Source organism: Hyphobacterium sp. (assembly GCF_965228115.1).
Lineage (GTDB): Bacteria > Pseudomonadota > Alphaproteobacteria > Caulobacterales > Maricaulaceae > Hyphobacterium.
On record NZ_OZ245794.1, the window covers coordinates 1,473,564 to 1,588,906 of the forward strand.

The window sequence follows — 115,343 nt, forward strand, 5'->3', positions numbered from 1 at the left end:
TTGTGCCGGCAAATGTCGCCCAGCTCGGGGGCAGTTTGCTGGTCACCCGCGATCAAGGACAGTTGGGCGCCTATGCCAGCTTGACCGGCACGGATGTGCAATGGCCCGAGAATTTCGCGGGTAGCGGACTGCCCTGGATTGGACTGGAACTAAACGCCCGGCAACAAGGCGATAGCCTCCTATTTGAAAGCTTCGAACTCACCGCCGAAGGGCTCGTTCTGGCAGGCTCAGGCGAATATCAGCGCGAAAGTCAGTCTTTTGCGGGCAGCCTCGAAGCCAGCATAGAACAAGTCGAGCGGTTTACACAGGCGGCGACCGGTACGATCTCGGCCGAACTGGACTTGCTGGACCTGTCACAGCGTTCCGCGCGCCTGGCATTCGGTCTGGATGCGGCCGGGCTATCCCCAACCCAGGAAACAATCGGGCAATTGACCCGGGAACTCGTCCTGCAGGGACAGTTGGAAACGGATTACAATGAGTGGACTCTGTCCTCCTTCCGTGCGCGCGGCCGCGATTTGTTGATTGAGGGACGTGCATCAGGAGAAGGGCAAAACTGGCAGGCTGCCCTGGATGCTGCGGTCATGAGTGAACTCCAACTGGCTAGCGCGAGCCTTGCAGGTGGCGCGGCCATGGCCGTTGAAGCCAGCGGCGATCTGGATACAGCAAGCGGGACCGCCGAACTAAGAACTGAAGTGCTAGAAATATCCGGCCGGGAGTTGACCTCTCCGCGGCTGGGGCTCGAATTCAGCGCCGATCGCGATACGCAGTCGGCCGATTGGCAATTGTCCAGCGGCACGGATTGGGGCGAACTCATCGGCCTTGGGACCTTTGAACGTGATCGCGATCAACTTGTCCTCTTGGCCAGTGAAGCCAGCCTAGGCCCTTTCCCTTTTCAGGCCCGGACCGAACAGGTTAGCGGCCAATGGTCAGCGAGACTTACCGCCGAAAACTGGCGTTTGAATGCGGCAGATATTGAGGATCTGGTTGTGGAGGTTTCACAATCGCCTGCAGGCGTGGACATCGCAACCCGTGCCTCAGGCGTAGCCCGCGAGGCCTTCACGCTTGATGCGGATACGCTGATCAATGACGGCGTCGCAAATGTCGAGTTTGACGCCGTTTGGGCCGATATTCCCGTTCGAACCCGTCAGCCCTTATCATACCGCTTTGGCGATACGCCCGCTCTGGATGCCAGTCTTACGATTGGCGAAGCCGAGCTTGCTGTGAACTGGTCAGCGCAACAACGTCTGCAACTATCGCTTCAGGATTTGCCAGCTGAAACACTCTTTTCGGCCATCCGCGGACCGGGCACCTCCGGACGCATCGGCGCGGATGCTGACCTTGTTTTTCAAGAGGGAGTCTGGACCGGACGGGCCAATACGGACCTGACCGGTTTTCGCTTACGCCGCCTGCAGGCGGCCGGTCCGGTAAACCTGGCCCTCACGGCGCGCCTGGCAGAGTCGCTTGCGATTGATCTTGAGATTGAGAGTGCCGAGATTTCCGGAAGCGGGGAACTGGTCCGCGCGGGCACGATTTCCGACTTACGTGAAATCATAGCGGATGCGCCGCTGTCTGGCCGCGTAAGCCTCGCGGGCGCGATCGAGCCGATACTGGCCCTTTTTGTTGCGGACACTCGCCAGATTTCCGGCAATGTGACCACAGATTTGAGTATAGCCGGTCGTGTGAGGCAGCCGGTCCTGTCGGGAGAGAGCCAGCTATCCGATGGCCGGTTCCGCTCCACCGAGCTGGGCGTTGATGTCGACGGTGTAAACGCCAACCTGGTCTGGGAGACCGATCAGATCATTCTGGAATCATTGCAGGCTGCCTCTCCCGGAGATGGCACGCTGAACGCCAACGGTGTCGCACAGTGGACAGAAACCGGATGGCAGGCCGACATCACGTCTCAATTTGACCGCTTCAACGCCGTCCGCAGGCCAGATCTCAACGTGGTTGGATCCGGGCAATTGGAAGTCCGCGCAACAGCCCGGAACGCGGATGTCACGGGGTCGATAACAATTGACCGGCTTGACGCCCGTCCGCCCGATGCCAACACAGCCTCATTCTCGGAGATTGAGGTCACCGAAATCAACGAACCCGACGGGCTAGCGCCCCGATCGCGCCGCGCTTATCCGCTCTTTTTTGATCTCACTATAAATGCCCCCGGAAACCTGTTCGTTTCGGGCGAAATGTTTTCGTCGGAATGGCGCACCGACATGCAGGTGTTCGGCAGTGCAGTTAAACCCCAGATCAACGGTGAGGTAATCCTGATTGATGGGCGGGCATTCCTGCTTAATCGCGCATTCCGCCTTCAGGACGGCACTGTGACACTGAGCGGCGGACCCCGAACCGCGGAAATTGATTTGCTGGCGCGGCACAGCCGGGACTCACTGACCGTGGATGCGCGCCTGACCGGCCCCGTCTCCTCTCCCACGATTCAACTTTCAAGTGACCCGGCCTTGCCCGATGACGAAATTCTCGCCCGTTTGATCTTTGACCGGAATTCCGGCCAGCTCAGCGCGCTGGAGACAGCCACCATCGCCGCACAGGTCTCGGGGCAGAACCTGTTTGGCATTATAGGTGGGTTGAGACGCGCCGCCGGGCTGGACCGGCTGGATATCGCCACCGGCACAGATGGCGAACTAGTGGTAACGGGCGGTCAGCGTATTTCCGATGATGTCTATCTGGAGCTGGAAAGCCGGGGTGTCGCCCTGTCTTCCGCGCGGCTGGAATGGTCGCTCTCGCCAGACCTGACACTGCTCTCCCGCCTGACCGGGGATACTGAAGCGTCGATTGCGCTGCGCTGGCGCGCGGAATACTGAGCTGTCTCAGCAAAAGTGGGGACCGGTTTTGCGGTTCGAGACAGCGGCGAAATAAACCAGCTAGCTTCGCAGGCGGAACCGCTGGATCTTCCCGGTCTGGGTTTTCGGCAGGGCATCCGTGAAATGGACAGCCCGCGGATACTTGTAGGGCGCAATCGTCAGCTTGACGAAATCCTGCAACTCTTTCGCCATTTCCGTGCCCGCCAGCATGGGTTGCTTCAGCACCACATGCGCCGCCACAATCGTCCCGCGTTCCTCGCAGGGCTGGCCGACGACCGCACACTCTGCAACCGCGTCGTGCATTAAAAGCGCCTGTTCCACTTCTGGCCCGGCGATGTTGTAGCCAGAGGCCACAATCAGGTCGTCCGCGCGGCTGACATACCAGAAATAGCCTTGCCCATCGCGGCGGTAGAGATCGCCGGTGATATTCCAGCCATTCTCAACATAAGTTTTCTGGCGCTCGTCAGAGAGATACAGGCACCCGGTCGGTCCCCGAACGGCCAAGTGTCCAATCTCTCCATCGGGAACCGGCTTTCCAGCGTCATCCAGAACGCAAGCTTCATAACCCGGCACGGCTCTACCGGTTGCGCCCGGACGTATGTCTCGCCCGGTCGCGGAAATGAAGATGTGGATCATCTCCGTGGCGCCAATGCCATCTACCAGCTCGATCCCGGTCGCGTCTTGCCAGGCGCGCCAGGTGGCTTCGGGAAGGTGCTCACCCGCGGACACCCCGCCTTTCAGCGACGAAAAATCATATGACGGCTTCAGCCCGATCAGCGCGCGATACCCCGTCGGGGCGGTGAATGTGTGCGTCACACCAAACGACTGGATCGCCTCACAGAGCGCTTCAAACCCTGGCTTGTCCGGCAAAGCGACCGCCGTTCCCGCCCGCGCCGGAAATACCACAAACGCTCCCAACCCGAAGGTGAAAGCAAAGGGCGGGGTGCCAGCATTAATGTCGCCTTCCTTCAAGTCCAGCATCGCCCCGAATGTATCGGCCATGGCGAGCACAGATCGGTGGAAGTGCGAGCAGGCCTTCGGCTCACCCGTGGTGCCAGAGGTGAAAGCCAGCAGCGCGACATCATCGGCGGCAGTATCGCAGGCCGTAAAGTCGGTCGGCTTATCCGCCATCAGCTGGCCGATTTCCTGATCCGACCCCAGCAGCGCAACGCGAGTCAGCGACGTCTCCTTGGCAGCGCAAGCCTCGACCTCGGCTTTCAAAGGCGCGGCACACAGCGCCAGCTGGATTTGCGCTTTCTCGACGATCTTGGTCAGCTCCGGCTCGCGCAGCAGCGGCATGGTCATCACCGCTATGCCGCCCGCCTTCAGACAGCCATACCAGGCGATGATCAGATCGAGCGTGTTGCCTCCATGGATGAGAACGCGCTCGCCCGTCACCAGCCCCAGATCATCAACCAGCACATGCGCCAGCCGGTTCGCTTCGGCATTCAGCTCGGCATAGGTCAGTGTCCGGGCGTTGGAATACACTGCTACGCGATCTCCCCACCCCTTGGCGATTGCACCCTCCAGCAATTCAGAGGCGGCATTCAGTCGGTTCGGATACTGAATAGATGGCAGATCAAAGCGGAAGTCCGGCCAGTCGCTTTCCTCTGGCAGGTGCTCACGCGCAAAACCATCCGCATAGCCTGACGGCTCCATCGGCATGGCTGCTCTCCCCAAATTTGTGCGGCGTTAGCTCAGCCTGGCTGAGTCGCCCCTGTTTCTTGTAGGGGCATTGTGCACCGGAGAGGCGCTCGGCGGAAGTGCTGCTTTATTCCGACACTACCGCCGTGGTTTCAATCTCCACCTGAGCGCGCTCTTCCACCAGCCCGGCGACGATGACAAACGCCATTGTCGGGTAGTTCTTCCCCATCAGCGCTTTCCAGATCGCTCCCAGGCGCGGGGCCGCGTCCAGATAGGCTTTCCGGTCGGTGATATAGCCGGTCATGCGGACAATATGCTCCGGCCCGGCACCCGCTTCTTTCAGGACCATCAGCGTATTGCGCAGCACTTGTTCGAACTGGTCGGCGAAATCATCCGAGACGATGGTTTCGGTCTCATCCCAGCCGATCTGTCCGGCGACGAAAATCTGCCGTCCGGTGGCTTCGATACCGTTGGAATAGCCCTTCGGGCGGGGCCAATGATCCGGTTGGAGAACTTTCATGATCCCTCCGACAAGAGATGCCGCGCAATGATCAGTTTTTGAACTTCCGAGGCGCCCTCATAAATCCGTAGCGCCCGGATTTCGCGGTAAAGCGCTTCGGGAACCGAGCCCTTGGTGACGCCCATTCCGCCGAAAATCTGCACGGCTTTGTCAATCGTCTGCTGCGCCGTTTCGGTGGCGTAGTATTTCGCCATCGCGGCTTCGCGCGAGATACGGCCCGCGCCGGTATCCTTTTTCCAGGCGGCTCGGTAGATCAGCAGAGCTGCCGCATCGATATCGATCGCCATCTCGGCGAGTTGGGACTGAACCACTGGCATTTCGGCCAGTGTGCCGCCAAACAGCTCTCGCATCTGGGCGCGGTTTCGCGCTTCATCCTGCGCCCGGCGCGCAAAACCGAGTGCGGCCGCCGCGACGGTCGACCGGAACACATCCAGCGTGCCCATTGCATATTTGAACCCGGCATTTTCGTCGCCGATAAGGGCAGAAGCTGGCACACGACAATCATCAAGCTTCAACCGCGCCAGCGGATGCGGCGCGATCACCTCGATCCGCTCTGCGATTGTCAGGCCGAGCGTATCAGCAGGCACGAGGAACGCTGAAATTCCGCGCGCGCCCTCACCGCCCGTGCGGGTAAAAATCGTATAGAAATCAGCGATCCCGCCATTGGAGATATAGGTTTTCTCGCCATTCAGGACGTATTCGCCCCCGTCCTGTCTTGCCGTCATGGCCAGTGACGCGACATCCGATCCGGCCTCCGGCTCGGTCAGCGCGAAAGCCGCGATGGCTTCACCGGATGCGACCTTGGGCAGCCATTCGGCTTTCTGGTCGTCAGACCCGAAGAGCGACAGCGTGCCGGAGCCCAGCCCTTGCATGGCAAAGACAAAATCCGCGAGTCCTGAGTGATAGCCCAGCGTCTCCCGCATCAAACAAAGCGAGCGAACCTCCAGCGTTTCATTTAACCCGCCAAAAGCCGCCGGGACACAATTCTTTAGCCAGCCGGCTGCTCCCATCTGACGCGCCAGCGCCCGGCAATCGGCATCAACATCGCCATGTTCGTCAAAGCCATCTGATCCAATCTCGGCCTCGCACCAATCGCGCGCGGCAACAGCCAGTTCGCGGTGCTGATCCTCAAAAAACGGCCATTCGAGATAGGACGTGTCGGCCATGCCTAGTTCCCCTCGAAGACGGGTTTTTCCTTGGCGATAAAGGCGCGATAGGCCCGGCGGAAGTCTTCAGTCTGCATGCAGATGGCTTGTGCCTGAGCTTCAGCCTCGATCGCCTGATCAATGCCCATATCCCATTCTGCATTCAGCTGGGTCTTGGTGATGCCATTGGCAAAAGTCGGCCCGGCGGCAATGCGCTGCGCCCACTTGCCCGCTTCCGTCATTAAATCACCCGCGGATACCACCGTGTTCCAGAACCCCCAGCGCTCGCCCTCCTTGGCGCTCATTGAGCGGCCAAAGAAAAGAAGCTCGCTCGCCCGCCCCTGCCCGATAATGCGGGGCAGGATGGCGCAGGCACCCATATCGCACCCGGCCAAGCCCACGCGATTAAAGAGGAAGGCGGTCTTGGCCTCCGGCGTCGCGATGCGCATGTCTGATGCCATCGCCAATATCGCCCCGGCGCCGACGCACACGCCATCCACCGCGGCGATCACTGGCTGTGGGCAATGCCGGATTGCTTTGACCAGATCACCCGTCATGCGCGTGAACTCGAGCAATTCCGGCATGTCCATCTCGGTCAGCGGCCCGATAATTTCCCGCACATCGCCGCCGGAACAGAAATTACCGCCAGAACCGGTCAGGATGATGGCTTTGACCTTCGGCGCATAAACCAGCGCGCGGAAGAAATCGCGCAATTCGGCATAGCTCTCGAATGTCAGCGGGTTTTTCTTTTCCGGCCGGTTCAGCGTGACTGTGCCGATGCCGTTTTCAAACGACCACAGGAAATGTTCCGGCGTGTGAGTTTCCGGGTTCATACCTTCATCTCCTGCATCAGGGCGGCCTTCTCCAGATTGCGTTTCAGCTGGACATGCCCGGCAATATACTGGTTCGGCACACCCGCATTCTTATAGCCCAGCTCGGCAGCAGCGCGCAGCGTCCAGTAAGGATCGGCGAGATGCGGCCTTGCCAGTGCCACCAGATCCGCCCGGCCGGCTGCGAGGATCGAATTGACGTGATCGGTTTCATAGATGTTGCCCACCGCCATCGTGGCGCAATGCAGCGAGTTCCGAACACGGTCAGAAAACGGCGTCTGGAACATACGGCCATAGACGGGCTGTTGTGCAGGTGTCGTCTGCCCGGCGGACAGATCAATTAAATCCGCGCCCGCTTCCACAAAGGCTTCGGCAACGAGCACCGTATCTTCTGGCTGAATGCCCGCCTCACCGATCCAGTCGGTTGCCGACAGGCGCACCGCCATCGGCCGGTCCGCTGGCCAGGCGTCCCGCATCACGCGGAACACTTCCAGCGGATAGCGCAACCGGTTTTCCAGGCTGCCGCCATACTCATCCGTGCGGTGATTGCTGACCGGCGTGATGAAGGATGAAAGAAGATAGCCGTGAGCGGCGTGCATCTCGACCATGTCGAATCCGGCCCCCAGCGCGCGCTGGGTCGCGGCAACAAACTCTGCTTTTACCCGATCCATGTCGTCGCGGGTCATCTCGCGCGGAGTCTGATTCTTTGCCGACCAGGGGATGGGCGATGGTGCGATCAAGGGCCACGCACCGCCATCAAGCGGTTCATTGTCGCCTTCCCAGGAAAGCTTCGTCGCGCCCTTGCGGCCCGCATGACCCAGCTGGACCGCCATCTTGGCGTTATTGGCGTGAACATGATCGGTGACGCGCTTCCAGGCTGCGACATGCTCATCGTTATAGAGACCGGCACATCCCGGCGAGATGCGCGCATCGGGAGCCACATTCGTCATTTCCGAATAGATCAGTCCGGCCCCGCCCATGGCGCGCGAGCCATAATGGACGAAGTGGAATTCATTGATCAGCCCGTCCTCGCTGGAATACATGCACATGGGCGAAACCACGACGCGGTTTTTTAGCTCCATACCCCTCAGCGAAAAGGGAACGAACATGGGGGGCCGCATCTCCACCCCCTGCTTGGCGGCGAACCAGCCCTCCATGCGCGCCATCCACTTTGGATCGCGTTCGCGCAGATTCTCATGGCTGATCCGCTGAGACCGGGTGAGCAGGGAATAGGCAAATTGCTCGGGTTCGAAATCCAGATAGCGATCCAGCGTTTCAAACCATTCCGTGGAGTTCCGCGCCGCTGATTGAAGCTTCAAAACTTCGACCGTGCGTTCTTCCTGATAATCCTGCAGCCCCTCTTCGACCGGCTTGTCCCGAGAAGTCAGAACCTCGGCCAGCATGATCGCGTCTTCAAAGGCCAGCTTGGTCCCCGACCCGATGGAGAAGTGCGCCGTATGCGCGGCATCCCCCAACAGGATGATGTTCTTGTGCATCCAGGTTTCGCACAAGATTCGCCGGAAATTCAGCCAGGCCGACCCGCGCAAATGCTTGGCATTGCTCATTAACTCATGGCCATCCAGCCATTCCGCGAACAGGCCCTCAGCCGCGCGGCAGGTCTCGTCCTGATCCATCTGATCAAAGCCCAGACCGCGCCAAGTCTCTTCTGAACACTCCACAATAAAGGTCGAGAGATCATCATCAAATCGATAAGCATGCGCCCACACCCAGCCATGCTCGGTCTCGACAAAAGCAAAGGTGAAAGCGTCAAAAATCTTGTGCGTGCCCAGCCAGACGAATTTATTGGCGCGCACATCAATGTCCGGCTTGAACACGTCGGCATATTTCTCGCGGACACGCGAATTGATGCCGTCTGACGCAATAATCAGATCCGCATCGGGCAGGTCTTCCGGATCAACGTCTGCTTCAAAATGCAGTGTGACGCCCAGCCCGCGCGCACGATCTTGCAAAATGTTCAAAAGGCGCTTGCGGCCAATGCCGCAGAAGCCATGGCCCCCAGAGGTTTCCGTTGTGCCTTTGAAATGCACATCAATGTCGTCCCAATGGGCCAGAGAGTCGGCAATGGCCTGCGCGCTTTCCGGATCGGTCGCCGCCAAATTGTCCATGGTCTGATCAGAGAAAACGACGCCCCAGCCGAACGTGTCACCCGGCTTATTGCGCTCATAAATGTCGATCTCGACATCCGGTTTTTTCAGCTTCATGGCGATGGCGAAATAGAGCCCCGCCGGGCCGCCGCCGATACAGGCAATCTTCATGCGCCTTCCCGCCTCCTCGCTCTGCTGTTGGCTAGACCTTCACACAAACGCTGGCGCGGGCAAAGTACCGCGCTTCACCCGCTCGCCTTCGCCGCGCGCCGCGAAAAAACAAACAGCAGAACCAACGGAACAATCCACGGCACAACCCGTTCGAATGGATCGCCCGGCAGGGCAGCCAATTGCCCGGCCCAGCCGTCACCGCCAATTTGCCCGGCCAGATAGAAAAACACCGTCATTCCAAATCCGGAAAGGATGGCAGCCAGGATCGCCCAGCCTTCTGGTTCCCGATTGAAAACGCGGACCAGCACGACCGGGCCGAAAGCCGCCCCCAGCGCCGACCACGCAAACAACACACGGCTGAAAATCGTTGCGGGCAAAGCCAGCGCCAGAGCCACCGCCAGTCCGACCAGCACCGCCATCACGATGCGGGAGATCAGCACTTCCCGACCTGGAAAACGCCGCACCACGCCCATATCATGCGCCACCGCAGCCGACGTCGCGATGAGAAGCGAATCCACCGTCGACATCACCGCCGACAGTACGGCGGCGATGATCAGTCCCGCCAGCATGGCGGGGAAGAGATCATTCGCCATCTGATAGAGGAGCGCTTCGCCACCGGCTTCTCCGCCGGTCAAAGCGCGGCCGGACAAGGCCAGCGTGATCATGCCGAGATAGACAATCACCGCCCACCCGATCGCAATTTGAAAACCCTGCTTGCGGGCCGCCTCATCTTTCACCGCCATCAGGCGAGAAATCAGATGTGGTTGGCCAAAGGGCCCCAGCCCGATCGCCATAACGCCCAGCACAAAGCCGATGAAAACAAACCCGGCATGGGGACCGGTCAGGGTAAGATATCCATCCGGCGAGTTGGCCTGTAGCGTTTGCCAGACTTCTGCGGGACCGCCCGCCGCAATCAGCGCCGCCAGTGGAAGGACGACAGCAATGACGGCCATCAGCGCGCCTTGCAGCATGTCGGTGACGCTGACGGCCCAGAACCCACCCAGCAGCGCATACAAAAGGATCACCGCAGCGCCGATTAAGAGGCTTTCCAGTCTGGGCAGGCCGAGCTGCGTCTCGAAGGCCGTGCCTGCTGCTCCGAATTGCGCCGCGATGTAGAAGATGAAGCAGAAGAAAATCAGCAGAGCCGATGAGAGCGCAATGAGGGGTTTCATCCCGCCCTTCGTTTCAGCCGTCATGAAATCGACGATGGTGACATGGTTGCGAGCCGCTGTTTCCTCGCGCAAGCGGCGTCCGAATACCAGCCACACCACGACATAGCCCGCCCAGATACCCGGCACCATCCACAGTGCGCTCAGCCCGTTGGCGTACACAAAACCGGTAAAGCCCAGCAGCACCCAGGCCGAGGACGTTGACGCCGCATAGGACAGGCCGGCCACCCAGGCCCCCAGGCCGCGCCCGCCAAGAAAGAAATCATCTTCGGTCTTCGTTCGCCGCGACGCCCACAAGCCGATCAGGACCAGCGCCAGCTTGTAGATCACCAGCGTGGCGATCACGATGAGATTGTCTGTGGTCATAGCCTCTCCCCACGCCAGCCTAGCGCGGGTCGGAGGTGCGGCCTAGTGACCTGCGCAATGGACCTTGCGCGGCGAAAATGCGATGGAACGACCAACACATTCAGGGATGACGGACCAGCGCCATGAACACGCACGCAAACATCGATTCCAAGACTTTCAACTGGGAAGACCCGCTGGATCTGGGTAGCTGGCTCTCAGAAGAAGAGCGGATGGTTCAGGAGACCGCCCGCGGCTATGCACAAGACAAGCTTCTGCCGCGTGTTATCGAAGCCGCCCGCGAAGAAAAGTTTGACCGCAACATCATGACCGAGATGGGCGAGTTGGGCCTGTTGGGCTCTACCCTGCCGGAAGAATATGGCGGCTCGGACCTCAATCATGTGGCTTATGGGCTGATTGCGCACGAAGTTGAGAAAGTGGATTCTGGCTATCGCTCGGCCATGTCGGTACAATCGTCCCTGGTGATGTATCCGATCTTCGCTTTTGGCTCCGAAGAGCAGAAACAGAAATTCCTGCCCAAGCTCGCCTCCGGCGAATGGGTAGGCTGTTTTGGTCTGACCGAACCGGATGGCGGCTCTGATCCGGGCGCCATGCGCACTACGGCCACGAAGGTCGAGGGCGGTTACATTCTGAACGGCTCGAAAATGTGGATCACCAATTCGCCAATCGCCGATGTCGCCGTGGTCTGGGCCAAGCTGGATGGCTCAATCCGTGGCTTCATCGTCGAGCGCGGCACGCCCGGCTTCGAGACCCCGAAAATCGAAGGCAAGATGAGCCTGCGTGCTTCAGTCACCGGCTCCATCACGCTAAGCGATTGCAAGGTCGGTGAAGACGCACTGATGCCGAATGTCAAAGGCCTGCGTGGCCCCTTCTCCTGCCTGAACAAGGCGCGCTATGGCATTGCCTGGGGCGCGATGGGCGCGGCCTCATTCTGCTGGCATGCGTCACGCGAATATGCCCTGGAACGCATCGTGTTCGGCAAGCCGATTGCCGCCACCCAGCTGGTTCAGAAGAAACTCGCCGACATGCAGACCGAAATCGCGCTGGGCCTGATGGGCGCGCTGCGCCTGGGCCGGCAGCTGGATGATGGCGCCTGGGTGCCGGAAACCATTTCCCTGATGAAGCGCAATAATTGCGGCAAGGCGCTCGCTATTGCCCGCGAGGCGCGCGACATCCATGGCGGCAATGGCATCGCCGAGGAATACCATGTCCTGCGCCACGCCATTAATCTGGAAACGGTCAACACTTACGAGGGCACGCATGATGTTCATGCGCTGATCCTCGGCCGCGCCCAGACGGGCATTCAGGCGTTTGCCTAGCTGGGCGTCTAATCGAAGACCGTTCTGAGGATGTCGGCTTCGCCGCCTTCCTTGATCTCGCGCAACCGCGTGTAAACGATGGCGGGCGGAATCAATGAGATCGGCAGACTCAGCCCGTTCACGCCTGCATTGATGAGGCTATACCACCAGGGCAGGACGAACTCGGTGCTTTGACTCATACCATCAAGATTTTGCGCAAGGAACGCCACCGAGACGGCGCCAATGATCAATCCGAGCACCATTGAGACCATCAGCAAGATGAAAAACAGCAGGATCATCTGTCCGATAATCGCGCCGCGATAACCGCGCGTAAGTTCCAGGCTGCGGCCCAGCGCCCCAAAACCGGCATTTTCGAACACAATCGCCGGCATGTAGACGTAAAACATCGCGGCAACGATCAACGCGACCACCATAAAGGCGGGCACGATAGCAAAGAGCAGCCAGACCAAATCCGGATTGGTCCAGATCATTCCAAAAATGGCACCATAAATGGCAAACACAATGAGCAGAAACAGAAGCGTAATGCCAATGATCGGGATGAGGCCACGCAACGCCGCGGCGATTGCGCGGCCCAAGGCATAGCCCTGCCCCATGCGCATCGACACCGCCATGTAGATCATGACCGCCTGCAGGAAGACAAAGCCCAGAATGAAGGGAATAACAGCGGCGGCGATTGTTATCCCGAAGCTGAGCGCTTCGAATTCACCCGTCGCGATGCTGTCCTGAATGGTGCGTTGAAGCGACTGGTTGAGGAACAGATCAAAGAAAAAATACGGCACGAAGACGATGACAAAAAAGACCGGCAATGTCTTGAAATAAAGCCCGAAGACATCCCCGATCACCTTGCCGATATCAAGCGGCTGTTTGCCCGCAGGCGGCGGGCTGGCGCTGGCATCCGTCATTTCATTCCCTCCCCGAAATCATGACCGCATAAGTGTGCCTAATCACGCCGCACAATCAATGATTATCGGTCTGATTTGGCATCTTTTTCCTGATGATATTTGTCATCCCGGACCTCGCCGAAGAGTTGCTTTTGCTCAAGGAAGGCCCGTTGGGCGCGGTAGAGGGCATGAAGGAAAGCCAGCGCTCGGTTGTCCGGCACGGCCTCCTCATATCCGATCTTTCTGCGGATCTGCGCGGCTACCTCGATGAGAGTCTGCCGCATGGCTTTTTTGACAGGCTTGTCCAACGGATTGGCCCGCAAGAGGGTTTCCAGCGTCTGCAGTTCAAACCGGCCATAATGCTCCAGCTGATCGGCTGAAAAGACGAATTCGGCCTCGGCTTTCGAGACCGTGAGGTCCGGCATCAAGATGACTTTCGGCTGGCGCGCCACATAGGTGTTGGCGAGGATATCGCCAATCCGCTGCCGTTTCTTGTTGGACAACGGTACGATCAACAAGATTGCAATCCATACAAACAGGATCAGCGACCAGAACCAGCCCAGCGAGGCCGCCCCCAGCAACATGGTGCCAGGAATAAAGACCTCCACCTCCTTCATCAGATTGCGCGCCACCACGCCATGCGTGGTCAGGCCGCGGCCATCTGCGGCGAGAACACGCAAACCGGTCAGGCGTTTGCCCAGCGTCTGCCCGTTCCAGAACAATTCAGCGAGAATGTAATAGGGCGCGCGAATGAACAGCATTAGAAGCGAGAAAAGAACAAAGGCGGGCTGGGCGCCCAATCCGAAGGGCAATAGCGCGACGACAAGCGTTATCGCCAGCGCGCCAAACCCGGTAATCAGGATATCGATTATCTGCGCGCCCAACCGGCTCATCAAGCTGGCAATCTCGAAACGGACCGGTACGCCCTCTGGCGGTATCAGCATGGCATAGCGCATGCGCGCGGCATCCTGCCGGGCGGCTTCAGCGGCATTTCTTGCCCGCGCCATCAGCGACGCCTCCAACTAGCCAGCAGGAACCAGCCAAGCCACAGCGCCCCGATGCCCCAACCGACCGCCAACCGGACCTCGGTTGATTGAATAAGTTGCCGCCCGAACCCTTCCAGCAAGCCCGCGGCAAACAGCATGATCGCTGCGATGATCGCCAGCTTGACGGCATCTTTTGAGGCGGCCCGCAACGCATCCTTGCGCGGCATATCTCCGGGGAACAGGAAGGCGAGCCCCAGGCCGAAACCGCCACCTGCAGCAATAGCAATCGCCGAAAGTTCCGTGACGCCGTGAATGGAGAGCCAGCCGAAGACTTCATAGCCCAGCCCGCGTTCGACGTGCAGCGCCACAAAGGCCCCGAGCACCAGCCCGTTATAAAGCGTCAAAAGAAAACTTGGCACGCAGGCGAATATGCCCAGCGCGAACGCAAAAAACGCAACGCGGGTATTGTGTGAAAACAGGAATGCCGCAAAGGCTCCCAACGATGCCAGAACATTGTGGTCGGTATCGAACAGGGCATCGCGCAGCATTTCTGTGCTGGCACCGGGATCGCGCCCCCCCGCCAAGCCTGCAGGCATGAAGGTGTAGTACCAGGCGCTGTCCTGAAAATAGAGCGCATAAGCGATGATGCCGCCCAGCCCCATTGCCAGAAATCCCAGCAAGAGACCCAGCCAGCTACGCCGCATGGCTTGCGGTGCGGACCTCGCAACGAAACGGGTGACCACCCCGCCCAGCGTTTCCTGAGGCGCATAAACCGCGATGAAAGCCCGCGCGACCAGCGCTTCCAGATAGACCAACAGAGCCTTATCCAGGGAAACATCCCGCGCCACGGACAGGCTTGTCGTCGCTGACCGGTAAAGCCGGGCAAGCTCCTGCGACTCTTCAAAGCTCAACCGCGCAGCCGCACCGCGCTCGGCTCGGGTGACGAGTTCTTCCAGACGCTTCCAGTCCGCTTCTCGCTGTTCGCGAAAACGTGCCGAACGCAGGCGGGCGGTTTCGCTCATGCCGCCTCCCGCGCTTTCAAATCGAGATACATGGACACAAGGCGCGGGGTCAGCGCTTGCGGTTCAACGTCTAGACACATGACGCCAAGCCGGTTCAGACGCTCGAACACAATGCGCCGCTCGCGGACGAAATCCGCCGCCGCCACGCTCTCTGCAGCATCGGCCAGCGAGACCACCGGTGCCGCCGCGAGAGCTTCCGTCTCCGGGTCACGCAGTGCAATGAAAATCACCAGATGCTCGCGGGCCATATGGCCCGCCTGTTCCACCATTAACTCCGCCGTGGTGGTATCAACAAAGTCGGAGAAAACGATCACCAGGCTTCGGCGTTTAAGTTGACCCTTCAGTGTCGCCAGCGCCAGCGTGTGATTGCTTTCGCGGCTCTCATAAGCCAGCTCACCAAGTATCCGCCGCATGCGCGGGAAGCCCTGCCGGCCCGGCTCCGGCGGATGCCAGATCCGCGGGCGGGAATCATAGGTAAAAAGCCCCACCTGATCGCCGCCTGCAGCCGCAGCCCAGGCCACGGCCAACGCCGCATTGATGGCGTGATCGATCTTCGGCAGGCCGGCGATCTCCTCGCGCATCAGATAACCGTTATCGAGCGCGACAATCACCGAGTGATTCCGCTCCGCCCGTGTTTCCTTAGCCAATAGCTTGCGCTGCCGGGCGGAACGCTTCCAGTCGATCCGCCTCAGGCTTTCGCCCGGGACGTACTCCCGCAATTGATGGAATTCGGACCCCTCGCCCTCCTGAAACGTGTTCTTCTGGCCCATCAGGCTGGTTTGAACGGCAAGATCAATCTCACCATTCAGAACCGGCCTTATGTCTGGCATCACCGTGATTTTAAGCGCGTTCCTGGCTTGAGGAACAAACTCAAAAAATCCCAATCGGCTTGGCCAGTTCAGCCAGGTTGTACTAAAGCGCCAGCTCCCCCTCGCCTTGGCCCGGACCTCGATTGGCACCGGCGAAACGCCCGCATCGGGAGATATCGCACTCGGACCAGTTAGTCCCTCTGGCCAATCGAATCGCAGAGTCAGTTGATCAGGCAGGGCGCGTTCAAAGACCAACTCATACCGGCCAGTTTCATTGCAAAAAAGTTGTTCCGGCCCGTCAATTTTCAAACGTGGAACGCGACCGAAGCTGAGGACCAGGTCCACCAGAACAAGAAGGCCCAACACCGTCCAGGGCAATACTAATAGCCCGGTATTGCCGTTGGCTACGGGCAGCATTAATCCGGTCAGGATCAAGGCTGTCAGCGACAACCAGAGAAGCCGGGTTGTGGGCCTCACTAGCGTGGCACCTCGATCCGGCCGAGAATACTCGTCAGAACATCATCGGCCGTCCGGCCTTCAATCTCGGCCGTGGGTCCCAGCACTATGCGATGGCGGAGCGCGGGCAGATAAAGATCACGGACATCATCGGGAATGGCGTAATCGCGGCCATCCAGCGCGGCTGCGGCACGCGTGGCGCCGGCAATTGCATCGGCCGCTCGTGTGGATGCGCCTTCGCGGATATCCGGATCGCTGCGCGTTTCGCGAACCAGATCAAGGATGTAGACGAGGATTTTTTCGTCCAGCCGGATCCCGTCTATCAGGTCCTGCGCTGCGGATAATTGGTCTGACGTCAGGACCGGTTCGATCTGCGCGGTCCGGCCATTGAAGTCGAGTGGCTGTGCCGCATGACGGCGCAGGATTTCCAGTTCGGCGTCGCGGTCCGGAAAATCGATGATGATCTTGAACAGGAAGCGATCATTCTGCGCTTCCGGCAAAGGATAGGTGCCCTGTTGTTCAATCGGGTTCTGCGTTGCAATGACGTGGAAATGGTCGCCCAGCGACAGGTCCTGGCCATCAATCGTGACAATCCGTTCCTGCATGGCCTGCAAGAGCGCCGCCTGCGTTTTTGGTGGGGCCCGATTGATCTCATCAGCCAGCAGGATATCGGTGAACACCGGCCCTTTCACAAGGCGAAAACTGTTGGCAGAAAAATCAAATAGATTGGCGCCGAGTACATCCCCCGGCATCAGATCCGGCGTGAACTGGACGCGGCCGAAATCAAGCGCCATGGCGGCGGCAAAACTGCGCGCAAGCAGCGTTTTCGCCGTCCCCGGCGGCCCTTCCAGCAAGCAATGCCCACGGGAAAAGGCGGAGATCAGAAGCTGATCGATAGCGCCGTCCTGGCCATGCACCGCTTTGCGGATTTCGTTGCGCAGAGCCTCGGCCCGGCCAGCAAAGTCATCAAGTGTCAGATCGGTCATGTCAGTTTCAGGGCCTTTTTGTATGCAGATTGGAGACGGGCGAGAACAGGAAGGGCTTGTTCCTTACCGGCATTGTGGGGCAGTTGATCGACCGCGACTAAAGCGGCTTCGAGATCGTTTGCGGCTGACGCATCACGGTGCCGCAAGACGCGGACCACGCGATCCTGCCGGTTTTCTTTGGGATTGTTCCGGCCCAGCGTGCGCTCGGCCAGCGTATGGAGATAGGAAGCGCGCAGCGCTTTCAGCAAAGCGCCATCGGCGCGCGCTTGGCGAAGCAAGCGGGCTTGCGCGGATAAAGCGGTCATCCGCGCCGCGCCATGACCTTCCGTAAAGCGCCGGACAAGCGGCACGCCACGGACACCACCACGCCAGATCAGAATGGCGAAAAACAGCAATCCGGCCAGCCAGAGCCAGGCGAAGGGCGGCTCGAAATAGCGCATCAAATCTGCCCAGCTCCGGCCAAGATTATTGGCTTCCGGCCGAGCCCAGACAGCGGTCGAATAGTCGATTAGGACACTCCCATCGCTGGCCAATTCGCGAATGAGCGCAATTGCCAGCTCCGCATTTGTGCCGCGAGCGAGGCCGTGATTGTTCAAAAGATCCGGATCGCTCAGCACCCAGAATGAGGTGCCCGCAGACGCGCACGAAAACAGAAGACCCCCATGGGACGACTCCATCATGGCCCGGCATTGCTGCGGGGCTTGCGCATATTGCGGCGCATAAAGCGTCGCTCGCCCCTCAACAAGACCAGAGAGATTGATGGCTTCAATCTCATACGGGGCTTGGGCTGCGACCCGCCGGATATCTGTGATCGAGGTCTCAGAATCTATCCGGATCATGTCATCGGTCTCAACGTAGAGCCCGGCTTCCCAATCCGCGAGCGCATCCGGCTTGTCGCCGGTGGTGTCCGGTTCAGCCGTGTCCGCCGCTGGTTCCTCGGCATCGACGCTGTCGCCGTCAGACGTAACCAGCTCACTATCCGGTAATAAGAAATCGGGATGGATCACACCGCCCAACCGGACACCATCCCGCCATTTCGGCAGGACGATCAGGGTCGGGATGTGCTCGGTTTTATCGGCAATCACCCATTCCCAGATCTGGCGCACCTCCCCGCGAAGGTAGGGATCGTTTGGTTCGTCCAGACGCCCGACACGCATAACATTGTCATCCATAAGCGGCAGGATACGAAGCCCGATACCGTCGCTGTCCAGCTGTCCGCCTCCGGCAAAATTTCGCGCATCAATATCATTCGCCTGTAGCCAGGCCGTTAAACCATCAAATCCGAATGCGCTGCGTTCGAGCCTGACCGCAGATGACAGCGAGAAAAGCCATAACAGGACAGCTGCAATAAGCCCGACAGCCAGAACGGCGCCAACTGCCGGAAGAATCGGTGAGCGTGTCTGGTTCATGATCCGCTCCGCCTGGAATGGACGACCGGACGGGCTTGTTCCACCGCCGCGACGAGTGCCTCGCGATCAATTGTATCGCCTGCATAGCGAACCCGTTCAGCGAGGCGTACCAGCTCGGCGACGGGTGAAAAATGCTCCCAGTTCTGCGGCAGCCGGCGGAGGACGGCGCGGGCGGTCTCGCTCCGCTTGAGCGACATGTCCATCTTATGGAGAGCAGACTCCAGGACGAGCCGCAACAAAGCGCCAAGGGCCTGATTTTCGTCACGGATCGCAAGGACATCCTCGAGCGTATCAACTTTCTGCCCGGCGGCGGCCGCAAGCCCGGTATGGGACTCGGCCTCCTCGATCTCGCCACGGTCTATCTCGCGGCTAAATGCCACCTGTATTCCAGCGCCGTACCGGATGATGAGGAAGACAATGAAAACCACTACGGTTGCGGCCAACAACCAGACGATCAACAGGGTCAGATTAATCGGCGGAGGCGCGCTCTCGCGCTCAATGGATTCGGGCGCACCGAGTTGAGCACGCCAATCCGCTTCTTCCGGCAGGATTTCGAGTTGATCTTGTAGATCCAGCCCTTCAACAACATCAGCATAGTCCAGTGGTGCTTCTTCATCTGCGTCCGCCGGACCCGGGGCTGAAATTGAAACAAGTATCGCCAGGAGCAGGACAAATGCGGACAAACACCCCCCCGGATCAATGAATCTGCCTGAACGGGTCATAGGTCCGACAGGCTCCCTCGGTTCGCCCTAACCACAACCAAAACCGTAGATAGCCAACAATATCAGGGCAAGACTAACCGGTTGCCTGTGGCAAAAATCTTTCAGCAACTGGCCATCGCCATGGACGCGGGCACAACGCGCTGAGAAACTTGTCATATGTCGTTGCGCCCAACCCTGACCGTCGATCTGAACGCGATTGCGGCGAATTACCGTCTGATGCGCGACCGGGTCGATCCTGCGGAGTGTTCCGCCGTCATCAAGGCGGATGGATATGGCCTTGGCGCCCTGCCCATCGCAGAACGGCTTCATCAGGAAGGGTGCCGCACCTTCTGGACCGCCCACTTGCATGAGGCTGTGGAAATCAGAAGCGCGCTCGCGAATCCGGACGTCTCCATTTTTGTGTTCAACGGCGTTGGCGACCAATCGGTTGCCGATTTTGTCGATAACCGTCTGACAGCCGTGCTGAACACAGTTTCGGAAATTGTACACTGGACGACAGCTGCGCCGGGCCAGCCGGTCGCGGTCCATCTTGATACCGGCATCAATCGCCTGGGGCTGAATGAAGCCGACGATGCAGTGTTGCTTGAGCACACCAATAGGGGCCTGCAAGTCCGCCAATGGGTGAGCCACCTGGCGTGTGCGGATGAACCTGCAAGGCAGGAAAACTGTCGCCAGCTGGACCGCTTCCTGTCGCGGCTGTCGAAACTCCCCAAAGCCACAAGATCGCTCGCAAATTCCAGCGGGTGTTTTCTCGACAAAGCCTACCATCTGGATCTGGTCAGGCCGGGCCTGGCGCTTTACGGCGCACAGCCGATTGCAGGACGAACACTGCCCTTGTCGATCCCCTACCGGTTTGAAGCCCCGATATTGCAGGTCCGGGCGTTTTCGGCTGGTGAGGCCTTTGGATATGGCGGCACGGCCATCGCGACTGAAAACGGATATGCAGCCACTGTAGGCGCAGGCTATGCGGACGGTGTACCGCGCGCCTTGTCCAACACCGGGCACATCTGGGTAGACGGCATCAAAGCGCCGATCCTGGGACGGGTCTCCATGGATTCCACGATTATTGATGTTTCGGACCATCCCGCTCCGGAAACGCTGGTTGAACAACAGGCCGAAATCTATGGTGCCCATCTCAGCGTCGACCAACAGGCCGCTGCTGCCGGGCTGTTAACCTATGAATTGCTGACGCGAATTGGCGGACGCACCGAGCGTCTTCATGTCAATGAGTTGGCGGATCGCTGACGCCGCGCTAGATCAGCATCAAAGAAAAGCGGGGAGACTTCATGATCCGGATGTTTGCAGCCTTGGTGCTAGCCGCAGCCTTGAGCCCTTCGGCTCTGGCCAATCCCATCACCTATTATCAAGTCGATGGCGTCGAATACGACAGCACAATCCCGATCCCCGAAGACAGCCTCGGCTTTGGCGTCGGCGAACGGCCGATCCGGCCCGGTCAAATGGCAGACTACCTGACGGAACTGGCAGCAAGCTCCAATCGGATCACGGTCGAAACCATCGGCTATTCACACGAACATCGCCCGATCCAGTTTTTTGTGGTGACCTCGCCGGAAAACCATGCGCGCCTCGAAGATATCCGCCAGCGTCATCTGGCCAGTCTCGAAGCCGGCGCGGCTCCCAATGATGGCCCTGCGATCATCTGGCTCAACTATGGCGTCCATGGCGCTGAAAGCTCAGGCATGGATGCGGTCATCCCGACGCTCTATCATCTGGCCGCTGCACAGGGCGCGGAGATCAATGCAACGCTGGACAATGCCGTCATCCTGATCACGGCTGTTTTTAATCCCGATGGTCATGCGCGGCGGGTTAATCATGTACAGACCTATGCGGGCAGCATTCCCGTCACCGACCCGAGCAATCACCAACACAATCTTTGGACCGCCGCCCGCGTCAATCACTACTGGTTCGACCTGAACCGGCAATGGCTGTTGCAAACCCAGCCGGAATCCCGCGCCTGGCTGGAACAATGGCATCACTGGAAGCCTCAGGTATCTGGCGATTTCCATGAGATGGGAACGGAAGCCACCTATTATTTCCACCCGGGAGAACCGCTGAGGCGTAATCCGCTCATCCCGGAGCGGGCCCGCGATTTGACCCTCGGCATTGCCGAATACCACATCGATTTCTTCGACAGTGAAGGCCTGCTGTACACCTCCGAAGAAGGCTTCGATAATTTCTATGTCGGCAAGGGATCAACCTATCCACAAGTCAATGGCTCGCTGGGCATTCTGTTCGAAGTGGGCGCCGCCCGCGGAGGATTGATTGAATCCGAACGCGGGCTTGTTAGCCACGCCGAGAATGTCCGCATGCAGTTCCGGACCGGTCTGACGACGATCGCAGGCACCATGGCGCAGCAGGAACAAATCGCGGCCTATCAACGCCAGTTTTTCGACAATGCCCGTGCTGAAGCCGGCCGGGATACGCGCCGGGCCTATGTATTCACCGCCGAAGGCGATCCGGAGCGTCTCAATATCTTCGTCGACCTGTTGCGCCGGCACGACATCACGGTAAATGCGCTGGCCAGCGATATCCGGATCGATGGCCATACCTATAGGGCGGGTGAAGCGCGGATCGTGCGCCTGGATCAGGATCAATACACCATGATCCGCAGCATGTTTGATCGTCCAACCGAGTTTGAAGAAAACGTCTTTTATGATGTGTCCGCCTGGACCATGCCGCTTCTCTTTGATCTTGAACACGCCGCGCTGGGACGGAATTTCTCAGCTGGCCTGATCGGTGAAGAAGTGTTCGCGCAAGAAACCGGGCGCGCCGCGCCTCCGCGCTCGACTTATGGCTATGTGCTGCGCTGGTCGGATTATTATGCGCCGCGCAGCCTTTATCGCCTTCTGGACAATGATGTCCTGGTGCGGATCGCGACAGAAACCGTGAATATCCCCGTTCACACGGGTTTGCGGGAGCTGGGGCCGGGGACGGTTTTTGTGCCGATGGCCGGTCAGGATGTAGATCATGAATCGATCTACCAACTCGTCTCGCAAGCCGCGACCGAAGACGGCGTGGCGGCCTATGCTGTGACGTCAGGCTCCACGCCCGGCAACACGCCTGACCTCGGCGACCGAAGCGGGTTCCGGGCAGTGGAGCGGCCGGAAATTCTGGTCCTTTTTGATAATGGCATTTCGACCAATGACGCCGGGGAGATCTGGCACCAGATCGACCATCGCATGCACATTCCGGTGACCTTGCGGCGCAAGAATGAAATCGGTGGGCTGGACTGGTCCCGCTACACCCACCTGATCATCGCCGGAGGCGGCAATACCGGCCTGTCTGACAGCGTGGCCGAGCGCGTTCGCCAATGGGTGCGCGAGGATGGCGGGGTGGTCATTGCCAGCCGGCAGGCCGCATTGATGGCTCAGGAAACCTTCCTGGGTCTCGAGCCCGAGGATGACGAGGATGAGTCCAGCGAAGAGGAGTCCGAAACACCGGATCGCCGCAATTATGCGCGGCGTCCTCTGGATGATGCAGAACATGTTATTGGCGGCGCATTGTTCGAGGGCGATCTTGATCCCAGCCATCCCATCGGCTTCGGATATGCGGACCGGTTTATCACGCTGCACCGGAATATGTCCGATACGCTCGAACGCCCGGATGGGGATCCTTTTGCGGTGGTGGTTCAGTACGCCGACAATCCATTATTGGCCGGCTATGCGTCAGACCGCCGGCAGGAAGAAATCGCGGGCACACCAGCCGTTGTGGCACAGCGGGTTGGTAGCGGGGCTGTGGTCTTGTTTGCGGACAATCCGAATTTCCGGGCCACCTATCGCGGCAATGAGAAGATGTTCATGAATGCCATCTTCTTTGCCCGTCTGATCACTCCGACCCGCGGCGATTATTAGGCTAGAAGGCTCACCAGCTTGTGAGTCCTCCTTTCCTGTCTTCTGTTCTAGACTGCGCGTCTGTGGGAGACAGGGGAGGAAAACATGAAACAGCTGGCATATGGCCTGGCAGGCGCACTCGCACTGTCCGCTACAGCGTATACCCAAACCATGCCGTGCGACGATCGCGACCCCGGCATTCTGGCCGAATTTGAAGGCAGCTGGCGATCGGACGGCAATGCCTTCGGACAACCCGCGCAAAGCGAGATGCGCTGGGCCCCGGTCATGGATGGCTGTTTCTGGCAGCTCACCTATGCCATCGAGACAAACCCGGGAACCGATGAAGCGAACATGTTCCGCGGGGTCGGTACCCATCATCATGAAGGCAGTGAGGTTTCCGGTCATTGGGTCGATAATTGGGGTGCCATGCACAATCTGCGTGGCTCCGCGACCGAGACCGAGCTGATGGTTTATTGGGGCGAACCCGACGCCCAGCTGGGCCGCTCGCGCTATACGCTGACCGGCGATGGTGCCGTTCAGGTGACCGACTGGATCCTCAATACCGAAGGCTGGCAACAGTTCAACGACAACCGGTTTGAGCGGGTGGAGGACTAACCCAGCGCGTTGGCATGATGGGCGATGTGATCGTCCATGAAGGTCGAAATGAAATAATAGGAATGATCATAGCCGTCCTGCCGGCGCAGGGTCAGCGACTGTCCCGCTTCGCGGCACGCGGCTTCGAACAATTCCGGCTTCAACTGGTCTTCCAGGAAATTATCGGCCAGGCCCTGATCGATCAGGATGTGCGCGCCCGACGCCTGTTTGCGGACCAGCTCACACGCATCATATTCCGCCCAGCGTAACCGATCCTCGCCTAGATAGGCCGTAAAGGCTTTGGTTCCCCACGGCACTTGCATCGGCGCAACGATGGGCGCGAAGGCCGAGCAGGACTTGTAGGTTTCGGGGTGTTTCAGATGCAGGGTCAACGCGCCATGTCCGCCCATGGAATGGCCGAAGATACCTTGGCGCGCCATCTCCGCGGGAAAATGCTCGGCGATGATCGACGGCAGCTCCTCCGTGATGTAGCGATCCATGGCGAAATGTTTGGACCAGGGCGCTTGTGTCGCCGTGAGGTAAAACCCGGCCCCCTGCCCCAGATCATAGTTTTCATCATCCGGCACGCCCACGCCGCGCGGGCTAGTATCGGGTGCGACCACAATCACGCCATGGCGCGCAGCGGCCTGTTGAAGATTGCCCTTCTCCATCACATTCGACCAGTTGCAGGTCAGACCCGACAAATACCACAGCACCGGCACCGGGCCTTCTGCGGCTTGCGGCGGCACATAGACCGCAAAGCGCATTTTCGTGCCCGTTACCGCCGAGTCATGGTCATGGACCGACAGCATTCCGCCGAAAGATTTGAAGGTGGAAACCTTTTCCACGCCTAGCTTCCCCGATACATGGCGCACAGCTTGTGGCCATCCGGATCACGGACATAGGCCAGATACATCTGACCGATGGCGGTGCGTTCGCGAAAGCCAGGTGGTTCTTCGATAGACACGCCGCCATTGGCCAGCGCGGCATCGTGAAACGCCTTGGCCTGTTCGCCGGACTCACACCTAAACCCAATCGTATTGCCATTCGCCACGCTCGCCGGCTCGCCATTGATGGGCTCGCTGATGCAAAACGTACCGCCATTATGAAGGTAAAAAAGGCGGGTCTGGCCGGTCTCGTTTACATGCTCGAAGGGCTCGCCTTCAAACCCCAACGTCGCCAGCACGGCCTCATAGAATTGGCGCGAGCGGTTGAGGTCATCCGTCCCGACCATAATGTGACTGAACATGTCTGATTCCGCTTCTAGTAAACCACCACGCTGCGAATGCTTTCGCCAGCATGCATCAGGCCAAAGCCCTTATTGATGTCTTCCAGATCCAGCTTGTGGGTGATCAGCGAGTCGATATCGATCTGGCCGTCCATATACATGTCGACGATTTTCGGCACATCCGTGCGCCCTCTCGCCCCACCAAAGGCCGTGCCGCGCCAGACACGGCCCGTCACCAGCTGGAAAGGCCGGGTTGAGATTTCCTGTCCGGCCCCGGCCACGCCGATAATCACGCTTTCGCCCCAACCCTTGTGACAGCATTCCAGCGCCGCACGCATCACCTCGACATTGCCGATGCACTCGAAAGAATAATCAGCGCCGCCCCCGGTCAGCTCGACCAGATGACCGACCAGCCCGTCATGGCCGCCCTCGATCTCCTTTGGATTGACGAAATCCGTCATGCCGAACTGGCGCGCCATGGCTTCCCGGGCCGGGTTGATATCAACACCGACTATCTGTTTGGCACCGATCAGCTTGAGCCCCTGAATGACGTTGAGGCCGATCCCGCCCAGCCCGAACACCACCGCCGTGGAATTCGGCTCTACCTTCGCGGTGAACATTACCGCGCCGATGCCTGTGGTAACGCCGCAGCCGATATAACAAATCTTGTCGAACGGTGCGTCTTTGCGGACCTTGGCCAGCGAGATTTCCGGTAGAACTGTGTGGTTCGAAAAGGTCGAGCATCCCATATAGTGCAGGATTTTCTGACCCTTATAGGAAAACCGGCTGGTCCCGTCCGGCATCACGCCTTGCCCCTGCGTCGCGCGCACTTTCTGGCAAAGATTGGTCTTGGGATGCAGGCAATATTCGCACTCCCGGCATTCTGCTGTGTAAAGCGGAATGACATGATCGCCCGGCTCCAGACTGGTGACGCCCGGCCCGACTTCCAGCACCACGCCCGCGCCCTCATGGCCCAGAATGGCCGGAAACGCGCCTTCCGGGTCCGCGCCGGACAGGGTGAATTCATCGGTGTGGCAAATGCCGGTTGCCTTGATCTCGACCAGCACTTCGCCCGCCTTCGGGCCTTCCAGATCAACCTCGCAGATCTCTAGCGGTTTTCCGGCTTCAAAGGCGACAGCGGCGCGTGTTTTCATCCCCGCCTCCCTACTGCAGCGGCTCGATCACATTCGGCACTTCGGTGAAGGGCCGGATGCCAAACTCGGGATAAATCTCGGTCGGGAAATAGACACGGCCATCGGCCATCACCATGGCGATGGTTTTGATGTCCCGTAGATCCTGCGTTGGATCTCCCGGCACAAGGAAGAAGTCGGCCAGATAGCCTTCACGGATAAGGCCCACCTCATCTCCCACGCCGAGATATTCGGCCATGCCATGGCTGGCCCAGCTCAGAATTTCCGGCGGCGTCATGCCGATGGTCTGATAAAGTTCCAGCTCGCGGTGGAAGGTAAATGAGCCACCGAGGTCCGTGCCCGGCACCAGCTGAATGCCCGCCTCCCGCATCATGCGAAGCGTCTCGGTGATCTGATCAAAGGCACCGCGATAATTTGCGTCATCTTCCGGCGTTGCAATATCCGCCCAGGCCGAGCGCGCCTGCCGCTGCGCGTCCACCGGCAGATGATCAACATAATCGACCGTACCAGGCGAAATTTCGCCATTGCGGGAGAGCAAAAGCGCTTCATGGATCGCAAACGTCGGGTCCAGAGCAATGCCGCGTTCCGCCATCTCACTGATCGTGGATTGGACGGCTTCGCTCTGCAGATCGAGCGCCGGCAGGCGGCGCAGCGCGGTCAGGCGAAGCAGTGTGCGCGTATCTTCGCCCTCTTCCAGCACCCAACCCAGCATGATCTGGTTGATATGGGTCATCTCATCATAACCCGCCTCGATCATGGCATCCGCATTGGTAAACGCCGGAACATGGCCGGACACGCGAAGGCCGCGTTCGCGTGCTGCGGCAATCATCGCCGGCACCCAGGCCGGATTGATGGAGTTGTAAATCTTGATCTGATGGAATACGCCCGCATCGGCATAGGTATGAACCGCCGCAACCGCTTCTTCTTCGGTCTCAACGATGATGCCGTTGTTGGAATTAAACGGGCTGCGCCCCTCGATGAAACCGGACCGGTGAATGCGAGGTCCCGCGAGTTCACCATTCTCGATTCGTTCAACCAGCGCACCCAGCACTTCATTGTTGTTACCGGTATCGCGCAAGGAGGTGACGCCCGCTGCGATGTTCAGAAACGCCGCCGTTTCTCCCATATGGCCGTGCATTTCAAACAGGCCGGGCAACAGCGTGCCTCCTGCCCCGTCGATCTCGACCGCATTGTCAGGGCGCGCCATGTCTGAGGCACCAATTTCGGAAATACGATTGCCGTCCACCAGCACAGAAGCGGTCTCTCCGCGTGTTTCGGTTTCAGGATCGAAGATATGCACATTCCGGATCAGGACCGGCGCGTCATAGTCGCGGATGACGCGGGACTGAATCTCCGCAAACCGGTTGGCGCCATATTGCGCCGCGAGCCCGCGCAGGCGCTCATCCTCGCCTTCAAAGCCTTCGGCCAGCAAGGCAAAGCCCGGCGTGATGATCCCGAAGAAAGCTTCGCCCGTCATCAGGAAATAAGTCGGGTTAGTGCTGGTGCCGCTCATCGCAAAGACGATGGCGTCCAGCGTTTCGCTGCCATTGGAAACCTCCAGCCGGTCAATCTCGCTCATGCGAAGCTCACCGCCGGGTACCGCCTGCAAAACGCCATCGGCATCGTCCATCAGGGCGCGGGCAGCAATCGCCAGCCAATAGGGCGAGGCGTTCTGCGGCACATAGAAAGCGCCATCTTCAACCACGGCTTCGCCCGTTCCGGTCGCATCGGTCCAGCTCGCCTGGCTGTCGGCAAACTCAAAGCTTTCAGCGACTGCATTGCCAAATGTCGTATTGCCTTCAACGGACCAACCGATGGGCAAGCCATTGGCATTCAGGGTGACCGTCTCGCTTAAAGTCGGCCCCCGGCCATTATTCCGGAACTCGAATTCAATCGTGTAACCATCGTCCGATGTCGCAACTTCCATCGCGCCAATCGCGGTACCGCCGACCAGAACGGTGAAAACCTCGGCTTCTTCGACCGCGGCCATGGTTTCAGTGTCAGTGCCGGCTGTCTCTTCCATGACAGCGGTATCGGTCGCCGTGGAATCCTCGTCAGCCTGCTGGGGCGAACACGCCGCCAGCGCCAGCACCAGAACCGAAGCCACCCCTGCTTTTTGCCAAAGTCTCATATTCATCTCCCCGCAGTGTTGTGCATTGCATAACAGGTGCCGGGTAGTTTGTCGCGTGTAAGCTATTCAATTGTCAAAGCAAGTGAGGTTGCAAGCCCGCCCTGGCCGAAGCGTTCAAATACAAACCCCAAACGATTGGTTCTCGGCGCAAAAGCAACGAGCCCGCCATTGGATCGAATGAAGGCAGTGAAAGTGCGCACTTCCTCACTGGCAAAATCAAATGTAACCGTCGAACTGCGTTCGCCCAGGCAGGCGCCGGTCGTTGGATCGGTAATGCAGAACTCCACGCTGAAATCTGAAGCAATGCCGGCATTGAGGGCCTCAGCAGACAAGGTCACAGTCTGGGCTCGCCCGATATTGACCGCAGCCAATGCAACGGCCGTTGCCCGGCCCTGCTCCAAACGAACGACGCCATCGCCTGAAGCCGAGACCGCAGAGGCGATGACATCCGCCAGGGGTGAATTAAAGCTCGAGAACTCGAATGAATTGACAGCATAGGCGGGCGTCGTTCGCACACCGCCGCAATTTACCCTTGGTGCCATCGCTGCATTGAGTATGGCGACATTTGACTGAATTGAGAAAACGAAGCTGCGGCTTTGGCCGATCGCCAGATCAAACGCCGCATCCGGCGTTCCAATGATGACGTTCGTCGCAGGATCCGTTTCCTGAAAAGCGAAATCCCCGGACAGCCCAAAGGGCGGCTCAAGCCGGCATCCGGTTTCCGCTGAATGACGGCTCGCAGGATTTATGACCGTCAGGAAAGCCGTCGCAACACCGCCCACACTCACAGTCCGCCGGCTCGGTAAGATCGCGGATCTCAGTCCCTCATCGATGATATCTGCCGACCAACGCAATTCAAACGGCCCGGTGTAATACCGATCAGCGGCGACTTTGATGTAATAGGCCGCGTCTTGTTGAACCGGAAGGCGCAACACGCCATTCCCTGCCTGCTGCCGGCCATCTGTCTCGCCGATCAACGACAATTCACCGAACTGATCCAGCGCATAGACTTCCATTCTTTGCGTCGAAGCCGAAGAAATGAGCTCAAACGTTGTGTCCTGACTGCCCGGCGCTCGCCACAGATACCAGACAGAAAATTCGTCTACGCTACGGTGTCTTTGCCCCAGATCCGCTGTGGCTTCCTGCGTCGTGCCCCGCACACTCCCTTCAGCGCCCGACAAATCTGCGGCTTGGCCGATTTCATCATTTGGAGGCGGTCCATCCATCCGATGATAAATGCCATACCGATGGGGCCCACTTTCCGCACCCATAGCGACGAATTGATAGGTTTCTCCTGCAACTGCATCGAAGGTGATCCACGTGCTCCCATTCGCGGTCAGATCGACCCGGGTAAGAGCATCGACGCTGTCACCCTGGTAAACTGAAACAACGCCCGGCAATCCTTCCCGCCAACGACCGCGACCGACACCGCTGCGGTTCACGCGGAAATAGCTGCTATGGTCAAAGGGCGCTGTCCATCGCCACCAGAGACTGCCCAACCCTTCCCGCCAGGTGAGGTTGGGTTCATCCTCTTCCACCGTCGATCCATTGAACGAGGCAAGGATTGTATTTTCATGGCCGGACAAGGTTATAGCATCGGCGAAATCATCGTTTTCTGCCGGCCCCTCAGGCACCGAGAACTGTTGCAAGATTGGAATTCCGGCAATGATTGATCCATCAACCCGGAGATAGACATGCTGCTGTTCCAGAGCTTCAGGCTCTCGCGGCGGAAATGCGACCAGCATAATTTCGCGGGTCTCGCCAATGCCCAAGTTTACATCCAACTGCGTAACACGCCGACCGTCAGATGTCTGGATTTCCAACCACCCCTGGCTTGGCAGCACATCAAGGGAAACCGTTCGTTCCTGATCGGTTGGATTTGATATCGTGACTGGACCAAAAACCATCCCTGCCGGCGCAATTAATCCTGCATCCAGTGCAATGCCATCAAGCGGAGACAATTCGAGGCCCGAATTGCTGCGCCGGACATATTCATTGTAGACCTGATCAAGATCTCGATTGTTCAAGACAAAGGAATTGATGAGAGATTCGGGAGTTTCCTCGGGTCTGAATTGCCGCAAAATGGCCAAAACACCAGAAATATGGGGGGCCGCAATCGATGTGCCCTGAGCGCCATCACGTCCACCATTAGGCTCTGCCGTAAGTGCCGAACCCTGCGCGAGCACATCCGTTTGAATTCCGAAATTTGAATAACTTTCCAGCTGCCCGCGCGAGTCGATTGCGCTGACTGTGATGACGTTTTCAATGCAGCCGGGCGCTGTTACGCTCACTCCAGATCCATCATTTCCAGCCGCAGCGACCACGGAGATGCCAGCGGCATGGAGCATGCCAATGATCTGGGCTCTTGGATCGTCGGGACAGAATCCCGGGTGTGCCCCACCGCCCAGGCTTAGATTGACAATGGAGAGGTCGAGAAGTTCACGCTGTTGATATAGCCACTCCAGCGCGGCGACCTGGTCTGAAACATAACTCAACGCACAGCGCTGACTTGTCGGACAAAAGCGGCTGTCGAAATTCGAAAACACCTGAACCGGAACAAAGAGCGCTCCGGGAGCCATACCAGGACTGCCGGACTGACCGTCCTGCTGGGATTCACCAACGGCGACACCCGCCACCGCTGTGCCGTGGCCGCAACCGAGAATCGCATTGTGGTCGCAGTGATTTCCAGCATCTGCGCGATTGGTCACGACCGGCGCCTGGCCGGGGCATACGCTGACCGAGTCCCCCGTAACATTCGAAGAAAAGCAGGCGGCGCCCTGTCGCCGGCCAGTGAAAGCCGAATGGGACGTAGCAACGCCTGTATCAACAATGGCGATGACCTGGCCTTCGCCGCGAAATCCGATCTCAATCAGACGGTTCGCCGCGATCTCGCCCCCGGCCCCTGCCGGACGATCAATACCATCAGCCTCGATCCGGCGGATACGTGGATCTGCCTGCAAAAGTGCAAGCTGATCGCGGTCCACCACAATGGCCGCCATAGGCGAATACCGCATTTCCCGGACAATTTGTGGCGAGCCCGGATTTACATCTCGCAGCTGCTCGACCGGTACGGCAAAAATGTCCGAAAGAACGGATGACCGGTAAGTCGCCAAATGGTCAGCTATGACCTCGTTGGCATCACCATGTATTTGGTCAAAGGAAACAGACGGGGTGTCTATCCAGATGATAAAGCGGGCCTGCCCGCCCGTATCAAGTTCAACCTGGGCGGCCGGAACCAGCGCCTGACCCCACGCGTATCCAGCCCATCCAAAGATAAGGGCCAACACCATCAAGAAAGCACGCATATTCTTACCCGCGAGGATTGCAATATTCACTTGTTACAAGCGGGGCTCCTCTTTGGCTAGCAACAAGTTGACCCAGCTGCGGCGGTCAGAATTCAAATCCCCTGGTGCCCTCTCGCGCCAAAGTAAACACGTAAGGGCGTTTCATCCGCTTCATGTCCATGAAGCCTAGCACATTGCCGTCATCCAGCTTCCGGAACACGTCATGGATCGGCAGCTGGTCATAGCACATCGTTGCCGACACCTTGCCGCGATATTCGGTCATGCGAAGCCGGGCGCGCGTTTTCGACGTTTGCATATGCGCCTTCATGCCCCAGCGCAGAACGGGCAAGAGCCAGCCTGGATAGCGCGGTGTTTTCATGCGCGGACCGAAGGGCATCTTACCCGGATCGGCACAGAATTTCCCACCCTTGCCGTCCAGATGGACCAGCGGATGAACATTGTCCTCATCAATGAAGGTCTTGCCATACCATCGCGCAATCGCGAGCGAGCCATCCATATTATGGCCGGTCGAAACCTCGCGGCCCCACCACTCGCCCATCATGAAGTCGATCTCGATGGGTTCCAGCCGATCGAACAAGGCTTCGGCCTGTTCGTATGTCATCGAGATCGGTTGGGAAGAAATCTGCATGCGCTCATAAAGCCATGGATTCGGCTTGGCTTCTAGCTGCCCGTCATGGCCCGCCAGAGCAGGCGCAACGCCACCAGAAACACCAACACCGCCGTAATGCGGATCAACCAAACATCGGCCAGCTTGTCCCGGCCGATCCAGACGCCGATCTGACCTCCGATCAGAACGGCAATCAGCAAAGGCCAGTAAGAAAGCAGCTGAGAAAAATCGGCACTGCCGGAAAGCCGCTGGGCCTGCCCGGCTAGTCCAGCGATAGAATTCACCAGAATGAAAAAAGCTGCCGCCGCAGCGATCTGTTTGGCCGCACCCCAGCGCAACAGGTGGAGCAGCGGTGCCAGAAATATTCCGCCGCCTATCCCCACCAGCCCCGCCAGAAAGCCTAGGCCGCCGCCAATGGCGGGTTGGCTCCAACGCGGGAAAGCGCGCGGTGTTTTCACAATCCTGGGTTGACGGAACACCAGCGCGAGCGCTGAGGCGAGGAGGGCGAAGCCTAGTAGAGATATGAAAACTCGCTCCGGCACGTCGATCATACCGCCCAACCAGGCCAACGGGATTGATGCCGCACACAACGGAACCATCCGGTGCCAGTCAATCAACCCGGCTTGCGCAAAGCGGATTGTCGATCCGGCGACTACTGTGATGTTGCAGGCCAGCGAGATGGCCGGAAGTATCCGGTAATCCGTCTCGGCGAGCACCAGCAAGGCCGTATAGGTCGAGCCGCCGCCGAACCCGGCCATCGCATAGACGAGTGCCGTCAGGATAAAGAGCGCCGCTAACGCCAGAAACGGCATTAGCGCTCGCCAAGCGGTAGGACGTTCACCCAATTCGCCGCCACAACAGCGGGCGCATGCGCGGGCCGGTGGATCAGCACGTCGGCTGCCGCCAGGGGCGTTAGAGCAGACGAATCCTGATTGCCCATCGCAGAAACGCGGCCCGCCTTCTTCAGTCCACGAAGGAAGGTTTCCCGCGGGCCATTCGCTGGCAGATCTTCGCCCCGATAAAGCTGATCAAACCGCAGTTCGGGATTTTGCCCGGTCATGGCCGCCAGAGCCGCATCAACCACCAGCCGCGTCATCACCAATGCGGACACGGGATTTCCGGGCAGACCGACATGCGGCACGCCCTTGGCCAAGCCAAACCAGGTGGGCTTGCCGGGCTTGACCGCAATTTTCTCGAAGATCAGCTCACCCCCACCTTCGGCAAAGGCCGCTTTCACATGGTCATGATCCCCGACCGAGGCCCCGCCGACGGCAATCACCAGATCATGCCCGGCAGCTACTGCGAACTTTTCAGCGACCGCTTCGCGCGCATCACCTGCAATCCCGAGATAGGTCGGCGCAGCTCCCTCTTCTCGCAGCCAAGCTGATAATCCCGGCGCGAGGGAATTGATTATCTTGTCTTGCGCGTCTTCGCCCGGTTCGGCCAGCTCATCGCCACTGCAGAAAAAGGCCACGCGCGGGTTACGGTAGACCTCGATTTTCGAATGGCCCGCCGCAGCGACCAGCACCAGCCGGTCAGAGGTCAGCCGATCCCCGCCAAATGCAATGACGTGGCCGGCAGCGAAATCCAGCCCCGCCGCGCGGATATGCTGCCCCGGGCTTTTACCAGCGTTGAGTGCTACGTGATCGCCATCGCGTTCCGCATTTTCCTGAATGACGACCTGATCTGCCCCGCCCGGCACGGCCGCACCCGTCGAAATCCGGACCGCCTCTCCAGCACCAACAGATTCCTGAAAGGGATGGCCTGCCGCCGACTCCCCAATAACAATGAAAGGCGCGATGCCCACATCTTCACTTCGCACCGCATAGCCGTCCATGGCGGACAGCGCCTGCGGCGGCTGGGTGCGTTGCGCAGAGATATCTTTTGCCAGGATGCGGCCCGCCGCATAAGTCAGATCGACTGTTTCCGAGCCCAAGGGCTTGATGTTCTGCGCGATGAGCGCGCGCGCTTCGTCCAGAGAGATCATTCGGGCGCCCGGACATAATCGCCAGAGCGGCCGCCGCTTTTTTCCAGCAATTGAACCGCGCTGATTGTCATCGACTTATCCAGCGCCTTGGTCATGTCATAGAGGGTGAGGGACGCCACGGAAGCCGCAGTCAGTGCCTCCATCTCAACACCGGTCTTGCCGGAGCAGGTTACTTCAGCGCGGATATCAAAGCCGCCACTTTGTGCGTCCGGTTCAATCGTCAACTTCACCGACGTCAGCGGCAAAGGATGGCAAAGCGGGATGAGATCCGAGGTGCGCTTGGCCGCCATAATCCCGGCCAGCTCGGCGGTCTGTAGTGCATTGCCTTTCGGCCCCTGCCCATCCCGGATCGCCGCAAAAGCATCCGGCGACATGGCAATGTGCGCGCCTGCGACGGCCCGCCTTTGCGTCCCGGCTTTACCCGCCACATCGACCATGCGGACGCGGCCTTCATCATCCTGATGCGTCAGGCGATCGCTCATCTAGCGCTCCGTCAGCCGGGGAATAATCTCGACCAGATTACAGGGCCGGTATTCGGGGTTGAACTCATGCACCAACACTTCATTCCACGCATCCTTGCAGGCGCCCATCGAGCCGGGAATGGCGAACAGATAGGTTCCTCCCGCAATGCCCGCACAGGCGCGGGACTGGAGTGTGGAGACGCCTACGGACTTGAAGCTGACCATGTGGAAGATGATCGCAAACCCTTCGATCACCTTGTCGAACAGGGGTATCACCGCTTCCGGCGTCACATCCCGGCCCGTCAGGCCGGTGCCGCCCGTCGTGATGATGCCATGAATATCGGGTTTCTCAATCCAGTTTCGCGCCTTGGACCGGATCGCCTCAACGTCATCGGGCACAATCGCATGATCGACGATATGATGACCAGCGGCGGTAATCTGTTCGCGGAGCCACGGACCGGTCCGATCACTGGTGGCATCGCGGGTGTCGGAAACCGTCATGACGGCAAATCCCATGGATTGTGGAACTTCACTCATTCTGCGGCCTCCAGCCATTGCCGCGCGGCCGCGTGATCCTCCGCCGTCGGCTCGATCCATTCATAAGTTTCACCGCGCCATTCCCGTTTCCAGAAGGGCGCTTGGGTTTTCACCGTATCAATCAAGAAACTGACCGCATCCAGCGAGGCGCGCCGATGGCTGGCCGCTGCAGCGATAAACACAATCGGTTCACCGGGCGTCATGCGGCCATAGCGATGCGCCAGAACGAGACCCGCCAGCGAAAACCGCGACATCGCCGCCTCTGCAATCTGCTCCAGAGCCTGTGGTGTCAGAACCGGGTGGTGTTGAAGCTCCAGCGCGGTCAATCCATCGCCGCCGCGAACCTGCCCAGTGAAACTCGACACCGCGCCGATATGCTCAAGCGCGCTGAAGTCTGCCAGCGGGCCCTGCACGTCGAGTGCCTGATCGGTGAGGAGGATTATCGGCGAGCTCATCAGCCACCTGAAAACGGAGACAAGAAGGCGATCCGGTCGCCATATTTGAGGCTGAGCGGTTTTCCCGGCATCAGCACAGAATCGTTCACGGCCACGCGCAGCTTGTCATCGAGCAGATGCTCCGCGCCTTCGCGTTCCGCGGCCAGAAGCGCCACCAGGCTTTCAAGCGAGGATGGCGCTGCAGGCAGGGACATAGGCAGCTCGGCGGCTCCGATCCGGTCCTGAATGGGACCAAAGAATTCCAGCGTCACGCGCATATCATCCTCCGGTCCGTGCCATGTTTCTAGAAACAGCTGCGCCCGCTCCTTCGGCCACATCAAACTCATGCTTCTCCGGCTTAACCGCCATCGCCTGATCCAGCGCAGCGTCCAGCGCGTCGGGTCCATCTTCACGCAGAATGCGGCGCAGATCGAGCCGGTCGTCTTGCCCCAGGCACATGAAAAGCTGACCCGTACAGGTCAACCGCACTCGGTTGCATCCCGCACAGAAATTACTGGTCAGCGGCGTAATGAAACCCAACCGGCCGCCGGTCTCTTCAACCCGGACATAACGCGCGGGGCCGCCCGTAGAATCAGGAAGATCGGTCAGTGTCCAACATTGTTCAAGCTGATCGCGGATATCCAGCAAGGAGACAAACTGATCAGCGCGATCAATCCCGACCTCGCCCACCGGCATCACCTCGATCAGGGTGACATCATGGCCCTCACCATGTGCCCATTGGATCAGCTCTGGCAGGTGTTGGTCATTGAGGCCCTTCAGGGCAACCGCATTGATCTTCACCTTGATACCGGCCGCTTTAGCAGCCCCGATGCCGTCGAGGGTTTGTGATAGCTGCCCACCCCGCGTGACGGCCGAGAACACATCCGGGTCGAGCGTATCCAGCGAGACATTGATGCGCCTTACCCCGGCAGTGGCGATACGGTCCGCAAAGCGCGCCATCTGGGTGGCGTTTGTCGTCAGGCAAAGCTCATTCAGCCCATCGCCGATTTGTGCGCCGAGCCGTTCAATCAGCGTCACCACATCGCGCCGGACAAGCGGTTCACCGCCCGTAATCCGGACCTTGGTCACGCCGCGCCGGATGAAAGCCGTGGCGACCTGCTCCAGCTCTTCCAGAGTTAGCAAGTCTGACTTCGGCAGAAACTCTGGCCGCTCCTTCATGCAATAGACACAACGCAAATCGCATCTATCCGTCACCGAAAGACGCAGATAGGTGACTTGCCGTCCAAATCGGTCAATCAAGGGCCGCATCGCGGCCGTGGGTGTTGGCACCGCCACATTCATGAGGTTGCCTCCCGGCGCGCAGCCAATCGGGGCTCGGCATATTTCCAGACGCGCCAGCCGATCAGGAGCACCAGAATGGCACCGTGAATGATCGGACCCAGCTGGAAGCCACGCTCGGCGAAGAAATGATGCGTGACCGCCAGAATGGCGAGCGGATAGACCAGAAAATGAAGCTGCCGCCAGCGTTCAATGCCCATGCGTTTGATCATGAAGTTGAACGAGGTGATCGCCAAGGGCACGAGCAGAATCAATGCCGCCATACCAAATGTGATGTAGGTCCGTTCCAGAATATCTTCCCACAGTGCGGGGAGGGAAAAGAACAGATCGGCTCCAAAATATGCCAGCAGATGCAACAGCGCATACCAGAACGCCGCCAGGCCGATTCGGCGGCGCACCTGCATAATCGGCGCCCAGCGGGTCAGATCGCGGAAGGGCGTGACCATCAAGGAGATCAACAATATGCGCAGAGCGGTTTGACCGAGAAAATGGTGGGTCGCCGCCACCGGTTCAAAGCCCAGACTGTGCTCCATGCCCGCAAACAACAACGCCCACTGCCCCGCAATCCACGCAAATGGTAACAGGAGCGCGATCAGAACCAGCGGTTTCAGCCAGTGCCGCCCGAAAGTGCGGAGGAAGTCAGAACGCTGCGCCATCAGCCTAGTAATTCTCGATCAGATCCATGCCGGCATAAAGCGAGGCGACCTGATCGCCATAACCATTGAACATCTCGGTATCACGGCGGGCAAACGGCCCTCCCCCGATGATACGTTCGCTGGATTGGCTCCAGCGCGGATGGGCGCGTTCCGGATTGACGTTGGAATAAAATCCGTATTCACGCGGCGCGGATTCTTCCCAGCTGGTTGTGGGCTGTTCCGAAACGAAGTTGATTTTCACAATCGACTTGATCGACTTGAATCCATATTTCCATGGCACAACGAGGCGCATGGGCGCACCGTTCTGATTGGGCAGGACCTCGCCATAAAGACCCACCGCCATGAGGGTGAGCGGGTTCATGGCTTCATCCATCCGCAAGCCTTCCTTGTAGGGCCAGTCGAGCACAGGAAAGCGGGTGCCGCGCATTTCATCGCGGTTCAGATAGGTCTCGAACGCCACGTAGCGGGCGTCAGACGTCGGACGGAAACGCTCCAATACGGACGATAGCGGCACGCCAATCCACGGGATCACCATCGACCAGGCTTCCACACAGCGCAGGCGGTAAATGCGCTCTTCCAGCGCATTGAAATCAATCACATCGTCAATTGAAAAGGTGCCCGTGCGTTCCGCATGGCCGGTCACTTCCACAGACCAGGGGTCCGTCGTCATATTGTGGGCGTGGCGGGCCGGATCGGATTTACCGACGCCAAACTCGTAGAAATTATTGTAGCCCGTCACCGCATCATACGGCGTCAAATCTCCATCTGAAACGCGGTAGTCCGTTGTTGCGAAATCCAGTGCGCCATCCGTCGGCCGAACTGAGGGCGATTGCGCAGCGGCATCCTGCTGCGAACAGGCCCCGGCCAATCCGGTGACGGCCAGCGCGCCACCCGCCGCCATGATTTTGCGGCGGTTGAGATAAAGATGGTGCGGCGTGACATCGTTTTCAGTTAGTCCGGCCAGAGGCGCTTTCTTGATTAGCATGTCGGTCCCTTCACTCGGTATGTGTTGGACAAAGACATAGCACGATCATTCCGCGCGTCCCGCCTGACTGACGAGTTGTGATCCCGCGTGAGGATTATGGGAAAATCTGTGAAGCGTACGTGATCAATAAAAACTTTTTATGCAAATCATTCGCAAGTCTATTGACACTCATTCGCAACTGGCGCATGTAGAGTGCATGTTCGTTTGTATCTGCAACGCTCTTCGTGATCGCGACCTGGCCGAGGCGGCTGCCCAGCCGGGCGTGAAGAGTGCGGCTTGCGTGTTCAAGCGCTGCGAGACCAAGCCGAAATGCGGCAATTGCGTTCCGGACATTGACGAGATGGTCGCCCGTCACCGCACTGCCAACACCCTCGTCCCCGCCGAGTAATTGAAACACATTCCTGTTTGCAAACTTAGTGTTTGGCTATGGACCCCGAACGCCTTACCTCCATTATTGCAAGTTTAGAGGGAGGCTCGCGTGAAAGGCGACACCAAGGTCATTGAATACCTGAACGGCGCACTCAAGATGGAGCTGGCCGCCGTAAATCAGTATTTCCTGCACGCCCGCATGTTCAAAGACTGGGGCTTCAAGAAAATCGCCGATTACGAATACGAGGAATCCATCGATGAGATGAAGCACGCCGATCTTCTGATCGACCGCATCCTCTTCCTTGAAGGCCTGCCCAATGTTCAGGACATCGCCAAAATCTACATCGGCGAAACGCTGAAAGAGTGCCTGGAGTGCGATCTGAAGATCGAACACCGCGCGCATCCTTACTATGTCGAAGCTATCGCCCATTGTGAAAGCGTGCAGGACTATGTCTCACGCGATATTCTGACCCAGATCCTCAAATCAGAGGAAGAGCACGTCGATTGGCTGGAAACCCAACTCGATGTGATCTCCAAGATTGGCGAGGAGCGCTATATGCAATCGCAACTGGGCGATCCCGGCGAAGGTTAGGCCCGCTTTTTATTCGCGAAGAAAATCCTTGATTGCTGACAGGGCTTCCGGCTCGGTCAGGAAAGGCGCATGCCCGACATCCGGGACAATCACGGCTTTCAGATCCGGGTGCCGGCTTTTCATTTTTTCTACCGTGGAATCGAGAAGGAGATCGCTGAGCTCGCCCCGCACGACCAAAGTCGGGATAGTCCGCAACCCATCGAAAACTGGCCAGAGGTCAACGTCTGTAGCGGCCCCCTCTTCGACAGATCTGGAAATAGCCGGATCATACTCCAGAACAACGCGACCATCCCGATCTTCACGACAGGTTTTGCGGGCAAAATCCAGCCAGAAATCCGCACCGGTTTTCTTTGGGAAGGCAACACTATTGATCGCCTTGATCGCATTGGCCGCTGAATCCCAGTTCTCGAACGAGCTGACCGCTTTGCCGGCATAGGCACGGATACGCGCCAGCCCCTCTGGCCCCAATTCCGGACCAATATCGTTCAAGACCGCCCGCGTGATGCGGGCCGGGGCCAGAAGCGAAGCGACCATTGTCATCAGCCCGCCCATGGACGTTCCAACAAAGACGGCCTTGTCGATACCGAGATGATCCAGCAAACCCAGCATATCCTGCGCGTAGACACCTGGATTGTAGCGGTCGGGCTGCGGATCAGGGTCTGACCTGCCACGGCCGCGCTGGGTCGCACATATGACCTGCCGCCCCGTAGCGGCGATCGCGGGCGCAAAATCCTCGAAATCGCGGTGGTTGCGTGTCAGCCCGTGCAAGCAAAGCACAGGATCACCGGTAGGCGCCCCTGCACTTTCATAAACCCGGTAATGAATATTCACGCCGTCAGCAGTCTTGAAGAAACGCTCATCAAAACCGGTGTCTTTGGGTGACATCGCGGACCGTCTGCCTCTTTTTACTGCGCCGGGTAATAGGTTGGTGAACCCGGGCCCACGGGCAAGTCCAGCCCGAACGTCCAGATAAAGAAGAAACCAGACCAGGTCAGGATGAAGAAGATCGAATAGGGCAGCATCATCGCGATCATCGTGCCGACGCCCAGATCACTCTTATAGCGGGTCGCCCAGGCCAGGATCAGGCCGAAATAACTCATCATCGGGGTGATGATGTTCGTCGAGCTGTCGCCAATCCGGTAGGCCGCCTGAATGACTTCCGGCGAATACCCGATCAACATCAGCATGGGGACGAAGATCGGTGCCGTCACTGCCCATTGCGCGGACGCTGAACCCAGCATCAAATTCACAAAGGCGCACATCAGAATGAAAAGGAAAAAGACCACCGGGCCGGTCAAGCCGGTATCCTGCAGGAAATTGGCCCCCGTCACAGCAGTGATTGCCCCCAGATTGGTCCAACCAAAAAAGGCGACAAACTGGGCGGCGAAAAACACGAGGACGATATAGAGGCCAAGCGAAGAGAGCGCAGCCGCCATGGCATCAATAATGTCGCGATCATTCTTCATCGTGCCGACAGCACGGCCATAGGCAAAACCCGTCGCCACAAAGAAGATCAGGATCCAGACGACAAAGCCCCGGAAAAACGGCGCATTAATGCGGTCACCGGTTTCCGGATTGCGCAAAATTCCCCATTCGGGAACCAGCGTAATCGCCATAACCGCCAAGACGCCCAGCAGGGCCAGCCCCGCCCAGACAAGCCCTTTGTTTTCGTCCTTGGAAAGCGGTTCCAGCATCCGGTCATCAAGAATGTCCGGGTCCGCTTTTTCGACTTCGAATTTTCCGAGTTTTGGTTCAACGATAAAGATCGTGGTCAATGACCCGATCGCTGTGATCAGAAAGGTCGAAGCGATCATGAAATACCAGTTGGCTGTTGCCACCACGGTATAATCGGGGTCAATGAGATTGGCGGCTTCCTGCGTTATGCCCGCAAGGAGCGGATCAATCGTGCCGATCAGAAGATTGGCGCTATAGCCCCCCGAAACGCCCGCAAAGGCGGCAGCCATACCGGCCAGCGGGTGCCGGCCAAGCGCGTAGAAGACAGCGCCCGCGAGCGGGATCAGAACAACATAACCGACTTCCGACGCCGTATTTGAGACGATGCCTGCAAAGACAATCGCCACCGTCACCACATGGCGCGGCACGCCAAGCACCATGCCGCGAACAGCCGCCGAGAGCAGACCTGACCGTTCCGCGACACCGACGCCCAACATGGCAACCAGCACAACGCCCAGCGGCGCAAAGCTGGTGAAATTTGTGGTCATGCCAGTGAAAATCCGGCGGACGCCATCGCCGCTCAACAGGCTGACCGCCCGGATCATGCCATCATCGGCCCGGCCGGGCGTTCCTGCCGGACGCGGGTCTTCAACCGCAAGGCCAATCCCGCCAAGAATGCCGGACAAAACAACGATACCGACGGCAAGAATGGCGAACAGCGTAACCGGGTGCGGCAAAAGATTGCCAAGCCATTCAACTGCATCAAGGAAACGCGTGAACCAGTTACGCTTGGGTACAGTCGATTGCGGCTGGGCATCGGCCATCAGGTCACTCCTGTTCTTGCAGACAATCCGGTCATGGACCGGCAAGACTTTCCAGAGTTAGCCCTCGATGATCGGCGAGGGCCTGTTGGGAATAAGGGGGCAGCCTGAATTCAACCGCCCCGCTTTGTTCAACTACGGCGAAAGGGTCTCTGCGATCCCGCCCAGTGTCGACGCCAAAGCCGAAAGCCGGGCCGCGTTGCGCGTGCCGGCTTCGCCATCGGGCAGATCATTGGCAAGACCCGTAAGCGTTTCGGCCAGAGCCGCATCGCTCGTCTCTGCCTCGAAGTGCGCGCGGGCCTGTTCCAAAGCACCAGCGAGGCCCTCATGGGTCTCCGTATCCAGAACTTCATCCCGTGCCAGCTGATCCAGATAGGCCAAAGCCACGACCGGATGGTCAGGCCAGGTCACTTCTGTTTGTGTTTGCGGGTTGAAAACCGAACCCTGATTGCCGAGCGCAGCTGCGGCAACCTCATGCTCGGACAGATATTCACTGGGTGCGAGCGCCAGAATGTCCAGGCCGCGCACGATTTCCGTCGCGTAGATCAGGCCATTATACCAATAAGATGACCAGAAACCGCCGACGACCATCTGATCGGCATCGATCGGACCGCGGTCAAAATAACCGATCTCGACCGGGTTCGACGTGTCCGTGAAGTCCATCAACGACAAGCCGCCCTGATACCAGGACTGGATGAAGAGGTCGCGTCCCGGAACCGGCACGATAGACCCGTTATGCGCCACACAATTTTCACGTTCGGACTGCGCTGCGGGAATCTTATAGTGGCTGCGGAAGATCAGCTGCCCATCAACGATGTCGTAGATCGCGTTTGCGCCCCAGGTCATCGGGTCATGCGCCTGACAACGCGGACGGCCACCGCCGCCCCATTCATCCGTGAACAGAACCGACGTGCCGTCATTGTTGAACGTCGCGGAATGCCAGTAGGCAAATCCAGGATCAACGACGGCGTCCAGACGGCGCGGCTCGCGCGGATCGGAAATGTCGAACAAAATACCATTACCCGAGCACGCACCCGCAGCCAGGTTCAGCGACGGGAAGACGGTGATGTCATGACATTCATCGGTCCGAGCAGTGCGCTGGGTTCCTTCACCATGATCGCCACCTTGCCAGAGCCCCGAAATCTCGCCAGTTTCTTCATCTGCAAAAACGGTCGGGCTGTCGATAATCCGGGCTGCGCCAGGATTCTCCAGCGGAATTTCGATGACATCGATGCGGAACAATGCGGTACGGCTGTCGCCATAAACTTCACCCACACAACCCGGCAGCTCTTCTTCATCGCGAATGCGGCCAATCCCGGAATTGTAGACGATGATGTTTCCATCGGCATCAGGACCGGACACGACCGAATGGGTGTGTGAACCCCGACAGGTCTGCACCTGACCGACCTGTTGAGGGGCCAGCGGGTTGGAAATATCGAAAATTCGGACACCACGGAAGCGTTCGGGACTGACATCGCCCTGCACGCCCTGACGTCCGCAATCAACGCGTCCACGCGTATCTTCAACAGACATGATCAGAAGGTTTTCAACGATCGACACATCGCCCTGGCCGCCGGGACAAACCACCGAAGCGACCAGCTCGGGCTCACCGCCGCCCAGCTGATACATGTTAAAACCGTGATAATTGCCAACTGCCATCAGATCGCCGGCAAAGGCCATATCGGTATTGGAGAAGCTGAGGAAGGGACCCCGCGTGCCAAAGCGGCGCTGACGCTCTTCTTCCGCTTCTTCGGCCTCTTCATCATCTTCTTCATCGGCACCAACCTCCGGACGCAAACCGGCCGGATTCTCCGGATCAAAGAAGCCGGTCGGCTTTGGCAGGCTGGCGACAAGCGTCAGGTTGGAGATCGCTTCTCCCGCATCGCGGAAACCGGCCGCCAGATTCGATCGGGGGTCTTCGTCCAGCTCTCGCAGAATCGCCGTCATCCGGCGGATTTCTGATTGCTGCTCACTTTTGACGTCGTTTGCGAAGTTGAAAAGCACGAGATCGAAAGCCGACCCGCGCTGCGAGAAGAGATGGTCGACCATCTCCACGGCGCCTTCATGATGAGCGATCATGAGTTCAAGGAACAGGATATCAAACGCAACACCTTCCGAATCGGCCAGCTGCGCCATTTGTTCCGGAGTCGCCATGCCGGCCATGGTCGAATGATCCATGTGAGCATGATGGCCGTGCTCGCCATGATCCATGTCATGAGCTTCGGCGGGATCGGGGGCGTCTTCGCCGCGGCTCTCAAGCCATTCTTGCATGAAGGCGATTTCATCAGCCTGCGAGGCGTTAATGCGACCGGCGATCTCCACCAGTTCTGCACGCGCTGAACGGCCTTCGACCAGCTCCGCCATATCCACCGCCTGTTGATGGTGGACAATCATATCTTGCATGAAGATGACGTCGTCTTCCGAATAGCTGTTATCCGCAAGCTGGACCGCCTCGTCGCTGCTCAGCGCGCGCGGCGCTTCGCCCGGCGCGCCGGGCTGGATGATCGGCACATCTTGCGCAACGGCTGCGGCGCCCAACAGACAGAGGGCGGTTCCGGCCAGCAAAAAGGTCTTGCGAGCTTTCGACATGTATGACTCCCCGAGAAATAATCCGTGGGAAGCTAACGTCTAACGCGAAGGGGGCAAGCCCAAATAGCCTAAGGGATTTGTGGCTATCCCGAATGCACAGCCAGCAATGGAACGCGTGCAGCCCGGATTCCAGGGATAATTCCGCCCAGAAAACCGACGATAAGCGCAAGAACGACGCCGACCACGATGGAACTGCCCGTCACCGCAAAGGTGAAGACAACCTGCGTAAATCCACTGCCCAGAGTGGAGGCCGAAAATCCATTGAAGACCAGATAGACGATGGTCGCACCGAGCGCCCCTCCGATCGCTGCAAGCACCAGCGCCTCGATAAGCGTTCCCATAAAGGCCGCAAATCCGCTAAAGCCAATGGTACGCAGGGTCGCGATTTCGCGCATACGGGTCTCGACCGACGAATACATGGTGTTCCACGCGCCCGCGAAAGCTCCGATCGCCATGGTGATAGCCAGCGGCCAGGCAACATAGTCAATCAATGTGATGGTCCCGCTCGCCGCCGAGGCCGCGAAATACTCGGCCTCGGAAGAAACATCGACATTCAAACGGTCTTCGCTGTCGGTGTATTCGCGAAGCGCTTCGATCGCGTCCGGTTCGGTCAGCCGGACCCGGACAGACTGAACCGAGGATCCCCGCTGATAGAGGTTTTGTACCACGCCAAGATCGGTCCAGATCTCCGATTCGAATGCGGATCCGCCGGTCGAAAAGACGCCAACCACCGTCCAGTCATTCGTACCCAGGCGGATCACCTCGCCAAATTCGAAGCCCTCGAACTCGCGAATAACACCGCGGCCAACGACCAGCTCTGCTGCGCCCGGCTCAAACATGCGGCCTTCAACGATCGAGAAATTCTGGCGCAGATCTCCGGCTCCTGATTCCACACCGCGCAAGGGAAGGTTGGCCTCGGTCTGAGAGGATCGCTTGATGCCGTCCACAATGACATAAAGCTCCGCCGACATGATTGGATTGCCGTTTTCATCGGCCGCCACACCCGGTGCAATCTCGATCAGGCGGACATCGTCACGCTGGAGATTGCTGTTCAGCTCGGCCTGCGAGCCCCCGCGAAGGATCATGGCCACATCATCCGCACCGGTGCCCGTCACGGTCGCCCTGAAACCATTGGCCATTGCCAGAAAAAACAGCAGCACACCAACCATGAGGGCCACCGAGAGGATGGTGGCGATCGACATGCTTGCCCGCTGCGGAATGGAACGCACATTCATCGCAATGACCGAAAAGAGCTGTTTCATTACAGCCTCCTAAAGCTTGCTGAATGCGTCAACGATACGAAGGCGCATGGCGTTGAAAGCAGGGAAAAAACCGGTGACCAGACCAAAGAGCGTCATGAGGATCGCACCCTGAACCAAAGTTTCTGTTGCCACGCCAAAGCCCGGAATGAAGCCGGACAATATCGGCGCTAGCCCCATGACAATGAGCGAGGACAGTCCCAGACCGATTACGCCCCCGATCAGGCTGAGGAGTAGCGATTCTGACAGGATCATCCGGAAGATGCGCGTCGAATTGAAACCAAGCGTTTTCAGCACCGCGATCTCTTTTGTCCGCTCATTAATCGACAGGAACAAAGTTGTGCCCACAATTATCAAGATTGACGCAAAGGCGGCGCCGATCACGGATGTCAGGATCAAGGTGATATCGCCCAACTGCTCCAGGAAAGCCCGGTTGAAGGCAGCCTCTGTTGTGGTTTCGGTTTCTGCCGCTGAATTGGCAAAAAGAGCATCCACATCGCGGATCACCTGATCATTAAGGCTGGAATCGGCGGTGTTGATGATCATCCAGCCGATCGAGTCCCGCGCAAATGCCAGACTTTCGTTGTAGTATTCGTATTGGAACAGAACGTAATTCGTAGGCACGGCCTCATCTTCTGTTGTGAAGATCGCGCAAACATCCAGCTCCCAGACATTATTGCCTTGCGTGTTCTGGAAGATGTTTGAGCTGAGCGGAATGCGATCGCCCACAGACCAGCCATATTGCGTGGCCACCATCTCGCCCGCCGCCATACAGGTCCGCCCATCGATGAAGGCTTGCCGCTGGTCGGCAGGGATCACCAGTTCCGGATAGGCCACCAACCAGCCTTCGGGCTCTACCGCAAACGTCTGCACGAAGTTGGCAGGTTCCTGATAATAGCCGCCGAACCAATTGGCGTGGGCGACGTTTTCGACGCCCTCTACCTGCTGCACCCGCCCGTAATAGGCATAGGGCATAGACACCGTGAAATTGATCTTGTTGACCGTAACCAGGCGATTGGCAGCCGCCACATCGATCCCGGCTGTGAATGCGTTATAGATCGCGCCCAACATGCCAAAGATAAAAAAAGCAATGGCAATCGAAACCATCATCAGGATGGCGCGCAACACCTTCCGGAACATGCCTTTACGGACAAGCGTCGCCTCATTCATGACGCGCTCCCGCGCTCGATGAACTCGCCCTTGTCGAGGAAAAGCTCGCGCTTGGCATATTTGGCAGCGGAGGGGTCGTGCGTGACCATCACAATGGTCTTGCCGAGCTCGGAATTCAGCTGTTGCAGCATTCCCAGGATTTCATCGGCTGTTGCACGATCAAGATCGCCAGTCGGCTCGTCCGCGAGCAAGACTTTCGGATCCGCGACGATGGCCCGGGCAATGGCCACACGCTGTTGCTGACCGCCAGAAAGCTGTCTTGGCTTGTGGCGCGACCGGTCTGCGATGCCGACAATTTCCAGCGCCGTCTGAACGCGGTTTTTTCGCTCCTTGCCGGACAGATTTGTAAGCAAAAGCGGGAGCTCGACATTCTGCGCCGCCGATAGCGTTGGCATCAGATTGTAGAACTGAAAAATGAAACCGACATTGGCAGCGCGCCATTTTGACAACTGGCCCTGGTTCATTCTGTCAATCCGCTCGCCATCACAGCTCACCTCACCGGTATTCGGCTTGTCGATCCCACCCAACTGATTGAGCAAGGTCGTCTTTCCAGAACCGGACGGTCCCATGATGGCGATGAAATCCCCATGAGGGATATCCATCGTCAAGTTCTTGAAAATCGTGATGGATTCTTTCCCGCGCGAGTATGTCTTGGACAAATCGCGAAGCTGATAAAGCGATGCTTGGTCGGTCATGCTGTGTCCCTGTTCCTTGCGCCCTGCCTAGCACAAACAAATGATACTTTAAATAACAAAGTTATTCACGTTCAAGAAATGTCACCCGGGCCGCCATATCCGGCAGAATCCGGTTGTCACGTTCATCGAATGCCACGCGAACCTGAATCGTCGCCCGGCTTCGATCCGCCGTCGGAATAATGGCTTCCACGTGAGACGGAATATCCCAATCAGGATACGCATCCAGTACCGCCTCAACGCGTTGCCCGGGTGAAACCCGCTGAATCTGACCTTCATTGACATCAACCTCGATCTCGAGCGACGCCATATCTACGAGTGTCGCCACCCCGGTCCGGGTAAAACCGCCACCTGCCGAAGCCGGAGACAGAATTTCGCCGATTTGCGCGTTTTTGGCGATTACCACGCCGGCAAAGGGTGCACGGACGACATGCCGGTCCACCAGGTCTTCCTGACTGCGGACCTGAACCTCGGCCGCGGAAACATCCGCACGTGCGGTACGAATTTGTGCTTCCAGGCTATCGACCTGCGCCTGCGCCGATGTCACAGCCGCTTCGGAGCCGATATTGTTTTCAGCCAGACGCTGCGCACGCTCCAGAACAATCCGCGCTTCATCAAGTTGAGCAGATAGGGAGCCAATGCGGGAGCGGGATGATGAAAGCCGGGCCCGCAATTCTTCAAGCGTCAGCCTTGCACGCGTGTCATCCAGCCTTGCGAGCACCTGACCGGCCTCGACCTGTGTGCCTTCTTCGAACAGGATTTCCCGGATGCGCCCGGTTATTTCCGCTGAAACCGTCGCCTGACGACGCGCGACCACATAGCCAGATGCCACAAGACCCGAGGGTCTTGGCGCTACAGCAGGTGATGAAGAAGGATCCGCCGCAGACTCCGTCGAATCCGCAGGGGTGGACGTTGTTGCCGACGCAGCCTGTTGCGGCGGAGCGGTCTCATCACCCATCCCCGAAACATACCATCCGCCACCAGCGCCGATCGCGGCGAACACCAACGCAATTATAATAACAGCCGACATCGGAACGCCGCCGCGGCTTGGCGGCTCATGCCGGTCAATACTGAGTGAACGGAGCTTTTCGCTTCTTGATTCCGACATTTGCCATCCTCTCCCTGTCAAGGCTCTTTAGACCCTGGCGGCGCCCTCCTGCAACGGGATAATTTGCTCGCCTGTCCCGCAAGTCTTGCTCCCGCAGCCAAGCCGCCGCAAATTGGCATCCCCTAGGTCCGAAAAAGAGAATAACAACGAAATGGCCCGCCCGATCATAATCGATTGCGACCCCGGCGTGGATGATTGCTTCGCCCTGCTGACCGCGCTCGCTTCCCCTGAAGAACTGGAAATCAAAGGGATTTGCACGGTGGCCGGAAATGTTCCGGTGGAAACCTGTACGAAGAACGCACTCGGCCTGCTCACTTTCACCGGCCGCACCGATATTCCTGTTTATCAAGGCTGTCCGCGGCCCATTCAGGAAGCGCCGGTATTTGCATCCCACATTCACGGCGAGACCGGGCTGGGCGCGGCCCGATTGCCAGAACCGGTTGTTGACGCCCGGCCAGAACACGCTGTGGCGTTCCTGATTGACACGCTGCGATCAGCAAGCCCTGCGTCCATTACGCTCGTCCCAACCGGGCCGCTCACCAATCTCGGCCTTGCCCTCGTCGAAGCCCCGGATATTGCCGAGGCGATCGCCGAGATCGTCATCATGGGCGGCGCTTTTGAAACCGGTGGCAATATTACGGAAACCGCCGAGTTCAACATGTATGCCGACCCCCATGCTGCCGACATTGTCATGTCGTGCGGCCGCCCCATCACGCTGATCGGTCTGGACGCTACGCTGAAATTCAGATGCACCGTGGAACGTATGAAGATGCTGTCGGATGCCCGGCACAAAACCACTGACCTGATTTCTGAAATGATTGGTCATGTCAATGATATTTATGGAGAAATATACGGCGAGGACGGGGCTGCGATGCATGATCCATGTACAATCGGCTATCTATTGGCTCCGCATCTTTTCGAGGCCCGCACAGCTCATGTCCGCGTCGAGACAGAAGGAAGGCGCGGTCACACAGCCGTCGATGTGCACCTGCTCGGCGACGCCAAGCCGAATGTAAACTGGGTGGATGGCCTGGACGCGCCCCGGCTGTTCGAGCTCTTGCTGAGCAGGATCACCCGCTTATGACAACTCCTTTGATCACGGTAGTCGGTTCAGTGAATCTGGACCTCATCGCTGAGTGCCCACATCTGCCGGCTCCCGGAGAAACGGTTCTTGGCGGCGCATTTCACACTGCCCCCGGCGGAAAGGGCGCTAATCAGGCGCTTGCCGCGCGCCGGTTGGGTGCGGACGTCGATCTCATTGCCTGTGTCGGAAACGATGATCATGCCGCCCAAGCGCTTGAGCTCCTAAAAGCAGCAGGCGTTGCCCTCGAACAATGCCGGACGAGACCCGGTCACGCCACCGGGGTTGCCCTGATCAATGTCAGCGAGACCGGTGATAACCAGATCGTTGTCGCACCCGGTGCAAACACCGTGCTTTCTCCTTCAGATATTCCCGAAATCATCGACGGCGCACTGATCGGCCAACTCGAGACACCGGTGCTGGCATTGGAAGCCGCACTGAAGATTTGCGACGGCTTGAAAGTTGTGAATCTGGCCCCGGCCATGCCGCTTGATGATGCATTCCTGAAACTCGCGGATATCCTTGTTGTCAATGAGGTTGAGGCAGAATTCTACGGGCTTGAAAGGCTGAATCGCCTGGGAAACAGCGTTGTGCTCACACTCGGGGCCAAGGGGGCGGTCATGTTTCGCGAAGGCAAAGAAGTCGCCCGCGCTGCCCCACCGATCGTGGACGCCATCGATACGGTAGGCGCTGGCGATACATTTGTCGGCGCCCTTACGGTTGGTTTCTTGGAGGGCAAGTCAGACGAAGAGGCGCTTGCCTTTGCTTGCGTGGCCGGGGCTCTGGCCACGACGAAGCAGGGAGCGCAGCCCGCCATCCCCGACCGCGCAGAGATCAATCTGAAGGCTGAGCTCTGAGGCCACTTTGCTTTGCAGAGAAAACCGGGTTGCCGTTTGCCCCTCCTTCCTGCAACTCTTTGATCCTAGGGAATTTGATTTTGGGGAGAGGGATATGGCGAAGGTCACCGAGCCGGAGGGGGAGAACCCGAAAGGCAATCACGACATCTCCGAACAGGCCTTCAAGGCATATTGGCGGGAGAACCTCACCTTGATGGCGGTGCTTCTATCAATCTGGTTCCTGGTGTCGTTCGGAGCCGGAATCTTGTTCCGGGATTTTCTTGATCAGTTCTCGATCGGCAGCGCTCCTTTGGGTTTCTGGTTTGCCCAGCAAGGCGCCATCTACGTTTTTGTTGCCCTCATTTTTGTCTATTCCGCGCTGATGCACCGCATCGAGCGCAAATACGACATTGACGACGACCAGGGCTGAGGGGGACATCATGGAAATCATGGGCTTATCGCCGACTTTGTTCTGGACGGCACTTTTCGTCATCTCCACATTCGGCCTCTATATCGGCATCGCGGTCTGGGCCCGCGCGAGCTCGACGGACGACTTCTATGTCGCCGGTCATGATGTGCATCCGGTCTTCAATGGCATGGCAACCGCGGCAGACTGGATGAGCGCGGCTTCCTTCTTGTCGATGGCCGGCATCATCGCTTTTTCCGGCTATGACGGCTCGGTTTATCTGATGGGCTGGACCGGCGGCTATGTGCTGTTGGCGCTCTTGCTGGCACCTTATCTGCGCAAGTTTGGAAAATTCACCGTCCCGGACTTCGTGGGAGATCGGTACTACTCACAGGCCGCCCGGATTGTCGCGGTGATCTGCGCGCTGTTCATCTCCTTTACCTATATCGCGGGGCAGATGCGCGGCGTCGGGATTGCTTTCTCGAACTTCCTGCATGTCCCGATCGAAGCCGGCGTCATCATTGGCGCGATCATCGTGCTCTTCTATGCCGTGCTCGGCGGGATGAAGGGGATCACCTACACCCAGGTCGCCCAGTATTGCGTGCTGATCTTCGCGTTCATGGTTCCTGCGATCTTCCTGTCACTACAGATCACGGGCACGCCGATTCCGCAGCTTGGCTTCATCGGTAACGCGCAGGACGGAACACCCCTTCTTCAATCGTTGGATACAACGCTGACCGATCTGGGCTTCAGAGCCTACACGGACGGATCGAAACAGATGATCGATGTGTTTGCGATTGCGCTGGCCTTAATGGTGGGCACCGCAGGTTTGCCGCACGTCATCATCCGCTTCTTTACCGTGCCCAAAGCGTCTGATGCTCGCAAATCAGCGGGTTGGGCACTGGTTTTTATCGCCATCCTGTACACAACCGCCCCGGCCGTGGCTGTTTTTGCCCGCACCAACTTCATCGACACCGTCAATGAGAGCGCCTGGTCAGCAGAGGCTGCAGTAGATTCATCAGCCCGCGCCGCGCTCGGAGATGGCGACACACCAGCCTGGTTCTATAACTGGCGGGATACCGGATTGCTGGATGCAGAAGACCGCAATGGCGATGGCTTGATCCAGTACCGCGCAGATCCTGAAACCAATGAGGTGACACAACTCGACCGTGATATCTTCGTGCTGGCCAATCCGGAGATCGGAGGATTGCCTGCCTGGGTGATCGGACTGGTCGTGGCGGGCGGACTCGCTGCTGCGCTCTCGACCGCAGCCGGTCTCCTTATGGTGATCTCGTCAGCCGTTTCACACGATCTTTGCCGCAAGGTTCTTTTTAAAGGAATGAGCGATACGCAGGAATTGCTGACCGCACGGATAGCAGCCATCGCCGCCGTTCTTGTGGCGATTTATGCGGGGATCAATCCACCCGGATTTGTTGCCGCCGTGGTGGCGTTTGCGTTCGGACTGGCCGCGGCCAGCTTCTTCCCGGCGATCTTCCTGGGCATCTTCTGGAAGCGTATGAACAAGGAAGGCGCAATTGCAGGCATGGCAACCGGTCTTTCGATCACCGCCGCTTATATCGTTCACTTCAAAATCGGCTTCTCGTCTATAGTGCTAGGGGTTTGTGGTCTGTTGATTGCGATTGCGGCCACCATCCTGTTTTTCGGCACAAGGGGCGAAGGCGGCAAGAACGGAAGCAACACTATGGCGGTGGCAGCGGGCCTGTTCGCCCTTACCGGACTGGCCGGGCTGTTCGGCTTCCTGCCGGACTTTGCGTTGGGAACCGAAGCGCAATGGTTCCTGGGTGTGTCGCCTGAAGGCTTTGGCGCCATCGGAATGGTGCTGGCCTTTGCGGTCTCAATCGGGGTGGCCCTGATGACGCCCGCGCCTTCAAAAGAAGTGCAGGAGATGGTCGAAGAAATCCGGATCCCGTCAGCGAAAGCTCATGTGGGACACAACCCGGCGTCAGCCGAATGACCGGCTCAAGTAACGTCGGCTCGCATGCTTTCCAGCCAGTGCTTACGGCAAAGCGAAACATAGGCTGACTTTTCCACACCGACCTGGGTGCCCTCGGTGATAGCCACGCCGGAGGCATCCCGGCGGAGATTCATGGTAGCCTTGCGTCCGCAATGGCAAATGGTTCGCGCTTCCCGCAAATCATCGGCAATGGCAAGAAGCTCGGCAGATCCGTCGAACAGCTTTCCCTGAAAATCGGTCCGCAGACCGTAACACAAAACCGGCAAACCCAGCTCATCGCCAACGCGGGCCAGTTGCCAGACTTGATCGCGGCTGAGGAACTGGGCCTCGTCCAGAAACACGGCATCGATAGGGTCGGAAGTTTTTCGTGCCGCAATTGCCGCAAACAAATCCATGCCGTCGCGATAGATATGAGCCGGAGCCTTCAGACCGATACGGGATTCAATCTCTCCCATCTCGGCTTCTGGATTGCTGGCATGATGGCTTGACGTCCACAGCATCACAGCCATGCCCCGCTCACCATAATTATGCGCAGCTTGCAGCAGGATCGCTGACTTGCCGGCATTCATGGCACTGTAAGTGAAGTAGAGTTTGCCCATCGGCATCGGCTAGCGCGATTCCCAGGCACGGTCTTGCCCTATAGCCGGTCACATGCAGCCGGATGCGCCCGTGTTTTCAGTGCTTGATTTGGCTGGGCCAGTCGCGCGGCACCAAAGATCAACATCTTGGGTTCGATCTCGGCACCGCGCACTAGGCAACCCCCGGTCCCATGAACAGCAACCCCCGCTGTTCCTCAACTTCGGGTGACCGGATATGGACATGAATGCCCTGCTGCGCGCAATCACCCAAAAGGGTGACTGTTCGTTGTAGGCTAGCAAGAGACGTCAACTGAATCCGTTTGCGAAATCATGTCAGAGTTTCCGGCACGTCCAACCTTCAGCGCCCGCCTGGGATATGGCATGGGTGACTTTGGCTTCTTGCTCTTATGGCATGGCAGTTCGCTTTTCCTGCTCTACGTTTATACGGACGTGCTGGGGATAAATCCTGCAGTGGCTGGCGCAATTTACCTTGCCGCGATGATCTGGGACGCCGTCTCGGATCCGCTGGTGGCGAGCTGGTCCGAACGGCAGGCGATGCGGACCGGCCGGTATTCACCGATTATTGCCAAGGCAGCATTACCGCTCGGCTTGGCTTATGCGCTGATCTACTTCGCACCCCCCCTTTCGGGTTGGAGCCTGGCAGCCTGGGTGTTGATCACGCATCTGGCTTTCCGGACGGCCTATACCATCGCCAGCATGCCCTATAATACCTTGCCCATTCGTCTTGCGAGAAGCGGCCGGGATCGAAGTGCGCTTTCCGGTGCACGTGTCGCCGGTGCGGCGCTGGGCGCGCTAACAACCGCTATCATCACACCTGTGCTTGTCCAGAGCCTTCAAGCCCAGGGACAGAGCGAACAGATGGGATATCAAATCGCCGCCCTGATTATCGGCGGACTGGCCGCGTTATTCCTCCTTGCGTGCACTCGCCTGGTCCGGGAAGGAAAAACCGGCGAACCGATGCCTCCGTCAGCTAGCTACAGCGAGTCGATCCGTGCCATGTTCCTGGCAGCCGCCGGTAACGGCCCGTTGATCCGGCTCTTGCTGATCATGATCGGCGCGACTCTGGCACAGGGTTTTTTCCTTCAGAACGTGCTGTATTACCTCACACATGTGCTCAACCGTGCGGACATGATTACGCCGGTTCTCGCGGTTTCGGCCTTTTCCGTGATTCTGGGCGCACCGGTCTGGGTGTGGGTTGCAACCAGAACCTCCAAGAAATCCAGCCTTGTTTACGGCATGTTCCTCGCCAGCGCTGGATACCTGTTGATGGCGCTCGCGCCGATGGCCGGCAATTTTATTCCGCTGGTTTCGGCGAGTATTGCGAGCATTGGCGGAGCGGCGATCCCCGTCATGCTGTGGTCCATGATGCCGGATGCAATTGAGCACGGTGAAGTCGAAACCGGCGTCCGTATCGAGGCGCGAACCTTTGGCCTGGCAGCTTTCTGTCAGAAAACCACTGTTGGATTGGGTGCGGTCATCATCGGCGGCGTCTTGAGCCTCAGCGGATATGATCCCGAATCTACTCTGCCGCCTTCCGCTGTGACGGCCCTCACGCTTATGATCGCCTGGCTTCCGGCACTCATCATGTCGGGTCTGACGTTCATCATCCGCACTTACCCGATTGATGAAGCCCGGCACTGTGAAATCCTGGCTGTGCTCGACGAACGCAAAAAGCGAGGCGTCTGATCACCCCCCTTTCGGGTGATTGATTCCACGAAGAGACTGCCAGACAATTGCGCCGGAGGGGGAAACGATTGACGGCAACCGGACGAAACTCAGGCGATCAATCAGCCGACCTTTTACGCCGCGACCTTGAAGCCGTCCGCCTTGATCAGGCACGCCTGCTGCTTAAAAGAACACCAACATCCTGCCTGATCGTTCTGGCCGTAATCCTCTATTTTATGGTTCTTATTCTGGTCGCTGGCGAATTCCGGTTTGCCGCCATCTGGCTGGGATTGACCAGCGCCATGGTTGGTGTGGTCTTCCTCTACCCAAAATTCGCGGCGCCCCGCGGCATCACACGCGCAAATTTGCATAGCTATCTGCGCGGGCACATCATCATTTCCGGCCTCACTGGCTTGATCTGGTCGGGCCTGGCGATCGCATTTGTTGATGCCTCATCGACGCTGCACCTGTTTGTATCGATCAATATCGTCGCTTCGATCGCGCTGGGGGGCATGATGCCTAGCGCCGAGTACCGACCCAGCTTTATCAGCCTGTCCACAGCAATTTTTTTGCCGTTTACAACCTTCTGGCTGGTGACGATGGATGGGCCGATCCGGTTGATCGGGATTGGCTTGGCCATTCTCTATGGGTTTGGTCTGCTCGTTAGCGCCCGTTCGGAATTGCAGACCCGCGAAACGCTGGCCGCAAAACGGCATCGTGAGCTCTCGGAAAAACTGCAGGAGCAATACCGCGCGACCGAAAGAGCCAGTGCCGAGAAATCCAGATTTCTTGCTACGACCAGCCACGACATGTCGCAGCCCTTGCAGGCCCAGGGATTCTTCATCCGCGCCCTTCGCCCGCTGTTGAACACGCCGGATCAAAATAACCTTTTGGATAAGGTTGAAACTGCTTGGCATAGCCAGCAAAGTCTGCTCCGGGCTCTGGTTGAGACCGCCCGGCTTGAAAGCGGTGCCATCATTCCCAAGATCACCACTTTCGATCTCGATGCGGTGCTGGAAAGTCTGAGGTCGGAATTCGAAGACACAGCGAGGGCGAAATCGATTTCCTTGCAGATAATGACCGGTGCCGCGCCGGTTCGAAGCGACCCGCTTTTGGTGACACGAATCTTGCGGAATCTGCTGTCCAACGCGATCAGATTTACACCCGTAGGCGGGTCTGTTTCTCTCGTCTGGCATGACGAAATCGACTGTGTTCTGGTGTCTGTAACTGACAACGGACCCGGCGTAACAGACGAAGAGAAAGGGCGGATTTTTGAAGAGTATGTCCAGTTGGAAAACGGCGATACCGGAAGCGAGTCGGGACTTGGCCTCGGTTTGACGATTGTCCGCCAGCTGGCCGCGAAGCTGGAAATAGATTTGCATTTTGACAGCACCGCGGGAAAGGGCACGACAGCATCTATTCAGCTCCCGAAATCCGCTGCTGGACCGTCGCAACCTGGTCTGCCGACCCGCATGAGCCAGATTGAGAATACGCCGCTCGTGGTTCTGATCGAGGACGAACCCGGTATTCGCGAAAGTCTGTCAATCTTGCTGACAAGTTGGGGGTGCCGTGTCATCGCGGCGGACACCGGAAAAGGCGCACGTGAGCTTTTATCCTGGTCGGGCGATCTGCCGGCAGCGATCATCGCTGACAAACGCCTGAAAGACGGTGAAGATGGCCTCAACGCGGCACTTGCGCTGCGCGAGGAAACGCTTGAAGACATCCCGGTGATCCTGCTGACCGGGGACATTCGGCAGTTCGGAAACCTCTCGGAAATTCCGAAGTTGTCCCTTGTACCCAAACCGGCGGACGCGGAAGAATTGTATCAGGTTCTGGTGCAGTCACTTGACCAGGCCTCAAGCCCGTAACTGGCTTTATACGATGCCAAGACTTTGCGCTTTCCGGACGCAGGCGGTCCGGGTCTTAACTCCGAGGCTATCAAAAATGGCGCGGGTATGAGACTTCACGGTGTTTTCGCTGATCGAGAGTTGATCAGCTATTTCCCGATTTGTTTTCCCCTGCGCAATCAAACCAATAACTTCCACCTGACGGGGGCCAAGGCGTGGAATTTCCGCATTGTGGCTGAACTCCCCTGTATCCTTCTCAAGGGCAGTCATTGCTGCCTCATCGATATCCCATTCCAGGTCCTGCCCACCAAGCAATTGGCCGACCGCGGCCAGCAATGCGTCCATGTCTGTTGACTTGTGAATAAATCCATTCGCGCCCAGCCGCTTCATTTCAACGAGCGGCGGGTCACCGGCAATCCCTGACAGCATCAGAATTCGAGCCTTGCTATGAAGATTTCGGATCGCAACCAGCAAGGCGAGACCATTCATATCTTTCATGATCAGATCGAGAATGATCAGATCATAGGAATTTCCAGCCGCAATTGAGGCCAATAGGGCATCAGCGCGCTCGAAGGTCGACACCGCGTAGCCATCATTTCCCTGGGCCAGCAGCGCCTTGAACCCATCGGCGAACAAGGTGTGATCATCCACCAGCGCGATATTGAATGTCGCAGTCGAGGTCATGCTCGGGATATGACACGCTTATCTAGAATAGCAAGGCTCCGCCGGGTTCAGATGGATCGGAGGCGGATATCCGTCCTTCCTGCCACCATTTGAGAACAACTAACGGATGACATTCACGCCAGAATCCGCAATGAAATTGTTGGGGCAAGAGCACACCGGTTCAATGGCAACACCTTTTCTTTCTCTGGAACAAGACGGGCCGGTTGCCACTCTGGTAATTGACCGTCCAAGTCACAAGAATGCTTTGAACGAAGCGATGTGGGCCGCACTGCCAGAACTCGCAGAGTCTGCCGCGACTAATGCAGCGACGCGGTTGCTGGTTGTTCGGGGGTTTGGCGGTGCGTTTTCGGCCGGCGCGGATATCAGTGAATTCCAGGACGTTTATGGCACGCCCGATCGGGCTGCAGCCTATAGTGCCAAGATAGCCTCGGCGCTTGACGCATTGGCCAAATTTCCTTTGCCGTCGCTGGCGGCGATCGATGGCGCGTGCATTGGTGGCGGATGCGGCCTGGCGATCGCCTGCGATTTCCGGATCGCGACGAGCCGCTCGGTCTTTGGGATCACGCCGGCGAAACTGGGGCTTGCCTATCCGCTGAATGATATGCGCCGGCTGATCTCGACGATCGGACGGTCGGCAGCAAAAGATCTGTTGTTCACTGGCCGTTTGGTCGATGCAAGCGAAGCGCATGAACTGGGTCTTGCAAACAGGATCGTCGCCGATCATGAGCTGCCGTCATCGGTTCGCGAATGGACCGGGCAATTGCTGAAGGCGTCCTCCAACACGGCACGGATTACAAAACAAATGATACGTCTGATCGATTCAGGTCTTGTCGATGAAATCCCGGAAAGTCGGCAATTATTTCTCGAAGCCTTCCAGAGCGCGGACTTCGCCAGAGGTTATAGGGCCTTTTTGCAGAAACAGAGTTTTGATTTTTCCGACGAAGGAAGCCGATGAACGTCGAAGCGCCTCTCGAGGGCTTGAAAGTGCTGGAACTCGCGCGCGTTCTAGCCGGGCCCTGGGCGGGCCAGACACTGGCAGACCTGGGTGCCGATGTTATCAAGATCGAAGCGCCGCAAGGCGATGATACCCGCCGGTGGGGACCCCCATGGATTGATCACAAGGGCGAGCGCGCGGCCGCTTACTATCATGCCTGCAATCGCGGAAAACGGTCAGTCATTGCGGACTTCCGCACACAGGAGGGCAAGGAAATTGTCCATCGATTGGCCGCGCAGTCCGATGTCGTGATCGAGAATTTTAAACATGGCGGCCTTGCGAAATACGGGCTCGACTACGCCGGTCTATCGCGGATCAATCCGCAGCTGGTCTATTGCTCCATTACCGGATTTGGTCACACCGGGCCTTATGCCGACCGTGCGGGATATGATTTCATCATTCAGGGCATGGCCGGGCTGATGGATCTAACGGGTGAAGCCGGCGGCGCACCCCAGAAGGTCGGGATCGCCATCGCAGACCTGCTGACGGGTCTTTACGGCGTGATTGGTATCCAGGCGGCGCTGGCCCAGCGCCAGCGGACCGGCAAAGGCCAGCATATCGACATGGCCCTGATGGATTGCATGACGGGCGTATTGTCCAATCAAGCCATGAATTATCTGGTCTCCGGCACTTCTCCTCACCGCATCGGGTCCGCGCATCCCAATATTGTCCCCTATCAGGCATTCCCGGTAAAAGACGGCTATCTGATCATCGCAGTTGGCAATGACCGGCAATACCAACGATTGCTGGATGTTCTGGACCTTGACGCCGGACGAAACGAGAAATTCACTACGAATGCCGGCCGGGTAGAGCACCGCGGAGAGCTTGTTCCAAAAATTGCGGAAGCAACGCGGGCCTGGCAGCAGAAAGATCTTCTAAAGGCATGCGAGGACAACACCATTCCCGCCGGGCCGATCCAGACCCTCGCAGACGTTTTTGCAGACCCTCAAACGATTGCCCGTGAAATGGCCATTCTCGCCGATGGAATTCCAGGTGTCCGCACGCCAATAACATTCACGAACGGCCGGCTAACGCTCGACAGACCGGCGCCGGCGCTTGGCGAGCACCAGGATGATGTGTTGCGCGAGATCAGCCTGTCGGGCTGATCTTGAGCTTCTTCTGCAAAAAGTGGGAAGCAAATTTGCGCCGAAAACTTGCCGTCGGCGATTCCAATGCTGTTTTGCGTGCAATTCCAGAACTCAAGAGGAGTGGGGATATATGGATTACAAGAACGCGTTGATCGTGTTTGCCGCATTTATGGATAATGCAGGCGATGCTGGTGGTATGGAAGCTGAAGCACCGGCGCCAGAACCGGCAGCCGAGCCGTAGCCGGAACCTGCTCCGGAGCCTGAGGATTCAGGCGGGAAGCCGCAGCTTTTGCTTCCAGTTCCGTCAAAAGCGGCTGCAAGCTCCTGAAGCACGGGCCTATCCCGTTGCGAAACCGCGAAATCGGGGCACAGCACAGCACTGGCCAATCGACAGCGGGCAGCCAGAAACTAGTCTGATTGGTATAGGCTTTCCATGCCTGCAGGAAACAGGCCTGAGCGGCACCGCATTGACCTGCGGATTTAGCCGCGGTCAGGCTGACCTTCAGCACGTGCCTCGGCGCGGCGGCCCAACCGGTCGGCGAAGTCATGATTGACGTCGCGGTGCCCGGCCTCGTCCTCTCGCACCTGGATCACGACATCCCTCAATCGGGCGGTCGCTGGCAGGTTCCAATAATCACGGGCGATTTGCGGCGCCGGCACATTTTCGAGCTCACCAGCATCTATGGCCGCAAGATAGTGCGTGTAGCTGATCACAGCTTCTTCTTCGAGATAGGCCACAAAGCGATGCGCGGTCCGCGGCGCGAACAGGTACATGAAGAAGTAGAAATTATAGAACAAAGCCTGCGCAATCATGATCAGGCCGCGCTCAAACAGGCTGGGCTGGGCGATCTGGATAAAGGTCATCAGATGCATCCGCTCATTCTCGGCTTCATCCAGCAGTTCGCGGATCCAACCTTCATCATCGCGGATATGCCGCAGGCTTTTCAGATGCTGCAGAAGCCCCCCGACCATACCCGGTACTGCTGCCACCGTTTCGAGCACGACAGCCCGGTGACCATAGCGCTTGCGGAAAAACAGATCGGTGAAAAGGCGCATGAATTTCACAAGCCCCAGCGCGAGATGATCGCGAAAACCTTCCGGTTCACGGCGGGCCTTGAGGGATTCTTCCGTGTAGCGGGCCATAAGTCTCTCACCTCTGCACTCAACTATTACAGATATGGGTGGCGACGTTCGGCACGCAACACCGGGTTCTAAAATGCCGCAGGCTGTTCGCGGCGGCAGCGCCGCTTGGTTCGGACAACCCAGCCGCGTTTGCGGTTAGTTGCCAGCCCTAGCCAGACAGGCTTTATCCCTGTTAGGCTTTATTTTTCGCAGACATGCAGCCTGCGCCTTGCAGGCACAAGGAATTCAAAATGCCAGGTGCGGCGTTTGAAGGAGGGGTTTTGTTTTTTGACGAGATGCTCGGCAATGACAACCAGGTACGGGAACCTTACGGCCCCTATTGCGCCTGGTTTGACGATAAGGATCCCGCCAGACTGCAAGCCCGCGCCCGGCAGGCAGAAGCCTTCTTCCGCCGCACAGGGATTACCTTCAATGTCTATGGTGAAACAGAGGGCGAAGAACGCCTGATCCCGTTTGATCAGGTGCCGCGGATTATCGCCGCTCGCGAGTGGGCGCGCCTGACCAAGGGCATCGAACAGCGGGTCAAAGCGATCAACGCCTTCCTGCACGATATTTACCACGATCAGGAAATCATCCGGGCTGGCCGGGTTCCAAAACACCTGATTGATGGCAATGAGGCCTTCCTGCCGGAAATGCTGGGCGTCAATCCGCCCGGCGGCGTCTACACCCATATTGTCGGTATCGATATCGTCCGGACCGGGCCGGACGAGTTTTACGTCCTGGAGGACAATGCGCGAACGCCATCGGGCGTCTCCTACATGCTCGAGAACCGGGAAACCATGTTACAGCTCTATCCCGAGCTGTTTTCTCAAAACCGGATCGAACCGGTTAGTGATTATCCGCTGAACCTGCGGCGGTCTCTGGCCCGGACCGCGCCCGAGGCCTGCACCGACCGGCCGGTTATCGCGGTCCTGACGCCGGGCCTTCACAACTCGGCTTATTACGAACACGCCTTCCTGGCAGAACAGATGGGCGCGGAGTTGGTCGAAGGGCATGATTTGCGCATCGTCGATGGCCGGGTCGCCATGCGGACCACGCGCGGCTATCAACCCGTCGATGTCATCTACCGCCGGATTGATGATGAATATCTCGATCCGCTGAATTTCAATCCCGAATCGATGCTGGGCGTGCCCGGTATTTTTGATGTTTACCGCGCCGGCGGCATTACGCTGGCAAATGCGCCCGGCACGGGCATTGCCGATGACAAGGCGATCTATTCCTACATGCCGGATATTGTCGAATTTTATACCGGCAAAAGCGCCATCCTGGAAAACGTCCCGACCTGGCGCTGCGGCGAACCGGATGCGCTCGCCCATGTACTCGACAATCTCGCCGAGCTGGTGGTCAAGGAAGTTCACGGCTCGGGCGGCTATGGCATGCTCGTCGGGCCTGCGGCCAGCAAAAAAGAGATCGAAGCGTTCCGCAAAAAGCTGGAAGCAAAGCCGGGCAATTATATCGCCCAGCCCACGCTTGCCCTCTCGACGGTGCCCATCTTGACGCAGGGTGGGCTGGCCCCTCGTCATGTCGATTTGCGGCCCTTCGTGCTGGTGTCCCCCGATGAGATCAAAATCACACCCGGTGGCCTCACCCGCGTGGCCATGAAGGAAGGCAGCCTGGTCGTAAATTCCAGCCAGGGCGGCGGAACCAAAGATACCTGGGTGCTGGAGGACTGACGCCATGCTAGGGAAAACAGCCAGCGGGCTCTACTGGATGTTCCGGCAGCTCGAGCGCAGCGAGAACACGGCACGCATGATCGAGGCCGGCTTCCGCATGGCGCTCACACGCGGCGCCCGCAGCGAAAATGAATGGGCGTCCATTGTCCTGACAGCCGGATGCGAGACCGATTACCAGCAGAAACATGACAGCTATACGGGCAGTCAGGTGATCGAATTTTTGCTTCAGGACAAGGATAACCCGTCCAGCGTTTTGCGGGTGTTTGAAGCGGCCCGGAACAATGCGCGCATGGTCCGCACCGCCTTGACCCGCGAGGTCTGGGAGACGGTGAATGAAGGCTGGCTCGGCCTGAAAGAACGATTGGCCGAACCGGTCAATCTGGACGATTTGCCGGATGTGCTGGCCTATATCCGTCAGCGCAGCGCTCTGGTCCGCGGCGCCTGGCATGGCACGGCTCTGCGCAATGATATCTATAATTTCGCCCGGCTTGGAACCCGGATTGAACGGGCAGATAACACGGCGCGGATTCTTGATGTGAAATATTATGTCCTGCTTCCGAATGTGGCGGCTGTCGGGTCCTCGCTCGACAATGTGCAGTGGGAATCCATTCTGCGATCTGCGTCTGCCGCGCAAGCCTTCAACTGGCTTTATGGCGGTGAAACGACGCCTCTGAAAATCGCGGATTTCCTGATTTTCAACGCACAGATGCCCCGCTCGCTCTATTATTGCGCCACCGATATGGTCGGCGCCCTTAACCGGCTTGCCGACGAATATGGTGACCGGCCTGTCTCCGCCGCCATGGCCGGCAAGATCCTGTCTGGATTAACCGACCAGACCGCCGAAGGGGTCTACAAGATCGGTCTGCATGAGTTTCTGAGCGATTTTCTGGCGCGAAACAATGCGTTGGGAACGCAGATCGAGACCGATTACAGGTTCAACGAATAGCCATGAAGCTGAACATCACCCACGCGACCCGCTACGCCTACAAGCAGCCTGTATCCTACGGGCTGCAACAGGTCCGGCTCACGCCAACCGGTTCAGCAGCCCAGAACATTCTTTCTTGGTCTCTGGACATTGAGGGTGGCCGCAAAGAGACCCGTTTCACCGATCAGCACGATAATCAGGTGGACTTGATCAGCCTGGAGTCGGACGAAATTGTGCTGACCGTGACGGGAGAAGTCGAAACGGCACAAACCGCTGGCGTTTACGGTCCGCATTCAGGGGCGACACCGCTCTGGTATTTTCTCTGGCAGACCGAGCTCACAAAGCCCGGCAATCAGATCGAGACGCTGCTCGGCGGTCTTGAGGATGCCGGTGATGATGTCGCGCGCCTGCATGCCTTATCGCAGCGCATCTGCGAAGTTGTGAAATATGATGTCGGCGCCGGCGATGTCTCGGCAACCGCCGAGGATGTGCTAGCGGCCGGACATGGTGTCTGCCAGGATCACGCCCATGTTTTTCTGGCGGCTGCCCGGAAGCTGGGTTTTCCGTCGCGATATGTGAGCGGCTATCTGATGATGAATGACCGCATCGACCAGGATGCCAGCCATGCCTGGGTCGAATCCCATGTGGACGGGCTGGGTTGGGTCGGTCTGGATATATCAAATGGTATCTCTCCGGACGAACGCTATGTCAGGCTCGCAACCGGTCTTGATTATCGCCAGGCTGCTCCCATTTCCGGGCTGGTGTACGGCGGTGGACGGGAATCGATGATTGTCTCGATCCAGGTTCAACAGTAACGCTGCCCGTAATTCTTTGATCCGGTGAGTCGTTTCCAGATGACCTATTGCGTTGGCGTGTGCCTCGAAAAAGGCCTCGTCTTCATGTCAGATACGCGCACGAATGCGGGTGTCGACAATGTTTTTACCTTCCGCAAGATGTTCACCTGGGAAGTCCCCGGCGAACGCGTGATCACGCTAATGACCGCCGGCAATCTGGCCACAACGCAGGCCGTCGTCAGCCTGTTGAACGAGCGGATGAAAGCTCCGGAGGATCGCCAACCCGGAATTCTGCAGGCCGAAACCATGTTCCAGGTCGCCAAAATGGTGGGCGGGCTGTTGCGCGATACCGTCCAGACTCAATCCGAGAAGGGGCCGGAAAGCGAGGCGACCTTCAGCGCGACAATTATCGTCGGCGGGCAGATCGCCGGGGCAGAGCCGAGGCTGTTCCTCATCTATCCGGAGGGGAATTTCATCGAAGCCTCGGATGAAAATCCCTTCTTCCAGATCGGCGAGGCCAAATACGGCCGGCCGGTTTTGCTGCGCGGCTATGACCCGTCTATCTCTTTCGAGGACGCGGTGAAGCTCCTGCTCCTGTCCTTTGACTCCACGCTCAAGGCCAACTTGTCCGTCGGCATGCCGCTGGATCTACTGGCCTATGAAACCGACAGCCTGAACATCACCGGCCAACAGCGCATAGAAGAAGACGATCCCTATTTCACCGGTCTGTCGAAAAGCTGGGGAGAAGTGCTGAATGCCGCCATCCGGCAACTTCCACCCTTCAGCTTTGCAAGCAAGGACAGCTAGGCCGGCCTAGTCGTCTTCGTCTTCGGATTCGACCGGCGGCTCGAAATGACGCGCGCTGAACCGGTAGGCGGTTTCCGCGGTCGCCATTTGAGTCGGCGTTATCGACAAGCCATAGCCGACACCACGGCATTCGCCCGGCTCGGCAGGCATGGCGCGATTGAACACCATCAGCCAAAGCGTTTCGAACTCCATCGGATCAACACTGCCGGACTGGCCCAGCGGCATAGCATGCACCTCGCCGGAACGTACGCCCAGCGCCACCACATCAAGCGCGGCATCGCCTTCCAGTTCGACATTCACCGGTTCACGGACATCCAGCTCGATATAATCCACGCCCAGCTGTTCCAGCCCGCCCTTGGTCTGCCATGCGCCTGTCTCGTAAATGCGATCGCGCGGTTCAACCGTGGCATCGAATAACGGCGCCAGGTCATAATCCAGGGAGAAGTTCTGGACCCGCCAGCGCTCGATGACGTCGGGAATAGTCGTCCCGCCCTCGCGCAAAGCCGCCGCCATGGTCTCGAACCCGTCCATGTCCACGGCGTTTTCCCAGAAGCGGACGATCATGCTGTCTCCATGAACATCGGCGATCGACTGATGCAAAGTCCATTGCGAATAGGTGTGACCACTTTCGTCCGTCGTCCAGCAGCGGTTGGGCGCCGCAAAATCGGAACTCACATAATCGGTTGCGTCCTGATCACTGCCGACGGTTGCAACTTCAATCCATGTTGCCGTGGATTCGTAGAGCCAGTTCAGGGCTTCCTCGGAATCATAGCCATACTGGATAACGTGGTTGAATTCGTGCGTGGCCGTAGCCCGCATCAGGCTGTGCGCTGAGGCCTCCTTACCCAGCCCGACGAAATCATTTTCGATCAGAAAAATTGCCCGCGCAGCGTTCGTTTCCGTGATGTCAGCGGTGTTTGGATTGTCGAACACGACATCAACCGGATAGGCCACACCCAGCGAGCCGCCCGCATCGGCGATAAAAGCGCGGTACATGCCCTGTGAATCGCGGATCGGTTCCACCCAGCCCATCTGGTTGACCTGGGTGTCATAGATTTCCTGCAACGCCACACCGACGGACTCTGCATATTCGCGGGACGATTCATCCTCGCCTTCCAGCGTGTAGTGCACGACAAAGTCTTCCGTTTCGATCGTCAGGACCTCGCCGCTGAGCGTAATGACACGCTCGCGCAATTCCTGAAGCAACAGAACGGTATCCCTGTCCACAAGCGACAGGTTCAACTCGAATTCACCACCGGAATTGGTGCCGTCATATCGGGTCATTTCCAGCGTGTAGCTTCCGGTGACCTCCGCCGTGTGAGCGATCGCGGAATTCAGTGATCCATCGCCGCGGTCGTCATTGACGGCAAGCGGTGATCCATCGGGAGCGCGCAGCCGCAACAGCGTATCAAGATCGCCAGACAGCGCATCGGCATAGGCATAGAGAGTTTGTCCAGCATCAAGTTCGATCGGATAGTCGATTGACGGCTGATTATCATCAATCGAACCGGTGAATTCTGCGATCCGCTCTCCCGCGATCGAGGTAAAATCAAATGGAAGCTCTGCGTCCGGGTCGACCGCCAGCGAAAGGACCAGATCACCCTGGCCATCGCCAGAAAAAGTTCCGATCTCGATCGTGTAGGTGCCGGCAGCAGCGGCCTGATAGACGATCTGCGAATTAAGGGACCCATCCCCGCGGTCGTCATTCTGGCTCACGACCATTCCGTTCGGAGCCGACAAAGCCAGTGTCGTATCCAGCCCGCTGGTCAGTGCAAACGTCGTCGCAACGAAGATGTCTTCGGCTTCCAGGTCAATATCATAGGCCAGAACAGGATCGCGTCCGCCAATGGTGACGATCTCTTCACTGATCAGTTCAGCGGAGTCGCTGAGGCCGAAATCAACCCCGGATTCAACATGCAGGTTAAAGCTGCCAGTCGAGCCGCCATATCCGGTAATCTCGGCCTGATAGACGCCTGCAGTTTCGGTCTGGATAATCACCTGCGACTGCAGTGTCGCCGGTGAGGCATCGTCATTCTGTGCGATCTCGCGGCCGCCCGGGTCTCTCACCGCCAGCATCGTGTCGAAATTTTCGTCTGACGACGTCCGTATCGTGACGATCTCACCGGCTTCCAGAGTGATCGGAAACACGACGCGTGATTGGTCGCTTGTCACTTCACCGCTCAGGGCGTCACCCTCCTCCTGAGCAACCGCACAGGCCGAGGCGAAGGCAAACGCCGTGAGGCAAATCATAAAACGCATTACTATCCCCTTGTCTGCCGCAGGACATAATACCCGCAGCCCCGCAAGGGCTTTAGCCACTCCAATTGGCGTCGGCAATGGCCGCCGCTGTCAAATGCGGGCCGGGTCTGACGTCGCGCTTGAACCGGCCTCATCGGTGCGATGCTTGCCTTAAATGCAAGCCGCGCTACCACTTCATCTTTGTACGCCCTCAACGGACAAGGATGCCGCCGATATGAAAGTTCCAGCTCTAATCGCCATTTCAGTATTCCTCGCTGTCACCGCGTCGGTTTTCCCGGCCACCGGTTACGGCGCTTATGCGCAATCGGTTACACCTACAATTCTCCCGATGCGCGATGAGCAGGTGATTGCTCCGGACCTGCCGCCTGTTCTTTCCCTGCGTGACCGCGCGCCGGTGATCGACCGGATTCTGGAAGAAAGGCTGGACCAGCTGATCCCGCAGATCATGCGGGAGGAGGAGATCGATTTCTGGCTCTTGATGGCCCGTGAATACTTCGAGGAACCCGTTGTCGCGACAATGCTGAATGCGCGCAGCATGGCCGCCAGACGGCGGACCATCCTGGTCTTCTTCGACCCCGGTGAGAACCAGCCGATTGAACGGCTCACCGTCAGCCGCTATGGGCTTGCGGGCTTGTTCGAACCCGCCTGGGATCCGGACGTCCAGCCAGATCAATGGCAGGCTGTCGCGGATATTATTGCCGAACGTGATCCGGCCCGGATCGCCATCAATTTCTCGGATTTGACCGCATTTGGCGATGGCATGACGCTCAGCCAGTACCACGCCATGATGGACGCGCTTCCGGATGTCTATCAGGATCGGATTGTCTCGGGCGAAACGCTCGCCGTGCGTTGGCTGGAAACCCGGACACCTTCGGAAATCGAGCTCTACCCCGGCGTGGTGAGAACTGCTCATGCCCTGATTGGCCGCGCGCTTTCCCGCGAGGTTATCACGCCAGGTGAAACAACGGCTGATGATGTCTCCTGGTGGTATCGGGAAGAGCTATCGCGGCTGGGCCTTCAGCCCTGGTTTCATCCCTCTTTCGGTATTCAGCGCGAAGGCGAGGACGGCATCCTCCGGGGAGAGACCATCATTCAGCCCGGTGATCTCTTGTGGACGGATTTCGGCATCACCTATCTGCGCTTGGCGACCGATACACAGCAGCTTGCCTATGTGCTTCGCCCCGACGAAACACAAGCGCCCGCAGGCCTGGTGCAGGGCCTGGCGAATAGTAACCGCGTGCAGGATATTCTGATCTCTCATTTTGAAACCGGACGAAGCGGAAATGAAGTGCTGGAGCGCGCGCTTGCTGACGCCAACGCCGAAGGACTGACCCCGTCCATCTACACCCATCCAATTGGCCTGCACGGGCATGGTGCAGGACCGGCTATTGGTTTCTGGGACAATCAAAGCGCCACGCCGCGCGGGGCTGGGCCGGTCAACGCCAACACGGCCTGGGCGATTGAGTTGACGTCCTATAGCGCTGTGCCGGAATGGGGCGGGCAGATTGTCGACTTCCGGACCGAAGAAGACGCTTTCTTTGATGGCGAGACGGTCCGCTTCATTGATGGACGCCAAACGGAACTCATCCTGATTTCCTCAGGTCCCTGATGTGCGGCACTGGCGGCCAAGGCCCATGTGGGGTGCGACAAAAAAAGCCGTTGAATCTCGCCAATTAGGTCTGGACCCGCGAGCCATTTGCATCTCATAGTGGCAGGCAGGGAGCCGGAGTTTTATCCGGTCGCGACCGGGAGAGACTTGATGATCCGTTTGTTCACGCTTCTTGCGGCGGTAACGCTTGCCGCCAGCCAGGCTTTTGCTACTCCGATATCACTCGATGACAATGGCGAGGCCCGCCTTGAAGCCGGAGACCGCGCACCGGTCCTCGTCTGGCTCGCCGCGCCCGAAACGCCGCTGGCTCGGGATGGTGGATTACCCCGGGAGGATATCGAGCCAGAACTGCGTGAAATGACCAATCAGGTCATGCTGCGGACCTTTGGTATCCCGTCAGCGCGGCTTGCGACGGTCACGCCGGAAGAAAACCTCCCCCGGATCGCCCGTGAGTTCCGCTACACCTCATTGGTCGCCATGGAGCTGACCCGCGAGGAGATGGAATTATTGGCGCAGGATCCAGGCGTTCGCCGGATCGAGGCTGACACCCTGTCCCACCCCTATCTGGCACAAAGTGTGCCGCTGATCGGGGCATCCGCACTCCATAATGGCGGTAATACCGGCGCGGGTGCCGGCGTTGCCATTCTCGATACCGGCGTGGACCATGAGCACCCCATGTTCACCGGTCGAATCACAGGGTCGGCCTGTTTCTCGAGAACCTCCGGCAATTCGACCAGCGTCTGCCCCGGCGGCGCCACGTCTGACACCACAACGCCAGGTGCGGGCGACAATTGTGAGGATCTTGCCGACGATGCAGTGAATGGCGCCGATGGCTGCTTTCATGGCACTCATGTTGCGGGCATCGCTGTCGGTGGATCCTTCGCAGATCCGGATAATCAGGGCACAACGCTCCTTGGTGTCGCTCCGGGTGCCGATATCATTGCGGTTCAAGTCTTCTCGCGCTTTCAGGACAATAATGCCTGCGGCGGTTCAGACCCCTGCATGCTCAGCTACACATCTGACCAGCTGGCGGCTCTGGAATGGCTGTTTGCCAATCGGCAGGCGCTTAATCTGGCCTCCATCAATATGAGCCTGGGGGGCGGACGCGAAGAAACAGCTTGCCCGAACAATGGCCGCGCACCGATTATCACTCAGCTGCGCGGGGCCGGTGTGGCCACGGTTATTGCGTCCGGGAATGACGGGTTCAATGATTCTGTCGGGGCTCCGGCCTGTATTCCCGACGCGATTACGGTGGGCTCGACAACTAAGTCAGACACGCTCTCCAGCTTCTCCAACTCCAATGGTCTCGTGGATATGGTTGCGCCGGGATCCGGCATCCGCTCTGCTAACACGACCGCTAATGACAGCGGTGTCGGCCGCGCGCGGACAGCGAGCGGCACATCCATGGCGACCCCGCACGTTGCCGGCGCGATCGCCCTTTTACGTGCCAGCCATCCCAATGCCAGTGTCGATGCCATCGAGAATGCGCTGGAAGCCACGGGGGTTCCCGTCACCCGGACCGCCAATAATGTTACCTCACCGCGGATCCGTGTGGATCTCGCGGACGCTCAGCTGAATGTCGGCGGAAATGGAACCATTGCCGGTGTGATGACCGTCAGCCCCTTGCAGGCATTCAACGCCGCGGGCAGTGGAACTAACGGAGCCGACTATGGGACGCAGGATTACACGCTGACCAATACCAGCGGGGCCGCGATCAACTGGCAGGCATCGGCGAATGTGGATTGGTTAACGCTTCAGACCGTCGCGTCGGACGGTACACCGGTTGCCGCGGATACCGAGAATGGCAATCTGGCGGCAGGCGCGAATGTCATTGTCCGCGTCGGCGTCAATCCCTCTGGTGTCACGCCCGGAAACCATCTGGGAACCATCACTTTTACCGTGAATGGCCAAAATCCCGGCTTGCAAGTTGCGGCTTCGCTTTTCATCGGTGCGACCGCCCCACCGAACGACAATTTTGCAAATGCCCTTCCGCTTACGCAAATCAGTCAGCAGATTGAGGCCACAACGATTCGAGCTTCCAAGGAAATCGGCGAACCCAATCATGTCAGCTCCGGCGGGGCATCAGTCTGGTGGCAATGGACGCCCCCGGCATCCGGTCCGGCCCGGATCAGCATTCCGGCAGCAAGTTTCGACACAATGCTGGCGGTCTATACCGGCACCCAGCTGGGCAGCCTTACACCGGTCGCCTCAAATGATGATTCCGGTGGCACGCTTCGCAGCCAGGTCGATTTTGCCGCGACAGCCGGCACCACCTACATGATCGCGCTTGACGGTTTTAACGGCGCAAACGGGACGGCCACGCTGGATATCCAGATCACGGGCGCTCCCGCCAATGACAATCTCGCAAATGCGATGATGTTGACCGGCGCGAATGGGGCCGTGGTTGTAACCAATCACAACGCCACGCTGGAAACGGGGGAACCTCAGCACGGCACCGGTGCGGGCGGCGCGTCGATCTGGTTCTCCTGGAGAGCGCCCGCCGACGGATCGGTCCGATTTGCCACCCTTTCCAACGGAGTGGCAGATCTGGCTGTCTATGCAGATTCACCGTTTGCCGGATCTGCCTTGATTCAGGGACGCAACATTGTCGCGTTTAACGCAACCAACGGGACGCTCTACACGATCGCGCTGGATGGACCGGGCGGAGATACCGGAACTTTCCATTTGAGCTGGTTGATGGAATCAGTCCCCGGTCATCTCGTTAGAGCGGCCATGCTGCCAAATGCGCGGTCCATTACGGTTGGCAATACGGCGACGGCATTTGCAACCCTGATCAACCCGTCTTCTTTCAACACGACATTGACCAATTGCCGGATTGAAGGGCCCGCAGATTTCAACGGTGGATTTGCCTTCCGCCGGACAGACCCGGCCACTAATCAGCCCATTGGCAATGATGGCGATCTGGTGGATCTCGCCCCTGGTGCCAGCCAGAGCTATGTGGTGTCCGTCACGCCGGGCCAAACCTATAATGGCCGCGTGATCAGCCCGGTTTACGGGTGCGAAAATGGCCGTACCGCTTCTCCGGTTCTGGGCGTCACAACGATGACCCTGACAGCCGCAGCCGAAGCAACAGCGGACGTTATTTCGATTGCCTCCACGCCAACAGCGAATGGTATTCTGGCCATTCCAACGGGCAATGCACGGGCCTTCTCGGTGGCAGCGGTGAATATCGGTGCGGGCCAAACTGTTACCGTAACGCCCGGCACAGGCGGGATCCCGATTCCCGCCCTCACGGTGCTGGAGATTTGCGAGACCAACCCGGCAACCGGGCAATGTATCTCTGCCCGCGGGGCGTCCGTGAATGTGAATTTCGCCAACAATGAAACCCGTACCTTCACGGTGTTTGTTCGGGCAAATGCCGCAGTGGATTTCATCCCGGCCCAAAACCGTGTGGTCATTACTTTCACGAATGGAGCGAACACCACAGTGGGCGCAACCAGCGTCGCCGTCCGTTCGCCATAAAGAGGCAACCTTGCGGCGGGCCGGGGAAGCCTAGCCCGCCGAAGCGCCATCGGTAGAAATTGTTTCTCGCCGCGCGCGCAAGTGGAATTCCGTCGCGATCAGATTGGGGACCCAACAGGTCCAGGCAATGATTGGATAAAAGGTTTCGAACTCTGCTCCGGTTAACGGCAGAATCGCCAGTTGCAAGCGAAGCGTGACGGCAGCAAAGGTCAGCGCATAGCTGCGCCACATCCAGCGGCGATGATGTGCAAAGCGGCGCTGAAGGGCGCTTCGCCACCCCAGAATGACAAAAGCGATCCACAAAAGGCCAAGGCCGGCGAAACCAGCCTGCGCGACAGGCCCGAATACACTGCCCGCGGCCAGCAGAAGCCCGGCGATGCCGGAAATCAGGCAGGCAAGGATGTAGATCACTCCGGCGGAGCGGTGCAAGGCGGGCGCGCGCTGCCGGAACAGGTTGGAAAACTGGAAGGGTCCCAGCACGAGTGCGAGCGAACCAGTCCCCGCATGAAGGGCCAGCCAGGAAGCGCCCATATTGTTTACCAGCCCGCCCGCACCCGGAATGATATCAATTGGTAGCCAGTAGTGTGCCGCATACAAAGCAACGCCAACACACAAAATCGTCAGCAGTCCGATACCCAGTTTCCGCATGTTGCGGGCCTCCCTTAACCTGAAGCCGGACCTATCAGTGGAAAGTCATTGCGGGGGTGATATTTCGTGTGTGGGGCCTGAACAACGCCAATGGTATCGCTAGCACACTTCGCGCAGCGCCGATCGCGCACAGCGGGAGGAATGCTGGACAGCTCAGGCAGTCACGCTAGTCTCGAACCATCAAAAGAGTAGCGCATGGCGACACCTACCAAGACACAGTTGATAGCCATTCCCGAATGGGCAGTTGACCTTGGCGTGATGCTGGTGGTCGGCGTTTTCTTCGCGCTCATTGCGCCTTATGGCTCCCAGGGTAATGATCTCGGCACGCGCTTGATCTATTGGGGCCTTCTGATGCCGGCCGGCGCACTATGTGTGCGCTTTAGCGAGGCATTTATTGGGCAAGTCGGCGGAAACAGAGTCTCTGGCCTTTTGAATATTGCCCTTATCGCCGCAATCGCCGCTGCACCGCAAACCATTATCGTTGCCCTGGTCGAGCGCGTTATTAATCCCGAACACTATCCAGATTTGAGTACGCTCCCACTCGCGCTTTTCGCCCTGCTGCGCCTCTATGGGGCTGTCCTGATTATCATGGTGGCCATGGTGCCCTTTATTCGCCTGGCACGCGCTCAGTTTCATCGGCTGTTTGATCCGGCAGAAGACAGGAGATCTGACGGGTCATCATCTCCAGCGCGGGCCTCCACAACCCCTCCGGCGATACTGAACCGTATTGAAGGCCAATTAGTGCTGTCACCACTGATCGCATTGGAAGCCGAGGATCATTATGTCCGGGTACATACGAAAGCCGGATCGGCGCTTGTGCTGATACGACTTGCCGACGCAATGGCCGAAACGGAACCTGTGGACGGCATGCAGACGCACCGTTCCTGGTGGGTTGCCGCCGATGCGGTTCAATCGGGATGGTTCAAGCGTGGCAAAGGCGAACTGGTTTTGACCAATGGATTGACGGTGCCTGTCAGCCGCAGTTTCGTACACGGTCTCAGGGAACGGGGCTTGAAGCTCTGAGGGTCAGAACCGTGTGGGTCTCAGGATTTCAACCGTGCTGAGATAAATGATCCCGGACTGCTGAACGAAGAGCTTTTCCGACAGCTTCTCCGCCACCTCGATCGCCTTGTCGCGATCCTTCATCACAAACTCGATTTTCACAATCGAGAAGGCGTCGACCAGCGTACGGCCTTTTCCCCCATGAAGGCCATGCTGGCCTTTGCCGCGGCCTTTTACGGTCGTATAGCCTGTCGCGCCCGATTCATTGATCAGCTTGATAATCGCATCTTCCAGCAATTGCTCGGCGATGACGGTGACTTTGGTCGCGGGATGAACCATGGCGGTCTCCAAGAACTGGGTGTTGGGATTTGCGTTAAATCTGGAAAACGATCTCGGCCAGCGCAATGAAAAACGGTATTCCCACCGCCAGCGCAACCGGCGTTCCGATACTGGTGGACGCCCCGATATAGGCGGAAGGATTGGCATCCGGGATCGCCGCGCGCAATGTTGGTGGACCGGAAATATCCGAGCTGGACGAGGCCATCACGGCCAGCAGGATGACGCCGCCCGGGCTGAAGCCAAACAGCACATGGGCCACATACCCCAGACCAAAGCCGACAAGGCCATGAACAATCGGCGCCAGCAGCGCATAAACGCCAAACCAGTGCGCCACATGGCGTAGCTCGGCCAGTCGCGAATAGGCTTCCATACCCATGATCAACAGCAGGATAGAGAGCATGCCCCGGAACATCGGGTTGTAAAACTCTTCATAGATTCGAACCGGATTTGCTAGAATACCAATCAGGAGTCCCAGTATAAGAGCCGACAGCGCCGACCCTCGAAGGCTCTCAACGATAATCTGAACAACATTCACCGGGCCGCCGCTTTCCGGATTAGCCCGGCGTTTATGCAAGGTGGCCAGCACGATGGCGAGGATCAGGGCCGGAATATCCATGAAGGGATAAAGCGCAGGGGCCCAAGCCTCATAGGCAACAGATTGTTCTTCCAGAATGATCAACGCGGCTGCAAGTGTCGAAGCGCTAACCGCGCCAAACAGGCCGGCCGTTGCGATGGCATCCGAAAACTGGATCTTCGGCAAAAACGCCAGGCTGTAACGTCCGATCAGCACACAAAGACAACCGATGACCGCCGAGATCAGCGCCGGGAAGGCGAGCGCCGTCAAATCTGCGTCGCGGATTTCCATACCCCCATGCAGGCCGATCCGCATCAACAATACGAACACGATGAATTTGTAGATGGCGTCCGGTATTGTCAGCTTGCTGCCAAAGGCGGCCAGCAACATGCCGCCAATCAGGAAAGCCAGGGTCGGGCTTTGCAGCTGCGTCAGGAAGCTGCCGGCAAAGTTCGCCAGAATATCCATTGCGTGTCTCCACGGGTTCAATCGGGGCCGCGCCGGACATGCACCAATATTTTCGTTCTTAAAATTACATTTATTGATTTGTTTCGTTCTCTTTTTTAGAACTATTAAATGCTCAACTTCAATCACCTGCGCTATTTCTGGGCGGTGGCCCGCGAAGGCCGCCTCACTGCCGCCGCGGCCCGATTGAACATTTCGCAGTCTGCCCTATCGACGCAGATCAAGACGCTCGAGGACCGCATTGGCCAGGCCCTGTTCGAGCGCCGCGGCCGGCGGCTAATTCTGACCCGCGCCGGCCAAATCGCCTTTGAATACGCGGAGACAATATTCTCGGCGGGAGAGGAATTGCTTGCCCGGTTAAACCAGTCGGAACCTGCCGGTCAGCGCCGGGTCCGGATCGGCGCGCTCTCGACGCTGTCCCGGAACTTCCAGGTCCGCTTGATCCGTCAATTGATGGCGGAGGAAGGCGTCTCGATCGTCATCCGGTCGGGCGGGCTGGACGAATTGCTGGCGGCCCTAAAGGCGCACCGCCTGGATATTGTTCTGGTCAATCAGGTGCCCTTGCGTGACGCCGCAACGCGCTGGACTGCCCATGTACTCGACACGCAAGGCGTCAGCCTGATCGGCACGCCAGCCCGGCTTGCCGGACGTACCAATATGATCGAACTGCTCTCTACTGAACCGCTCGTCTTGCCGACTGCGGAGAGCGGCTATCGAAATGGCGTCGACATTCTGCTGCAGCAACTCGAAATTCACCCGTCGATTGCCGCAGAGGTTGACGATATGGCCATGCTCCGACTGTTGGCGCGGGATGATCTCGGCGTCGCCGTTCTGCCGCCCATCGTCGTCGCGGATGAGCTGGCGAACGGAACACTGATCGAGGCGTGCCCCTTGCCGGATGTCAACGAAACGTTCGCGGCCCTGATCATGCGCGGCACAATGGACCATACGCCGATTGGGTCACTGCTCGAAAAACATCAAACCCGCGCAAGCTGATCGGACGGGATGTCAGTCGGATTCGGCATTGTCAGACCCCGCAGAACCCGTCAGGCTCCATTTGCTAGAGCGAGCCATCACATGAAAGATGCCGATCATTCTCCCTGGTGGGTTCATGCCCGGAACGAGCTGATTTCGCTCTGCCCGCAAGACCGCCCGGCCTATGTCTACAGCCGCGAACAGATCAGCCGGAATGCGGGTGCGCTTGCATCGCTGACCGCGATTGATCGTATTTTTTACGCGATCAAAGCCAATTCAAACCCGGACTTGCTCCGGCACATCCACGCTACCGGCGCGGGTCTGGAATGTGTTTCGCTCGGCGAGCTGGAGGCCGTGAAATCGGCGGTTCCGGCTGTCCGTACGGACCAGCTTTTATTTACGCCAAACTTTGCGCCAAGGCTCGAATATGAAGCGGCGGTCGCAATAGGCGTCATATTGACGATCGACAGCCTTTATCCGCTGGAGAACTGGCCGGAACTGTTCAAGGGCCAGAACATCATTCTGCGGGTGAATTCCGGCATCAAGGCCGGCCATCACCGCCACGTTCAGACCGCCGGTCCTGGCTCCAAATTCGGCCTTTCACTTGAAGATATGGACGCTGCGGTCGAGCTCGCGGCGGCGATCGGCGCAAACGTCATCGGCTTACACGCCCATGCCGGCAGCGGCATCACGGATGACACCTATTGGCGCCGCAATGGCTGCGTGCTGGCGGATCTCGCGCAACACATTCCGTCGGTCCGGATCCTCAATCTCGGCGGTGGCCTTGCGGTGAATGATCCGAACACCCCGGATCCGATCAATCTTTCTGCGCTGAATCAACAATTGGAACAGGAGCAAAACCGCTTCGCGAACTATCAGCTCTGGCTGGAGCCAGGCCGCTTTTTTGTGGCCAATGCCGGCGTTCTTCTGGCGCGGATTACCCAGATCAAACCGGCCTCAGACACGGTCTTTATCGGGCTCAATGCCGGTATGAATACCTTCATCCGGCCTGCGCTGTATGGCGCACAGCACTCTATTTTCAATCTGACGCGCCTGAACGCCCCCAAAGACGTGACCGGAACGATTGTTGGTCCTATCTGCGAATCCGCCGACCGGTTTGCCAACCAGATTCCCTTCCCCGCCTCACAGGAAGGGGATGTCGTGTTGATTGCCAATGCCGGTGCCTACGGGCAGGTCATGTCCAGCCTCTATAATTCCCGCCCGCCCGCGCACGAAATATTGATCTAGAATTTCCCGGCGATCCTGGCTGGTTTGGCCGCTGGCAAACGGGCCACCGCAACCTAGCTTGGCTCCCATGAGCGTGACCTTTGAACCCACCCGCGCGACCGGGCTGGACCGGCTTGATGTCTTCCTTGATAAGGCGGGCCACCATTATGCGATCAATCGCAACACGGATTTCGGCCCGTTAGACCGCAGCAATATTTCCTGCCTGTCGCCCTGGTTGCGCAGCCGGGTCCTCACCGAAACAGAGCTTCTGTTCGCCGTACTGGACCGCCACGGTTATCAAACGGCTGAAAAATTCATCCAGGAAGTTGCCTGGCGCGGTTATTTCAAGGGATGGCTGGAACATCGGCCTGGCGTCTGGGACCGCTATCAATCGGACCTGCGGAACCTGACGGATCAACTCGCCGAGAATTCGGGTTTGCGCCACGGATACGAAACGGCCTGCAGTGGCCGGACCGGGATCGACGCCTTCGATGCCTGGGTGAAGGAATTGGTGGCAGACAATTATCTCCACAATCATGCGCGCATGTGGTTTGCCTCAATCTGGATTTTTACGCTCAAACTTCCCTGGCAACTGGGTGCCGACTTTTTCATGCGCCACCTGCTGGATGGCGATCCGGCCTCCAACACGCTGAGCTGGCGCTGGGTGGGCGGGCTTCACACGATCGGCAAAACCTATCTCGCACGAGCCGACAATATTCAGCGTTTCACCAATGGCCGGTTCAACCCGGCAGGTCAGCTCTCCACAGAGGCGATACCGCTGCAAGAGCCCACCCTGGCCGAGCCCGTCCCGCCACTCTTGCCGGCCCTGGCCCTGCCAGACACGGACTATGCATGGTTGTTATCAGAGGAAGATTTGAGCCTGCCGGCGGGCGCACAGCCAAAGCTGATACTTTCGCTGGATGCCATGTCGAAACGGTCACCCCTGGCGGTCGATCAGAAAGTGCTGAACTTTCATGCGCGCTTGCGGACCGACGCGCGCCAGCGTCATTCACAGACCGCAACAGATGGGGGAGATATCTCAACCGCCAAAGCCTTGATCGAACGCCTGAAAGCGGAAAACATCTGCACGGTGGCGCGTTACCGCTGGCCAACTGGGCCATCGGCTGAGTCTTGGCAAGACATCGCCCCGAAACTCGAACGTAGTGGCATCTGCGTTGTCGAGGGTGTAGCCGACTATGACCGGGCGATCTGGCCGCACGCGTCGAAAGGCTTTTTCAAAGTGAAGAAAAAGCTGGAGCCGATCCTGACCGAACTGGGACTGCTGGTCACGAGCTGACGCGCCCCTGCCAATGACAGAAGCACGTCAGCCCCTACATCCGGCCTAATACCCTTGCGCGGCGCCGTCCTTGCGCATCTCACTGGCCCCATAGAGCACGCCGGTTTCCGGATCCCGCATGATCGCCTGATAGCCGCCAAAGCCGCCATTTCCATCCTCGACCACATGGCCCAGTGCGCGGAGTTCCTCACGGACGCTTTCCGGCAGCCCGCTTTCAACCCGGACAACACCAACACCGGCCTCACCGCCCGCCGCAGCGGTTTCGGAGGTGGAGCCGTCATGACGCCAACGGGCGGCATCGCCAGCTTCCTGGATGTTCAGACCAAAGTCGATGACCGAGGTAATGATCTGCACATGGCCCTGCGGCTGCATGGAGCCGCCCATCAGGCCAAAGCTCATAAGGGCTTCGCCATCGCGCGTAATCATCGCGGGGATAATCGTGTGGAAGGGCCGTTTGCCGGGGGCGTAGACATTCGGATGGTTCGGATCGAGGCTGAACAATTCGCCCCGGTTCTGTAGCATGAAACCCAGACCGTCCGGCACGAGGCCCGAGCCCATGCCCCGGAAGTTCGACTGGATCAGCGACACCATCATGCCATTGCCATCGGCGACGGTCAGATAAGTGGTATCACCCTCTTCCAGGATCGCCGGATCTCCATGCGTAACGGTTTCCATCGCGGCGTCGGTAGAGATCAGCGCCCGGCGCGTGTCTGCATAATCTTCGGAAATCAGCGCCTCGAGATTGGTCGTCGAGAAGTCCAGATCCGCATAGAAACGGGCGCGATCTTCGAAGGCCAAACGCTTGGCCTCGATCATCAGGTGTAGCGCCTCGGCGCTCATATACCCCATCGAGGCCAGATCATACTCTTCCAGAATCTGGAGCATCTGCAGAGCGGCCACGCCCTGGGTTTGGGGCGGCAGCTGCCAGACATCATAACCGCGATAATTGACGCTCAGCGGGTCGACCCATTCAGACCGGTGCGCCGCCATATCCTCATAGGAAATCCAGCCGCCGATACGTTCCATATAATCATTGATCGTCTGAGCAACCGGGCCGTCATAGAAGGCATCCCGTCCCCCTTCCGCGATCAGCCTGTAGGTGTTTGCAAGATCCGGATTACGGAACACTTCGCCCTCACGCGGCGCATCTCCATCGTCGGTCAGATAGGTCGCTTGCGCATTGGCAAACTCTTCAAACTCGCCGTTTTCAAACCGCGTATCGAGAATGCGCATATTGCGATCCCAATAATAGGCAATCGTCTCGGTGAGCGGGAACCCGTTCTCGGCATATTGAATGGCCGGGGCCAGGACCTCGTCCATGGGCAAGGATCCAAACCGGTCATGCATGGTAAACCAGCCATCCACCGTGCCCGGCACGGAAACCGGCATGGCGCCCATTGGCGGAATGGATCCGCCATCGCCGACTATCGACATGACCTCGTCATAGCTCAGCCCCATAGGCGAACGTCCGGCCCCGTTAAGACCGTATACCTGCCGGGTTTCAGGATCCCAGATGATCACGAAGATATCGCCACCGATGCCATTACCGGTGGGCTCCATCAGACCAATCGCGGCATTCGCAGCAATGGCCGCGTCCACGGCGTTCCCGCCGGCCTGAAGCACATCAATCGCCACCTGGCTCGCCAGAGGATGCGCCGTCGCCGCCATGCCCCGCGTCGCAGTGGTCACGGATCGCGTCGCGTAGAAATCGCCGCTGACCCGGTCACCCGGGATCGATTGTGCGCCCGCTTGCGCGGTTATGACCGTCGCGCCCAACAGGCTGGCTTTTGCCAGAACAGAAAAAAACCGGACCATTTTACTCCCCAATATTTATGGCATACGCCCATTTATTGTTAGCGAAATACCTAGCGCAGATCGCCTGGGCGTCCACCGGACCAGGCCAAGCGCATCGCTCAGCTTTCTGGATCAGACGCTCCGTCCATTGGTGTGCGGCGGGCGACGAAATAAAGACCGCTGCCCACCAGAAGGATTAATCCCAACATCATGAAGGCGCGCGGGCTGGCGTGGCTGGCCACCCAGATGGTCGAAGCGGCTGCAAACAGGGCGATCGGCAAATGCCAGATCGGAACGGTCTTCTCATCGCGATATTCAATCACCGGAAGCGCTACCGATGACAAGAGATACATAACAAGGCGCGAAAGTGTGCTGGCGGCCGCCAATGCGGCGAAACCTCCCCAGAGGCTGAACAGAATGGCGCTGCCGCCATAGAACAGGATCGAGGCATCCGGTGTCCGAAAGCGCGACGAAATGTGCGCAAATACGCGTGGCAACATGCCTTGTTCCGCCATGCCATAGGTCATGCGCGGCGTCACAATTCCGCCGCTGAGCGAATTGCCGGCAATAGAAAATGCCGCCGCAATAGAGATCACGATGACGCCCGCCTGCCCCATCAGATCACCCGCGGCTGCAGCCAAGGCACTTTCGCCTTCTGTCACCACCGGCGACACCGCCAGATAGGCCAGGATCACCAGCACATAGAAGACGGCGACCACGCCGATCGTCACCAATAACGCGCGCGGCACGGTCCGCCTAGCATCGCGAACTTCACCGGAAGCAAACGTGCCGTTCTCGAAGGCCATGAAAGCGTAGAATGTCAGGAGGACCACGCTTTCAAAGGCTGAAAATTCCGGCAGACTCAGATTGATCGACGGGTCACGGGTTGCCAGCCCGACGACCACTAGCCCGGCCAGGGGCAGAATTTTGACGGCCGTTATGATGCCAAGCAGACCAACCGAAGCCCGCATACCGACCAGATTAACCCCGGTGGTAAAGGCAATGAAGGCAACGACGGCGGTCGTTTTTAAAGCGGGATCGTTCAGAACCGGAAACAGGACGGCCAGATAGGCAATAGCGACATGCGTATTCGCGGCTATTGCCACAACGCCGGACGCATAGCGCGCCCAGCCTGCCTGAAACCCAAAAAACGGCCCGAACGCGGTTCCGGCATAAAGTATGGGGCCTCCATGATGGTCAAACCGGGCCGCGAGTTTGGAAAACACAAAAGCCAGAGGCAGGATGACCCCAAGGCCGCAAACCATCATCCACGGTGCGAAATCACCGACGGCTGCAACCAGCACGGCGGGCAAAGCGAAGATGCCGCCCCCGATCATGCCATTTACCGGAAACAGGGAAGCGCCCCAAAAACCAACGGTCCGGGGCAGCGCTTTTTTCTCTGTCATGAAAGCTCCCACAATCCTGACCGATACTAGTCAGAGAGGCGTTTCGGAAACAAGGGCGGCAGAATGGCTCTGCGCCGCCCGGTCACATCCCGCCTCCCCGGCTGGCGGGGCGATAGACGATCGAGTGACCGCGTCCTATTCCGGTTTGCGGAAACGCAGGGTCATACGGTCGGATTCACCAATCGCCAGGGTTGCCTCATTGTTCGTGGTTGTCGGGGGCAGCCGCCAGACAAAGCCATCGGCGGGGTCATTCGGGTTGGCGTTGACCTCGCTGACGTCCTCGAGCACGAAACCGGCCCGCTCGAACGCCGCAATCACATCGCTTTGTTTGAGATAGCCATTATTACCGCTCGCAAATTCAGCATCGGCACTCTCCGGTGCCCGGTGCTGGACCACACCAACCACGCCGCCGGGAGCCAGAATATCGAAGACTTCAGCAAGAGCCGTATCGATCATCGGCTCTTCGAACCGGAAGAGGTGATGAAGCGCCCGGATGAAAAGCACCATGTCCGCCGAGCCATTTTCGGCATCGGGTATATCGTCAATGGTATATCCGACAATGGGCTGCGCACTGACCACACCGTCGACACTCATATAGCGGCTCATCTGGCTGATATCGGCACCGAACCGCTCATAGTTTTCTTCACTCCAGCTGGGGAACATCTGCGACCACAGGCGATCGGGATAGGTCACACCGATCAGGCGGCCCTGCTCGGCCGTCAGCGGCATCAGAATTTGCGAATACCAGCCCCCATTGCCCGGCAGGACTTCCACAACGGTCATATCCGGCTCGACGCCAAAGAAGCTCAGGGTTTCCTGGGGATGGCGCCAATCATCGCGGGCGCGGTTTTCATCGCGGCGTTCATGGGAAATGACCGAGGCAAGATCCGTTGACGACGCGACTGCATCTTCAGGCATTCCAGAGCCGGCAGCGCCGTCTGTTTCAACCTCAGCCATTGTGCCGCTGTCGGCTGACATCTCCCCGGCATCGTTGCCAGGCGCGTCCTCACCGGCCGAACAGGCCGCCAAGATTAGCGCCAAAGCGCTGACATATCCGATCTTTTCCATGAAACCCTCCCAAAATATCCCTCGCGCAGGCACCGCCTGTCACGTTTCTCCCAGCATAGGCGGTGGGTTGATCACACGACAAGCGCAGATCACCGGCAATCGGAGCCTACGTGTTCACAATCGTTTGAGGGGGTGTGACAGGTTTCAGTACCGGCATGCGCGCCCTGGCTTTTTGATACGCGGACGTCATGACAACGCGCCTGACCCGCGCCTTGGCGGCAGCCTTCAATACACGAAGCGTGCCGCGCACGGCATAGCCTTTTTCAGCGAGTGCAAAGATAAAATGTGCGCCCAGAAACTCGTTCGCGCCGGTTACCAATACGTTCATGTTGGCCCTGACCTGTCTGCGGAAGCCCCTACCCCAAGGCGCCATTTTGAGCCCGGAAGACGCCCGATGACCAGCCAATTTTCACCAATCCGGGCGATACAATTCCTGTTCGGACAAATAGCCTTGGTGAGGACCTGAGCATTGCGGATCTGCTTAAATTTGCGATCCGACCTGCTAGTCTGGCGCTTAAAGAATTCACGGGGCAAAGTCGGCGAGATCCAGGACTATTCGATGTGCTGGGGCGCAGCGAAAGCAGGCCGGTTTGACCAACCCCAGGCCGATCGCTGGAAAATCCAGTCGACCTTTGACTATGCCTATCATTTCGACGCCGGCCTTTATACCGCTTTTCTGCGCGAATATGCGGAGGCACGCGGGGTCGTGCGCCATGAAGGCAAGGTTGTCGATGTCCGGCAAAACATCGACACCGGATTTGTCGAGAGCGTCAAGCTGGACAATGGCGAAGAATACGCTGGCGAGTTCCTCATCGATTGTTCTGGATTCCGGGGTCTCCTGATCGAACAGGCCTTGAAGACCGGCTATGAAGGCTGGAGCCACTGGTTGCCAGCAGACCGCGCCTTGGCGGTTCCCACCACGCATGGCGGCGACGGCATGACCCCCTATACCCGCTCGACCGCGCGGACTGGCGGCTTTCCGCTGTGTTCTACGAGAGTTTTGCAAGCAGGCCGATGAGAAGTCCATTGAACATTGAACTTGTTTGAACTCGTGGATGTGTTCATGGTCCGCCAACGGGGGGACATATGAACAACGCTCTGGCACTTGATCCATTACAGGTGGGAATCTTTGCGGCGCTGACGCTGGCAATCGGCGCGCTGACCTGGTGGCGTGTCTCCGCCATGAAGAAAACCGCGACCGATGATGAAAGCGAGTATTTCCTCGCCGGGCGCAGCCTGGGCTGGATACTGGTCGCGGGCTCGATCACGCTCACCAATCTTTCAACGGATCAGCTGGTGGGCATGAATGGAAATCAGATGGCCTTGCTCGCGTGGTGGGAGTTGGCGGCGGTCGCCGGGCTGATCATTCTCGCCTTCGTTTTTCTGCCCATTTATTACAAGAATAATTGCCGCACGACGACCGAATTGCTGGGCCAGCGCTATAATGACAAGAATATCAGAGCGCTGATCGCCGCCTTGTTTCTGGCCGGTAACATCATCGTTTTCCTGCCCGTCATGCTCTATACGGGCTCGCTTTTTCTGAAATCCATGTTCGGGGTCGATTGGCCCATTCTGGCGTTTGCGATTCCACTTGCGCTGATCGGATCGGCTTATGCGATCTTTGGCGGTCTGCGCGCTGTCGCGGTCTCGGATGCGATCTCAGGGGTTGGCGTGCTGGGCGTGGCGGTGCTGGTCGTGATCCTGGCCTTGATGGCAATCGATTTCGATCTGTCTGGCATTCCGGCAGAACGCCTGACCATGATTGGCGATAGTGACTCGCCCATTCCCTGGCATACGCTTTTGACGGGCATGATCTTCATCCAGATTTTTTACTGGAGCACCAACCAGACTATCACCCAGAGAGCCATGGCCGCCAAGAGTCTGCGCGAGGCGCAAAAGGGCGTGCTGGCAGCCGCAGGCATCAGATTATTGATCGTGCCGGCCATTGTCGTGATCCCCGGGATTGTGGCGTTCAAGCTGTTCGGAGATGTAGGGGATGCCGCCTACGGCCAGATCGTCGGCGCGGTTTTGCCACCCTGGTTGTCTGGTGCGTTTGCGGCAATGATCGCGGCGGCAGTGCTGACCAGTTTTAACTCGGTGCTGAACTCGTCAACCACGCTTTATGTGCTGGATGTCCACGAAACCTATTTCGATTCCACGCCGAATGTCGGCCGGATGAATCTGGTCATCACGTTGATATTCGTTGGCCTCGCCATCTTGCTGGTCCCGGTCTATCAGAGCGCGGAAAGCATCATCAATCTGGTTCAGCAACTCTTCGGACTCTTGTCGATGCCGATCCTGTCGGCCTTCATTGTCGGGTTGGTTTTCCGCAATGTCGGAGCGGGGGCGGCAATGACGGGCGTGCTGTCAGGTACGGTGATCTATGCCGGCTTCACCTTCCTCTGGACACCGCTGCATTACATTCACCTGATGCTGATCACGCTGATGGCGTCGATTACGATTTCCCTGATCTACAATCGGCTGATCCTGGGCAATCGGGCAGAATTCGTGGGCTTGCCGCGCTAGGTTTTCCAGGCCGCAACCCCCGCCGGAGGCAGGTTTGGCCCGCCGATCAGAAATCTGGCCGTCTCCGGAACCAAACCCTTAAGGCTTTCTGGCTCCAGCCCATAATTGAACGCAAACTCTATATCGCCGAGCTTGCGAAAACGCAGACTGAGACCGGGCGATCGCACGTCCAGCCCGGCGCGCTTGGCGATGAAGCCAAAAATGTTCACAGCAGCCTCATTGTCGGGCCAGCCCGCCAGATAATGAACCTGATCCGCTTCAATCCAGAATGGTGAGCCATCGGCAAAACACGCTTCAACATGCACGCCCAGTTCACTGTCGGGTGCAGGCATTTCGACCTTCTCGCGCCAATTGATCACCTTGCGTTCGCTGTCCACCCAGATGGCGGTTTCGGTGACCGACGGGCGCAGGCTTTCCACGCGCGAAATTCTGATCGGCATCAGCGATTGAAGCGCGCCAGGCGCCAATGTTTCTGGAATGTGGAAATGCTCTGTTTTAGACCCCGTGCGCGGCAAGGCCAGAACGGATGCGGACATTTGTTTTAACTGTTCAATCAAATCGGGTTGCAGAATTGGAAGGCCGGGAAGAACCACCAGCTTGTAGCCGGACAGGTCAGCCGACTGCGGCAGAATATCGATAGAAAGCCCGAGCTGCCGCAATGCTGAATAGGCCTCAAACGCCTGACGCAATAAATCCATGCCTCGTCCCTGTGGCTGGATCTTATGGGCCCATTGGCCTTCGTAATCGAAGATCAGGGCGACATCGCTGCGGGCCGCTTCGCCTGCCTTGATCGCCTCGACATCGGCCGCGACCAGCCGGGCCTCGTCATAGGCCGGGGCCGCCTTGCCATCAGGGCGCTGGAGCCCGGCATGCATGTGTTCTTGTGCAAATGGCACCTGCCGCCAGCGAAACCAGCTGACCAGATCGGCCCCATGCGCGATCGCTTCCAGTGACCAGAGCCGGACCATGCCGGGCAGCGGTGCCGGATTATATGGCGCCCAGTTCACTGGGCCGGGTTGCTGCTCCATCACCCCCCATTTCGGCGAACAGCCGCGATAGAGGTCGTGATGAAAGGTTTGAAAATCCGGATGCCCCTGACGCAACCAGTATCGCTTCAGATCTTCCGGGACCGGGCTGAGATCAAGAAATCCCAGCGGATAGCTGTCCCAGGTGGCGATATCGAGATCGGCCCCAACTTTGTGATGGTCAAAGGCGGTGAAGGCCCCCATGAAGTTATGGGTGATTTCCCGGCCCGGCGAATGTTCCCGGATAATCTCGACCTGTTCGCGATTGAAGCTGGCGACCTGATCGGACGAGAAACGCTGGAAATCCAGCCGGTGAGACGGGTTGGCTTCAGTTACCGTTGCGCCCGGCAAATCGACTTCATCAAAAGACCGGTAGATCTGGCTCCAGAACACCGCGCCCCAGGCAGCATTCAAAGCCTCGATTGTGCCGTAGCGGTTCTCCAGCCAGGCCCGGAAGGCCGCTTGCGCGGCAGGCGAATAGCTTTCGACCGTATCGTGACAACCATATTCATTATCGGTTTGCCACATCACCACGCCGGGGTGATTGCCAAAGCGTTTGACCATTTCGGTGACGATCCGGCGGCACTCACGCCGGTAGGTTTCGCTGGAAAAACAATAATGACGGCGCGAGCCAAACCGGCGTGGACGGCCGTGTTCATCCTGAGCCAGCATGTCTGGGTATTGGTCAATCAGCCATTTCGGCGGCGTGGCCGTCGGCGTGCCGAGGATGAGGCCCAAGCCTTCCGCGTGGAGCGTCTCGATGGCGCGGTCAAACCAGCCCCATTCAAATTGGCCGGGTTCGGGCTCGAACTTTGCCCAGGCAAATTCCCCGATCCGGACACAGGACAGGCCAAGCGCGGCCATCTGGCGGGCATCATCCGCCCATTTTTCCGCCGGCCAGTGTTCTGGATAATAGCAAACGCCCAGACGCATCAGCTGATCCTTTTCATATGGATGAGGCGGCCGGACAGCGCTCTGCCGGGATCAAGCGGAAGTCCTTCCGCCGCCAGGCCGGCACCGAAAACCTCGCCGAGTGGCCATAACTCGGGCGTGCCTTCCAAAGCAATCTCATTGAGGTCATATCGCGCTTCCTCTGCGAGGCCAGACAGGCAGATGCGCGGCGGAAGCGGGCGGGGCGGCGTGTTGATCCGCAGGATACGCACGAGGGCCTGATCGCCTGTCGCGGAGACCAGCATCTGGACATCCGGTTCTTTCCCCGCCTCGCTGATCCGAACCAGCCGCCCCTCGCTCATCCAGTCACGGTGGCGTTTGTAAGTCTCGATGCCACGCTTCAAGACCGCACGATCCTGCTCGCTCAGTTTTGCCGGGTCTGCCTCCAGTCCCAGATGTCCGAAAGAAGCGGTCAGCACGCGAAACGCCATTGGAACTTGGCGGCCGGTCATGGGATTTGGGCTGGGACCGATATGCGCGCCAAGCATTTCGGTAGGAACGATCAGGCTGGCGGCGCGCTGGATGCGAATGCGATCAACAGCATCGGTCGCATCACTGGTCCAGAAGCGCTGGATATATTGTGCAATGCCGGCATCAATCCGGCCGCCTCCGCTGGCGCAGCTTTCAATCTCGACATTAGGATGCGATTGCCGCAATCGATCCAGTAAGGCGTAGAGCCCTTGTGTCTGCAATCCAGCACGCGCAATACCGTCGCGCGTGGCCGGGTAGAGATCGCGATTACAATCCCATTTGAGATAAGCGATTGGATATTGATCCAGCAGCGCAGCAATCGTCTCGAAAAGATGATCTCGGACCTCTGGCAAGACGAGATCGAGCACCAGCTGGTTCCGGCCTGTTGGAAGGCCGGTTTCAGGATGGCCCAGCACCCAGTCGGGATGATCCCTGTAGAGATCGCTGTCCGGGCTGACCATTTCCGGTTCGACCCAGAGGCCAAAATCCATGCCGTTTGCCTGGACCGTGTCGATCAGTGGACCAAAGCCGTTTGGAAACTTTCTCTGATCAACCGTCCAATCGCCCAGGCTGGTCGTGTCGTCATTCCGGCCCTTGAACCAACCATCATCCAGCACAAAGCGTTCAACTCCCAGCTCCGCCACATCCTTCGCGAGCTGTAGGCAATCAGCCTCATTGACTTCGAAATACCGCGCTTCCCAGGTGTTGAAGTGGACGCGGCGTTTGATAGGCCGAGACCGGCGCCGGAACTCCTGATGGAAAATATCCGATACACCCTTCAGCCCGGCATCAGACACGGCGATGATGACCGGAGGGAGGTTAATGCGGCCTCCGGGGGTTAGAACACATTCGCCAGGTGCAAAAAGCTGTTCCGCCAGGATTTGTCCGCTGCCATCCGTTGCGCGTTCGACCGCCAGCCGGAAAGGTCCGCTCCAGGCCAAATGCGCCAAAAGGGCTTTGCCTGAGTTTTCGGTGGTTCGGCCCTCCAGAAGCGTCAGGGTTGGCCCGCCATCAAATCCCGGCCGGCCGCCACGGCCGAGCTGTTCTATTCGGCCAGCAGTCCATCTGCGGCGGGCTGTCTGTCCTTCGCGGCCCCAGCCCCCCGCATGGGTCAACACTTCGTCTGCCCAATCGGGTGTCGGCAGCAAGGCCGAGGCCAGCCGCGCCACACTGACCCGCTCGCTCCCGCCATTTGCGGCATTGCTTTCCATGATCAAAGCATCGCCTTCGAATCGGACTTCGCAATGAACCGAAACCCCCGCCGCTTCGTCCTGGCTCACAAGGCAAATCAGGTCCGGATCCGACTGGATTTCTGGCGGGGCCAAGCGGATGCGGCGGTTAGACGTCACGCAATGGGCTTCAATCTGCGGAATGCCGTGAAAACCGTTTCCATGTTCCGGCATCAGGGCCGGACCTACCGGGACATCCGGACTGGCGGGAAGGCGCTGAAAAACCGGGGCCCGCGCTAGGTCTTCGTGAACTTTTGGACCCAACCAGACCAGATGCGCTTCACCACCCTTGCCTTGCTCGATAATCAGCGAGAGTGTTTCACCTTCCAGACGGGCTCTCATAGCGCCCAATCCTTTTTATGAAAGCGCCAGGCGTCCGTAATGATGGTCTCGATATCCGATCGCTTCGGTTCGAAGCCCAATAGAGATCGAGCCCGCGAGGTGTCGGCGTAAAGCTGAGCGGTATCACCCGCGCGCCTCGGATGGATATTCAGCGGAATTTTCAATCCAGTGACGCCCTCAATAGCGGCAATCACCTCCTTCACCGTTATCCCTTGGCCGGTGCCGAGATTGCAGGCAAAACTCTCGCCGCCCTTCATGAGATGGTCCAGCGCGGCCAGATGCCCCGCAGCCAGATCCTCGACATGAATGAAGTCCCGGACACAGCTGCCGTCGTGCGTCTCATAGTCGTTTCCGAACAGATGAAGCCGGTCGAGCAAGCCGGCGGCCGCCTTCAGCGCGTTGGGAATGAGGTGGGTCTCCGGATCATGCTTTTCGCCGATTTCGGCCTCGGGACTGGCCCCGGCAGCGTTGAAATACCGCAGTGCGGCAAAGCGGAGCGGTGTCGCCGCCGATAGATCCTCAAGGATGCGTTCTACCGCCAGCTTGGTGCGGCCATAGACATTCCCGGGCTTGCGCGTTTCGGCCTCTGTAATCGGCAATTTATCCGGTTGGCCGTAGACCGCACAAGTGGAGGAGAACACAAATCGCTCGCATCCATGACGCGCCATGGCGTCCAGCACATTCAGCGTCCCGGCGACATTGTTCTGCCAGAAGGAAAGGGGTTCGCGTTCGCCAATTCCAACTTCAATGGAAGCCGCAAAATGCATGACGGCGTCAGGCTGATATTGGGAAAACGCATCGTCCAGCGCGTCCGTGTCGCGGATATCGCCCTCGAGCAGTTCGCCCCATTGTACAAACGCGCGATGACCGGCGGACAGATTGTCAAAAACGATGGGCGTATCGCCCCGCGCGGCGATCGCCTTGCAGACATGCGATCCGATATAACCGGCCCCACCGAGCACCAGGATGTTCATTGGTCGCCCCCTCCCGGCACGCTAACCGCCTTCAACGTCGCAAATCCAGCGTGAAGCCGCGTGTTTTGCACTCAGGCTTTCCCTCCAGCCTGCTGCGTCGTTTTTTTGCAACAACGCGACAATACACCCACCAAAGCCCGCCCCGGTCAGGCGCGCGCCCAATGCTCCAAGCTCCACTGCCGCATCGACAAGCGCATCAATTTCAGGCGTGGAGACAGCAAAGTCATCCCGCAAGGAGGTATGGCTTTCATTCATGGCTGCACCAAAGTGTTCAACATCGCCTGCCTTCATCGCCTCAATCGCAGAGATGACGCGCCGATTTTCGTTGACAACATGGCGTCCGATTGGATGAAGCCGGGACGGCAGGCCGGAAAGATCACCCGCATCACACAGCCAATCAAGCTCCAGCAAACGCGCGGCCTCAAGACACGCATCACGGCGTGCTTTATAGCGGCCATCCGCCAACTGGCGCTCGACACCGGAATGGATAACGGCAAAAATCCAGCCATCTGGCAAAGGCAATGGCTCGAAGACCAGCATTCTCGTGTCCAGCGCAATAGCCTCGCCCGCACCGGAATGGGCAACCGCCATCTGATCCATGATCCCGCATGGCACGCCCATAAACTCGTTTTCGACCTGCCGGGCCAATGTCGCGATCTGCGTCAAATCCGTGCTTTCAGGTGCTGCGGCCTTGAGCACACCAACGGTCACGGCCGCCGACGAGGACACACCCGCCCCGGCTGGTATCTGACTGTCGAGGGACACGCTCTGACCTCCCTCGATCCAGCCCTGCCGGCGGGCAGTTTGAAGCGCGCCAAACACATAGTCAGCCCAGCTGCCGGTTTGGGCAGCATCAATCGGAGACGTTTGGCTTCCTTCGAACTGTGCAGATTGCACGCAATCCAGACCCGCCTCACCCTGAGACAGGCGGATTTGAACCCCCAGCGGCAATGCCGCAGGCAGCACTGTGCCGCCATTGAAGTCGATCCATTCCCCGATCAGATTGACCCGGCCCGGTGTCCAGCTTTGCGAGACCATCAAATATCCCGCAGCGCCTTTGCCGCTGCTTTTGGGTCGACATCCACAGTGAAAACACCTGTCGCCTGTTCCACGCTCGCAAGATATTTCAACCGGCCCGCCGAGCGCATGATCGGATAGAATTGGACAGTAAACTGGAAGCTTCCATCATTTTCGCGCGGGGCGGCCTGAAAGCTCATCATGTAGGGCATGGGCTGGTCAAACAGGCGGTCATATCGGGCGACTGTATCGCCCAACAGGCTGGCCAATCCCTCGACTTCGTCTGATGAAAACTCCCAGGGACCCGCACGCCGGGCTTCCGATGAAATCCACACCTCATGGGGAAAGCGCGCATAAGGCGGGCAGTAGGACCGCAACCCGCCGGCTGCCGATACCTCAAAATCTTCAGCCCATTTCTGGCGCTCAGCCTCCAGATCATAACCGCCCGCAAAGGCGGCTTCTGCTTTGGCTTGCGGTTCGGGAACGATCGGGAAGGCATAAATCTGGCCGTGCGGATGCGAGAGCGTGACTCCCACAGCTTCGCCTCGGTTTTCGAAGGGCAGGACATAGGCAGCACCGGCAGCGAAATGGTGCTGATAGCGGTCAATCAGAGCCTCAATCAGAAGCACACGCCGGTCCTGCCCGATCGTCGCAAGCGAGCCTGCATCGTCAGGCGAATAGACGACAACTTCCGCATCGCCTGCCGCTGACCGGTTTTCCCACGGCACTTCGACCGGCGCCGGCGCGGCAGGATGCAGGCTGGGAAAGCGGTTGCCGAACACTGCCAGCTCAAAGTCCGGAAACGGTATTTCTGTAATGGCACCCCCGGGTGTCGCTGGCGCCAGCGGATTGGCCGCCCTGGAGGGTTGGAAAGTCCGGTTCTGACGATGCGGCGAATAAAGCGCCCATTCCTGACGCAAGGGGTGAAAGCGCATCTCCGACGCCGAAGAAACCGGATCCTGGAACTCAGCTCCCGCATCACCGCGAGGCTCGTCATAGCCATAAAGATAGAGCGACCGGCCATCAGGTTTCACATGCTGGCGGCGATAGAACTGGATCGAGCGGCCCTGCAGTCTCTCGGCTTGCATCATCATCCCCTGCTTCAAGGAAGCATGAGACGATTACCCCGGAGACTCAACGCTGCTTATCGGTCAGTTGAGGGTAGGGCAAATGTAGCCGCTCAAAACAAAATCTGGCAGATCGGCAAATTCACATCTCGCCAGTGGACGAGAACCGATCCAGCGCATCCAGAGCAATCGACATCAGCACAGCCTCATAGCGCGTGAACCCGGATACGGGATCTCGCGAAAGATCGGATTCCGGGTCCACGCCTGTCACGAAGAAAGCGACCGTGGCGCCACGATCCGGGAGGGCCCAGGCACCCCCATAAAGACCATAGGCTTCGCCCGCATGACCGACGAAACGCAAATCGGGATGGCTGGCAATCTGGCCGGGCAAAAGCACGCGCGGTCCACGGCCATAGGCGCGGACGCCCATGGCCTCCTCTCCTGTCCAGACCGGCTCACCCAGCGCATCGCCCATGCCGCCTGGCAGGAAGGCCGAAACAAGGATCGCCAGATCTTCCACACTGGCGCGCAAGCCGCCCTGCGGGGAAAAGAGCGTGCCATTGTCAAAGCTCTGCGGCGCATCAACGGCAACGTCCTCGCCGTCCCGGCGCAGGATCGCCGGGCGCGTCTCCGACAGGGTGTCTCGATCATCGACTTGCGGCACCCAGGCGCCGTTAGACCAGCGGTGCAGTGTCGCGCCGTTCTGGCGGGTGACCCGGGAAACCCCTGACCAGTTGAACCCGGCATCCAGCCCCATCGGGGTCAGCACATGTGAGGCCGCCAGACGGTCGAAACGCTCCTGCGCAGCGATCTCCATAACCTGAGCGGCAAGCCCGTAATTGATATTGGCATAACGCCAGCCTTCACCGGGCGGATAGGGGCAGGTGGCATCCCCGGTTAGAAGCGCTTGCAGGGTGTCTCCGGCCGCTGCCCAATAAACCGCCGGATCGCAAATCCCGCTGGTATGGGACAACAAGGCCCCCAGCGTTACCGGCGCGCCGCCAGGCTGTACCGGCAAATCAAATCCCAGTACGCCGGAAACATCCGCGTCCAATTCGACGAGCCCGTCTTCAGCCAGTCGAAGGGCCGTCAGCGCGGTGACCAGCTTGGATATGGACGCAACCCGCAAAGACGATTGCGGTGTCAACGGGCGTTGCACGGTCATGCCATCCTCGCCGAACACAGCAGCACCTACAGCATGGGACCAGATGATTTCCCCATCACGCCAGACGGCGACAGCGGCACCCGGCACCGGCCGGAGCATCTCGTCTTCTCCGGTCAGCAGGGCCTCCAGGCGCGCCTCGAACGGGGCCAGTTGATCGCGAGATTGCGCACAAGCGGTCAACAGGCTGGCAAACAAAATTGCGATGACCGTACGGATCATGAAGCGGCTTTCGAAGCTTTGGGGTCTCTCAGACTAAAGCGAAGCGGCTTCTGCCTGGCAAGATGCCAAGCCAGGTTCATGATAGAACCGGCAATCGCTGCAAAACTACCTCAGCGTAGTCTGCCAGGCGTGACGATCACCGACAATGAGCAGGGTTACGTCTCTACCCTCGGACGCCACTAGGAAGATCGTATAGGCGCCAGCGGCAGCACAGCTGCTCAGCGAAAGCTCCGCGATCAGCAGGCCGCGTGCGGCGTCATCCGAGGGTGTCGGAATACCGCTTGCCAGGCATCCATGGAGCGACCCGGAGATTGCGCCCTGCGCATCAATGGAAACGCTGCTGTCAGAAAGATCTGCATAGGCCCCTTCCAGCACAGCCCAATTATCCGGAGTTCCGTAACCGGGCAGGCTGCGCCCGTCGAACACGCCCCAGAGGCTTTGATCGATAGCATCGACCGTCAATTGCGTGGCGATGGAGTTCACTGGCGTCCAGCGCCTGCGAATGCCACCGGTTGTACCGCCCGGTGCGACCTGGCCTCCGGCACCGGTCAGGCGGGGCATCGGCTGGGCTTCCAGATCCGCTTCGATTTCGAACCGGTAAATCCGGTCATCGACGATCAGCGCCGCCAACCCATCCGGGGCAACATACGCCTCGCCCCTGCGCAATGTCGGATCACCGTTCGGCATTTCACCGGGTAACCGATAATGGGGCGTTCAATCTGACAACACCAACCAATCCGCTAACGGACGGTTTCCTCTGACATTACGCGGGTTCGCGCTCATATCATCTGTTATTCAGATTTACTCTGATTTGCCGCACTCAGATCGACATGGTCAAAAGACAGGCCGCTGCTCGCCGGTCCGATGCCAGCTGACTTCGACAGCGCTGCCCACACGTAGGGTACGCCGTCCCTTCCATAGGCGAAACGCACACGGCGGGTCATTTCAAGGCCCTCCGCAGGCACCTCTGCGGTCCGGATATTGAACGGGTCGAGATGTGCCGCCAACAATTGACCCCAGGGTCTGGATGCATCGGAATTTGGATCGCCCAGTTGGGTTCTGCGCAGCAGATCATTATTAATCCGTTGAAATGGTATCCAGAAATCCGCAACATCGGTCGTTAGCGAGTACTTCAACGGCGCGATTTGGTCATTTGACTCGGAGGCAGGCAAGTTTTCGAGTCTCGCCAACCAGGCCTCGTGGCGATCAATTAGGGCCACGCCAAGACCAGGAATTTTCTGCTCAATTCCCCACACCAGATTCGCGTCCTCATCGCGGACAAGGAGGGCTGCCTCGATTTTTCGGATAACCGGTGCGCCGGCTAGAACGTCGGGAATGACAATCAAATTTCCAGTGTCGGCTTCATCCCCGTCAATCTCGAACATGCGGCAAGCAATCGCCTGATCACTTGCTTTTCCTGATGGTCCGATCTTGAATTTTTCCCCGAAACTATCGGTGACGATAATCGACTCCATTCGGCAAAGATGACCGGCGGGGACGTCTATCGGCAGAATGAAATAATCATTGCCAAAAACAAGAGCGAATTCGATCACCAATAACTGTGCCAAGTCTGTTTGGTCTGGGTAAACGCTACCGAGATCGACCTCGCTGTCTTCAATTTCCCACCACCTCGGAGACGGCATGCCGGTAAATTCAATTGGCGCGGGCAGTGCCCGTTTTGTGAGCGTGGTCGAGCTGCCCTCAAGATCAGCTGGCGTCTCCGATCGGTCAAATAGCCACCAATCAATCCGGCCTCCATGGTATTCATTAGCCTCCAAAGACAGTGTCTTGCCGTCGAGATGACCTGCAATGGAAAAGCGATATTCCAGACGGTCTGGAACCCAAGCGCTCTCTTCGACCGAAGGCCGCATCTGCTTCATCCAAAGCAACCATTCTTCTGCAGCATCCTTCAGCGCTTGTGCCAAATTCCCGGGCTTTGACACAATTTCCTTCAAGTCGTTGCTTTTCAAAGCTGACGTCAAGACCGCTTCCAGCTCATTGCCATCAGGAACGCGACCTGAATGTAACTCCAGCCAGGAAAGGCTATCTGGCGACAGCCGATGACGCTGGTCGTTGGGGGGACCTTGAAAGGGAAACTTGCGAACGACCTGCGAGCACAATCTTCCGGCGCCGTGAAACTTCAATGTGCGGAGGAACTGCAGTCCGGCTTGGGCCGAAAACTTCAGGCGCGAAAACAAATCCGATATTGCATCGCCTTCAACGCGCGCTTCGAGTGCCGCTCCGGCTTCGACTGGCCGATAGTCGAGCGATTGCATTCTAACATGTGATATCTCACCAACCGAGCTGCGGACTTCCGCCATAACCGGCATGCCCGCATCATTTCCGGCAAACTCGCCGAATTGGTGTTGCCGTGCCAGCAGCCAAAGCGGATCAGCAAGACGGGCGCGAAGCGCATCATCGTATTGATCATCTGCGCGCGCTGGCTCCAAATGGACGCTATCAATCCAGCTGTCACTCATGGCGCATCCTTTCCATCCAGCGCATCAGGACCAAGCGCTCCCTCTCTGACCTCCTCGTCAATCGGCAAGTAAATCGCCGGCAACAACCCGTTCAATCCATTGTTTTCTTTCAAAATTTTATCCAAACCTACGCTGCGGGTACGGATTGATTCATAGGTTTCGTTGAGGATCGCCTCCAGCAACGCTGTGCTCCATTCGTCCCGGTCTTTGGGCGTTACCGCAAGCAGGACAGCTTGCGGCGCGACCGCGTCGGGCGCATCAAAATGGAAGGCTGCACCCGTAACCTGGTCGTCTGCAGGCAAAGCGGATGACCATTCATCGATCAACACACCTGCTATCGGTTCGGACAAATCAAGTGGGTCAAATGAATGCAGCAAGAGACTGGTCGTTGGCGGCAATCCCTTTGCCGACAAGCCAATCCATCTCTGATTTGGCTCAAAGGGGTATTGGATGATATGCCAAATTCCGTCCAATTCATGATAATTGACGATTTCGGCCGCATCGATCGCTGCGGCCAGATAATCCATGGGTTCGCGCGCTTGGCGGATCTTGGGCAACCAGCTTGTAACTGCATGACTTTCAGCAATCTTTGTGTTTTGGGACATGTCTGGTGCGGCCAAATTCGCGCCTAGAGAAGGCTGAAGTGCGGATTGCTGACCGGAATCAAGTGAAACCAATGGCAGTATTGGAAAGGCGCCGCCAAATCCCGACTTTAATGCGTCGGCCATCGCATCCGGCTTTGGTTTAGGTTTTGCCCAATTCATCGACCCCGCGGCAGAAATGACCGCTTGCAAATCGACTTTCCTGGCTAGCGCTTCATGCGCCTCCGTCAGACCAAAACCAGACAGAGTCCGCAACGCATCTAATTTGGCGTTTTCGTCAGACGCCTCGCTGGATAGCAAATCCATTGCTCTTTGATACTGGGTTTCCAGTCTGGCGTAACGCTGGGCCAGTTCGCCGGCATCTACACTGTTTACCGACGCCATATCGGCAATATCCAGATCCCGGGACGTCATCGGCCGGCCGGCACTGAGGCAACGCCAAATGTCAGCACCTAACTTGATCAAGTCGGCAAAACTATTGGCCTGACCGGACTTAGAGAATTGAATTTCAAGCGTACAATCCGGTTGAGGCGACTGTCCCACAAGCGCCGCAATCCGATCCTCGAATTCGGGCCGGCTTTCCGGCAGGGACATGGCAACAACGTCCAAAGGACACAATTCGAGCTCTGTCAGCCGGATCAATCGCTTGGTGCCATCGATCCGCAAATTGTCTTTGGACCGCCAATGGGTCTGGCAGGTAAAATGAGCAGGGTCGCCAATAAGATTTCCAACCCACGCATTGAGCCTCGGTTCGGCGACAGAACGAACATGCCACGGCTTCGCGCTCCATCCCTCCGGCAGCTTTTGGTTTTGGAGTACAATGCCCACTTTCTGCGTTATCACCGTGCCGCGTCGGCGGGTGGAAATCACGTCCATTTCTGGAAGCGGGGTTTCGCCACGTGCCACTGTGTTCAGTGCTGCCGCCGCACGATCAAAATTGCCGGATTGGACCTGGTGCACACCCTCGGCGACCGTCAGATCGGCAACGGCATCCAATGACTGCGCAATCTCATCGATCAAGCTTGTGATCGCCTGACTTTCGGACGATCCGGCGGGTGGGAGACCGTCTTTGCCCCAGGATATCTTGTCGCGATTCTCGATTAGGGCTTCGCCATCGACGACATGGCTGATGCGTGTTTCCTTGGGCGCGTCCTGACGCGTAGAATAAGCGTCCCGCAAAGCGGGAAGATACGCCATCAGCGATTTGTCCGGCAGGGCCTGCAATTGCCGCTCGAACTGATAGCCGAGCAAAGCCTGTAAAGTTTGTCCTTGGCGAATTCCGTCCAGGAGATGCAAGGCTTTACGTACGCGGCCTGATGACAGATCGATATCGAACCGCGCATCCGGATTGCTGCGCTGGGCTGACATCAGGATCGCTGCGGTTTTCGCCTGATTGATCGATGGGGCATGGATAAAGCCGGCATTGCCTGGCGGAGTCTTTGGCGTGTTGGGATTGGCATAACCTGAATTGGCCGTATCTGCCGGCTTCAGATTCTCCAGCCAACCATAACCGCCTATATGCAAGCCACTCGGTTGATTAGCGCGTTGCGATTTAAGGCGTTTTGTCGCCAATGCCGTAGACCAAGCATCAAGCCTGTGGACACCAAGATCGAGCGTTTCACAAAACACACGCTCCAGTTCATCTGCGGGAATTTTGCAGAGGCGGCGAAGGCTATCTCGAAATTGCTGAAGTTCTGATTCCTGAGGAAGATAGCGGCGTCGCTCCCATTGGCTGGAGGTTGCAACGAAACGCCGGCTCGCGGCATTGCGGCCAAATATTTCTGCAATTTGCGCAGGAGTTGATTGGCCCCTCAGCGCTGACTGGAGTGACTGCCGTGATGCATTCACATCAATATCCGGCACACGGGCTGTTCCGATAGCCGCGGCGATAGCAGAGCCAGCCAACATGAATTGACCCAACTGCACAAAAATCTCGAACAAGCTGCCGGGAGTATCGTCAGTGCCAATGGCATCGAGCGCATTGACCTTCAACCAAGCTGAAATCTCGGATGTGTCTTCTGGCATTAACGGCAGAGCGACCCTCTCGGCCGCCAAATAAAATAGTCGCTCTGCCAATACAGAGTCTTTGGAAATTCCAAGCGCCGACAATGCATTTGCCTGGTTTTGAATCAGCGCGCGGACGAGCGCGGAACCGATCGAAGGGTGATCTCCGTCCAAGCCCTTATCGATATGTGTGCTGAATCGGCGATACCATGCGCGCGTAACCGCAGATTTCGAGAGCTTGCTCCAGACATCGGGCTGGGCTTTTGCCTCCTTGTCTGCAGCTTTTGTCCACATTGGCCGCAGCATCTCGACCACACTCGACACGCGCACATCAGCGGAATCTGAAAGGTCGTTGTGCACATCGACAATCGAGACCGGCAGAAATCCATAAGGTTGTTGACCGATAATCAGGGGCGCAAATGGACCGCCTGGCCGCACATTCTCAAATGCAAACTCCTTAACCGCCGACACGATAGAGCCGGTCTTGTCCAACTCGAGCTGTTGCGAGAGAAAACCGCCAAAACCTGCTGGCCAAAGAACCGTCATCATGTCCTGGGTGCGTTTCTCGCTATTGTCCTTGGCCCCGATGACATCGCCTAGAAGGGACGTTGGCAGGCCCAGAGCCTTTGCCAGAAGGTCGGCATCGGATCCGTCTCCCCGCTGAACGGGAGCAGGCTGGCAGGCAACGGCGAATTCATCCCGTGCCATGGCTGCCCGCGATTTGCGCAAATTCTCCCCAGTATTGTTGGTCGGCTCGCCTCGTTCGGCAAATCGGACGCCTGTCGAAAATTTATGCGATTCCAGCAGCCGGCTGAGTTCGTCCACGCTTTCCTGAGGTGACAGATCGGTGGCGACGCCAAAAACAAAAAGGCGCTCAAGCCCGTCGGCTAAATACTTCTCATTGACCGGCAACCGGATCGCCATCCCAACTGCCTCAGCGACGTCAAAATCGGTAAGCCATTTCATCCCGTTGTCAAAAACAGCAGACGCATCCGGCTCGTCAGCATTTGTATCATCGGCTTCCGGGTCCGGGCCAACGGCGAGACTGTCGGGAATGACGCGTCCAAAGGCTGGCGGCAATCGCTCACCTCCCTTCCCATATCCTACTGCAATCCACCTTTCAGGCATTGCAGCGGCCTTAGCCGCTGTTCGCCAGCGCGATTCCGCCAGCTGCAGCGAAGGCAATTCAGGCTGAACTGTTAATTCGCTGTCTGGCGCGGTCGGCAGTGAGGGCGCCAAATCGGCATTTATTGGTGTTGTGAGTTGCTTCACATATAGCGCTCTTGGCGCATCCAGCGCTTGCACGAGCTCTGCCCAGGCAAATCTTTGCCGGTCTTCATCATTTCCAGCGCACCACAAATCCCGCCAGAACACTTCGGCGAGCGCGTATTCATCCTTGCTCAAACCAACTTGATGGTCCTGCACATGGATGTCGTCCGGATAGATTCGGATCAGCAATTCGGTCTTGTTCTGACCGGATCTACGAAATCGTGTTTCCAGCCTGATCGGCAACAATACCAGGGGCAAATCGTCGGTGAGAGCTTTCCAGCCCATTTCCAACAAGAAATTTTCGTGCACAACGGCATCCACTTTGCCGAGATCCACTTCCGTGCGATCAACTCTTTCGCCGCGAACGGTCCCAATACCGCGAACCGCGCGAATTCTTTGATCCAGCCCCTCAACGGCTTTGAAGCTGAATTCACCTTCGCTTCGCCGAGCGATGTTCAGACGTTCGGCCATTTGTTCGGGACTAATCGCCCGCGCTGCCCCTTGCGGCTGCATCCTTCTTGCGGCGAAGCGCTCGGAACGGATTACGTTGCGGATTTGGTCTTTGCGGTTTGGCATTAGGGCAACAAATCGTCTGCGTGGATTTCGACACGAAGCGGCGGTTTTCGCAGCATCGCCGCCAAATGCGCTGAGGTTTGCCCCCAATTACCGGCGGCGCCGGCAGTTTCGAGTTTGGCAAAAGCAGCAGGTGCCTCTGCAGCATCGACAAATGCAGGCAAATTGAAGCCGCCAGGCGACATGAGATCCGACCAGGCCAGATCGCGGTGTGATTTGATGGTCTGAGAGGCCACTTCGTCTAAGCCAAATCTGGGGGCCGACAAATGTTCCTGGATGGAAAAATACCATCCCAATGAATCTGGTCCGCCCGAGGCGGCATCGTCAGCAGTGAGGTCGAAAGCGAAATACAGGATATCCGGCGGCAACCGACCGGAAAAGAGTGGAACAATTTCGTCCTCCGGATTGGAGGATGGCCACCTGTCTTGGGGTTTGCCCTTGGCCGGGATGGCTGGCACCGCAGTGATCACGGTCGAGGGAAACCGCCAAAGGAGTGGAGATCGCATGATCAGAATGATCGAATTTGACCGGCCCAGTTGGGCCCCTAATCGCTGCGTTGGTTTCCATTCGTGTATGGGTGCAATATCCGGCTTTGCGTGAGTTTCTGGGCGTGGCCAGAAATGATGGAAGCCGGTACCTCTTTCGTCGGTTGGGTATCCGCGCCAGCGCAGCTCACGCATTAATTCATGATTCAGGCCGACAAACAGCGCGGCGATAAACCGGTTATTGGTCTCGAGTGCACACAGGCTGTGTTGTTGCACATGCTCAAGCCCAGGAAGGATGATGTCGGGAAACTGATCGGCCACCAATGCCGCAACGGGTTGAGAAAACTCCGGCGACGCCAAAACGGGAACAAATAGATTCTGCTTTGTCACTGGGCCGGCCAAACGCACTTTCTGTTCGATTGCCGCCCCGAGTGTCCTTCTTGGATTCAATGTTGTTTTCAGCTTCCTGACCGCATTTCCAATTCTGAGCGTTTTTTGTTGCGATTCCGCTGCGACGGTCGCATCGGCACTTTGCATGGCCCGATAGCTGGCGGGCGAAATCGCTTGCTCAATACCACCCGTCTTGTTGCGCTGGCGTCCTGAAGCACGGGATCCCGTGCCATAGGCCTGGGCGGCCGCTTGGAGGCTGATGCCATCTGATTGAACCATCTCGCCCGAAACCGATTTTTGAAAGCGGTTCGCGGCTTGATACAGATAAGAGCTATCCATCCGGGCGCCGGTCCGGCTCAACGGGCCACGGCCGCGGGTCAGTTTTTTGAAATGAAGCGACAGCACCGCGTCAGGTGTCGCGCTGTACCGTATCTCGGCCGCCAAAGTCTTACCGGACTCAACCTCAACCCGCCCGGCTACAGCCCCGGCGAATTGAAGCACAGCAGCATTTGACCTCGCATTGAGGGTTCGTTCGAATATTCGTCCGGATACAGCGGCGGCAAAATGTGTCTGGCGGATCAGTTGATTGGCCTTTTCGACCTCACCAATCTGGCGCCAAGCTTCCGCCATAATGGATTCTTGGTTTTTCTGAACAATTTTCGCCCCCAGTCCCGCTGCCGCGCGGTCTCTCGGGTCAAGATTAAGTTGATGCATCCACTTCGGCGCGGCTTGGTCGACTTTTAAAACGCGAGATGGGCGAGCGCCATAAACTGGCGGACCGATTTTCCCTTCCGAGGGATTCTCGGCAATTTTCTTGAATTGACGCCGAAACGATAGGCGTACCGCCTTCGGCCAAACCTGGCGGGTTTTCCCGCTGGGCTTCAGAGCACCTTCAAGGTCGAGAATCGCGCCACCCTTCCGGTCTGCCGCGGTCGTAACAGGCTGGAGCCCGCCTCCCGGATCACGAACGTCCATGGCCCGCTGACCCAGCTGCGGCAGTGGTGGGCGGGCTTGAAGCTTTGAAACAAGCGTTTCGAACGAGCCGGCCTCGCCCGTTTTAAATTCCCAATGAATATAAGCTGGCAGCAGGATGGAACTGTCATTCTGCGACCAAGCCAGAGAGGCATCTTCAGTATCTGCCGCATCACCTTCCGGATTGAAATAGGCCTCTATGCCGACGCGAAAGACGGGCGTGACGATGGCGTGATATTTTTTGTGCGGCATAAGTCGCCGCGGCGATAGCAAGCGCGACAGATTCTGCGTTGGCTTGCTTTTCAGAATGTCAGCGGCAACGGAAAGTGGTCCGTCCGCCTGAGCATGCGCCCAAGCCCAAGATTCCGTGAGATCGGGAAGTTCGGCCACTGCATCACCGGATACCTCCAATGACGCTTTGGACTGCGTATCGCCGGGTTGAAACACAGCCGAAGGCCCCTGCTCGACGACGACCAGCGTCATCCAGGGCAAAAGCCGACCGGCTTTCGCGCCTCCAGGCGAAAACATCCAAGGCAGTGCGGGATCGTCGAATTCGATGCTGCACATGTTGGACGGTTCGAAATCGCTGGCACCGTCTGGCGGGTCCATTCGTAATATCTGATTGGTCTGGATTCCCGTCACATTCCCGGGGCCCATGACCGCAATTGTTTTCATGACGGGGTCGCCGGCATTGGAAACCGTCATGGAAACATTCAATGTTGCAAAGGCTTTGTCCGGTATCAGCTTTCCCGCGGACGGGGCGAGAGCAGAACTACCCGTCCGGAGCCAAGGAATAAATGTCTGTTTTGCGGCGGTCATTGGTTTTGCACCTCCGCCATTGGAACAACCCGGGCTGCATTACTTTCATAAACGGCTTTGAAATAGCTGCCGGCCTCCATCCCCTGAAGCGAGATTCCGTCGACAATGGCATACGCCTGTTCCGTGATCTCTATCATCGGGATTATTTCGTCTTCCGAGAAGAAGCGGTTTGATGAAATCGCCGCCGCGGAATACGCCGAGAGCTTCGAGAGAACTGCCGGACGTTGTGCAAAGGGCAGGTCATTCAGGAAGATGAATTGCAGTTTCGGCTTGTCGACAACTTTTCGTTCCACAAGCTGGTCGATCTCCACGCCATCACCCATGGCGAAGCCGTCGGGTTCGACACTGGCGCCGCTGGACATCAGCTGGAATTGGGGTGCGGACAGTTTTTCTGCGTCGCTCAGATTAAGATATTGGGCTGCGGCAAAATGATCGCTGAGCCGCGCAGGCGTAACGGGTTTACCGTCAACATCGATACCGGAAATCTCGAAAGATTTCGGGCTTTTTAACTCAGCATTGCCTATCCGGACGATATGTTCGTCCAACGGCAGGACGCGTTGTCGAACCGATAGCGCCGACGCCGGATGTGCCCGTTTCTGACCTGACTTCGGTGCCCGCAACATAACGCCTGAACTGTTGGAAATCGGCGAACCAAAAGACCAATTCTCATCTGCGGCCAGCGCGGCGCGTAATTCCGGGCCGGGGTCTGCAGCAATGACGGGAACATTGCCCGCCGATTTCCCGACAGAGACATCAATCGGAATTTTGAATTTGACGACGAATTTGAAACTTACATGGCCTTTTGCCGTCCACGGGCCTGGCCCCGTCACAGTCAACCGGAAACTCACGGACAGAACAGATTTGCCGTTCTTTTTGAGTGCTGCGCCTGCCGCAAGATCAACAATGACGCCGAACGGTTTGAGCTGAATCAGTGTATCGAAGCTGAAATAGGCTTCGACGGAGAACAGGCCGAATTTTGTGTCTTTTTCAGCATAGGCATCGAGCGCGGCGCCGAACTGCACAGTATTTGAAGTGATGGCGAAATAACTCTCCACTCGCAGTCGTGGATTGGGTTTGTTCTTTGTCAGGCTGATGGCCATCCGGTTGAGCGCCGGAAAGCCCGGTGGCGGCGCAAAAGCCGGGTGAAACCCGCCTGCGGACATGATGAAGACCGGATCCTCGCCCCACCGGAGCCGCATCGCCATGTCGCCGGTGACGGGAAACCCGGCAATGTGGGAGTCAAAAAGCGTTGCATCGATCGAGGCTTCTTTCCGCTCAAAATCCAGAATGCCGGCAACGTCCAGCCGGAGTAGGACGACCGGCGCTTCTTCATTGGGTAATGTCAGCGATATCTGGCCAAGAATTGCGAGGCGTATGGGCTTTGGAAGCTCTACAAAAACGCCAATCTCAGCGCTTACAATCGCCGGCGTGCCAAAATTGATAATCAGCATCGGGCCAATTAGGAAGCGGCGTTCGGCTGGCGGGAAGATGGCGGCGAGATCGCTGATGAGTTTGGCAGGATTTTTAAGCGGATCCTCTGGAAATAGAATAGAATCCACGGCACCTGATTTCACCCGGCTGCGCAATTCTTCCGCCGCCATTGTCCGGTTCAAACCTAACAGCCCGCCAAGTCCCGACAAGGTAAATCCGAACCCCAGCTGAATCGGCGGAAACTCGCCCGAGGCGAGGATCAGCAGTGAATAACCATCAGGATCCTTGATCGTGATCAGCCCGACAGCCGTAATCGAGATTTGCGGCGCCTCGAGATTGAGAATTCCGGCATAGCGGCCGAGCTTGACGTCGTGGGACAGATAACCGCCCCCGGACACCATCTCAGCCTCAACGCTGAGTGATCCACCCGTGGGGGGTTTGAATTTCAGAGCGATATCTGCAGGGCCGAGATTTCCGCCTCCTACAGGAAACTCAATGTCCGCCATCAGACCGATCTTCTCGATCGACATTTTTATGGCGCCCAGATCGACTCGCGCCGAGATCGCGCTACTCAATCCCAGCTGGCCGCCGGGTTCGGTCGTCAAACCCAAATGAGCGGTATGCACCGAAATCGTATCAAGCAGGTTCAGATTGACGGTGATGTCGGCTTCGAGATCGGCACCTCCTTCAAGATAAATCCCGCGCTTGCTGTCATAGCCAATGCCGAGATCAAACGGGATTTCCAGCTCGAAATCCGGAAATATCTTCCGGATAAACCCGTCGCCATCACCCGCGCTCAGGGCAAATAGGCTGTCATCCGCACGGGCCAAAATGCCCCAATCAGCATCCTTCCCGGCAATATTCAGGTTTCCGCGCGCTTCAAACGAGCCGATTTCGAGCCGCGTACCGGCCTCGCCACCGATACGGACGATGGGTTCATCATCATCATTTCTCCGCTTGGCGGAAACCTTGGCGGAGAAAGCATTTTCTTCTGAAATATCAGCGAATGTGACGCCTGATGCATCGATGGCAAATCCACCCGTGATTCCGCTGACTGTCCCGTCAATCTGCCATTGGCCAATATTGAAAGCGTAGGGAGCCGCACCAAATGGCAGGAGGGCCAACGCAACGCCGCTGTCACTGTCAATAAGTTGAGCGACTGCGCCAAGCGTCGTTTCATTTCCCAGCGCATCGGTTGGAGGCAATCGGAAACTCAACGAACGCGATGCCATCTCCTTCGCTTCGTCATTATCCAGGATTGATTCAATTCCGTCCGGCAAACCGTAAAGCGAAGGCACATTCAACGCAGTCAACAGGGCCTGGATGCGCGGAAATACCTTCTCCGCCTTAGCTGCGGCATCGCCGGGGTATTCATTTGCAAAACAGGCTTCGGGATTGCTCAGCAGGTCGCCGATCTGCTTGAATTTCAGCCGCGCCCTGCGGTGTTCGGCCCGGAAAATGCCTTGGCCAGGCGTTCCTTGTCCTGGAGTGACGACCGCATCGGCCTTGTCGACAGTGATTCCGGGCAGTTGAAGAAACTGCCACAATATTGGCCGGTACTTTATTAGGTATTGAACCAGCAAGATTTCGGCAATGTCCGCAGGGAGATCCGATAGATCCACCTCTGCGACCCCGGACAGGTCGAGCTTGCTGATACCTTTGAAGCCATTGCCGATGTCCTTGATCTGATCAACAAAAGCCTTGAGATTTTCCGGTGGTTCGGAGTCAAGTGCCAGTTCAAGGAGTTCGATTGCCGCGCTGATTGCCGCCTTAATATCGGTAATCTCGGGAATGCCTGCGAGGTGCCAGCCTAGCACGGCCATCAACTCTCGAAAACGGTATTCACTCTCGGCGGCGGCCACGAGAGGATCAACCAGACGCCTTATTTCACGCTTTGCTGCCTCCTTGGCTCTGGCTTTGGTCATGGCCGCAATCCACTCGAAGACACCGGAGCACAGTGGATTTTCAGGCGAGTTCTGCGTTGGTCGTCGTAAAATCCTTGCCAGTGAACGTCGTGTATGACCGATCCTTGGCTAAAATGGACTTCGCCGATATTGGATCGCCCAACAACTTGCAGGCCACCGATCAAAGCGTAAAGCGCCTCGCGGCCAAAACTAGCCGTTGTCATCGCTCTCGAGAGACGGTCGGAAAAATCGTTCCAATGATCTGGCGTATTCTTAAACACGACCGAAATCGTGTCGAGCGCCTTGCCGACCATTTCCATTGTTTTTTCAGAAGCTTGCTGATTTGAACTCAGTTGACCATCCAAATTGTAAAACGCGGCAACGCCACCATCCTGTTCGAAATATACAGATCGGCAAATATACGATCCGGACTCGGCTTTGTCCGCGCCCCACATCCAGTCGTAGAATTTAAAAGACAACTGAATTATGCCGATTGTGTAGCTTAAGGTATTGTATTTTGTGTACTTTTTTTCGGCTCCGTCGGTGTCGATGCAGAGCACATAGGTCGCTCCCTCAAGAGCTTTCAGATCAAGAATGTCATGTGTAAATGGCGGAATCTGTTTGATGAATTTCGTCGCCTCATAGAGAATTCCACCATATCCCAGATGATGATTGATCATCGTCCCGCCAGACTGATTGTGAAGCGATGAAGACGTCAGACTGGCGATTGTCGCGGCATCCTGAACACCGCTGTGCCAAAGAGGCGCCATTTGAAGACGACCACTAAAAGAATAATGCACATCGCCCGACAAACAGATGACTTCGCGAAAAGGCCGCAGGCCGGACAGTATCCGGCCAACGGCTTGAGAAGAGGCCGACCATGTCTCGTAGTCTTGCGTGTAATTCGAAGACTCCCGGTCTTCTCCAAGCACCAGACTCTTGCCCAAATCCCACCAACTCTCGGCGGCGGTTGTCGTGTATTGCACAAATTCGGTGATCTCGTGACCTAGAATAGGCGAGGGTACAATAGCGAGTGTGTAAGGCTTTGAAGACGAGGCGGCTTTAAGCTGTTCCGAAACAGCGGCCTCGGAGATCAGTTCGCTTGGCGAACGTGGCTCGTGATAATAGCGCTGCGTGCGCGTATCGAGCACAACCGCCTGCCCCCCATCCCAATCGACGGTGTAATGCCAATCGATCGCGCTGGAGGTTTTTTTTATCTGCCCATATCCGGAAAAGCTGCCCGGCGCTGGTATTCCTAACGCCAGCTCAATGCGCGTTGTTTTGGCGGTACCTTCTTTCCTGTCCCAACTATCCAGGTCCTTCAGAAATTTGCCGCCCTTTTGGTCGGGTTCGAATTGATCGGGATCATTACCCCACGCTTGAAATACGGCATAGGCTGTGAGTCCATTGCGAAGAATCCGCCGGCCAAGTTTGGATTTAAGGGCGCGCTTGCCCCAAAGCCCGTCAAGAAACCAGTCATCCGAGATCTCGTGATCATCGAAAATCATATAGACGGGGATATTAGCCAGAGCCCGCCGCACTGAGGCCAAACCCTTGAAGAAAACTTGTAGCTTGTCCTGATTTTCCGTCAGGTTCGCTCCGAAGCCATAATAGGGACCGCTGGGTGTACTCGAATATATGGATGAGGTGACGTCTTTCCCGGCCCAAACGACATTCGACCAGGCCAGCAAATACATTGCGTAGAACTCGGCTTCAGTGAACAAATGACTGCGGCTGTCGTCGGACGTCATCGCCGCGCCGAAACCGGATTTTTTGTCAAGTATGATGTCTTTTCGTTCGCCGGGTTTGATGTCACGTCCTTCTGTTCGCCCATCCTGTAAGGCGGGCAGATTTTCATTGTGACCCGTTAGCGTGTCGCCAATGTCAGTCGCCGCTTGCAACATCAAATCTGCCACATCGTCGGCATAGATTTGATCGCCCGTCAGATAGAGTTGCTGCGGCCGTGGCCGACTATTGCCAGACTTGAGGCTTTCGCCGATAAACCCGTCCAGTAAGGCAAGCGCATCGATTCCACCGCCATGCGGTTTACGGCAAGATCCGTGCACGATTCGCAATTTGTCCCGGTTTTTCGCCGGCAACTCAAAACTGGGCAAGCTATGCCCGGGATAGACCAGTTTCTCTAAATCAGTTGGCGCATCCTTGTGATGAAGAACGCCTTTCCATTGCAACGAGGTATCACCGTCGAGACCGTCACCAATGAATTCGAGATCGTAGTAATAGGTAATCCCGGGCTTCAGCGGGTCGTTCTGCGCCCCGGGCGAGTCAGCCAGTCTGGCGGTGACGACAACGACATGAAGATGGCTTCCTAATCTGATCGTCTTTCGCACACCTTCGAAAAGAGAAATACCGTAATTGGGACCATAAATCTTCAGATGAACAGACGCTTCCTGCCGCAGGGCAATCCAGACAGATACACTTGACTTCGTAACCCGCCGCAGAATTGGCCCGGCCAGAACCAAAGGAATCTCGCCGTCAATCTGCATCCGTGTTGAAAACACAGCGTCGAGATTCATCCGCTTCAGCCCCCCCTCAAGCCTGGAGAAGCGGCGGACGGACAGTCGTCGGCGCCGGCGCCCAAACCTTAAGTTATGGTTAACAGGCCATAACACAGGGTGCTGTCAGACGAAAGCGAAGCGGTCTCAGTTGAGAGCGTTCAAAAATTTCGGCGTCTCTCGGCAAGCGCTCTTTTCAAACCATGTGGGTAAAGTTCCAGACCACCACAGTCCAAATTTTCAGGGTTAAACCACCGCGCACGGCATCTTTCCCCGTTGTCGTCCAAATACTCTATGACGTCTTGTTGGTGATATGCAGTGTCAGGAAAGAGAACGTCAGAAAGAACCACTATTTCATGACCAACCATACCTTGGTGCGAATAGATGTTTTCTAAAAACAAAGGTTTTCCAACAACTTCTACCCGTACTTGGAGTTCTTCTTCAAACTCCCTCAGAAGGGCATCATGCCATGTTTCACCGAATTCCAGCCTGCCGCCAAGCGGTCTGACACCTTTGACACTCCCATCGTCCTGATAAATCTCGCTCGCGAGTAAGCAGGCGTCACGCCATACAAGCCCAAGCGCCTTGAACTGAATGTTCTGTTGAGGTCGCCATACGTTCATTTTCAACACCTTTGCCGTCTTGTACCTTCGCAGACGGGCTGAGTTTTCGCTAGCGTACTATTTCGCCCCCAGCCGGGTGCTGTCAGACGAAAACTGAGTGGCCTCGGTTTTCCAGCACAGGCGGGTTTCAGGCGGCCGGGTCCCGCCATTCCTCTAGCGCGATTTGCCGGGTCGCCTTGAACCGGTCACGGTGATCAACATCAACGGAAAAGATAGTGGCGGTGGAAGGGAAACCTAGTTCGAACTCGCATGACGGCAGGCGGCGCTGCATTCGTGCGCTTCGGCTCCCAGCCAGACCGACAACCGGTCGGGAAACTGCCGTGAGACCTGGTGCCGATTACGGACCGTGGTGCCAAGATTGCGGATCAAACCGTTACCGATGCCATAGATCCAGCCATGAATCGCCAGATCTTGCCCGGCAGACCACGCGTCATGCACGATCGGATTGCATGCGACAGATCGTACCTGTGCGGCGACATTGGCCACGCATAAGGCATCCAGCCGTTTCGACGGGTCGTTAATGCGCAACAGATGAGGTGCCATCTCGTCGGAAACGTCGCGGATCGGTTGCAGCCAGTGATCGAACAGCCCATGACGATCCCCGGACATGGCTGCAGCGATCCCACCGCAGCCATAATGCCCGCAGACAATGACGTGTTTCACTTTCAGATACTCGACCGCAAACTGCAGGACCGAGAGAAAATTCGCATCTTGAGCAGGCGCCAGATTGGCGACATTGCGGTGGACGAAAAGCTCGCCTGGATCGAGGCCGACAATATCGTTCGCCGGAACGCGGCTGTCCGAACAGCCAATCCAGAGATAATCGGGATGTTGCTGGCGGGAGAGCCGCTGGAAGAAGTCCGGATCATTCCGCGTCTTGGTTTCAGCCCATTCCAGATTGTTTTCCAGAAGATCCTCGATCATGGCGTTTCCGGCGGCCCGGCCTCCTCTCCTCAGCGCGTGAATGTCAATGCGATCCAGAATTTGTTCCGATCCGCCGGACCTCCGGCGGGACCGTTATAAAAAGCGCCCTTCAATTGCAGGACGACATGATCATTGAGCCGGCTGGTCGCCACGATATCGAATTCCGAGCCCAGCGATCCGCCGCCGTTTTCCGCCTCGAAATCATGGTAAAATGCACCGAAGGACAGTGTCCGGCCAAAGGGCGGGTCACTGACATTCCAGCCACCGCGGACATAGATGTCGCGCAGCCCGTTCGCTGGAGTGGCCAGAAAAACATCCGCCCAGCCCTGGAACGCATGCAGCGTCGCCAATGGCGTTGAAAAACCACGGCTGCCATCGCCTTCCAGATTTTCAATTCCAAGTCCCGCCGACCAGCCATTATGCGCAACATTGGCATTGGCGCGGAACAGGCCGAGATCAATGCTCAGCGGGTTGTTGGCGTAGTCGGTCTGATGCGCATATTCCAGCGCATAAGTGAAGGTGGGAGATCCATCCTGTGCGATCTCCCCCTGCCAACGCACGCCATAGGTCGCGGTCGACAATGCCATTACATCCTGATTGTCAATCAGATAGGCAAAGCCCGACAATCGCCCGGCCGACGCTGAATACTCCGCCGTCACAATATGCCCGTCCAGATCCCAGTCACCGGCAGGGTGATCATCACCGAGAATCCGGTGAACCCTGTCGAGATAGAGATAGTTGAGGGTCAAATTCTCAACCTGTTGCAGTGTCGCCCGGAAGGCATCGAATGTCTGTTCATTCTGGCGGAAGCCGACATTTCCCAGATAGCGCGCATCACCGAGGATTACGCGCTGCCGGCCCAGCGTCAGCGTGGTGCCTTCAAAGCCGGTATAGGCAATCTGGGCACGGTTCAGTTCGGTCGCTTCCGGATCTGCCACAACCGGATAGACGGTATTTCCGTTGGTCGTTGAATTGAAATCGTCGAGAAGATGCAGGACGTTTTCGCCCTCGATCAGAAAGCGGAAATCATGGCCTGGTCCGCTATCGATCCCGATGCGCGTGCGCAGGGTAAGGGCCTGTGCCGTCTCTGACAGACCGTCCTGATCGACTATTTCGGATCGCAATCGCGCATCCAGAATGAATTCCGGCTCGGCCCGTGCCGACCCGGTCCAAATCATGGCCAGCGCCAGTGCGGCACCTCCTGTCCAATTGGCTTTTGCTTTATTCAACTTCATGTTCGACTCCTCGCACCCGGCTACTATTGAACCAGCGGTGAAGACGCGCCTTTCAACGCCACACCGGTGACCCTGGCCTCGCCAATCACCAGTGAAATGAACTGCGACACCGCGCGCCGCCAGCTGGCATCGCGCAGAAATTCCTCGACCAACGGCCGAGCGGTTTCGAAGTCCGGCACGACCCCTTCCGCAATGTGGTCCAACCGGATGATGTGAAACCCGTAGGGCGTTTCCACAGGCCCAGAGCTGATCTCGCCTGGGGTCATATTGCTTATCGCCGCCTCGAATAGAGGCGTCGTCTGGCCGTTCGAAATCTGCCCCAGGCGTCCGCCCTCGCTGGCCGATGGACAGTCGGACCGGTCCCGGGCCATCCGCCCGAACTGGTCCGGCTTGTCTTTCAGTGCCGCGATCAGAGCCTCGGCCTCCTTGCGAGCGCGCATGTAGGCAAGGGCATCCCGCTTGTCGGCCTGCAACAATATGTGAGAAGCCTCGAACAGGTCCGGAGACCGGAACCGTTTCCGGTTTTTTTCGAAATAGCGCCGGCTGGAAGCTTCATCCGGCTCGGGCACGGATATTTTGGCCTCCAGCAATTGCCGGATCAAAGCGTCGTCCTCTGGCTCGCTGCGGCCCGACCCGTCCTTGACGGGTTGCGGTGTCAGATCGATGGCGCGCGCTTTTTGCAGAAGCGCCTCGCGGATGACCAGTGCTTCTGCTGCGGCTATCCAAGCCTTCTCAGGCCGGTCGGCCGTGTGGTTCTGGGCTTCGGTTGCGATGGCCTCGGCCGGAATGGTCTCGCCATTCACAGTGACGGGAACCGGCTCTTCAGGCGTGTTCGAAATCAGGGAGGCAGTGCTCATTTCGCGCTCCCCTTCGGCGCGCGGCGGCGCACGATCTGATATCCGCTGCGGAACACATAACGGACAGGGGCCGAGAACATGTGCACCAGCCTAGTGAATGGGAAGACGAGAAAGATCGTCAGCCCCAGGAAGATGTGCATCTTGAAGATCCAGTGAGCGTGAACAATGTGCTGTGCCGCATCAGCCTGGAAGGTGAATATGCCCTGCGCCCAGCTCATGAAGGTCACCATTTCATGGCCATCCAGATGGTTCACGGAAACGGCGATCGTGCCGAGGCCCAGCACCAGTTGCGCATAAAGCAGCAGCAATATGGCCATGTCGGCGAAGCTGGTGGTTGAACGGATACGCGCGTCGAACAGGCGGCGATGCAGGAGGAGGCTGGCACCAATCAGCGCCAGAACACCGGCAACACCACCAGCGATAATGGCCAGCAATTGCTTGGCACCATGGCTGATGCCCAGCGCGTCGAACACGGCAATCGGCGTCAGCAAACCGACAAGGTGGCCAAAGAAAATCACCAGCACACCGAGATGGAAGAGAACCGATCCCAGCACAAGCTGACGTCGGCGCAAGAGCTGGCTGGAGCCCGCCCGCCAGGTATAGGGCTCGCGGTCGTAGCGGATGATCGATCCGATCGCGAGAACCGACAGGCAGATATAGGGATAGATGCCAAACAGTGCGGTATGGAGGAAATCGATCATCCTGGTTCTCCATTGCCAGAGAGTTGGGGTGGGGGCGGTACCATGTCCGCCAGCATGTCCTTGGCGACCGGGCATCCGGCATTGGGATCAGGGCCGAAAACGACCTGTTCTTCTTCCCAGGCCTTGTCGAGCGCTTCGAGGCTCTGGTCCTCGGAAGCCGGCGTCTCGACAGCGGCATCCAGCGCGGCGTTGCGGTCAGCCAGACTGCCCAGCGCCCGGAAGACGCTGGCATAGATGCTGTCTCTTTTGCTCAGCCGGTCGGCCAGCGCATCGGTCACATGAACCGCTTCGCCCAGCAGAGCGCGGGCTTCGTCCAGCGCCTGCATCGACAGGAACTCCAGAAAGAGCGGCAGGAAGTCCGGCAATTCATTGGCGGCCGGCTCCAGACCGTGGCTTTCATAGAGCGCCTTGAGATTGACCATGGCCTGGCCGCGGTCCCGGCTTTCGCCGTGAACATGCTCGAACAGATGCAGCGATAATGACCGCGACCGGTCGAACAATTGCACATAGCGCTCCTGCAGATCGTAGAGATCACGCTCGGCCAGCTGGCCGGCCAGTTTTTCCAGCGCCCGGATCTGCCGAGCCGGGATAAGCGCCTCGCCCGCCAGAACAGGACCGAATTTAGGGGCGACCGCAGCGATCTCCTGTGTCGGATAATTGAGCAGGGCCGCCAGAACCTTGAATGTCCGTGTCATCAGCTTCTCTCCATCGGGGTGACCTGGGCACGCCGGCGAGACCCGCCGAACAGCGAGGCCTTGCTGGAACCATCCGAACAACCATTGCCGAAACTGAACCCGCATTCGCCGCGGATATCGAAGGCCTCCTCGGCTTCTTCCCGGTGGGAGGTCGGAATAACGAACCGGTCTTCATAGTTCGCGATCGCCATGATCTGGTACATGTCCTCGATCAGGGCCTGATCGAGCCCGACAGCCTCGGCAATCGAAGGATCGACCACGCCGTCCACGGTCTTGGCGCGCATATAGGCCCGCATTGCCAGCATCCGCTCCAGCGCCAGCGCCACCGGAGCTTCATCACCCGCAGTCAGCAAATTGGCGAGATAGC

92 protein-coding genes (2 of these 92 cut by a window edge) are annotated in these 115,343 nt (G+C 58.1%); 27 read left to right on the plus strand and 65 right to left on the minus strand.

What is annotated here, in order from left to right; genetic code table 11:
- Nucleotides 1-2,816: the 3' portion of a translocation/assembly module TamB domain-containing protein gene (locus ACO079_RS07840; RefSeq protein WP_421789018.1), read on the plus strand. It extends 1,102 nt beyond the left edge of the window; the window shows 2,816 of its 3,918 coding nt (coding positions 1,103-3,918); its start codon lies off the left edge, out of view; the stop codon is at nt 2,814-2,816.
- A gap of 60 nt (nt 2,817-2,876) precedes the next feature.
- Here the strand turns inward: ACO079_RS07840 and ACO079_RS07845 are convergent, their stop codons facing one another.
- From ACO079_RS07845 to ACO079_RS07870, 6 genes are all read right to left on the minus strand, one after another.
- Nucleotides 2,877-4,475, minus strand: coding sequence for an AMP-binding protein (locus tag ACO079_RS07845; RefSeq protein ID WP_421792930.1), 1,599 nt, complete (start codon nt 4,473-4,475; stop codon nt 2,877-2,879).
- 112 nt (nt 4,476-4,587) lie between these two features.
- Nucleotides 4,588-4,980, minus strand: a complete 393-nt coding sequence (locus tag ACO079_RS07850) for a RidA family protein (protein ID WP_421789020.1) — start codon at nt 4,978-4,980, stop codon at nt 4,588-4,590.
- A complete protein-coding gene (locus ACO079_RS07855) occupies nt 4,977-6,146 on the minus strand; it encodes an acyl-CoA dehydrogenase family protein (protein WP_421789022.1) in 1,170 nt (389 codons plus the stop codon). The genes ACO079_RS07850 and ACO079_RS07855 overlap by 4 nt, the downstream gene beginning before the upstream one ends.
- 2 nt (nt 6,147-6,148) lie before the next feature.
- Entirely contained in the window at nt 6,149-6,958 is an 810-nt protein-coding gene (locus ACO079_RS07860; protein WP_421789023.1) for an enoyl-CoA hydratase family protein, read from the minus strand.
- The gene (locus ACO079_RS07865) at nt 6,955-9,231 is read right to left on the minus strand and encodes a bifunctional salicylyl-CoA 5-hydroxylase/oxidoreductase (protein WP_421789025.1); all 2,277 of its coding nucleotides are present in this window, start codon (nt 9,229-9,231) and stop codon (nt 6,955-6,957) included. Before ACO079_RS07865 ends, ACO079_RS07860 begins: the two co-directional genes overlap by 4 nt.
- Nucleotides 9,232-9,305: 74 nt before the next feature.
- Nucleotides 9,306-10,766, minus strand: a complete 1,461-nt coding sequence (locus tag ACO079_RS07870; RefSeq protein ID WP_421789027.1) for a sodium/proline symporter — start codon at nt 10,764-10,766, stop codon at nt 9,306-9,308.
- A 122-nt stretch (nt 10,767-10,888) separates the two neighbouring features.
- Here ACO079_RS07870 and ACO079_RS07875 point away from each other — a divergent pair, with 122 nt between their 5' ends.
- The gene (locus tag ACO079_RS07875) at nt 10,889-12,082 is read left to right on the plus strand and encodes an acyl-CoA dehydrogenase (RefSeq protein WP_421789028.1); all 1,194 of its coding nucleotides are present in this window, start codon (nt 10,889-10,891) and stop codon (nt 12,080-12,082) included.
- An 8-nt stretch (nt 12,083-12,090) separates the two neighbouring features.
- On the opposite strand, the gene ACO079_RS07880 is transcribed toward ACO079_RS07875, so the two are convergent.
- The 7 genes from ACO079_RS07880 to ACO079_RS07910 all read right to left on the minus strand — a co-directional run bounded on the left by ACO079_RS07880 (nt 12,091) and on the right by ACO079_RS07910 (nt 19,314).
- Nucleotides 12,091-12,984: a hypothetical protein gene (locus ACO079_RS07880; RefSeq protein ID WP_421789029.1), complete on the minus strand. Its 894-nt coding sequence runs from the start codon at nt 12,982-12,984 to the stop codon at nt 12,091-12,093.
- A gap of 62 nt (nt 12,985-13,046) precedes the next feature.
- Nucleotides 13,047-13,970 (minus strand): RDD family protein, encoded by a 924-nt coding sequence (locus tag ACO079_RS07885; protein ID WP_421789032.1) that lies wholly within the window; start codon nt 13,968-13,970, stop codon nt 13,047-13,049.
- Nucleotides 13,970-14,971 (minus strand): stage II sporulation protein M, encoded by a 1,002-nt coding sequence (locus tag ACO079_RS07890; RefSeq protein ID WP_421789033.1) that lies wholly within the window; start codon nt 14,969-14,971, stop codon nt 13,970-13,972. Before ACO079_RS07890 ends, ACO079_RS07885 begins: the two co-directional genes overlap by 1 nt.
- On the minus strand, nt 14,968-16,257 hold the full coding sequence (locus ACO079_RS07895; protein ID WP_421789034.1) for a DUF58 domain-containing protein: 1,290 nt from the start codon (nt 16,255-16,257) through the stop codon (nt 14,968-14,970). Before ACO079_RS07895 ends, ACO079_RS07890 begins: the two co-directional genes overlap by 4 nt.
- Nucleotides 16,257-17,213, minus strand: coding sequence for an AAA family ATPase (locus ACO079_RS07900; protein ID WP_421792931.1), 957 nt, complete (start codon nt 17,211-17,213; stop codon nt 16,257-16,259). Before ACO079_RS07900 ends, ACO079_RS07895 begins: the two co-directional genes overlap by 1 nt.
- A 5-nt stretch (nt 17,214-17,218) precedes the next feature.
- Nucleotides 17,219-18,631: a hypothetical protein gene (locus ACO079_RS07905; protein ID WP_421789036.1), complete on the minus strand. Its 1,413-nt coding sequence runs from the start codon at nt 18,629-18,631 to the stop codon at nt 17,219-17,221.
- The gene (locus tag ACO079_RS07910; protein WP_421789037.1) at nt 18,628-19,314 is read right to left on the minus strand and encodes a DUF4129 domain-containing protein; all 687 of its coding nucleotides are present in this window, start codon (nt 19,312-19,314) and stop codon (nt 18,628-18,630) included. Before ACO079_RS07910 ends, ACO079_RS07905 begins: the two co-directional genes overlap by 4 nt.
- Before the next feature lie 195 nt (nt 19,315-19,509).
- On the opposite strand from ACO079_RS07910, the gene alr reads away from it, so the two are divergent.
- The 3 genes from alr to ACO079_RS07925 all read left to right on the plus strand — a co-directional run bounded on the left by alr (nt 19,510) and on the right by ACO079_RS07925 (nt 23,816).
- A complete protein-coding gene (gene alr / locus ACO079_RS07915; protein WP_421789038.1) occupies nt 19,510-20,598 on the plus strand; it encodes an alanine racemase in 1,089 nt (362 codons plus the stop codon).
- A 41-nt stretch (nt 20,599-20,639) separates the two neighbouring features.
- Nucleotides 20,640-23,222 (plus strand): M14 family zinc carboxypeptidase, encoded by a 2,583-nt coding sequence (locus ACO079_RS07920; protein ID WP_421789040.1) that lies wholly within the window; start codon nt 20,640-20,642, stop codon nt 23,220-23,222.
- 84 nt (nt 23,223-23,306) lie between these two features.
- Nucleotides 23,307-23,816 carry a hypothetical protein gene (locus tag ACO079_RS07925; RefSeq protein WP_421789042.1) on the plus strand — a complete coding sequence of 170 codons (510 nt, stop codon included), beginning with the start codon at nt 23,307-23,309 and terminating at the stop codon, nt 23,814-23,816.
- Here ACO079_RS07925 and fghA read toward each other — a convergent pair.
- The 15 genes from fghA to msrP form a co-directional block, all read right to left on the minus strand.
- The gene (gene fghA, locus ACO079_RS07930; RefSeq protein ID WP_421789044.1) at nt 23,813-24,643 is read right to left on the minus strand and encodes an S-formylglutathione hydrolase; all 831 of its coding nucleotides are present in this window, start codon (nt 24,641-24,643) and stop codon (nt 23,813-23,815) included. The two genes, ACO079_RS07925 and fghA, sit on opposite strands and share 4 nt — an antisense overlap.
- Nucleotides 24,644-24,645: 2 nt before the next feature.
- Entirely contained in the window at nt 24,646-25,044 is a 399-nt protein-coding gene (locus ACO079_RS07935; RefSeq protein ID WP_421789046.1) for a VOC family protein, read from the minus strand.
- A gap of 14 nt (nt 25,045-25,058) precedes the next feature.
- Complete coding sequence (locus tag ACO079_RS07940) at nt 25,059-26,177, minus strand: S-(hydroxymethyl)glutathione dehydrogenase/class III alcohol dehydrogenase (RefSeq protein ID WP_421789048.1); 1,119 nt, start codon at nt 26,175-26,177, stop codon at nt 25,059-25,061.
- 10 nt (nt 26,178-26,187) lie between these two features.
- Nucleotides 26,188-28,305, minus strand: a complete 2,118-nt coding sequence (locus ACO079_RS07945; RefSeq protein ID WP_421789049.1) for an amidohydrolase family protein — start codon at nt 28,303-28,305, stop codon at nt 26,188-26,190.
- A 62-nt stretch (nt 28,306-28,367) separates the two neighbouring features.
- Nucleotides 28,368-31,640: a S8 family peptidase gene (locus ACO079_RS07950; RefSeq protein WP_421789051.1), complete on the minus strand. Its 3,273-nt coding sequence runs from the start codon at nt 31,638-31,640 to the stop codon at nt 28,368-28,370.
- A 55-nt stretch (nt 31,641-31,695) separates the two neighbouring features.
- Complete coding sequence (locus ACO079_RS07955) at nt 31,696-32,349, minus strand: DUF4334 domain-containing protein (protein WP_421789053.1); 654 nt, start codon at nt 32,347-32,349, stop codon at nt 31,696-31,698.
- Nucleotides 32,271-33,029, minus strand: coding sequence for a sulfite exporter TauE/SafE family protein (locus tag ACO079_RS07960; protein WP_421789055.1), 759 nt, complete (start codon nt 33,027-33,029; stop codon nt 32,271-32,273). Before ACO079_RS07960 ends, ACO079_RS07955 begins: the two co-directional genes overlap by 79 nt.
- Nucleotides 33,029-34,204: a molybdopterin molybdotransferase MoeA gene (locus ACO079_RS07965; RefSeq protein WP_421789057.1), complete on the minus strand. Its 1,176-nt coding sequence runs from the start codon at nt 34,202-34,204 to the stop codon at nt 33,029-33,031. The genes ACO079_RS07960 and ACO079_RS07965 overlap by 1 nt, the downstream gene beginning before the upstream one ends.
- On the minus strand, nt 34,201-34,686 hold the full coding sequence (gene moaC / locus ACO079_RS07970) for a cyclic pyranopterin monophosphate synthase MoaC (protein ID WP_421789059.1): 486 nt from the start codon (nt 34,684-34,686) through the stop codon (nt 34,201-34,203). The genes ACO079_RS07965 and moaC overlap by 4 nt, the downstream gene beginning before the upstream one ends.
- Nucleotides 34,687-35,202: a molybdenum cofactor synthesis domain-containing protein gene (locus ACO079_RS07975; RefSeq protein WP_421789060.1), complete on the minus strand. Its 516-nt coding sequence runs from the start codon at nt 35,200-35,202 to the stop codon at nt 34,687-34,689.
- Nucleotides 35,199-35,657 (minus strand): molybdenum cofactor biosynthesis protein MoaE, encoded by a 459-nt coding sequence (locus ACO079_RS07980; RefSeq protein WP_421789062.1) that lies wholly within the window; start codon nt 35,655-35,657, stop codon nt 35,199-35,201. Before ACO079_RS07980 ends, ACO079_RS07975 begins: the two co-directional genes overlap by 4 nt.
- A complete protein-coding gene (locus ACO079_RS07985) occupies nt 35,657-35,914 on the minus strand; it encodes a MoaD/ThiS family protein (protein ID WP_421789064.1) in 258 nt (85 codons plus the stop codon). The genes ACO079_RS07980 and ACO079_RS07985 overlap by 1 nt, the downstream gene beginning before the upstream one ends.
- Nucleotide 35,915: 1 nt before the next feature.
- A complete protein-coding gene (moaA, locus tag ACO079_RS07990; RefSeq protein ID WP_421789065.1) occupies nt 35,916-36,938 on the minus strand; it encodes a GTP 3',8-cyclase MoaA in 1,023 nt (340 codons plus the stop codon).
- Complete coding sequence (locus ACO079_RS07995; RefSeq protein ID WP_421789067.1) at nt 36,935-37,591, minus strand: sulfite oxidase heme-binding subunit YedZ; 657 nt, start codon at nt 37,589-37,591, stop codon at nt 36,935-36,937. Before ACO079_RS07995 ends, moaA begins: the two co-directional genes overlap by 4 nt.
- A 4-nt stretch (nt 37,592-37,595) precedes the next feature.
- Entirely contained in the window at nt 37,596-38,576 is a 981-nt protein-coding gene (msrP, locus tag ACO079_RS08000) for a protein-methionine-sulfoxide reductase catalytic subunit MsrP (RefSeq protein ID WP_421789068.1), read from the minus strand.
- A 196-nt stretch (nt 38,577-38,772) separates the two neighbouring features.
- Here msrP and ACO079_RS08005 point away from each other — a divergent pair, with 196 nt between their 5' ends.
- A complete protein-coding gene (locus ACO079_RS08005) occupies nt 38,773-38,964 on the plus strand; it encodes a (2Fe-2S)-binding protein (protein ID WP_421789069.1) in 192 nt (63 codons plus the stop codon).
- Between the two features lie 90 nt (nt 38,965-39,054).
- Nucleotides 39,055-39,537 carry a bacterioferritin gene (gene bfr, locus ACO079_RS08010; RefSeq protein WP_421789071.1) on the plus strand — a complete coding sequence of 161 codons (483 nt, stop codon included), beginning with the start codon at nt 39,055-39,057 and terminating at the stop codon, nt 39,535-39,537.
- A 9-nt stretch (nt 39,538-39,546) separates the two neighbouring features.
- Here the strand turns inward: bfr and ACO079_RS08015 are convergent, their stop codons facing one another.
- The 7 genes from ACO079_RS08015 to ACO079_RS08045 all read right to left on the minus strand — a co-directional run bounded on the left by ACO079_RS08015 (nt 39,547) and on the right by ACO079_RS08045 (nt 48,772).
- A complete protein-coding gene (locus ACO079_RS08015; protein ID WP_421789073.1) occupies nt 39,547-40,422 on the minus strand; it encodes an alpha/beta fold hydrolase in 876 nt (291 codons plus the stop codon).
- A 20-nt stretch (nt 40,423-40,442) separates the two neighbouring features.
- Entirely contained in the window at nt 40,443-42,035 is a 1,593-nt protein-coding gene (locus ACO079_RS08020; RefSeq protein WP_421789075.1) for an AbgT family transporter, read from the minus strand.
- A 132-nt stretch (nt 42,036-42,167) separates the two neighbouring features.
- Entirely contained in the window at nt 42,168-44,621 is a 2,454-nt protein-coding gene (locus tag ACO079_RS08025) for a DUF305 domain-containing protein (RefSeq protein ID WP_421789077.1), read from the minus strand.
- 83 nt (nt 44,622-44,704) lie between these two features.
- Nucleotides 44,705-45,883: an ABC transporter permease gene (locus ACO079_RS08030; protein WP_421789078.1), complete on the minus strand. Its 1,179-nt coding sequence runs from the start codon at nt 45,881-45,883 to the stop codon at nt 44,705-44,707.
- A 9-nt stretch (nt 45,884-45,892) separates the two neighbouring features.
- Nucleotides 45,893-47,050: an ABC transporter permease gene (locus ACO079_RS08035; RefSeq protein ID WP_421789080.1), complete on the minus strand. Its 1,158-nt coding sequence runs from the start codon at nt 47,048-47,050 to the stop codon at nt 45,893-45,895.
- Complete coding sequence (locus tag ACO079_RS08040) at nt 47,047-47,745, minus strand: ABC transporter ATP-binding protein (RefSeq protein ID WP_421789082.1); 699 nt, start codon at nt 47,743-47,745, stop codon at nt 47,047-47,049. Before ACO079_RS08040 ends, ACO079_RS08035 begins: the two co-directional genes overlap by 4 nt.
- A 61-nt stretch (nt 47,746-47,806) precedes the next feature.
- Nucleotides 47,807-48,772 carry an efflux RND transporter periplasmic adaptor subunit gene (locus ACO079_RS08045; protein WP_421789084.1) on the minus strand — a complete coding sequence of 322 codons (966 nt, stop codon included), beginning with the start codon at nt 48,770-48,772 and terminating at the stop codon, nt 47,807-47,809.
- 229 nt (nt 48,773-49,001) lie between these two features.
- Between ACO079_RS08045 and ACO079_RS08050 the strand changes: the two genes are divergently transcribed.
- The 4 genes from ACO079_RS08050 to ACO079_RS08065 all read left to right on the plus strand — a co-directional run bounded on the left by ACO079_RS08050 (nt 49,002) and on the right by ACO079_RS08065 (nt 53,148).
- Nucleotides 49,002-49,934 carry a nucleoside hydrolase gene (locus ACO079_RS08050; RefSeq protein ID WP_421789086.1) on the plus strand — a complete coding sequence of 311 codons (933 nt, stop codon included), beginning with the start codon at nt 49,002-49,004 and terminating at the stop codon, nt 49,932-49,934.
- A complete protein-coding gene (locus tag ACO079_RS08055; protein ID WP_421789087.1) occupies nt 49,931-50,788 on the plus strand; it encodes a ribokinase in 858 nt (285 codons plus the stop codon). Before ACO079_RS08050 ends, ACO079_RS08055 begins: the two co-directional genes overlap by 4 nt.
- A gap of 94 nt (nt 50,789-50,882) precedes the next feature.
- Complete coding sequence (locus ACO079_RS08060) at nt 50,883-51,197, plus strand: DUF4212 domain-containing protein (protein ID WP_421789089.1); 315 nt, start codon at nt 50,883-50,885, stop codon at nt 51,195-51,197.
- A gap of 10 nt (nt 51,198-51,207) precedes the next feature.
- Nucleotides 51,208-53,148 (plus strand): sodium:solute symporter family protein, encoded by a 1,941-nt coding sequence (locus ACO079_RS08065; protein WP_421789091.1) that lies wholly within the window; start codon nt 51,208-51,210, stop codon nt 53,146-53,148.
- Nucleotides 53,149-53,153: 5 nt separating this feature from the next.
- Here the strand turns inward: ACO079_RS08065 and ACO079_RS08070 are convergent, their stop codons facing one another.
- Nucleotides 53,154-53,747 carry a thymidine kinase gene (locus ACO079_RS08070; protein WP_421789092.1) on the minus strand — a complete coding sequence of 198 codons (594 nt, stop codon included), beginning with the start codon at nt 53,745-53,747 and terminating at the stop codon, nt 53,154-53,156.
- Nucleotides 53,748-54,056: 309 nt separating this feature from the next.
- Between ACO079_RS08070 and ACO079_RS08075 the strand changes: the two genes are divergently transcribed.
- Nucleotides 54,057-55,433: an MFS transporter gene (locus ACO079_RS08075; RefSeq protein WP_421789094.1), complete on the plus strand. Its 1,377-nt coding sequence runs from the start codon at nt 54,057-54,059 to the stop codon at nt 55,431-55,433.
- Nucleotides 55,434-55,501: 68 nt separating this feature from the next.
- Nucleotides 55,502-57,280 carry a hybrid sensor histidine kinase/response regulator gene (locus tag ACO079_RS08080; protein ID WP_421789096.1) on the plus strand — a complete coding sequence of 593 codons (1,779 nt, stop codon included), beginning with the start codon at nt 55,502-55,504 and terminating at the stop codon, nt 57,278-57,280.
- A 6-nt stretch (nt 57,281-57,286) separates the two neighbouring features.
- On the opposite strand, the gene ACO079_RS08085 is transcribed toward ACO079_RS08080, so the two are convergent.
- Nucleotides 57,287-57,943, minus strand: a complete 657-nt coding sequence (locus ACO079_RS08085; protein WP_421789098.1) for a response regulator transcription factor — start codon at nt 57,941-57,943, stop codon at nt 57,287-57,289.
- A gap of 163 nt (nt 57,944-58,106) precedes the next feature.
- Here ACO079_RS08085 and ACO079_RS08090 point away from each other — a divergent pair, with 163 nt between their 5' ends.
- Entirely contained in the window at nt 58,107-58,898 is a 792-nt protein-coding gene (locus ACO079_RS08090) for an enoyl-CoA hydratase/isomerase family protein (RefSeq protein ID WP_421789100.1), read from the plus strand.
- Nucleotides 58,895-60,043 (plus strand): CaiB/BaiF CoA transferase family protein, encoded by a 1,149-nt coding sequence (locus tag ACO079_RS08095; RefSeq protein WP_421789102.1) that lies wholly within the window; start codon nt 58,895-58,897, stop codon nt 60,041-60,043. Before ACO079_RS08090 ends, ACO079_RS08095 begins: the two co-directional genes overlap by 4 nt.
- Nucleotides 60,044-60,505: 462 nt before the next feature.
- Here ACO079_RS08095 and ACO079_RS08100 read toward each other — a convergent pair whose 3' ends face one another.
- Nucleotides 60,506-61,168 (minus strand): alternative oxidase, encoded by a 663-nt coding sequence (locus ACO079_RS08100; protein ID WP_421789103.1) that lies wholly within the window; start codon nt 61,166-61,168, stop codon nt 60,506-60,508.
- A 230-nt stretch (nt 61,169-61,398) separates the two neighbouring features.
- Between ACO079_RS08100 and ACO079_RS08105 the strand changes: the two genes are divergently transcribed.
- From ACO079_RS08105 to ACO079_RS08120, 4 genes are read left to right on the plus strand one after another with little or no spacing between them, the layout of a single operon-like run.
- Entirely contained in the window at nt 61,399-62,841 is a 1,443-nt protein-coding gene (locus ACO079_RS08105; protein WP_421789105.1) for a circularly permuted type 2 ATP-grasp protein, read from the plus strand.
- Between the two features lie 4 nt (nt 62,842-62,845).
- Nucleotides 62,846-63,787, plus strand: coding sequence for an alpha-E domain-containing protein (locus ACO079_RS08110; protein ID WP_421789106.1), 942 nt, complete (start codon nt 62,846-62,848; stop codon nt 63,785-63,787).
- Between the two features lie 2 nt (nt 63,788-63,789).
- Nucleotides 63,790-64,581, plus strand: coding sequence for a transglutaminase family protein (locus tag ACO079_RS08115; protein ID WP_421789108.1), 792 nt, complete (start codon nt 63,790-63,792; stop codon nt 64,579-64,581).
- Nucleotides 64,582-64,620: 39 nt separating this feature from the next.
- Complete coding sequence (locus tag ACO079_RS08120; protein ID WP_421789110.1) at nt 64,621-65,367, plus strand: peptidase; 747 nt, start codon at nt 64,621-64,623, stop codon at nt 65,365-65,367.
- Between the two features lie 6 nt (nt 65,368-65,373).
- Here ACO079_RS08120 and ACO079_RS08125 read toward each other — a convergent pair whose 3' ends face one another.
- On the minus strand, nt 65,374-67,626 hold the full coding sequence (locus tag ACO079_RS08125) for a DVUA0089 family protein (RefSeq protein WP_421789112.1): 2,253 nt from the start codon (nt 67,624-67,626) through the stop codon (nt 65,374-65,376).
- Between the two features lie 328 nt (nt 67,627-67,954).
- Between ACO079_RS08125 and ACO079_RS08130 the strand changes: the two genes are divergently transcribed.
- Both ACO079_RS08130 and ACO079_RS08135 read left to right on the plus strand, forming a co-directional pair.
- Nucleotides 67,955-69,235 carry a M24 family metallopeptidase gene (locus ACO079_RS08130; protein WP_421792932.1) on the plus strand — a complete coding sequence of 427 codons (1,281 nt, stop codon included), beginning with the start codon at nt 67,955-67,957 and terminating at the stop codon, nt 69,233-69,235.
- A gap of 150 nt (nt 69,236-69,385) precedes the next feature.
- Complete coding sequence (locus ACO079_RS08135) at nt 69,386-72,718, plus strand: S8 family serine peptidase (protein WP_421789113.1); 3,333 nt, start codon at nt 69,386-69,388, stop codon at nt 72,716-72,718.
- Nucleotides 72,719-72,748: 30 nt separating this feature from the next.
- Here the strand turns inward: ACO079_RS08135 and ACO079_RS08140 are convergent, their stop codons facing one another.
- A complete protein-coding gene (locus tag ACO079_RS08140; protein WP_421789115.1) occupies nt 72,749-73,366 on the minus strand; it encodes a DUF2306 domain-containing protein in 618 nt (205 codons plus the stop codon).
- Nucleotides 73,367-73,561: 195 nt separating this feature from the next.
- On the opposite strand from ACO079_RS08140, the gene ACO079_RS08145 reads away from it, so the two are divergent.
- Complete coding sequence (locus tag ACO079_RS08145) at nt 73,562-74,389, plus strand: LytTR family DNA-binding domain-containing protein (RefSeq protein WP_421789116.1); 828 nt, start codon at nt 73,562-73,564, stop codon at nt 74,387-74,389.
- A gap of 3 nt (nt 74,390-74,392) precedes the next feature.
- Here the strand turns inward: ACO079_RS08145 and ACO079_RS08150 are convergent, their stop codons facing one another.
- Entirely contained in the window at nt 74,393-74,707 is a 315-nt protein-coding gene (locus ACO079_RS08150; RefSeq protein ID WP_421789118.1) for a P-II family nitrogen regulator, read from the minus strand.
- A gap of 34 nt (nt 74,708-74,741) precedes the next feature.
- On the minus strand, nt 74,742-75,749 hold the full coding sequence (locus ACO079_RS08155) for a sodium-dependent bicarbonate transport family permease (RefSeq protein WP_421789120.1): 1,008 nt from the start codon (nt 75,747-75,749) through the stop codon (nt 74,742-74,744).
- A 108-nt stretch (nt 75,750-75,857) separates the two neighbouring features.
- Between ACO079_RS08155 and ACO079_RS08160 the strand changes: the two genes are divergently transcribed.
- From ACO079_RS08160 to ACO079_RS08170, 3 genes are all read left to right on the plus strand, one after another.
- The gene (locus ACO079_RS08160; RefSeq protein WP_421789122.1) at nt 75,858-76,742 is read left to right on the plus strand and encodes a LysR family transcriptional regulator; all 885 of its coding nucleotides are present in this window, start codon (nt 75,858-75,860) and stop codon (nt 76,740-76,742) included.
- An 81-nt stretch (nt 76,743-76,823) separates the two neighbouring features.
- Complete coding sequence (lysA, locus tag ACO079_RS08165) at nt 76,824-77,969, plus strand: diaminopimelate decarboxylase (protein WP_421789124.1); 1,146 nt, start codon at nt 76,824-76,826, stop codon at nt 77,967-77,969.
- Between the two features lie 67 nt (nt 77,970-78,036).
- Entirely contained in the window at nt 78,037-79,245 is a 1,209-nt protein-coding gene (locus ACO079_RS08170; protein WP_421789126.1) for an FAD-binding domain-containing protein, read from the plus strand.
- Between the two features lie 45 nt (nt 79,246-79,290).
- On the opposite strand, the gene ggt is transcribed toward ACO079_RS08170, so the two are convergent.
- The 4 genes from ggt to ACO079_RS08190 all read right to left on the minus strand — a co-directional run bounded on the left by ggt (nt 79,291) and on the right by ACO079_RS08190 (nt 83,841).
- Nucleotides 79,291-81,060 (minus strand): gamma-glutamyltransferase, encoded by a 1,770-nt coding sequence (gene ggt, locus ACO079_RS08175; protein ID WP_421789128.1) that lies wholly within the window; start codon nt 81,058-81,060, stop codon nt 79,291-79,293.
- Between the two features lie 98 nt (nt 81,061-81,158).
- Complete coding sequence (locus ACO079_RS08180; protein ID WP_421789129.1) at nt 81,159-82,445, minus strand: APC family permease; 1,287 nt, start codon at nt 82,443-82,445, stop codon at nt 81,159-81,161.
- 135 nt (nt 82,446-82,580) lie between these two features.
- On the minus strand, nt 82,581-83,513 hold the full coding sequence (locus ACO079_RS08185; RefSeq protein ID WP_421789131.1) for a class I SAM-dependent methyltransferase: 933 nt from the start codon (nt 83,511-83,513) through the stop codon (nt 82,581-82,583).
- A gap of 106 nt (nt 83,514-83,619) precedes the next feature.
- Nucleotides 83,620-83,841 carry a hypothetical protein gene (locus tag ACO079_RS08190; RefSeq protein ID WP_421789133.1) on the minus strand — a complete coding sequence of 74 codons (222 nt, stop codon included), beginning with the start codon at nt 83,839-83,841 and terminating at the stop codon, nt 83,620-83,622.
- A 231-nt stretch (nt 83,842-84,072) separates the two neighbouring features.
- Between ACO079_RS08190 and ACO079_RS08195 the strand changes: the two genes are divergently transcribed.
- Both ACO079_RS08195 and ACO079_RS08200 read left to right on the plus strand, forming a co-directional pair.
- Nucleotides 84,073-84,531 carry a tryptophan 7-halogenase gene (locus tag ACO079_RS08195; protein ID WP_421789135.1) on the plus strand — a complete coding sequence of 153 codons (459 nt, stop codon included), beginning with the start codon at nt 84,073-84,075 and terminating at the stop codon, nt 84,529-84,531.
- Between the two features lie 68 nt (nt 84,532-84,599).
- Nucleotides 84,600-86,039 carry an SLC5 family protein gene (locus ACO079_RS08200; RefSeq protein ID WP_421789136.1) on the plus strand — a complete coding sequence of 480 codons (1,440 nt, stop codon included), beginning with the start codon at nt 84,600-84,602 and terminating at the stop codon, nt 86,037-86,039.
- Here the strand turns inward: ACO079_RS08200 and ACO079_RS08205 are convergent.
- The 19 genes from ACO079_RS08205 to narH form a co-directional block, all read right to left on the minus strand.
- Entirely contained in the window at nt 86,036-87,997 is a 1,962-nt protein-coding gene (locus ACO079_RS08205; protein ID WP_421789138.1) for a beta-galactosidase, read from the minus strand. The genes ACO079_RS08200 and ACO079_RS08205 overlap by 4 nt on opposite strands.
- Nucleotides 87,997-90,057: an alpha-galactosidase gene (locus ACO079_RS08210; protein ID WP_421789139.1), complete on the minus strand. Its 2,061-nt coding sequence runs from the start codon at nt 90,055-90,057 to the stop codon at nt 87,997-87,999. Before ACO079_RS08210 ends, ACO079_RS08205 begins: the two co-directional genes overlap by 1 nt.
- A complete protein-coding gene (gene galE / locus ACO079_RS08215; RefSeq protein ID WP_421789140.1) occupies nt 90,054-91,031 on the minus strand; it encodes a UDP-glucose 4-epimerase GalE in 978 nt (325 codons plus the stop codon). Before galE ends, ACO079_RS08210 begins: the two co-directional genes overlap by 4 nt.
- A gap of 21 nt (nt 91,032-91,052) precedes the next feature.
- Nucleotides 91,053-92,069: a galactokinase gene (locus ACO079_RS08220; RefSeq protein WP_421789141.1), complete on the minus strand. Its 1,017-nt coding sequence runs from the start codon at nt 92,067-92,069 to the stop codon at nt 91,053-91,055.
- Nucleotides 92,069-93,136, minus strand: a complete 1,068-nt coding sequence (locus ACO079_RS08225; RefSeq protein ID WP_421789143.1) for a galactose-1-phosphate uridylyltransferase — start codon at nt 93,134-93,136, stop codon at nt 92,069-92,071. The genes ACO079_RS08220 and ACO079_RS08225 overlap by 1 nt, the downstream gene beginning before the upstream one ends.
- A gap of 121 nt (nt 93,137-93,257) precedes the next feature.
- Nucleotides 93,258-94,499: a serine hydrolase domain-containing protein gene (locus ACO079_RS08230; RefSeq protein WP_421789145.1), complete on the minus strand. Its 1,242-nt coding sequence runs from the start codon at nt 94,497-94,499 to the stop codon at nt 93,258-93,260.
- A gap of 105 nt (nt 94,500-94,604) precedes the next feature.
- Nucleotides 94,605-95,186 carry a hypothetical protein gene (locus ACO079_RS08235; protein WP_421789147.1) on the minus strand — a complete coding sequence of 194 codons (582 nt, stop codon included), beginning with the start codon at nt 95,184-95,186 and terminating at the stop codon, nt 94,605-94,607.
- A gap of 104 nt (nt 95,187-95,290) precedes the next feature.
- Entirely contained in the window at nt 95,291-96,775 is a 1,485-nt protein-coding gene (locus ACO079_RS08240; RefSeq protein WP_421789148.1) for a hypothetical protein, read from the minus strand.
- A 200-nt stretch (nt 96,776-96,975) separates the two neighbouring features.
- Nucleotides 96,976-101,325 carry a hypothetical protein gene (locus tag ACO079_RS08245; protein WP_421789150.1) on the minus strand — a complete coding sequence of 1,450 codons (4,350 nt, stop codon included), beginning with the start codon at nt 101,323-101,325 and terminating at the stop codon, nt 96,976-96,978.
- Between the two features lie 104 nt (nt 101,326-101,429).
- On the minus strand, nt 101,430-103,949 hold the full coding sequence (locus tag ACO079_RS08250; protein ID WP_421789151.1) for a hypothetical protein: 2,520 nt from the start codon (nt 103,947-103,949) through the stop codon (nt 101,430-101,432).
- A gap of 140 nt (nt 103,950-104,089) precedes the next feature.
- Entirely contained in the window at nt 104,090-107,449 is a 3,360-nt protein-coding gene (locus ACO079_RS08255; RefSeq protein WP_421789153.1) for a DUF6603 domain-containing protein, read from the minus strand.
- Nucleotides 107,446-109,962: a hypothetical protein gene (locus ACO079_RS08260; protein WP_421789155.1), complete on the minus strand. Its 2,517-nt coding sequence runs from the start codon at nt 109,960-109,962 to the stop codon at nt 107,446-107,448. The genes ACO079_RS08255 and ACO079_RS08260 overlap by 4 nt, the downstream gene beginning before the upstream one ends.
- A 140-nt stretch (nt 109,963-110,102) precedes the next feature.
- On the minus strand, nt 110,103-110,564 hold the full coding sequence (locus tag ACO079_RS08265) for an NUDIX hydrolase (protein WP_421789157.1): 462 nt from the start codon (nt 110,562-110,564) through the stop codon (nt 110,103-110,105).
- 234 nt (nt 110,565-110,798) lie between these two features.
- A complete protein-coding gene (locus ACO079_RS08270; protein WP_421789159.1) occupies nt 110,799-111,488 on the minus strand; it encodes a carbonic anhydrase in 690 nt (229 codons plus the stop codon).
- A gap of 29 nt (nt 111,489-111,517) precedes the next feature.
- Complete coding sequence (locus tag ACO079_RS08275; RefSeq protein WP_421789161.1) at nt 111,518-112,723, minus strand: hypothetical protein; 1,206 nt, start codon at nt 112,721-112,723, stop codon at nt 111,518-111,520.
- 23 nt (nt 112,724-112,746) lie between these two features.
- Complete coding sequence (locus tag ACO079_RS08280; protein ID WP_421789163.1) at nt 112,747-113,580, minus strand: peptidylprolyl isomerase; 834 nt, start codon at nt 113,578-113,580, stop codon at nt 112,747-112,749.
- Complete coding sequence (gene narI, locus ACO079_RS08285) at nt 113,577-114,281, minus strand: respiratory nitrate reductase subunit gamma (protein WP_421789165.1); 705 nt, start codon at nt 114,279-114,281, stop codon at nt 113,577-113,579. The genes ACO079_RS08280 and narI overlap by 4 nt, the downstream gene beginning before the upstream one ends.
- Nucleotides 114,278-114,976 carry a nitrate reductase molybdenum cofactor assembly chaperone gene (narJ, locus tag ACO079_RS08290; protein WP_421789167.1) on the minus strand — a complete coding sequence of 233 codons (699 nt, stop codon included), beginning with the start codon at nt 114,974-114,976 and terminating at the stop codon, nt 114,278-114,280. Before narJ ends, narI begins: the two co-directional genes overlap by 4 nt.
- Nucleotides 114,976-115,343, minus strand: partial view of a nitrate reductase subunit beta gene (gene narH, locus ACO079_RS08295; protein ID WP_421789169.1) — the final stretch only. 1,159 nt of this gene lie beyond the right edge of the window; 368 of the gene's 1,527 nt are visible here — the last part of the coding sequence; the start codon falls outside the window, past its right edge — the gene reads right to left on this strand; it ends in the stop codon at nt 114,976-114,978. Before narH ends, narJ begins: the two co-directional genes overlap by 1 nt.

What these genes read in the sequence shown, in the direction of transcription:
- ACO079_RS07845 (WP_421792930.1), bottom strand. Translation starts at nt 4,475, where the DNA reads ATGGAGCCGTCAGGCTATGCGGATGGTTTTGCGCGTGAGCACCTGCCA.
- ACO079_RS07850 (WP_421789020.1), bottom strand. Translation starts at nt 4,980, where the DNA reads ATGAAAGTTCTCCAACCGGATCATTGGCCCCGCCCGAAGGGCTATTCC.
- ACO079_RS07855 (WP_421789022.1), bottom strand. Translation starts at nt 6,146, where the DNA reads ATGGCCGACACGTCCTATCTCGAATGGCCGTTTTTTGAGGATCAGCAC.
- ACO079_RS07860 (WP_421789023.1), bottom strand. Translation starts at nt 6,958, where the DNA reads ATGAACCCGGAAACTCACACGCCGGAACATTTCCTGTGGTCGTTTGAA.
- ACO079_RS07865 (WP_421789025.1), bottom strand. Translation starts at nt 9,231, where the DNA reads ATGAAGATTGCCTGTATCGGCGGCGGCCCGGCGGGGCTCTATTTCGCC.
- ACO079_RS07870 (WP_421789027.1), bottom strand. Translation starts at nt 10,766, where the DNA reads ATGACCACAGACAATCTCATCGTGATCGCCACGCTGGTGATCTACAAG.
- ACO079_RS07875 (WP_421789028.1), top strand. Translation starts at nt 10,889, where the DNA reads ATGAACACGCACGCAAACATCGATTCCAAGACTTTCAACTGGGAAGAC.
- ACO079_RS07880 (WP_421789029.1), bottom strand. Translation starts at nt 12,984, where the DNA reads ATGACGGATGCCAGCGCCAGCCCGCCGCCTGCGGGCAAACAGCCGCTT.
- ACO079_RS07885 (WP_421789032.1), bottom strand. Translation starts at nt 13,970, where the DNA reads ATGGCGCGGGCAAGAAATGCCGCTGAAGCCGCCCGGCAGGATGCCGCG.
- ACO079_RS07890 (WP_421789033.1), bottom strand. Translation starts at nt 14,971, where the DNA reads ATGAGCGAAACCGCCCGCCTGCGTTCGGCACGTTTTCGCGAACAGCGA.
- ACO079_RS07905 (WP_421789036.1), bottom strand. Translation starts at nt 18,631, where the DNA reads ATGAACCAGACACGCTCACCGATTCTTCCGGCAGTTGGCGCCGTTCTG.
- alr (WP_421789038.1), top strand. Translation starts at nt 19,510, where the DNA reads ATGTCGTTGCGCCCAACCCTGACCGTCGATCTGAACGCGATTGCGGCG.
- ACO079_RS07920 (WP_421789040.1), top strand. Translation starts at nt 20,640, where the DNA reads ATGATCCGGATGTTTGCAGCCTTGGTGCTAGCCGCAGCCTTGAGCCCT.
- ACO079_RS07925 (WP_421789042.1), top strand. Translation starts at nt 23,307, where the DNA reads ATGAAACAGCTGGCATATGGCCTGGCAGGCGCACTCGCACTGTCCGCT.
- ACO079_RS07935 (WP_421789046.1), bottom strand. Translation starts at nt 25,044, where the DNA reads ATGTTCAGTCACATTATGGTCGGGACGGATGACCTCAACCGCTCGCGC.
- ACO079_RS07940 (WP_421789048.1), bottom strand. Translation starts at nt 26,177, where the DNA reads ATGAAAACACGCGCCGCTGTCGCCTTTGAAGCCGGAAAACCGCTAGAG.
- ACO079_RS07945 (WP_421789049.1), bottom strand. Translation starts at nt 28,305, where the DNA reads ATGAGACTTTGGCAAAAAGCAGGGGTGGCTTCGGTTCTGGTGCTGGCG.
- ACO079_RS07960 (WP_421789055.1), bottom strand. Translation starts at nt 33,029, where the DNA reads ATGCCGTTTCTGGCGTTAGCGGCGCTCTTTATCCTGACGGCACTCGTC.
- ACO079_RS07965 (WP_421789057.1), bottom strand. Translation starts at nt 34,204, where the DNA reads ATGATCTCTCTGGACGAAGCGCGCGCGCTCATCGCGCAGAACATCAAG.
- moaC (WP_421789059.1), bottom strand. Translation starts at nt 34,686, where the DNA reads ATGAGCGATCGCCTGACGCATCAGGATGATGAAGGCCGCGTCCGCATG.
- ACO079_RS07975 (WP_421789060.1), bottom strand. Translation starts at nt 35,202, where the DNA reads ATGAGTGAAGTTCCACAATCCATGGGATTTGCCGTCATGACGGTTTCC.
- ACO079_RS07980 (WP_421789062.1), bottom strand. Translation starts at nt 35,657, where the DNA reads ATGAGCTCGCCGATAATCCTCCTCACCGATCAGGCACTCGACGTGCAG.
- ACO079_RS07985 (WP_421789064.1), bottom strand. Translation starts at nt 35,914, where the DNA reads ATGCGCGTGACGCTGGAATTCTTTGGTCCCATTCAGGACCGGATCGGA.
- moaA (WP_421789065.1), bottom strand. Translation starts at nt 36,938, where the DNA reads ATGAATGTGGCGGTGCCAACACCCACGGCCGCGATGCGGCCCTTGATT.
- ACO079_RS07995 (WP_421789067.1), bottom strand. Translation starts at nt 37,591, where the DNA reads ATGGCGCAGCGTTCTGACTTCCTCCGCACTTTCGGGCGGCACTGGCTG.
- msrP (WP_421789068.1), bottom strand. Translation starts at nt 38,576, where the DNA reads ATGCTAATCAAGAAAGCGCCTCTGGCCGGACTAACTGAAAACGATGTC.
- ACO079_RS08005 (WP_421789069.1), top strand. Translation starts at nt 38,773, where the DNA reads ATGTTCGTTTGTATCTGCAACGCTCTTCGTGATCGCGACCTGGCCGAG.
- ACO079_RS08015 (WP_421789073.1), bottom strand. Translation starts at nt 40,422, where the DNA reads ATGTCACCCAAAGACACCGGTTTTGATGAGCGTTTCTTCAAGACTGCT.
- ACO079_RS08020 (WP_421789075.1), bottom strand. Translation starts at nt 42,035, where the DNA reads ATGGCCGATGCCCAGCCGCAATCGACTGTACCCAAGCGTAACTGGTTC.
- ACO079_RS08025 (WP_421789077.1), bottom strand. Translation starts at nt 44,621, where the DNA reads ATGTCGAAAGCTCGCAAGACCTTTTTGCTGGCCGGAACCGCCCTCTGT.
- ACO079_RS08030 (WP_421789078.1), bottom strand. Translation starts at nt 45,883, where the DNA reads ATGAAACAGCTCTTTTCGGTCATTGCGATGAATGTGCGTTCCATTCCG.
- ACO079_RS08035 (WP_421789080.1), bottom strand. Translation starts at nt 47,050, where the DNA reads ATGAATGAGGCGACGCTTGTCCGTAAAGGCATGTTCCGGAAGGTGTTG.
- ACO079_RS08040 (WP_421789082.1), bottom strand. Translation starts at nt 47,745, where the DNA reads ATGACCGACCAAGCATCGCTTTATCAGCTTCGCGATTTGTCCAAGACA.
- ACO079_RS08045 (WP_421789084.1), bottom strand. Translation starts at nt 48,772, where the DNA reads ATGTCGGCTGTTATTATAATTGCGTTGGTGTTCGCCGCGATCGGCGCT.
- ACO079_RS08050 (WP_421789086.1), top strand. Translation starts at nt 49,002, where the DNA reads ATGGCCCGCCCGATCATAATCGATTGCGACCCCGGCGTGGATGATTGC.
- ACO079_RS08055 (WP_421789087.1), top strand. Translation starts at nt 49,931, where the DNA reads ATGACAACTCCTTTGATCACGGTAGTCGGTTCAGTGAATCTGGACCTC.
- ACO079_RS08060 (WP_421789089.1), top strand. Translation starts at nt 50,883, where the DNA reads ATGGCGAAGGTCACCGAGCCGGAGGGGGAGAACCCGAAAGGCAATCAC.
- ACO079_RS08065 (WP_421789091.1), top strand. Translation starts at nt 51,208, where the DNA reads ATGGAAATCATGGGCTTATCGCCGACTTTGTTCTGGACGGCACTTTTC.
- ACO079_RS08070 (WP_421789092.1), bottom strand. Translation starts at nt 53,747, where the DNA reads ATGGGCAAACTCTACTTCACTTACAGTGCCATGAATGCCGGCAAGTCA.
- ACO079_RS08075 (WP_421789094.1), top strand. Translation starts at nt 54,057, where the DNA reads ATGTCAGAGTTTCCGGCACGTCCAACCTTCAGCGCCCGCCTGGGATAT.
- ACO079_RS08085 (WP_421789098.1), bottom strand. Translation starts at nt 57,943, where the DNA reads ATGACCTCGACTGCGACATTCAATATCGCGCTGGTGGATGATCACACC.
- ACO079_RS08090 (WP_421789100.1), top strand. Translation starts at nt 58,107, where the DNA reads ATGGCAACACCTTTTCTTTCTCTGGAACAAGACGGGCCGGTTGCCACT.
- ACO079_RS08095 (WP_421789102.1), top strand. Translation starts at nt 58,895, where the DNA reads ATGAACGTCGAAGCGCCTCTCGAGGGCTTGAAAGTGCTGGAACTCGCG.
- ACO079_RS08100 (WP_421789103.1), bottom strand. Translation starts at nt 61,168, where the DNA reads ATGGCCCGCTACACGGAAGAATCCCTCAAGGCCCGCCGTGAACCGGAA.
- ACO079_RS08105 (WP_421789105.1), top strand. Translation starts at nt 61,399, where the DNA reads ATGCCAGGTGCGGCGTTTGAAGGAGGGGTTTTGTTTTTTGACGAGATG.
- ACO079_RS08110 (WP_421789106.1), top strand. Translation starts at nt 62,846, where the DNA reads ATGCTAGGGAAAACAGCCAGCGGGCTCTACTGGATGTTCCGGCAGCTC.
- ACO079_RS08115 (WP_421789108.1), top strand. Translation starts at nt 63,790, where the DNA reads ATGAAGCTGAACATCACCCACGCGACCCGCTACGCCTACAAGCAGCCT.
- ACO079_RS08120 (WP_421789110.1), top strand. Translation starts at nt 64,621, where the DNA reads ATGACCTATTGCGTTGGCGTGTGCCTCGAAAAAGGCCTCGTCTTCATG.
- ACO079_RS08125 (WP_421789112.1), bottom strand. Translation starts at nt 67,626, where the DNA reads ATGCGTTTTATGATTTGCCTCACGGCGTTTGCCTTCGCCTCGGCCTGT.
- ACO079_RS08130 (WP_421792932.1), top strand. Translation starts at nt 67,955, where the DNA reads ATGCGCGATGAGCAGGTGATTGCTCCGGACCTGCCGCCTGTTCTTTCC.
- ACO079_RS08135 (WP_421789113.1), top strand. Translation starts at nt 69,386, where the DNA reads ATGATCCGTTTGTTCACGCTTCTTGCGGCGGTAACGCTTGCCGCCAGC.
- ACO079_RS08140 (WP_421789115.1), bottom strand. Translation starts at nt 73,366, where the DNA reads ATGCGGAAACTGGGTATCGGACTGCTGACGATTTTGTGTGTTGGCGTT.
- ACO079_RS08145 (WP_421789116.1), top strand. Translation starts at nt 73,562, where the DNA reads ATGGCGACACCTACCAAGACACAGTTGATAGCCATTCCCGAATGGGCA.
- ACO079_RS08150 (WP_421789118.1), bottom strand. Translation starts at nt 74,707, where the DNA reads ATGGTTCATCCCGCGACCAAAGTCACCGTCATCGCCGAGCAATTGCTG.
- ACO079_RS08155 (WP_421789120.1), bottom strand. Translation starts at nt 75,749, where the DNA reads ATGGATATTCTGGCGAACTTTGCCGGCAGCTTCCTGACGCAGCTGCAA.
- ACO079_RS08160 (WP_421789122.1), top strand. Translation starts at nt 75,858, where the DNA reads ATGCTCAACTTCAATCACCTGCGCTATTTCTGGGCGGTGGCCCGCGAA.
- lysA (WP_421789124.1), top strand. Translation starts at nt 76,824, where the DNA reads ATGAAAGATGCCGATCATTCTCCCTGGTGGGTTCATGCCCGGAACGAG.
- ACO079_RS08170 (WP_421789126.1), top strand. Translation starts at nt 78,037, where the DNA reads ATGAGCGTGACCTTTGAACCCACCCGCGCGACCGGGCTGGACCGGCTT.
- ggt (WP_421789128.1), bottom strand. Translation starts at nt 81,060, where the DNA reads ATGGTCCGGTTTTTTTCTGTTCTGGCAAAAGCCAGCCTGTTGGGCGCG.
- ACO079_RS08180 (WP_421789129.1), bottom strand. Translation starts at nt 82,445, where the DNA reads ATGACAGAGAAAAAAGCGCTGCCCCGGACCGTTGGTTTTTGGGGCGCT.
- ACO079_RS08185 (WP_421789131.1), bottom strand. Translation starts at nt 83,513, where the DNA reads ATGGAAAAGATCGGATATGTCAGCGCTTTGGCGCTAATCTTGGCGGCC.
- ACO079_RS08190 (WP_421789133.1), bottom strand. Translation starts at nt 83,841, where the DNA reads ATGAACGTATTGGTAACCGGCGCGAACGAGTTTCTGGGCGCACATTTT.
- ACO079_RS08195 (WP_421789135.1), top strand. Translation starts at nt 84,073, where the DNA reads ATGTGCTGGGGCGCAGCGAAAGCAGGCCGGTTTGACCAACCCCAGGCC.
- ACO079_RS08200 (WP_421789136.1), top strand. Translation starts at nt 84,600, where the DNA reads ATGAACAACGCTCTGGCACTTGATCCATTACAGGTGGGAATCTTTGCG.
- ACO079_RS08205 (WP_421789138.1), bottom strand. Translation starts at nt 87,997, where the DNA reads ATGCGTCTGGGCGTTTGCTATTATCCAGAACACTGGCCGGCGGAAAAA.
- ACO079_RS08210 (WP_421789139.1), bottom strand. Translation starts at nt 90,057, where the DNA reads ATGAGAGCCCGTCTGGAAGGTGAAACACTCTCGCTGATTATCGAGCAA.
- galE (WP_421789140.1), bottom strand. Translation starts at nt 91,031, where the DNA reads ATGAACATCCTGGTGCTCGGTGGGGCCGGTTATATCGGATCGCATGTC.
- ACO079_RS08220 (WP_421789141.1), bottom strand. Translation starts at nt 92,069, where the DNA reads ATGGTCTCGCAAAGCTGGACACCGGGCCGGGTCAATCTGATCGGGGAA.
- ACO079_RS08225 (WP_421789143.1), bottom strand. Translation starts at nt 93,136, where the DNA reads ATGCAAGCCGAGAGACTGCAGGGCCGCTCGATCCAGTTCTATCGCCGC.
- ACO079_RS08230 (WP_421789145.1), bottom strand. Translation starts at nt 94,499, where the DNA reads ATGATCCGTACGGTCATCGCAATTTTGTTTGCCAGCCTGTTGACCGCT.
- ACO079_RS08235 (WP_421789147.1), bottom strand. Translation starts at nt 95,186, where the DNA reads ATGCCGAACGGTGATCCGACATTGCGCAGGGGCGAGGCGTATGTTGCC.
- ACO079_RS08240 (WP_421789148.1), bottom strand. Translation starts at nt 96,775, where the DNA reads ATGCAATCGCTCGACTATCGGCCAGTCGAAGCCGGAGCGGCACTCGAA.
- ACO079_RS08245 (WP_421789150.1), bottom strand. Translation starts at nt 101,325, where the DNA reads ATGGCCGAACGTCTGAACATCGCTCGGCGAAGCGAAGGTGAATTCAGC.
- ACO079_RS08250 (WP_421789151.1), bottom strand. Translation starts at nt 103,949, where the DNA reads ATGAAAACAATTGCGGTCATGGGCCCCGGGAATGTGACGGGAATCCAG.
- ACO079_RS08255 (WP_421789153.1), bottom strand. Translation starts at nt 107,449, where the DNA reads ATGACCAAAGCCAGAGCCAAGGAGGCAGCAAAGCGTGAAATAAGGCGT.
- ACO079_RS08260 (WP_421789155.1), bottom strand. Translation starts at nt 109,962, where the DNA reads ATGAATCTCGACGCTGTGTTTTCAACACGGATGCAGATTGACGGCGAG.
- ACO079_RS08265 (WP_421789157.1), bottom strand. Translation starts at nt 110,564, where the DNA reads ATGAACGTATGGCGACCTCAACAGAACATTCAGTTCAAGGCGCTTGGG.
- ACO079_RS08270 (WP_421789159.1), bottom strand. Translation starts at nt 111,488, where the DNA reads ATGATCGAGGATCTTCTGGAAAACAATCTGGAATGGGCTGAAACCAAG.
- ACO079_RS08275 (WP_421789161.1), bottom strand. Translation starts at nt 112,723, where the DNA reads ATGAAGTTGAATAAAGCAAAAGCCAATTGGACAGGAGGTGCCGCACTG.
- ACO079_RS08280 (WP_421789163.1), bottom strand. Translation starts at nt 113,580, where the DNA reads ATGAGCACTGCCTCCCTGATTTCGAACACGCCTGAAGAGCCGGTTCCC.
- narI (WP_421789165.1), bottom strand. Translation starts at nt 114,281, where the DNA reads ATGATCGATTTCCTCCATACCGCACTGTTTGGCATCTATCCCTATATC.
- narJ (WP_421789167.1), bottom strand. Translation starts at nt 114,976, where the DNA reads ATGACACGGACATTCAAGGTTCTGGCGGCCCTGCTCAATTATCCGACA.